General features: G+C 61.4%; 82 protein-coding genes and 1 pseudogene. 38 read left to right on the top strand and 45 right to left on the bottom strand.

Going from position 1 to position 92026, the window contains the following annotated elements:
- Positions 1 to 96 precede the first annotated feature (96 nt).
- Positions 97 to 669, top strand: a complete 573-nt coding sequence (locus tag RO069_RS02325) for a peroxidase-related enzyme (protein WP_328185093.1) — start codon at positions 97 to 99, stop codon at positions 667 to 669.
- A gap of 95 nt (positions 670 to 764) precedes the next feature.
- On the opposite strand, the gene RO069_RS02330 is transcribed toward RO069_RS02325, so the two are convergent.
- A complete protein-coding gene (locus RO069_RS02330; protein WP_328185095.1) occupies positions 765 to 2357 on the bottom strand; it encodes a class I adenylate-forming enzyme family protein in 1593 nt (530 codons plus the stop codon).
- 196 nt (positions 2358 to 2553) lie between these two features.
- Between RO069_RS02330 and RO069_RS02335 the strand changes: the two genes are divergently transcribed.
- A complete protein-coding gene (locus tag RO069_RS02335; RefSeq protein WP_328185097.1) occupies positions 2554 to 3174 on the top strand; it encodes a TetR/AcrR family transcriptional regulator in 621 nt (206 codons plus the stop codon).
- Between the two features lie 25 nt (positions 3175 to 3199).
- Here the strand turns inward: RO069_RS02335 and RO069_RS02340 are convergent, their stop codons facing one another.
- A complete protein-coding gene (locus tag RO069_RS02340) occupies positions 3200 to 4354 on the bottom strand; it encodes an acyl-CoA dehydrogenase family protein (RefSeq protein ID WP_328185099.1) in 1155 nt (384 codons plus the stop codon).
- A 226-nt stretch (positions 4355 to 4580) separates the two neighbouring features.
- On the opposite strand from RO069_RS02340, the gene RO069_RS02345 reads away from it, so the two are divergent.
- The 5 genes from RO069_RS02345 to RO069_RS02365 all read left to right on the top strand — a co-directional run bounded on the left by RO069_RS02345 (position 4581) and on the right by RO069_RS02365 (position 11118).
- Positions 4581 to 5459, top strand: coding sequence for a helix-turn-helix transcriptional regulator (locus RO069_RS02345; RefSeq protein WP_328185101.1), 879 nt, complete (start codon positions 4581 to 4583; stop codon positions 5457 to 5459).
- A 41-nt stretch (positions 5460 to 5500) separates the two neighbouring features.
- Positions 5501 to 7084, top strand: coding sequence for an o-succinylbenzoate--CoA ligase (gene menE / locus RO069_RS02350; protein WP_328185103.1), 1584 nt, complete (start codon positions 5501 to 5503; stop codon positions 7082 to 7084).
- A gap of 31 nt (positions 7085 to 7115) precedes the next feature.
- On the top strand, positions 7116 to 8261 hold the full coding sequence (locus RO069_RS02355; protein ID WP_328185105.1) for an acyl-CoA dehydrogenase family protein: 1146 nt from the start codon (positions 7116 to 7118) through the stop codon (positions 8259 to 8261).
- Positions 8262 to 8286: 25 nt separating this feature from the next.
- The gene (locus RO069_RS02360) at positions 8287 to 10089 is read left to right on the top strand and encodes an acyclic terpene utilization AtuA family protein (RefSeq protein WP_328185106.1); all 1803 of its coding nucleotides are present in this window, start codon (positions 8287 to 8289) and stop codon (positions 10087 to 10089) included.
- Between the two features lie 168 nt (positions 10090 to 10257).
- Positions 10258 to 11118 (top strand): alpha/beta fold hydrolase, encoded by an 861-nt coding sequence (locus RO069_RS02365; RefSeq protein ID WP_328185108.1) that lies wholly within the window; start codon positions 10258 to 10260, stop codon positions 11116 to 11118.
- Positions 11119 to 11172: 54 nt separating this feature from the next.
- On the opposite strand, the gene RO069_RS02370 is transcribed toward RO069_RS02365, so the two are convergent.
- Complete coding sequence (locus tag RO069_RS02370; RefSeq protein ID WP_328185109.1) at positions 11173 to 11817, bottom strand: glutathione S-transferase family protein; 645 nt, start codon at positions 11815 to 11817, stop codon at positions 11173 to 11175.
- Positions 11818 to 11920: 103 nt separating this feature from the next.
- Between RO069_RS02370 and RO069_RS02375 the strand changes: the two genes are divergently transcribed.
- The 5 genes from RO069_RS02375 to RO069_RS02395 all read left to right on the top strand — a co-directional run bounded on the left by RO069_RS02375 (position 11921) and on the right by RO069_RS02395 (position 17294).
- Positions 11921 to 13543 (top strand): acyl-CoA carboxylase subunit beta, encoded by a 1623-nt coding sequence (locus RO069_RS02375; RefSeq protein WP_328185111.1) that lies wholly within the window; start codon positions 11921 to 11923, stop codon positions 13541 to 13543.
- Between the two features lie 72 nt (positions 13544 to 13615).
- Entirely contained in the window at positions 13616 to 15607 is a 1992-nt protein-coding gene (locus tag RO069_RS02380; RefSeq protein WP_328185113.1) for an acetyl/propionyl/methylcrotonyl-CoA carboxylase subunit alpha, read from the top strand.
- A gap of 13 nt (positions 15608 to 15620) precedes the next feature.
- Positions 15621 to 16406, top strand: a complete 786-nt coding sequence (locus RO069_RS02385; RefSeq protein ID WP_328185115.1) for an enoyl-CoA hydratase/isomerase family protein — start codon at positions 15621 to 15623, stop codon at positions 16404 to 16406.
- A 10-nt stretch (positions 16407 to 16416) separates the two neighbouring features.
- Positions 16417 to 16872: an FAS1-like dehydratase domain-containing protein gene (locus tag RO069_RS02390; RefSeq protein WP_328185116.1), complete on the top strand. Its 456-nt coding sequence runs from the start codon at positions 16417 to 16419 to the stop codon at positions 16870 to 16872.
- Between the two features lie 2 nt (positions 16873 to 16874).
- The gene (locus tag RO069_RS02395) at positions 16875 to 17294 is read left to right on the top strand and encodes a hypothetical protein (RefSeq protein ID WP_328185118.1); all 420 of its coding nucleotides are present in this window, start codon (positions 16875 to 16877) and stop codon (positions 17292 to 17294) included.
- Between the two features lie 100 nt (positions 17295 to 17394).
- Here RO069_RS02395 and RO069_RS02400 read toward each other — a convergent pair whose 3' ends face one another.
- Positions 17395 to 18603: an acyl-CoA dehydrogenase family protein gene (locus tag RO069_RS02400; RefSeq protein ID WP_328185120.1), complete on the bottom strand. Its 1209-nt coding sequence runs from the start codon at positions 18601 to 18603 to the stop codon at positions 17395 to 17397.
- Between the two features lie 185 nt (positions 18604 to 18788).
- Between RO069_RS02400 and RO069_RS02405 the strand changes: the two genes are divergently transcribed.
- Positions 18789 to 20012, top strand: a complete 1224-nt coding sequence (locus RO069_RS02405) for an MFS transporter (RefSeq protein WP_328185121.1) — start codon at positions 18789 to 18791, stop codon at positions 20010 to 20012.
- 21 nt (positions 20013 to 20033) lie between these two features.
- On the opposite strand, the gene RO069_RS02410 is transcribed toward RO069_RS02405, so the two are convergent.
- From RO069_RS02410 to RO069_RS02420, 3 genes are all read right to left on the bottom strand, one after another.
- On the bottom strand, positions 20034 to 21041 hold the full coding sequence (locus tag RO069_RS02410; RefSeq protein WP_328185122.1) for a zinc-dependent alcohol dehydrogenase family protein: 1008 nt from the start codon (positions 21039 to 21041) through the stop codon (positions 20034 to 20036).
- A 109-nt stretch (positions 21042 to 21150) separates the two neighbouring features.
- Complete coding sequence (locus tag RO069_RS02415) at positions 21151 to 22545, bottom strand: MATE family efflux transporter (RefSeq protein ID WP_328185123.1); 1395 nt, start codon at positions 22543 to 22545, stop codon at positions 21151 to 21153.
- Positions 22542 to 23015: a MarR family winged helix-turn-helix transcriptional regulator gene (locus tag RO069_RS02420; protein WP_328185124.1), complete on the bottom strand. Its 474-nt coding sequence runs from the start codon at positions 23013 to 23015 to the stop codon at positions 22542 to 22544. The genes RO069_RS02415 and RO069_RS02420 overlap by 4 nt, the downstream gene beginning before the upstream one ends.
- Positions 23016 to 23118: 103 nt before the next feature.
- Between RO069_RS02420 and RO069_RS02425 the strand changes: the two genes are divergently transcribed.
- Positions 23119 to 23937 carry an acyl-CoA thioesterase gene (locus RO069_RS02425; protein WP_328185125.1) on the top strand — a complete coding sequence of 273 codons (819 nt, stop codon included), beginning with the start codon at positions 23119 to 23121 and terminating at the stop codon, positions 23935 to 23937.
- A gap of 290 nt (positions 23938 to 24227) precedes the next feature.
- On the opposite strand, the gene RO069_RS02430 is transcribed toward RO069_RS02425, so the two are convergent.
- The 12 genes from RO069_RS02430 to RO069_RS02485 form a co-directional block, all read right to left on the bottom strand.
- Positions 24228 to 24638 (bottom strand): hypothetical protein, encoded by a 411-nt coding sequence (locus RO069_RS02430; RefSeq protein ID WP_328185126.1) that lies wholly within the window; start codon positions 24636 to 24638, stop codon positions 24228 to 24230.
- 65 nt (positions 24639 to 24703) lie between these two features.
- Positions 24704 to 25489: a 3-methyl-2-oxobutanoate hydroxymethyltransferase gene (gene panB, locus RO069_RS02435; protein WP_328185128.1), complete on the bottom strand. Its 786-nt coding sequence runs from the start codon at positions 25487 to 25489 to the stop codon at positions 24704 to 24706.
- Positions 25490 to 25646: 157 nt separating this feature from the next.
- Entirely contained in the window at positions 25647 to 26012 is a 366-nt protein-coding gene (locus RO069_RS02440) for a cupin domain-containing protein (RefSeq protein WP_328185129.1), read from the bottom strand.
- 30 nt (positions 26013 to 26042) lie between these two features.
- Positions 26043 to 26435, bottom strand: a complete 393-nt coding sequence (locus tag RO069_RS02445; protein ID WP_328185130.1) for a hypothetical protein — start codon at positions 26433 to 26435, stop codon at positions 26043 to 26045.
- Positions 26436 to 26571: 136 nt separating this feature from the next.
- On the bottom strand, positions 26572 to 26958 hold the full coding sequence (locus tag RO069_RS02450; protein ID WP_328185132.1) for a tautomerase family protein: 387 nt from the start codon (positions 26956 to 26958) through the stop codon (positions 26572 to 26574).
- 69 nt (positions 26959 to 27027) lie between these two features.
- Entirely contained in the window at positions 27028 to 27447 is a 420-nt protein-coding gene (locus tag RO069_RS02455) for a VOC family protein (protein WP_328185133.1), read from the bottom strand.
- A gap of 160 nt (positions 27448 to 27607) precedes the next feature.
- Positions 27608 to 28015, bottom strand: a complete 408-nt coding sequence (locus RO069_RS02460) for a GFA family protein (RefSeq protein ID WP_328185134.1) — start codon at positions 28013 to 28015, stop codon at positions 27608 to 27610.
- Between the two features lie 14 nt (positions 28016 to 28029).
- Complete coding sequence (locus RO069_RS02465) at positions 28030 to 28884, bottom strand: isocitrate lyase/PEP mutase family protein (protein ID WP_328185135.1); 855 nt, start codon at positions 28882 to 28884, stop codon at positions 28030 to 28032.
- A gap of 84 nt (positions 28885 to 28968) precedes the next feature.
- On the bottom strand, positions 28969 to 30351 hold the full coding sequence (locus RO069_RS02470; protein ID WP_328185137.1) for a ribonuclease J: 1383 nt from the start codon (positions 30349 to 30351) through the stop codon (positions 28969 to 28971).
- 76 nt (positions 30352 to 30427) lie between these two features.
- Positions 30428 to 31399: a transcription termination factor Rho gene (rho, locus tag RO069_RS02475; RefSeq protein ID WP_328185139.1), complete on the bottom strand. Its 972-nt coding sequence runs from the start codon at positions 31397 to 31399 to the stop codon at positions 30428 to 30430.
- 126 nt (positions 31400 to 31525) lie between these two features.
- Positions 31526 to 31912 (bottom strand): hypothetical protein, encoded by a 387-nt coding sequence (locus RO069_RS02480; protein WP_328185141.1) that lies wholly within the window; start codon positions 31910 to 31912, stop codon positions 31526 to 31528.
- Positions 31913 to 31916: 4 nt separating this feature from the next.
- Positions 31917 to 32219, bottom strand: coding sequence for a winged helix-turn-helix transcriptional regulator (locus RO069_RS02485; RefSeq protein ID WP_328185142.1), 303 nt, complete (start codon positions 32217 to 32219; stop codon positions 31917 to 31919).
- Positions 32220 to 32363: 144 nt separating this feature from the next.
- Between RO069_RS02485 and RO069_RS02490 the strand changes: the two genes are divergently transcribed.
- From RO069_RS02490 to RO069_RS02500, 3 genes are all read left to right on the top strand, one after another.
- The gene (locus tag RO069_RS02490) at positions 32364 to 33302 is read left to right on the top strand and encodes a carbon-nitrogen hydrolase family protein (protein ID WP_328185143.1); all 939 of its coding nucleotides are present in this window, start codon (positions 32364 to 32366) and stop codon (positions 33300 to 33302) included.
- A 211-nt stretch (positions 33303 to 33513) separates the two neighbouring features.
- Complete coding sequence (locus tag RO069_RS02495) at positions 33514 to 34992, top strand: hypothetical protein (protein ID WP_328185144.1); 1479 nt, start codon at positions 33514 to 33516, stop codon at positions 34990 to 34992.
- Positions 34993 to 35382: 390 nt separating this feature from the next.
- Positions 35383 to 36195: a thioesterase family protein gene (locus RO069_RS02500; protein WP_328185146.1), complete on the top strand. Its 813-nt coding sequence runs from the start codon at positions 35383 to 35385 to the stop codon at positions 36193 to 36195.
- Between the two features lie 113 nt (positions 36196 to 36308).
- On the opposite strand, the gene RO069_RS02505 is transcribed toward RO069_RS02500, so the two are convergent.
- Both RO069_RS02505 and RO069_RS02510 read right to left on the bottom strand, forming a co-directional pair.
- On the bottom strand, positions 36309 to 36884 hold the full coding sequence (locus RO069_RS02505; protein ID WP_328185148.1) for a DUF6843 domain-containing protein: 576 nt from the start codon (positions 36882 to 36884) through the stop codon (positions 36309 to 36311).
- Complete coding sequence (locus RO069_RS02510) at positions 36881 to 37726, bottom strand: hypothetical protein (RefSeq protein ID WP_328185149.1); 846 nt, start codon at positions 37724 to 37726, stop codon at positions 36881 to 36883. The genes RO069_RS02505 and RO069_RS02510 overlap by 4 nt, the downstream gene beginning before the upstream one ends.
- 207 nt (positions 37727 to 37933) lie before the next feature.
- On the opposite strand from RO069_RS02510, the gene RO069_RS02515 reads away from it, so the two are divergent.
- A complete protein-coding gene (locus RO069_RS02515; protein WP_328185151.1) occupies positions 37934 to 38905 on the top strand; it encodes a transposase in 972 nt (323 codons plus the stop codon).
- A gap of 266 nt (positions 38906 to 39171) precedes the next feature.
- On the opposite strand, the pseudogene RO069_RS02520 reads toward RO069_RS02515, so the two are convergent.
- The 6 genes and pseudogenes from RO069_RS02520 to RO069_RS02545 form a co-directional block, all read right to left on the bottom strand.
- Positions 39172 to 39818, bottom strand: a pseudogene (locus RO069_RS02520) (transposase); the annotation flags it as partial.
- A 230-nt stretch (positions 39819 to 40048) separates the two neighbouring features.
- Positions 40049 to 40693: a hypothetical protein gene (locus RO069_RS02525; protein ID WP_328185153.1), complete on the bottom strand. Its 645-nt coding sequence runs from the start codon at positions 40691 to 40693 to the stop codon at positions 40049 to 40051.
- A gap of 88 nt (positions 40694 to 40781) precedes the next feature.
- On the bottom strand, positions 40782 to 42083 hold the full coding sequence (locus RO069_RS02530; protein ID WP_328185155.1) for a hypothetical protein: 1302 nt from the start codon (positions 42081 to 42083) through the stop codon (positions 40782 to 40784).
- 570 nt (positions 42084 to 42653) lie between these two features.
- Complete coding sequence (locus RO069_RS02535) at positions 42654 to 43454, bottom strand: inositol monophosphatase family protein (RefSeq protein WP_328185157.1); 801 nt, start codon at positions 43452 to 43454, stop codon at positions 42654 to 42656.
- Between the two features lie 75 nt (positions 43455 to 43529).
- On the bottom strand, positions 43530 to 44687 hold the full coding sequence (locus RO069_RS02540; RefSeq protein WP_328185158.1) for an HlyD family secretion protein: 1158 nt from the start codon (positions 44685 to 44687) through the stop codon (positions 43530 to 43532).
- A gap of 19 nt (positions 44688 to 44706) precedes the next feature.
- Positions 44707 to 46269: a DHA2 family efflux MFS transporter permease subunit gene (locus RO069_RS02545; RefSeq protein ID WP_328185161.1), complete on the bottom strand. Its 1563-nt coding sequence runs from the start codon at positions 46267 to 46269 to the stop codon at positions 44707 to 44709.
- Positions 46270 to 46408: 139 nt separating this feature from the next.
- On the opposite strand from RO069_RS02545, the gene RO069_RS02550 reads away from it, so the two are divergent.
- Both RO069_RS02550 and RO069_RS02555 read left to right on the top strand, forming a co-directional pair.
- A complete protein-coding gene (locus tag RO069_RS02550; RefSeq protein WP_328185163.1) occupies positions 46409 to 47347 on the top strand; it encodes a LysR family transcriptional regulator in 939 nt (312 codons plus the stop codon).
- Between the two features lie 147 nt (positions 47348 to 47494).
- The gene (locus RO069_RS02555; protein WP_328185165.1) at positions 47495 to 47707 is read left to right on the top strand and encodes a hypothetical protein; all 213 of its coding nucleotides are present in this window, start codon (positions 47495 to 47497) and stop codon (positions 47705 to 47707) included.
- Positions 47708 to 47768: 61 nt separating this feature from the next.
- Here RO069_RS02555 and RO069_RS02560 read toward each other — a convergent pair whose 3' ends face one another.
- The 3 genes from RO069_RS02560 to RO069_RS02570 form a co-directional block, all read right to left on the bottom strand.
- Positions 47769 to 49070: a pyridoxal phosphate-dependent aminotransferase gene (locus tag RO069_RS02560; protein WP_328185167.1), complete on the bottom strand. Its 1302-nt coding sequence runs from the start codon at positions 49068 to 49070 to the stop codon at positions 47769 to 47771.
- Between the two features lie 115 nt (positions 49071 to 49185).
- Positions 49186 to 50877 carry an acetolactate synthase large subunit gene (locus RO069_RS02565; protein ID WP_328185169.1) on the bottom strand — a complete coding sequence of 564 codons (1692 nt, stop codon included), beginning with the start codon at positions 50875 to 50877 and terminating at the stop codon, positions 49186 to 49188.
- Positions 50878 to 50936: 59 nt separating this feature from the next.
- Positions 50937 to 51254, bottom strand: coding sequence for a DUF3301 domain-containing protein (locus tag RO069_RS02570; protein ID WP_328185171.1), 318 nt, complete (start codon positions 51252 to 51254; stop codon positions 50937 to 50939).
- A 158-nt stretch (positions 51255 to 51412) separates the two neighbouring features.
- Here RO069_RS02570 and RO069_RS02575 point away from each other — a divergent pair, with 158 nt between their 5' ends.
- The 3 genes from RO069_RS02575 (at position 51413) to RO069_RS02585 (ending at position 55664) form a co-directional block, all read left to right on the top strand.
- Positions 51413 to 51919, top strand: coding sequence for a DnaJ domain-containing protein (locus RO069_RS02575; RefSeq protein WP_328185173.1), 507 nt, complete (start codon positions 51413 to 51415; stop codon positions 51917 to 51919).
- Positions 51920 to 52021: 102 nt separating this feature from the next.
- Positions 52022 to 54379 carry a glucose/quinate/shikimate family membrane-bound PQQ-dependent dehydrogenase gene (locus tag RO069_RS02580; protein WP_328185174.1) on the top strand — a complete coding sequence of 786 codons (2358 nt, stop codon included), beginning with the start codon at positions 52022 to 52024 and terminating at the stop codon, positions 54377 to 54379.
- Between the two features lie 151 nt (positions 54380 to 54530).
- Positions 54531 to 55664 (top strand): glutathione S-transferase family protein, encoded by a 1134-nt coding sequence (locus RO069_RS02585; protein WP_328185175.1) that lies wholly within the window; start codon positions 54531 to 54533, stop codon positions 55662 to 55664.
- Positions 55665 to 55700: 36 nt separating this feature from the next.
- Here the strand turns inward: RO069_RS02585 and RO069_RS02590 are convergent, their stop codons facing one another.
- The 3 genes from RO069_RS02590 to RO069_RS02600 all read right to left on the bottom strand — a co-directional run bounded on the left by RO069_RS02590 (position 55701) and on the right by RO069_RS02600 (position 59737).
- Positions 55701 to 56693, bottom strand: coding sequence for an adenosine deaminase (locus RO069_RS02590; protein ID WP_328185176.1), 993 nt, complete (start codon positions 56691 to 56693; stop codon positions 55701 to 55703).
- Positions 56694 to 56758: 65 nt separating this feature from the next.
- On the bottom strand, positions 56759 to 58759 hold the full coding sequence (locus RO069_RS02595; RefSeq protein ID WP_328185177.1) for a methyl-accepting chemotaxis protein: 2001 nt from the start codon (positions 58757 to 58759) through the stop codon (positions 56759 to 56761).
- Positions 58760 to 58960: 201 nt separating this feature from the next.
- A complete protein-coding gene (locus tag RO069_RS02600; protein WP_328185178.1) occupies positions 58961 to 59737 on the bottom strand; it encodes a secretin in 777 nt (258 codons plus the stop codon).
- Positions 59738 to 60096: 359 nt separating this feature from the next.
- Between RO069_RS02600 and RO069_RS02605 the strand changes: the two genes are divergently transcribed.
- On the top strand, positions 60097 to 61173 hold the full coding sequence (locus RO069_RS02605) for a 3-deoxy-7-phosphoheptulonate synthase (protein WP_328185179.1): 1077 nt from the start codon (positions 60097 to 60099) through the stop codon (positions 61171 to 61173).
- 16 nt (positions 61174 to 61189) lie between these two features.
- Here the strand turns inward: RO069_RS02605 and RO069_RS02610 are convergent, their stop codons facing one another.
- Positions 61190 to 61843 carry a LysE family translocator gene (locus tag RO069_RS02610; RefSeq protein ID WP_328185181.1) on the bottom strand — a complete coding sequence of 218 codons (654 nt, stop codon included), beginning with the start codon at positions 61841 to 61843 and terminating at the stop codon, positions 61190 to 61192.
- A gap of 139 nt (positions 61844 to 61982) precedes the next feature.
- On the opposite strand from RO069_RS02610, the gene RO069_RS02615 reads away from it, so the two are divergent.
- Positions 61983 to 63428: a dihydrolipoyl dehydrogenase gene (locus RO069_RS02615; protein ID WP_328185182.1), complete on the top strand. Its 1446-nt coding sequence runs from the start codon at positions 61983 to 61985 to the stop codon at positions 63426 to 63428.
- A 72-nt stretch (positions 63429 to 63500) separates the two neighbouring features.
- Here RO069_RS02615 and RO069_RS02620 read toward each other — a convergent pair whose 3' ends face one another.
- Entirely contained in the window at positions 63501 to 63776 is a 276-nt protein-coding gene (locus RO069_RS02620; protein ID WP_328185183.1) for a DUF2061 domain-containing protein, read from the bottom strand.
- 264 nt (positions 63777 to 64040) lie between these two features.
- On the opposite strand from RO069_RS02620, the gene RO069_RS02625 reads away from it, so the two are divergent.
- The 4 genes from RO069_RS02625 to RO069_RS02640 all read left to right on the top strand — a co-directional run bounded on the left by RO069_RS02625 (position 64041) and on the right by RO069_RS02640 (position 66982).
- Entirely contained in the window at positions 64041 to 64514 is a 474-nt protein-coding gene (locus RO069_RS02625) for a Dps family protein (RefSeq protein ID WP_328185185.1), read from the top strand.
- Between the two features lie 205 nt (positions 64515 to 64719).
- Positions 64720 to 64905: a hypothetical protein gene (locus RO069_RS02630; RefSeq protein ID WP_328185186.1), complete on the top strand. Its 186-nt coding sequence runs from the start codon at positions 64720 to 64722 to the stop codon at positions 64903 to 64905.
- A 446-nt stretch (positions 64906 to 65351) separates the two neighbouring features.
- The gene (locus RO069_RS02635; protein WP_328185187.1) at positions 65352 to 66008 is read left to right on the top strand and encodes a YccT family protein; all 657 of its coding nucleotides are present in this window, start codon (positions 65352 to 65354) and stop codon (positions 66006 to 66008) included.
- Positions 66009 to 66046: 38 nt separating this feature from the next.
- On the top strand, positions 66047 to 66982 hold the full coding sequence (locus RO069_RS02640) for a porin (RefSeq protein WP_328185188.1): 936 nt from the start codon (positions 66047 to 66049) through the stop codon (positions 66980 to 66982).
- An 88-nt stretch (positions 66983 to 67070) separates the two neighbouring features.
- Here the strand turns inward: RO069_RS02640 and RO069_RS02645 are convergent, their stop codons facing one another.
- Both RO069_RS02645 and RO069_RS02650 read right to left on the bottom strand, forming a co-directional pair.
- Entirely contained in the window at positions 67071 to 68237 is a 1167-nt protein-coding gene (locus RO069_RS02645) for an NAD(P)/FAD-dependent oxidoreductase (protein WP_328185189.1), read from the bottom strand.
- A 209-nt stretch (positions 68238 to 68446) separates the two neighbouring features.
- Positions 68447 to 69742: an MgtC/SapB family protein gene (locus tag RO069_RS02650; protein WP_328185190.1), complete on the bottom strand. Its 1296-nt coding sequence runs from the start codon at positions 69740 to 69742 to the stop codon at positions 68447 to 68449.
- A 121-nt stretch (positions 69743 to 69863) separates the two neighbouring features.
- Here RO069_RS02650 and RO069_RS02655 point away from each other — a divergent pair, with 121 nt between their 5' ends.
- Positions 69864 to 70934, top strand: a complete 1071-nt coding sequence (locus RO069_RS02655) for a beta-N-acetylglucosaminidase domain-containing protein (protein WP_328185191.1) — start codon at positions 69864 to 69866, stop codon at positions 70932 to 70934.
- 51 nt (positions 70935 to 70985) lie between these two features.
- Here RO069_RS02655 and RO069_RS02660 read toward each other — a convergent pair whose 3' ends face one another.
- A complete protein-coding gene (locus RO069_RS02660; RefSeq protein ID WP_328185192.1) occupies positions 70986 to 72215 on the bottom strand; it encodes a hypothetical protein in 1230 nt (409 codons plus the stop codon).
- 87 nt (positions 72216 to 72302) lie between these two features.
- Here RO069_RS02660 and RO069_RS02665 point away from each other — a divergent pair, with 87 nt between their 5' ends.
- The gene (locus RO069_RS02665; RefSeq protein ID WP_328185193.1) at positions 72303 to 74273 is read left to right on the top strand and encodes a CASTOR/POLLUX-related putative ion channel; all 1971 of its coding nucleotides are present in this window, start codon (positions 72303 to 72305) and stop codon (positions 74271 to 74273) included.
- Between the two features lie 184 nt (positions 74274 to 74457).
- Positions 74458 to 76050 (top strand): isocitrate lyase, encoded by a 1593-nt coding sequence (locus RO069_RS02670; protein ID WP_328185194.1) that lies wholly within the window; start codon positions 74458 to 74460, stop codon positions 76048 to 76050.
- A 106-nt stretch (positions 76051 to 76156) separates the two neighbouring features.
- Here RO069_RS02670 and RO069_RS02675 read toward each other — a convergent pair whose 3' ends face one another.
- From RO069_RS02675 to RO069_RS02695, 5 genes are all read right to left on the bottom strand, one after another.
- The gene (locus RO069_RS02675) at positions 76157 to 76819 is read right to left on the bottom strand and encodes a response regulator transcription factor (RefSeq protein WP_328185195.1); all 663 of its coding nucleotides are present in this window, start codon (positions 76817 to 76819) and stop codon (positions 76157 to 76159) included.
- Positions 76816 to 79026, bottom strand: a complete 2211-nt coding sequence (locus RO069_RS02680) for a sensor histidine kinase (protein WP_328185196.1) — start codon at positions 79024 to 79026, stop codon at positions 76816 to 76818. The genes RO069_RS02675 and RO069_RS02680 overlap by 4 nt, the downstream gene beginning before the upstream one ends.
- Before the next feature lie 105 nt (positions 79027 to 79131).
- Positions 79132 to 81117 carry a hypothetical protein gene (locus RO069_RS02685; protein WP_328185197.1) on the bottom strand — a complete coding sequence of 662 codons (1986 nt, stop codon included), beginning with the start codon at positions 81115 to 81117 and terminating at the stop codon, positions 79132 to 79134.
- A gap of 142 nt (positions 81118 to 81259) precedes the next feature.
- Positions 81260 to 82348, bottom strand: coding sequence for a M48 family metallopeptidase (locus RO069_RS02690; RefSeq protein WP_328185198.1), 1089 nt, complete (start codon positions 82346 to 82348; stop codon positions 81260 to 81262).
- Entirely contained in the window at positions 82323 to 83624 is a 1302-nt protein-coding gene (locus RO069_RS02695; RefSeq protein WP_328185199.1) for a YjgN family protein, read from the bottom strand. The genes RO069_RS02690 and RO069_RS02695 overlap by 26 nt, the downstream gene beginning before the upstream one ends.
- Positions 83625 to 84107: 483 nt before the next feature.
- Here RO069_RS02695 and RO069_RS02700 point away from each other — a divergent pair, with 483 nt between their 5' ends.
- Genes RO069_RS02700 through RO069_RS02715 form a run of 4 tightly spaced genes read left to right on the top strand, consistent with a single transcriptional unit; the run spans position 84108 to position 86608 of the window.
- Positions 84108 to 84989 (top strand): dentin sialophosphoprotein, encoded by an 882-nt coding sequence (locus RO069_RS02700; protein ID WP_328185200.1) that lies wholly within the window; start codon positions 84108 to 84110, stop codon positions 84987 to 84989.
- Positions 84990 to 85039: 50 nt separating this feature from the next.
- Positions 85040 to 85393: a hypothetical protein gene (locus tag RO069_RS02705; RefSeq protein WP_328185201.1), complete on the top strand. Its 354-nt coding sequence runs from the start codon at positions 85040 to 85042 to the stop codon at positions 85391 to 85393.
- A gap of 13 nt (positions 85394 to 85406) precedes the next feature.
- Positions 85407 to 86099 (top strand): C39 family peptidase, encoded by a 693-nt coding sequence (locus RO069_RS02710; protein ID WP_328185202.1) that lies wholly within the window; start codon positions 85407 to 85409, stop codon positions 86097 to 86099.
- A gap of 2 nt (positions 86100 to 86101) precedes the next feature.
- Complete coding sequence (locus tag RO069_RS02715; RefSeq protein ID WP_328185203.1) at positions 86102 to 86608, top strand: hypothetical protein; 507 nt, start codon at positions 86102 to 86104, stop codon at positions 86606 to 86608.
- A gap of 104 nt (positions 86609 to 86712) precedes the next feature.
- Here RO069_RS02715 and RO069_RS02720 read toward each other — a convergent pair whose 3' ends face one another.
- Both RO069_RS02720 and RO069_RS02725 read right to left on the bottom strand, forming a co-directional pair.
- A complete protein-coding gene (locus RO069_RS02720) occupies positions 86713 to 87774 on the bottom strand; it encodes a transporter (RefSeq protein WP_328185204.1) in 1062 nt (353 codons plus the stop codon).
- Positions 87775 to 87783: 9 nt separating this feature from the next.
- Positions 87784 to 89178: a sigma-54 dependent transcriptional regulator gene (locus RO069_RS02725; RefSeq protein WP_328185205.1), complete on the bottom strand. Its 1395-nt coding sequence runs from the start codon at positions 89176 to 89178 to the stop codon at positions 87784 to 87786.
- 315 nt (positions 89179 to 89493) lie between these two features.
- On the opposite strand from RO069_RS02725, the gene senA reads away from it, so the two are divergent.
- The gene (gene senA, locus RO069_RS02730) at positions 89494 to 90855 is read left to right on the top strand and encodes a selenoneine synthase SenA (protein WP_328185206.1); all 1362 of its coding nucleotides are present in this window, start codon (positions 89494 to 89496) and stop codon (positions 90853 to 90855) included.
- 27 nt (positions 90856 to 90882) lie between these two features.
- A complete protein-coding gene (locus RO069_RS02735) occupies positions 90883 to 91623 on the top strand; it encodes a putative 4-mercaptohistidine N1-methyltransferase (RefSeq protein WP_328185207.1) in 741 nt (246 codons plus the stop codon).
- Positions 91624 to 92026 lie beyond the last annotated feature (403 nt).

Here is a 92026-nt window from a genome sequence, read left to right on the forward strand (position 1 = left end):
GAACTGTTAAAGAGCTGAATGCTTAAACGCGACAACTACGTTGACAGACTCCGCCCTGTTATTCTGGCGTCTGGTCCATATAGCGGAGTCCTTTCCATGTCCGAACAACTGCCCATCTCCCGATTTCCGATCCCTGATCTTTCCACGCTGCCGGAGGATCTGCGAGAGCGCATCGAAACCCTGCAGGAGAAAATGGGTTTCATCCCCAATGTCTTCCTGGGCCATGCCCACCGACCGAACCAGTTGCGGGCCTTTCTGGCCATGCACGATGACCTGATGGAATCGGATGAGGGGCTCAGTCGTGCCGAGCGGGAGATGATTGTGGTGGCGACCAGCAGCGCCAACCAGTGCCTCTACTGCATGGTGTCCCACGGCGCGTTCCTGCGGATTCGCTCGAAACAGCCGTGGTTGTCTGACCAGATTGGCGCCAACTACCGGGAGGCGGAGATCAGTGAGCGACAGCGGGCGATGCTGGACTACGCGGTCAAACTGGCCCAGACGCCCTGGCTGGTAGGGGAAGGGGATATCCGAACCCTGGAGCAGGCCGGCTTCAGCCAGGATGAGATCTGGGATATCGGGGCGATTACCGGGCTGTTTGCCATGTCTAACCGGCTGGCAGCCCATACCGCCATGCGTCCGAACGCCGAATTCTACGGTATGGCGCGCTAGGAATCTGCGCGGTAGGAAGCCGCACCGCTGCGAGTTTCTACCGCGCAGACTCCTGGCTAGCGCCCCCGCAAGATATCTCACGGGGGCATTTCTCCTCAGGAAAAGTACCCCTCCATCCCCTTGCGGATCACATGCTTCTGGATCTTGCCGGTACCCGTCCGGGGGAACTCCTCCACGATCACGATGGCCTTGGGCACCTTGAAGCCCGCGAGTTGCTCCCGGCAGTGCTCGATTAGTTCCTGTTCGTCGGCGTCCGCATCCGGCATCAGGATCACGCTGGCGGTGATGGCTTCGCCCCAGCGTTCGTGGGGGACGCCGATCACCGCCGCCTCCGCCACTTTCGGGTGTCCCATCAGGCAGCGCTCCACATCCAGTGAAGCCACGTTCTCACCGCCGGTCTTGATCAGGTCCTTCTTGCGGTCGGTGAACCAGATGGCGCCGTCCTCGTCGATGGAGGCGATGTCGCCGCTGTGGAACCAGCCGTATTTGAAGGATTCTTCGGTTTTTTCCGGCTGGTTCAGGTATTCCGTCATCATCTGCGGGCCCCGGTAGACGATCTCGCCGGTTTCCCCCGGCGGCAGCAGGCGACCGTGGTCATCCATGATCGCCACCCGGGTCAGGGGCGTTGCCGTGCCCCAGGAGCCTGCCTTGCTCCACTGGTGCTCGGGGCGGATCAGGCAGGTGGCCGGGGTGAACTCGGTCTGGCCGGAGCCCAGGATCACGTCGGCGTTGGGGAAGGCGTCGTGGATGCCCTGCAGCTTGCTCTCGGCAATCGGCGCCATGGCGTAGAGGGCGCGGCGAACCGAGGAGAAATCCCGCTGGCTGGCTTCCGGGTCCGACAGCACCTCGTTGAACATCATGGGCAGGAACACCAGCATGTAGATCCGGTGCTCCTCGATCAGCCGTGCGCATTCCCGGGCGTCGAAGCCCTTGGCCATGACCAGCTTGCCACCCATCATGAAGGTGGGCAGTGCCAGGCAGTTGACCGCCGTGCAGTGAAACAGCGGCAACTGGCACAGCATGGCGGCTTCTGGTGGCAGTCGGTTGGCGATGATGTTGGCCATGGCCGCCATGGTTACCGCCAGGTGGCTGGTCACCACACCCTTGGGATTGGCGGTGGTGCCGCTGGTGTAGAGCAACTGGACCGGGTCGCGGTCGCCCACCACCACTTCCACCGGCCGGTCGCTGCCACTGTCGATCAGGGCCTGGAATGGCTGCCAGGTCCGACCACCGGCTTCATGGGGGCTGGTTCCTGTCCAGTACAGACATTCGAGCGCCGGCAATTGCTCGGGCAATGACTGGCCGGCTTCCATCAGGGCCTCCTCCACGATCAGGACTCGGGTGTTGCAGTCCTTCAGGCAGTAGGCGATCTCATGGGGTTTCAGGCCCAGGTTGACCGGCGCGAACACCAGGTTGGCCTTGGCGCAGGCGATGTAGGTCACCATCAGTTCCAGGCAGTTACGGGCCAGCACGCCGACGGGCTCGCCGGGTTTGAGGCCCAGGCCAAGGAGGCTGTGGGCCACGCGGTTGGACTGGTCCTCGAATTCCCGGTAGGTCAGGGTGCGACCGTCGTCCACCATCGCAATGTTACCAGGGTAGAGATCGGCGGCCCGGGTGAGGATGTCGCCAGCGCAGACCCGGTCAATCATGTTCATTTCGGGGGTCGGGGCGGGATGTTGTTGTGGCATGGAGTGCTCCGCTGTTTCCTGTCATTGTTCTTGTTTTGACCAATCTAGTGCACTGTCAGGATTTGAGCAAGCGTTTGGTCTACAATGTGAGCAAGGTCCCCCGATGCTGTCCGTTGGTGGCAGTCCGGTGGCCCGGAACGCGGGACATGCTATAGAATGCGACCCCATTCCCACAGTCTCAGAGAGAGCCGGACCCTTGGTATTCAGTGAAGAAATCCGTAACGAGCTGATAGAAAACGGCAGCATCACCGACCCCAAAAGCCCCCGGGGTGTGGTGCTCAATACCGCGGCCAGCCTGTTCCGGCACAAGGGTTACCTGCAGACCACGGTGCGCGACATTGGTCGGGAGACCGGCATCCTGCCCGGCAGCATCTTCCATCATTACCGGAGCAAGGATGAGATCCTGCGCACGGTGATGGAGGAGAGCATCATCCTCAACCTGACCCGCATGAAACGGGCCCTGGAGCAAAGCCAGGGCCTGGAGGCCAAGCTGCGCACCCTGATTGCGGTGGAACTCTATGCCACCAACGGCGAAACCGGCGAGGCCTGGAGCGTGATGGTGGGGGAATGGCGTAATCTGTCCGACGAGGCCAAGGCGGATATCCTCAAACTGCGGGAGGAATACGAGGGCATCTGGCTGGGCGTGCTTCAACAGGCCCAGGCCGAGGGCATGCTGACCATGGAGCCGGATATCCTGCGCAAGCTGCTGGCGGGTGCCATGCACTGGACACCCACCTGGTTCCGGGCCGGCGGTGGCCTGTCCCTGGACGACCTGACGGATCGGGTCATGATCCTCGCCACCGGGCGCCGGGACTGATCCCGACGCTACCGGGACGCCCGGTCTACTGGTCGCCCGGATGGGTGCCCATGAACTTGCTCAGGATGCCCAGCATCACCTCGTCGGCACCGCCACCAATGGACACCAGTCGCAGGTCCCGGTAAAGCCGGGTAATCAGGGTTTCGTTCATGAAGCCCATGCCACCATAGTACTGCAGACAGGCATCCGTGACCTCCCGGCACAGACGGCCGGCCTTCAGCTTGGCCATGGAGGCCAGGCGGGTCATGTCCTCGCCGTTGATGTAGCCTTCGGTGGTGCGATACACCAGTGAGCGCAGCAGTTCCACCTCGGTCTGCAGCTCCGCCAGGCGGAAGTGGATGGTCTGGTTGTGCAGCAGCGGTTTACCGAAGGCGATGCGTTGGCGGGTGTACTCGGCGACATCCTCGATACAGCGCTCCAGCGTCCGCAGGGTGCTGGCGGAACCCCACAGTCGTTCTTCCTGGAACTGCTGCATCTGGTAGATAAACCCGAGGCCTTCCTCGCCAATGCGATACCGCTGGGGCACCCGCACATCCTCGAAAAAGATCTGCGCCGTGTCGGAGCTGCGCATGCCCAGCTTGTCCAGCTTGCGGGCGATGGTGATGCCCGGCGTGTCCATGGGCAGCACGATCAGTGACTTGTTCTTGTGTACCGGGCCATCACCGGTGTTGGCCAGCAGGCACATGAAGTCGGCCTGGGTGCCATTGGTGATCCACATCTTGCAGCCATTGATGACGTAATCGTCGCCATCCTTGCGGGCGGTGGTTCTGATGGACGCCACATCGGATCCGGCGCCGGGTTCGGATACACCAATACAGGCCACATAGTCGCCGGCAATGGCTGGTGCCAGGAACTCCCGCCGTAGCTCGTCGGAGCCGACCTTGGCCAGGGCCGGAGTGGCCATGTTGGTCTGTACACCCACCGCCATGGGAATGGAGCCGCAGTTTACCTCACCCATGGCCTCGCAGAAGGCCAGGTCGTAACTCCAGTCGAGACCCATGCCCCCAAACGCCTCGGGCTTGGTAATGCCCAGGAAGCCCTTGGCCCCCATCTTCCGGAACAGGTCCCGGGCGGGGAAGATGCCTTCCTCCTCCCACTGGTCCACATAAGGGTTGATCTCGTCCGCCACGAACTTGCTGACGGAATCGTAAAGGCTCTTGTGTTCGGTGGTGTAACGCATGCTGCCCTCCGTTGGGGAACCGGGCCCGTTTCCCCGGCTGATTGTTGTTTGTTCGTTGCCCTCCATACGCCGTTCTGAGGGGCGTCGGGGCAGGATTCCGGGTTTGGTCAGGCATCTATTCAGGCACGGGACCAATCATTCGGTCAAATTATTCTAGCGCCCAATCTTGAATTTGACCAAGTGTTAGGTCTAGTCTTTGGGAAACAACACACGACAGGGTAATGCAATGAGTTTCACCCCCGCCCGGACCACAGAATCCCGACTGGGTGACTCGCCCCGAGTGATGCGGATCAGCGATCACCGGGTGTTCTATTTTGGCCTGTTGGGCAGCCCCGGGCTGCGCAACTTCGGTTGCGCGATCCTTTACGTGGCCGAGCGGACCCCGATGGAGGTGGACCTTGGGAATGGGTGGCGGCAACACCAGGTCTGCTGGGTGCCTCCCTATACGTCCCATCGGATACGCATTCGCGACCGACAACTGGCCGTCATTTTGGTAGAGCCGGAATACACGGACATTGATGCCGTCGGCTCCCATATCCGTCAGCGACTGCAGGAAGACGCGACCGCCTTGCGTAAAGGCATCCTGCAAGGGAGCAGGCGGTTTCGACAGCTTTCACCCGATACCCGGCTGGAAGATGGGGCATTTGATCGTCTGCTGTTCGGTCAGCGCCTGCCTCCCGGTGATCTGGACCCGCGGGTCGGCCGGGTGGTGGACCATCTGTGCCACCATAGCGACGATAACCGCAGTGCCGCGGCCCTGGCCAGGGAGGAAGGGCTGTCCCGGTCCCGCTTCCTGCACCTGTTCAAGGAGGAGACCGGTATCTGCCTGCGAAAGTACCGGGCCTGGCGCCGGGCCCGCAGTCTGCTCTACCACGTCCGGTCTTCCGCCACATTGACCGACATCGCCCTGGAAACCGGCTATCCGGATTCGACCCATTTCAGCCATTCCATCCGCAGGATCTATGGGTTGCCACCCCGGGACATCGTCAGTGGTTCCCGCCGGCTTCAGATTCATATCCAGGAACCGGCGTCTGCCGCCAGCGTCTGCCGGACACTGGCGGCCAGTTCACACAAGAGGCCACGGCAGACGACTGCTATGGTCTGACGGCACAACCCGGCTGCTCACACGACGATCAGAGGTGCACCATGAGTTCACAACAAGACCAACAGAACGACCCCAGCCTCACTTCCCACTACCTGGGCGGCATTGGCGACTGGCTGCGCTACCACGCCTGGTACCGCCCCGACACCGAAGCCCTGATCTATGGCGACGACCGGGTCACCTATGCCGATCTCGATGGGCGGGTGAACCGTGCCGCCAACTTGCTGGCAGGGAAGGGCGTTACCAGGGGCAGCCGGGTGGCGATGCTGATGATCAACAGCACCGCCTTTCTGGAAGTCTTCTTTGCCTGTGCCAAGCTGGGGGCCATTGCGGTACCCCTGAACTTCCGGCTCAGCCCCAAGGAGCTGGAGTTCATCATCAACGATGCCGAGGCGTCGGTGATTGTCTACCATGCCCGCCTGCTGCCGCTTCTGGAGCCGATCCGCGATACCACTACCCTGCAGCATGCCATTGCCGTTAATGGCGAGTGCGGTGAGGGGGTGCGGGGAGCCGATGGTGATCCGGACTATCGCCAGAGCCTGGCGGCCGTGGACGTCACCGACCCGGACACGCTGGTGGGCCAGGACGACCCTCTGATGATGATGTACACCTCCGGCACCACCGGCAAACCCAAGGGGGCATTGCTGACCCACGCCAACCCTACGTGGATCGCCATCAATACCCAGATGAGCCCGCTGGCCTTCAATACGGATGACAGCACCCTGACGGTGGCGCCGCTGTTCCATATCGGCGGGCTGGCCATCTACACCCTGCCGATGCTGTATTGCGGCGCACGCATCGTTTTGCAGCCCCAGTTTGAGCCGGACACCCTGCTCACGGCACTGGAGCGCGAGCGCATCACCACCCTGTTCGTGCTGCCCGCCATGTGGCTGATGCTCAGCCAGCACAAGGGGTTCGACGACTACGACCTGTCGCACCTGAAGGTGCTGCTGTCCGGCGGCGCCCCCTGTCCCATCCCGGTGATCGAGTTCTTCCAGAAGCGGGGCTTCCAGTTCCTGGAAGGCTTTGGCATGACCGAAACCTGCGCCTCCGCCTGTGTGCTCAATAACGAGAATGCGGTGCGCAAGAACGGCTCGGTGGGCAAGCCACTGATCCACGTGCAGATGCGCATCGTGGACGAGAACGACAACGACGTGGCCCCCGGCGAAACCGGCGAACTCGTGCTTCGCGGTCCCAGCATGTTCCGGGAATACTGGAACCGGCCCGACGCCACCGCCGAGGACTGGCGCAACGGCTGGTTCCACAGCGGTGACCTGGCCCGCCAGGACGACGAAGGGTTCTATTACATCGTCGACCGCAAGAAGGACATGCTCATCTCCGGCGGCGAGAACGTCTACCCCACCCAGGTGGAGCAGGTGCTCTATCGCCATCCGAAGGTGCGGGATGTGGCGGTGATCGGCGTGCCGGATGAGAAGTGGGGCGAGGTTCCCATGGCGCTGATTGTGCCGGAGGAGGGCGATGAGCCCACTCTGGAGGAAATCCAGGCGTACTGTGGTGAACACCTGGCCCGCTTCAAGATCCCGAAACACCTGGCGGTACTGGAAGAACTGCCCCGTACCGCCACCGGCAAGGTGCTCAAGCGGGAACTGCGCAAGCAGTACCAGTGACCACCCGAAACGAGACAATCGAGGAAGATTCATGACCACCAGCAGTCCGTTCTACACCGCCGAGCACGAGGCCTTCCGGGACTCGGTCCGTGCCTTTGTCCGTAACGAGATCGAGCCCTGGGTGACCGAGTGGGACGAGGCGGGTACCTTCCCGAGGGAGCTCTACAAAAAGGCCGCGGACATCGGCCTGATTCCCCTGGGCTACCCGGAGGAGTACGGCGGTGTCGAGGCAGACCTGTTCTACATGATCATTGCCGCCCAGGAGCTGGCGGCCGCCGGTTGCGGTGGCCTGTCCGCCAGCCTGATGAGCCATGGCATTGGCTCGCCGCCCATCGTCAAGTACGGGTCCGGGGAGCTCAAACAGCGGGTGCTGCCACCCATCTACGCCGGCGAGGCCATCAGCGCCCTGGCGATCACCGAGCCCGGCGGCGGTTCCGACGTGGCTGCCCTGAAAACCACGGCCAGACGGGACGGCGACCACTACGTGGTCAACGGCTCCAAGACCTTTATCACTTCCGGCATGCGGGCGGACACCTACACCGTGGCGGTGCGTACCGGCGAAGCGGGACACAAGGGCATCTCCCTGCTGGTGATTGACCGGGACACCCCGGGGTTCACCCGCACCCCCCTGGACCGGAAGATGGGCTGGTGGTGCTCCGATACCGCCACCCTCTACTTCGACGACTGCCGGGTACCCGTGGGCAACCTGCTGGGGGAGGAAAACCAGGGCTCGAAGATGATCATGAACAACTTCAACTTCGAGCGCATCTTCATGGCCGCCGGCTGCATCGGCTTTGCCCGGGCCTGCTATGACGAGGTGGTGGAGTACGCCCGCCAGCGCCAGACGTTCGGTCAGGCATTGATCGAACACCAGGTGGTGCGCCACAAGCTGGCGGATATGCACATGAAGATCGAGGCCAGCCAGGCCTATCTGGAAAAGCTGGCCTGGCGCATCGAGCAGGGGGACAACCCGGTGGCGGATGTCTGCCTGCTCAAGAACCAGAGCACTCTGACCATGGAGTACTGTGCCCGGGAAGCGGTGCAGACCCTGGGCGGTGCCGGCTACCTGCGCGGTCCCAAATCGGAACGCATCTACCGGGAAGTTCGGGTCAATGCCATTGGCGGCGGTGCCGAGGAAATCATGCGCGATCTGGCCACACGGCAGCTAGGCCTGTAAGCGGAACCATCCAGCGGAGTTTTTCATGACGGACAAGGTTGTAAAAATAGGCGGTGCCTCGGGCTACTGGGGCGATACCGCCCTGGGACCAAAACAGCTGATCCAGCACGGTGATATCGACTACCTGATGCTCGACTATCTTGCCGAGATCACCATGTCGATCCTCGCCAGGGCCCGCTCCAAAAACCCGGAGGGGGGCTATGCCACCGATTTCATTGACCGGGTGATGAAGCCCTGGGTGAAGGACATCGCCGACAAGCGCATCAAGGTGATCGCCAATGCCGGCGGGGTCAACCTGGAGGCCTGTCGCAAGGCGCTGGAAGCGGTGGCGGAAGAGGCCGGCGTCACCCTGAAGATCGGCACGGTGGAGGGGGACAACCTGCTCGACCGGGCCGATGAACTCCGTGAGAAAGACCTGCGGGAGATGGAAACCGGTACAGCCATGCCGGACCGGGCCATGAGCGTCAATGCCTACCTGGGCGCCTTTCCCATCGCGGCGGCGCTGGATGCCGGGGCCGATATCGTGGTCACCGGTCGCTGTGTCGACAGTGCCCTGGCGGTGGGGCCGCTGATCCACGAGTTCGGCTGGAAGCCGGAAGATTACGACCGGCTGGCGGCTGGCGGCCTGGTGGGCCACCTGATCGAATGCGGTGCCCAGACCAGTGGCGGCAACTTCACCGACTGGCACGACACCGAGGCAGGGTGGGAGAACACCGGCTTCCCCATTGCTGAAGTGTCGGCGGACGGCAGCTTCGTGCTCACCAAGCCTCCCGAAACCGGCGGACTGGTGTCGGTGCTCACCGCTGGCGAACAGATGCTGTATGAGATTGGCGACGCCCACAGCTACGTGCTGCCGGATGTGATCTGTGACTTCACCCGGGTCACCATGGAGCAGATCGGCGATAACCGGGTGCTGATCCGCGGTGCCCGGGGCAGGGAACCCACCGGCCAGTACAAGGTCAGCGCCACCTACATGGATGGTTTTACCTGCATCGGCAGTTTCGTGATTGTCGGGCGGGAGGCCGCCGCCAAGGCAAAACGCATGGGCGAAGCCATACGCAACCGTGCCGCTGCCATGCTGGAGGAGGAAGGATTGCCACTGTTCAGCAAGTCCGACCTGCAGGTGATCGGTGCGGAATCCATGTTCGGCGACCACGCCCGGCCCGAAGCCGGTCAGGCCCGGGAGGTGGTGTTGCGCCTGGGTGTGCATCACCCCCGCAAGGAAGGTGTCGAACTTTTCTCCAAGGAATTCGTCGGCGCGGCCCTGTCCATGTCGCCGGCGGTGACCGGGGTGACGCCGGGCCGCCCACGCCCCAGTCCCGTGGTCAGCCTGTTCTCCGGCCTGATCGACAAGGATCAGGTGCCGGCAACGGTGAAAGTGGGTGGCGAACCGGTTCACCTGCCCCAGGCCTGCCTGAAAGGGCAGGGGCGGGCGCAACCGGCGGAACCGCTTGAAGTCGCTGCGCTGCCGGAAGGCCGAACCGTATTGGTCCCGCTGATGGACCTGGCGGTGGCCCGCAGCGGCGACAAGGGCAACTACGCCAATATCGGCGTGATCGCCCGTGACGCCCGCTACTTCGATGTGATCCGCGCCGCCCTGACGCCGGATCGGGTCAGGGCCTGCTTCAGCGGACTCACCCGGGGACCGGTCACCGCCTACCCGCTGCCCGGTATCCATGGCATCAATTTCCTGCTGGCGGAGTCCCTGGATGGCGGTGGTGTCAGTTCGCTGCACATGGACCCGCAGGGCAAGACCTATTCCCAGGTGTTGCTGGAGCTGGAGATTCCGGTACCGGCTCAACAGGCCCGCGACTGGGGGCTGGTCTGACACCGCCGGGTACGGATCAGAAACAGATAGTTGCAAAACTAACTGGAATTTTCGGGTGCACTTGGGGCATCATCAGCACATTGATAGCAAGCGCTCGATAAGCGTGAATATGTTGATGAATCCCATGCCGGTGGATAGCCGCATGGAGAGCCATACCGGAGAACCACAATGGAACGACTTTACCTGACCGGCGCCTCGGGCCTGAAGCTGGCCGCCGATGTGGCGGGCGACCCGGATGACCAGCCCGTTGTCCTGCTGCATGGTGGCGGCCAGACCCGCCATTCCTGGGGCGAGCTGACCCGCACCCTGGCGGGCAATGGCTACCGGGCGATCAACGTGGACATGCGCGGCCACGGCGAAAGTGAGTGGTGCCCGGAGGGGGACTACACCATCGACCGGTTTGTGGACGATGTCCATGGCATCCTGGCGGACCTGTCACAGCCGCCGGTGCTGGTGGGCGCCTCCCTGGGTGGCATCAGCTCCCTGTTGGCTGCCGGAGAGAGCCCGGAGCTGGATGTCAGGGGGCTGGTGCTGGTGGATATTGTGCCCCAGGCGGAGAAGGCCGGCATCCAGCGGATACGGGATTTCATGCTGGCACATCTGGATGGTTTCGACTCGATAGAAGAGGTGGTCGCCGCCGTGAGCGCCTACAACCCTCACCGCCAGCCCAGCTCCGGCTCCGGCGAAGGGCTGCGCAAGAACCTGCGGGTGGGCGAGGACAACCGCCTGTACTGGCACTGGGACCCGGCCTTCATGGCGGGTGACCGGACGCCGGGGTCGACAAAGAATGTGGAGCGTCTGCGCACGGCGGCCAGCCAGGTTTATGCGCCCACGCTGCTGGTGCGGGGCAAGATGAGCGATGTGGTCAGCGAGGAAGGCGTGAAGGATTTCCTGGAGCTGATGCCCAATGGCCGGGCCATGGATGTTGGCGGTGCGGGGCATATGGTGTCCGGCGACCAGAACGACGCCTTCAACGATGCCATCCTGGAATTCCTGGCGGAGCTGGTGCCGACCGCTACCCCCGCCTGACCGGGCATGGCGCCAGAACAGGAGGGGAGGCAATGCCTCCCCTTTTTTTGTCTGTCAGGAAATGCCCTGCACGGTTGCCGCTTCCTCCTGACTCTCCAGCGCCCGCTTGAAGGCATCCCGCTGCTGGATGCGCTGCCAGTAGGCCCGGGTGTTGGGGCTGAATTCCCCGTCCATGTTCAGGTTTTCCGCCAGCATCAGGGCATAGGCCACGGAGATATCGGCGGCGGTGAAGGTATCGCCCAGAATCCACGGTGAGGTCTTTTCCAATGAGGCCTCAACCGCCCGCAGGCGACCCAGGAACCACTTCCTGTAGTCCTCTGCTACCTGCGGTACCCGCCGCTCTTCCGGCTCCAGCCGGGTATAGCGCAGCACCAGCGTCTGGGGAAAGGTGAGGGTGGCCTCGCCGAAGTGCAGCCAGTTCAGGTAGCGGCCGTAGCGGGGATCGTCCACCGGCACCCCCAGGCGCCCGTTACCGTAGCGGTCCGTCAGGTACTGGGCGATGGCGGATGATTCCGTCATGAAGGTCTCGCCATCGAACATGGCGGGAATGGTGCCCAGGGGGTTGATGTCCAGGTAGTCCTTTTTGAACACCCGGGGCGGGAACGGCAGCATGTGCAGCTCGTAGTCCAGCCCCAGTTCCTCCAGGGCCCAGAGGGCGCGGAAGGAGCGGGCACTCGCGCAGTGGTACAGCTTGATCATAGGGCGTTTCCATCGTTGGTTTTTTTCTGATTCTAGTATTGACCAATCGCTTGATCAAATTTATGTTGAAAGAAGAAATCCACGACACTGGAACCCCGATCCTATGGCCGTCATCGAGTCCAAGATATCCGCCGGCAGCGATGCCTTTCGTGAGAATCAGCAGGGCATGAGCACCCTGCTGGATCGTATCCGCGAACTGGAGAACCGTACCCGTGCCAAGTCCGAAGCCTCCAAGGAGCGCTTCGAAAAGCGGGGCCAGTTGCTGCCCCGGGAGCGCATTGCCCTGGTGCTGGACCCGGGCGCGCCGTTCCTGGAACTGTCCACCCTGGCCGGTTATGGCCTGGACAATCCGGACCCGGACAAGAGCGTGCCTGGCGGCGGCGTGGTGGCCGGCATCGGTTATGTGTCCGGCGTGCGGGTGATGATCTCCGCCAATGACTCGGGCATCGACGCCGGCGCCCTGCAGGCCATGGGTCTGGAAAAACAGCTGCGGGTGCAGGAACTGGCCCTGCAGAACAAGCTGCCCTATGTGCAGCTGGTGGAAAGCGCCGGCGCCAACCTGCTCAACTACAAGGTAGACCAGTTCATTCATGGCGGCACACTGTTCGCCAACCTGACCCGGCTGTCCGCCGCGGGCCTGCCGGTGGTGACCGTCACCCACGGCTCCTCCACCGCCGGTGGCGCCTACCAGACCGGTCTGTCCGACTACATCATCATGGTGCGGGACCGGTCCCGGGCGTTCCTGGCGGGGCCGCCGCTGCTCAAGGCCGCCACCGGGGAGATCGCCACCGAGGAAGAACTGGGCGGTGCCGAAATGCACACCAGTATCTCCGGGCTGGGGGACTACCTGGCGGAAGACGACCGCGACGCCCTGCGCATGGTGCGGGAAGTGGTGGCCCAGCTCGACTGGGATGGTGGTCTGCCCCCGGCGAAATCCCGCAGCTTCCAGTCGCCGCGATACGACCAGGAGGAACTGCTGGGTATCATGCCCATGGACTACAAGCGTCCGGTGGACATGAAGGAGGTGATTGCCCGCATTGTGGACGACTCCTACTTCCTGGAATTCGGCGCCAACTATGGATCGTCCACTGTCTGTGGTCACTCGAAGATTGAGGGCCTGCCCGTGGGCATCATCACCAACAACGGCCCCATCGACCCCGCCGGAGCCACCAAGGCGACCCACTTCATCCAGGCCTGCTGCCAGTCCCAGACGCCGATCCTGTACCTGAACAACACCACCGGTTTCATGGTGGGCAAGGAGTACGAGCAGGCCGGCATCATCAAGCACGGCTCCAAGATGATCCAGGCGGTGACTAACGCCACCGTGCCCCAGGTGACCATCTACTGTGGGGCGTCCTTCGGGGCGGGGAACTACGGCATGTGTGGCCGGGGATTTGCGCCCCGGTTCTGTTTCTCCTGGCCCAATGCCAAGACCGCCGTGATGGGGGCCGAGCAGGCGGCGAAGACCATGACCAACGTCACCGAGGCGGCGATGATGCGCAAGACTGGCGAGGTGGACCACGACCGGCTGGCGGCCATGGAGAAGAAGATCATCGATACCTTCGAGAGCCAGATGGACGTGTTCACCACCAGCGCCCGGCTGCTGGACGACGGCGTCATTGACCCCCGGGAAACCCGCTCGGTACTGGCCTATGTGCTGTCGGTGTGCCGGGATGCGGAACGCCGCGAACCCCACGCCATGCAGTTCGGGGTGGCCCGGCCCTGAAGCCAACAGGCTAGCGAAACGGGGCCGGCGACCACCGGCCATCCCAGGAATTGAGAACGGTGTCTGCACACTATGAGTAACACAACCGCGAACCAACCGACTCCCTTCACCAAGGTGCTGGTGGCCAACCGGGGCGAGATCGCCCTGCGGGTGATCCGCTCCGCCCGTGAACTGGGTTACCGCACCGTGGCGGTGTATTCCTCCGCCGACCGTAACGCGCGCCATGTGCGGGCGGCGGACCAGGCGGTGGCCATTGGGGGCGACCTGCCCGCCGACTCCTACCTGCGCATCGACCGGATTATCGAGGCGGCCCGGCTCAGCGGCGCCGATGCCATCCACCCGGGCTATGGCTTCCTGGCGGAGAATCCGGAATTGCCCCGGGCCTGCAAGGAGGCGGGCATCGTGTTCGTCGGCCCGTCCGCCGAATCCATCGAGGCCATGGGCCACAAGGCCGGCGCCAAGCAACTGATGATGGACGCCGGGGTACCCTGCGTACCCGGCTACCAGGGCGAGGACCAGGATGAGGACCGGCTGATCCGTGAGGCGGATGAGGTGGGCTTTCCGATCATGATCAAGGCCACCGCCGGTGGTGGCGGCCGGGGCATGCGGCTGGTGGAAGAAGCGGAGGATTTCCCCGCCGCCCTGCGCAGCGCCCGCTCGGAGGCCGAAAGCGCTTTCGGTGACCCGGAGGTGATCCTGGAGCGGGCCATCATCAACCCCCGCCATATCGAGATCCAGGTGATGGCGGACCGCTACGGCAACGCCGTCTACATCGGCGAGCGTGACTGTTCGATCCAGCGTCGCCACCAGAAGGTGGTGGAGGAAGCCCCATCCCCGGCGGTATTGCCGGAGCTGCGGGCCCGTATGGGCGAGACGGCGGTGAAAGCGGTCCAGGCCATCCACTACGAAGGCGCCGGCACCCTGGAGTTCCTGCTGGACCAGGACGGCGAGTTCTACTTCATGGAAATGAACACCCGCCTGCAGGTGGAGCACCCGGTCACCGAATCCATCACCGGGCTGGACCTGGTGGAACTGCAACTGCGGGTGGCCGCCGGCCAGCCCCTGCCGCTGACCCAGGATGACATTGTGCTGCGAGGCCACTCCATCGAGGTGCGTCTTTGCGCGGAAAGCCCGAGCGAGGGGTTCATGCCCCAGAGCGGCACCATGGCCCTGTGGCAGATGCCCACCACGCTGCGGGTGGAGGATGCGGTGGAATCCGGCTCCGACATTCCGCCATTCTATGATTCCATGATCGCCAAGCTGATCAGCACCGGCGCTGACCGGGAGGAAGCCCGTCGCCGGCTGGTGAGCGCCCTGGAGGATGCCACGGCCCTCGGCGTGGAAACCAACCAGGCGTTCCTGCGGGCGTGCCTGGAACACCCCACCTTTGTGCAGGGGGAAGCCACCACCGCCTTTGTGGAGAACCACCAGGACGAGCTGCTGGCCCGGGATGACGGGGCTGATACCCGCGCCCGGATCCTGTCGGCGGTATTGCTCTACGCCACCGATGCCCAGGGCAGCTATGGTGGGTCAATCAGCCGCATTACCCACCGCCTGCCGATCATCTTCCGTTTCAGTGTGGATGGAGAGGCGGCCGATGCCCGGGTGAGCAAGCAGGGCAATGGTGGCTTCCATGTAGACCTGGAAGGCGAGGGCACGGACCTGACCCTGGATGCGGTCGATGGCAACAACGTGCGCTTCACCTGCCAGGGGCTGTCCGAGGGCGCGGTAATGATCCGCAGTGGCAATCGGCTGTACCTGCGTTACCGGGGGCAGTCCTACCGCATCGATGATCACACCCACGAAGCGGCGGTGGCTGGTGACGAGGCTGGGGATGGAGTGATCCGAGCGTCCATGAACGGCCGCGTGGTCGCCCTGCATGCGAGCGAGGGTGACGAGGTCGAGGCCGGACAGGCCGTGATTGTGCTGGAAGCCATGAAGATGGAGCACGTCCATACGGCGGCCGTGACCGGCACCCTGACCTCCCTGACCGTGAGCGAGGGGGAGCAGGTCACCGCCGGCAAGGTGATCGCGGAGATCACGCCTGCTGAAGCCGAACAGTAACCAGGAGCCTGATATGTCCAATGCTGAACAAGACGCCGTCCTGCTGGAACAGAAGGGCCCGGCCCTGTGGATCACCATCAACCGGCCGGAAAAGCGCAATGCCATCAACAATGACGTCATCGCCCGTATCCGGGAAGGCTATCTCAAGGCGGAATCAGATCCGGATATCCGTGTCATCGTACTCACCGCCGCCGGCGACAAGGCGTTCTGTGCCGGCGGTGACATGCAGCCGGGCCAGGGTTTCGCCTTCGACTACTCACAACCCAATGCCGAGTACGCGGACCTGTTCCGATTGGCGGTGAACACGACCACCCCCTGCATCGCCCGGGTCAATGGCGTATGTATGGCTGGCGGTATGGGCCTGTTGTGCATGGCGGATATGGCAGTGGCCCATCGCGACGTGAAATTCGGCCTGCCGGAAGTGAAGGTAGGCCTGTTTCCCATGCAGGTGCTCAGCCTGATGCAACGGCTGGTGCCACGACGGGTACTGCGGGAATGGACCCTCACCGGCGAGCCCTTCACCGCCGATGAAGCCCTGCAGCATGGCCTGCTCAACCACGTGGTGGCGCCGGAGGAACTGGACGACAGGGTGGACTGGCTGATCAGCCGCCTCACCGACAAGTCCCCCACCGCTATTCGCCGGGGCAAGTATGCCATCAAGGCCATCGAGGACATGACCTTCGAACAGGCTATCGCCTACACCGAAACCCAACTGGCCACCATGACCCTGACCGAGGACGCGAAGGAAGGCATGGCGGCCTTCAATGAGAAGCGCAAACCCCAGTGGCCGGGCAAGTGAGGACGGTGGTATGGCACTGCTGACCCGGGAACATCGTTCGGTCATAGGAAGAACGCTGCCTCCGGTAACGGCGGAGGTCACCCGCCGGGAGATCTGCAAGTACGCGGCGGCGACTGGCCAGCGACTGCAGCGTTTCATCGATGGGGACGAAGCCCCGCCCATGTTCCTGTTCGGACTGTTTACGCCGATACTGCCCCGGGAGCGGCTGGGCCAGGACGGCCTGCCCCCGGACAGCGGACTGGTCCCGGAGCTGCCCCTGAAACGGGTGATGGCCGGTGGCTCCGAGCAGTCGTGGTTCCGGGGGATCTATCCGGGTGATGTACTGGTCTCGCAACACACCCTGCTGGACCTGTTCGAAAAGGAGGGCACCAGGGGGCCGCTGATCTTTGTGGTGGTGGAAAACCGTGTTGAAACCGAAGCGGGAGAACCGGTCATGACCGAGCGCTCCACCTGGATAGCGAGGTGATCATGGAACTGTCAGGCATCCGCACCGGCGACACCCTGCCCGAACGGACCTTTGCCCCCGATGAGGTGCAGCTGTTCCTGTACAACGCGGCCATCTGGAACCCTCACCGCATCCACTACGACCTGCCGTACACCACCGGGGAGGAAGGTCACCCCGCCATCGTGATTGACGGCCCCCTGCAGGGGGATTTCCTGACCCAGCTGGTGCTGGAGTGGCTGGGGGATCTCGGCACCCTGACGGCGTTTACCTATCGTAACCTCCGGGCCAGTTATGTGGGCGACTCCCTGACAGCCACCGGCCGTGTAACGGACATTGATACCGCCACCGGCGAAGTGGCGCTGGAACTGGCCCTGGTCAACGGGGAGGGCGAGGTGGTCACACCCGGCAGCGCCAGGGTTTCCGTCAAGGCTTCTCTTCCCTGAGGGAGCGGGGAAGTATGCCGAAGCCTCGGTTAAAGCCCCTCGCCCTTGAAGGGAGAGGGGTTGGGGAGAGGGTGGGGCAGGCCAATGTCCAGGTCAGACCTCACCCGACGGGATGCTTCTTCAACTCCATCCGCCCCAACTGGTTGCGGTGGACCTCGTCCGGGCCGTCGGCAATGCGCAGGAATCGGGCCACGGCATAGGCGGCGGCAATGCCGTGATCGTTGATCACCCCGGCGCCGCCGTGGGCCTGCATCACCCAGTCGATCACCTTGCAGGCCATGTTGGGGGCGGCGATCTTGATCATGGCGATTTCCGCCTTGGCCACCTTGTTGCCCACCGTATCCATCATGTAGGCGGCTTTCAGGGTCAGCAGCCGGGCCTGCTCGATGGCGATACGGGACTCGGCGATGCGCTCCAGGGTCACACTCTGGGTCGACACCGGCTGGCCGAAGGTCACCCGCTGCTGGGTCCGTTGGCACATCTGCTCCAGCATCCGTTCCGCCAGGCCGATCAGTCGCATGCAGTGGTGGATGCGACCGGGCCCCAGGCGGCCCTGGGCAATCTCGAAGCCCCGGCCTTCGCCCAGCAGCATGTTGGCGGCGGGCACCCGCACATTGTTGAATTTCACCTCCGTCACCCGGTCCAGGGTGTCATAGCCGAACACCGGCAGCGGACGCACGATCTCCACCCCCTCCGCATCCCGGGGCACGATGATCATGGACTGCTGCTTGTGGCGGTCCGGATTGTCCGGATCGTTCTTGCCCATGAAGATAAACAGGGAGCAGCGGGGATCCGTGGCGCCGGAACTGAACCACTTGTGGCCGTTGACCACATACTCGTCGCCATCCCGGACGATGGATGACTGGATATTGGTGGCGTCACTGGAGGCCACCGCCGGTTCGGTCATGGCGAAGCAGGAGCGGGTCTCCCCCTTCAGCAGGGGTTCCAGCCACTGCTTTTTCTGCTGGTCGGTGCCATAGCGCACCAGCACCTCCATGTTGCCGGTATCCGGTGCGCTGCAGTTGAACACCTCCGGCGCAAAGGCTACCCGCCCCATGAGTTCGCACAGGGGTGCATACTCCAGGTTGGTCAGGCCGGCGCCGTACTCGGATTCCGGCAGGAACAGGTTCCACAGCCCGGACTCCCGGGCGATGGCCTTGAGTTCCTCCAGCTTCGGGGACACCCTGAACGGCCCCAGTGATCGGATTTCCTCCAGTACGGTGGCTTCATTGGGGTAGATGTGTTCGTCCATAAATGCCTGAACCTGCGCCTGCAGATCCCGGACCCGGTCGCTATAGTCGAAGTTCATGGGGGCTTCTCCTGATGAGGGTGATCACCGGAGGCTGACACCGGAGCAAGGCGCTGTCTTGTGTCAGGAGGCTATGGCCGATAGTCAGGGCACCAGGTTTACGCGGAATGACGGATTTCCCGTTACAGGTGCCTCGGGTTACCATGGTCTATTCCCTTACCTTGCTAACATTCGAAGACTGACCGTTGACTCCAGACAAGCCGTCCAGCGCCGACACCGTTGCCCCCGCCGAGGCCCGCAGGAACTTCTTTATCATCTGCCTGGCCCTGGGCCTGTGTTTTATTGTCTATTCCATGTTGATTGTGGCGGTCCCGGTCTATGGGCTGAGGCTGGGTGCGTCACCGCTGGTGCTGGGTGCCGTGCTGAGTACCCAGTATCTGCTGCCGTTGCTGTTTGCCATTCCCCTGGGGGGTGTCGTCACCCGCTATGGTGGCCGCGCGACCCTGTTGGCCGGGGCGTGGCTGATGGTGGTGGGCCTGTTGTCCATGCACTTCTGGTACGGCTACCCGGGGCTGGTGCTGGGGCAGCTGCTGGTGGGGCTGGCCCACCTGCAGATGGTGCTGTCGGCCCAGACGCTGATTTCCAACCTGGGCACTGGTCCGCGGCTGGAGCAGTACTTTGGCTGGTATTCCACCTGGCTGTCCGGCGGGCAGGTGGTGGGGCCGTTGCTGGCGGGGCTGCTGTTACCGGAGCAGGACGGCGTCGGTCAGGTGTTCCTGGCGATGACGGTGATTGCGGCTCTGAGCGCCATCGCCGGCCTGTGGCTCACCGGTCAGGCCCGGGAGCGTCTGGTGGTCGAGCGGCGGAAAAGCGGCTTCCGGGCCCAATGGCACCTGATGCAGACCAGCCGGGGCGTGCAGCTGTCGGTGCTGGTGACCGTGTTGGGCATGTTCGCCCTGGGGGTCTACGGCAGCTACCTGCCCGTCTACCTGGAAAGCCTGGCCATGAGCCCGGTGGTGATCGGCGTACTGGTCAGCCTGCGGGCCGGTGTGTCCATGGTGATCCGGCCCTTCATGGCACGCCTGATCGCCCTGGTGGGCGGTCGGGGCCCGGCGGTACTGCTGGCGCTGGGCTCCCTGGCCGTTGGAATTGCCCTGCTGGGTTTCTCGGAGCAGATCGTGCTGATTGGCCTGCTGGCGGTGCTGGTGGGGCTGGGGTCGGGCCTGACCCAGCCCCTGTCCATGGTGATCCTGGCCGAGGCCGTCGATAAGGAAAAACGCTCCGGCGCCCTGGGAATGCGCCTGATGGCCAACCGGGCGATCCACTTCCTGGCGCCCCTGTTGTTCGGCGGACTGCTGTCCCTGGGCGGGTTCCCGCTGGCCTTCGGAGCCTCCGGCGTGGCCATTGCCCTGGCCCTGGTGATGACCCAGCGGCTGTTCGGCGCCCTGCCAGCCCAGGGCCGGGGCTGACAGGGAATTCCGATCCGCTGATCAGAACTCCAGGCAGATCTTGCCGAAGTGTTTGCCGGCCTCCTCATAGCGGAAAGCGTCGGCGATCTCGGCCAGCGGGAACGACCGGTCGATCACCGGATGCAAGTCATTTACCTCAAGGGCACGCACCATATCCTGCTGCTGGGCCCGGCTGCCGACGATCAGCCCCTGCAGCCGTGCCTGCTTGGCCATCAGTTTCGCGGTGGGAACCTCCCCCGCCCGGCCGGTGAGCACTCCGATCAGTGAGATATGGCCGCCAATGCTCACCGCATCGATGGACTCCGGCAGGGTACCGGGACCGCCCACCTCAATCACATGGTCCACGCCCCGGCCACCGGTCAGTTCAAGCACCCGCTGGCCCCAGGCGGGTGTCGATTTGTAGTTTATGGTCTCGTCCGCTCCCATCTTCCTGAGCTGTTCCAGTTTGGCATCGGAAGAAGAGGTGGAGATGACCCGCGCGCCCATCATCCGGGCAAACTGCAGGGCAAAGATGGACACGCCCCCGGTACCCAGGGTGAGCACCGTATCCCCGGCCTTGAGACTGCCATTGACCACCAGCGCCCGCCAGGCGGTCAGGCCCGCGGTGGTCAGGGTGGCGGCTTCAGCGTGACTATACCCGGCCGGCGCCAGGGTGAAGGCCCGGGCGGGCGCGACCACCTGTTCACGGGCATAGCCATCAACTCCGTCGCCGGGCGTGGTGCTGAAGTTGGCGATGGGCGCCGGCCCGTTCAGCCACTCCGGGAAAAACGTGGACACCACATGGTCACCGACCCGGAAGTCACTGACATCATCACCCACGGCCTCCACCACACCGGCCCCATCCGACATGGGGATCCGGCCATCATCGGTGGGAATCCGGCCGGAGACCACGGAGTAGTCATGGAAGTTCAGGGAACTGGCGTGGATCCGGACCCGCACCTCCCCGGGGCCGGGTTCGCCGGGCTCCGGGCCATCGGTGATCCGCAGTTGATCGAGTCCGCCGGGTTGCGCAAGTGTGGCGAGTTTCATGGGGAACCTCCGTTCATGGGATGTTCGTATGGGTGAGGGGAGAGAACCAGCTTAGGGTATGGGGGTGGGGTGTCAACAAGGGGGCGCCGGGTAGCGCCGGCCCGGCTGGTCATTGCCCCACCGGTGCCCGGCGCCAGGCGCCGAGTCGCAGGGCGCTGGCCGTAATGGCGCCGAACAGCAGCATACCGGCGGCGATACAGGCGTAGACCGCATCCAGCCCGAAACCGAACCCGTAGGCCACCAGCGAGGCGCCGCCAATGGCCACCACGAACCGGACCAGGGCAGCAAACACCGGCCACTGGATAAAACCCGCCCCCTGGGAGCCGAAGTAGAGGGCAAGTCCCAGGCCCTGGAACAGGAACACCGGGCCGACAATCTGCAGGAACCGGGCACCGGCGGCGAATGTCTCCGGATCATCGGTGAACAGGCCAACCCAGAGACCGGGCGCTATCGCCAGCAACAGGCCGACACCGCCGGTCAGTGCTGCCGCAAGCGCACCACCGGTCCAGCCCACCTGCTCGGCCCTTGCCACCTGTCCGGCGCCCATATTGGTCCCGACGATGGCGGTCATGGCGGCGCCGATGCCAAACACCATCGGAATCAACAGGAACTCCAGCCGGGCGGCGATACCATAGCCCGCCAGGGCTGCGGCGCCGAAACCGCTGACAATCACGTTCACCGCGGCAATGGCCAGAACCGTGAGTACCGGGGACAGCGACGCCAGGGCCCCGACCCGGAAGATATCCGCAAACAGCCCGCGTTGCAGGGTCAGGCTGGACAGCCGCAGTTGCAGTACCTGTCCACTGCCAGCGAGCCTGACCAGGAGCACGGCGGCCATCAGGCCCATGGTCATCACCACGGAAATGGCGGCGCCGGCCACTCCAAGTTGCGGCAGACCCGCCCAGCCCAGGATCAGCGCACCGGATAGCGGGATCTGGATAAAGGCACCCAGCACGATCACCACGGCCGGAAAGCGCATTTCCCCCATGCCCCGGTAGATGGCCGCGATAATACCCATCAGCCACAGGGCGACACTGCCCCCAAACAGGATATGGCCGTAGACCAGGGCGTCGTTGATTACCGCCGGGGTGACGTCGAGTTGATTGAGCAGGGTCGCCCCGACAAGCCACCACAGCAGCCAGAACAGACCGCCCGCAGCCACCGCAATGGTGACGCCATGCCAGATCAACGCCTCGGCCTGGTCCCTGCGGCCCCGGCCCAGTGCCCTGGCCACCGAACTGCTCAATGCCCCACCAATCGCACCGTTGGCCAGCATCTGCATCAGCATCAACCCCGGGAACATCAGGGCAATGGCAGCCAGTGCCGCGGTGCCAAGATGCCCGATGAACCAGACCTCAGCCATGCTCACGGTGCCCTGCACCAGGAAGGCGATGGCATTGGGTGCGGCCATGGCGAGGATCAGGGGCAGCGCCGGACGGCTCAGCATCTGTTCGGTGCGGGTGATGGCGGCTGGCCGGGCCGCTCCCGGCGCGGAGGCGGTCATGAGTCTGCCCCGGTCGGCTCGTGGGGCGCGAGCAGGTCAAGGGATTCATCGATCAGGCTGTGCAGCGCCATGACCCGGTCTTCCCCCAGCATCCCGTTGATACGCTGCTGGGCCCGCTTCCAGTGTTCCCGGGCCTGGTGCCACTTCTGCCGGCCATCGTCGGTGATGACAATGGTCCGGCTGCGGCGATCCGGGCCGGGGGACTGGGCGAGCCAGCCGGCGTCCAGCAGGGGCTTCAGGTTGCGGGTGAGGGTGGAGGCGTCCATTTTCATGGCCCTTGCAAGATCCCCCGGTCGCACCGGACCCAGCTGGATGACGTGGGCCATCAGTGCATACTGGGTGCCCTTGAGTCCGGCCTGTCCCAGTTCGGCATCGTAGAACTGCGACACCTGCCGCATCAGCTGCCGTATGCGATAGTTGGTGCAACCCTGTGGCCTGGCCTTGTTGGATACCGGTGATTTGACGGTCATGGGAGACTCCGGATAGTATTTGTAGCTGCAAGTATTGTATATGCAACTATTGCCGTCAAGATCCGACAGCCGGGTCCACCTCTAATCCGTGTGCGAGGCCATCATGACTGACAACAACACCCCCGTTCATCCCCTCGACCAGGCCGTCGCCCTGACTCCCGTCGATGCCGGACGCTGGCGGGGAGCCACCAGCCCGGCCTACGCCAATATGGTCGGACCATTTGGTGGCACCACCGGCGCGACGCTGCTCAATGGCGTGCTCTCCCACGAGGAGCTGCTGGGTGAACCGGTGTCGCTGACCGTCAACTTCGCCGCACCCGTGGCGGATGGCGACTTCGAGGTCATCGCCCGGCCGGTGCGGACCAACCGCAACAGCCAGCACTGGTGGGTGGAGATGATCCAGGAGGGTGAAACCGTGGCCTTCGCCACCGCTGTAACCGCTCGACGTCGCGAGACCTGGGCCAGCACCGAGAGCGCCTTCCCGGAGGTGCCGCCCGCGTCTGACCTGAGCGATGCGTCAAAGGAAGGACGCCCGAAGTGGACCAGGAACTACGACATGCGTTTCGTGGATGGTGAACTGATGAAGGAACCGCACCCGGAGTACCCGTCCCGGAGCCGGGTATGGCTGCAGGACCAGCCGGCGCGGGCACTGGACTTCGTCTCCCTGTCGGCCCTGTGCGACGCCTTCTTCCCCCGCATCTACATCCGGCGGCCAAAGCTGGTGCCCATCGGCACCGTCTCACTGACCACCTATTTCCATGTCAACGGTGAGCAACTGGCATCCATCGGCAGCGCCCCGGTACTGGGCGTGGCCAGCGCCAACCACTTCGGCCAGGGGTTTTTCGACCAGAGCGCCGAAGTGTGGAGCCAGGGCGGAGAGCTGCTTGCCACCACGCATCAGGTGGTTTATTTCAAGGAGTAACCAATGGGCTGTTCTGCCATACTTGGCAATCAGTAAACAGGATTCCTGGAGCAACCTCGGCAATGAGCGTCAAGGCACCAGCCTCGAAGAAATCGCGCCCTGTCACTCGTGCGTCCATTCGTCGTTCAGTGGCAAGCTCCACGGCCATAGAAACCGGTGAAAGTATCCAGGAGCTTGAAAGCAAGTTGCGCCGTAAGTCTGGTAAGTTCCGACATATAACGTTGGCCACCTAGATGCTTTATCCAGTCTGAGTATGGCCTTCGCGGCCGGCTGGGTATCGCCGCGCCAGGTTAACTGGAGGCCCGGATGTACCACCTGGGCCTGATGCGCCCGAAATCCCGGCGGACGTTTGTTTTCAGGGCCTTTTTGGAATCCAGTACCTTTGCCTCGCCACCTTCCCGGACAAACACTACCCAGTGCCAGAATGGCCTGCCCTGTTCCATACGCCATTTGATGGCCATGAGGGCCTTATCCGGAAGGCGCTCCCAGGATTCGAACGGCGTTTCCTGAGGCGATGCGGAGATACCGAATTCCCGCAGAAGTGTCCGGACGTGACTGGTCTCCGACCATAGCGCGGTATCTTCGGCGTAGATACCCAGGGCATTCGCCTTCCGCTTGGCCTCCGCATAACTGACGCCTGCGAGAGCCGCGCTTGCGGCGATACCACAGCCGGTTATTTCTTCCTGGATGACTGGTTTCATGTCTGTATCAATTAATAGTTTGCGCCAGGGGCGTGGCGCCAGAAGCCTCCTGGCGCCTGCACTGGTTAACGTCCGTTTGTGCCGGTGAACTGGATAATATTGTTTGGAAACTCCATGGATTCCACCTCTTGGGAAAACTCCCTTGCCACTTGCAGTACTGTTTTGCTGACATAAGCATACTGCTTTGAAAACGGCGGCCAGTAGTCACCCAGCCCCAGTGCATCATTGATCACCAGAACTTGCCCGTCACAGTCTGGACCAGCACCGATGCCGATCGTCGGTATGGACAGGCCCTTGGTAATCTCGCCCGCAAGTGCATAGGGGATATGTTCGATGACCACCATGAATGCGCCAGCATCCTGTATGGCCTGGGCGTCATTCATGATTTGCTTTGCTTCTTCCTGAGTCCGACCGACCTGCTTGAAGCTCTTCGCTGTCTGGGGAAGTAAGCCGGTATGCCCTACCACCGGAATATTGTGGCTCACCAAATGTCTGATGACCTGAGTGTTGGGGCCTTCCAGTTTCACGCTGTCCGCCCCTGCCTGCAAAAGGCGTCGGGCACTGGTTAACGCTATGTCCGGGGCGTCATCCGTTCCGTAGGGCAGATCACCAATGATATGGGTATTCTTTGCGCCACGACGCACTGCGCCTATGTGATATTCCATGTGCTCAATGGTGACATTTCTCGTGCTGTCAAACCCCATCTCAACCATGCCAACGGTGTCGCCTACGAGAACTATCGGAATCCCTGCTTCTTCTACACTTCTGGCAACCGGGCAGGTATACGCTGTCAGCATCGGTATGGGGGTGGAGCCCTTCATGGAAACAAAGTCCTGCGGATTCAGTTTCATACCGGTTTTCCTCCTGTGGCTGTGGGAAGTCAGCTCCTGCCATAAACGGCGCAGGGAACATCTTTAATAGCTTACATATTCAGCAGTTCAAGCTCCAAGCAAGGACAAGAGGACATGCACCAAAAGCAGCCAGTTTTTAATGAAAGATGCCTAACCGCTACACCCAGATGTCATTCTCCGCCTGAAGCTCGCCACCTGATTCCCCTGTATTAACGACGCCTTGGGGTTCGATCAGGAGGACATGACACTCATTCTTGGCAAAAGGCCTATGTTCCACGCCTTTGGGAACCACATACATATCACCCTCGGATAGATGAACAACACCATCCCGAAGCTCGATGCCCATTGCCCCCTTGACCACCAGGAAAACCTCATCGGTATCCTTATGGTCATGCCACACGAAATCGCCCAGGAATTTGGCCACCTTGAATTGGTAGTCGTTCATTTCCGCCACGACGCGTGGCGACCAGTGTTCTGAAAACTTGCTGAACTTCTCAGCCAGATTGACGACGTCTGATGGCATTGGTGTATACCTCTATCTGTTCCCGTTCTGTTACTCGACCTGGTCGACGGTGGCAAAGGCCAGGGCTTTACCGTCCCCAAAGGACAGCATATAAGACTCCGACCAGGACGTGACCGATATCCCAGCGGCATCCAACAGATCCCAGTTTACAGAGGCAACCGCGCACTCAGAGCCCAGCCAGTTTATGAAAAGATTCGAGTAGCGGCATTCACGACACCCTTGCGAGTGGTAGTCATCCAGGTACGACTGAAAATATGCCGCCAGATCCGAACGTGAGTCGAAAACCCTGCACACATCACCAGGCCCTTTGGCCATGTACGGAAGGCTAAACTTATTGGCCACCCGATCACCACCGAAGCTAGAAAATGCAGCGACGAAATCATCGAAAAACGCTCTGATGGTGGGATCCTGTTCTTCGTCCATGTAGTTTCATTTCCTCAACGTATTCCGGTGGTGTCACTTGTCAGGGCGCTCCAAGGTTCAGCGACCTCTCGCCACGTTCAGCAAGGCCCTTGTGGAACAGGATGCCCGCCAGGCCTGGAACGAACCGGAGTGGATGTTACACATTGACGGAATAATTGAGGTCACGAGCCTCATCGCCCGTCATGCCCCGGAAGCCCCAGCAGTGGGCAGGCTGCTCGTTTATGGTGATCTCGACATCGACGGGTGAGATCCCAATCTCTGACTCAACCTTCTGGAATAGCTCCTTGATCAGGGCTTTCTGGGTTTCCGGCTTGCGACCGTGCATCATATTGATCTCAATAACCGTGTAAGCGGGCGTTCTGCCGCCTGGGTAATAGAAATCTTCGGCGTCCATTGGGATGAACCGATGAGCCCGCTTGTCCTCCGGCATACCCAGGATTGATTGCATGCACCCGTGAATGACCTCGGAAAGTCGGGCCTTTACCGGATTCAGGTGTTCCTTGATTCCATAGATGACGATCATCCTGCCTCCTGCAATGTCAGCGTTGGTGGCGTCCCCGGATGGGGCGCCATATTCCGGTGGCGGGCGCTCTTAACCTGCCTGATCGTCTGCGGGAATCGCAGCTGGATCCATCCACATGGCCTCCCAGACATGCCCGTCGGGATCCGCCAGATTCCTGTTATACATGAAACCAAGTTCCTGGACAGGGTTGATGTCTGCCGTGCCACCATTCCTGGCAGCCGCCTCGTTCATGGCATCGACGGCTTCCCGGCTGTCGCACGACACGGCAAGCATGACTTCGCTGGACGTTGCCGGCGGGATCGGCCGGTCGGTAAAGGTATGCCACTTGGCGTGGGTGAGCAGCATCACGTTGATCGCCTCGCTCCATACCATGCAGGCTGCGGTATCGTCGGTAAAGTGTGGGTTGTTCTCGAAACCGAGGGCCGTGTAGAAATTCATCGATGCCTTGAGGTCTGTCACGGGCAGGTTCACGAAGATCATTCGGGACATGGTTCGCTTTCTCCGGACTGTGGATTAATCGACAGCCTCATGTGCTGTCCTCTCCTAGTCGAACAGCCCATCGCGATTTCGACAGCCACGAGACATTCTTCCGCGTTCCATCGAGACTACGATCCGTACCGTACTGAAGGTCATCTTCAGCTCGACGGTGCTAAGGCTGCTTGTCATAAACCGCCACACCCTCAGGTATGGTATACCAGTCCTGCTTCTCGCTGACCCAGACATGGGCGGTCGGTTTGATGATGCTGGTATCGGACAGATTGGATGGTTTGAGCTTTATCTTATCAGGCTGGTCGGGGTTAAAGTGATAGATGCGGTTACCACAGGTCGGGCAGAACAAGGCCCCGTTTATATTGCCGCTTTCCGCAACCCGTCTCCACTCCACCATCTCGCCCTGAAACTCGATGGCGGTGGTATCTACAACTGCCGTGATGCTGAACGCGCTGGTAGAAAGTTTCTGGCACTCCCTGCAGTGACAGGCCATCATCAAAAGGGGCTCAGCGAGCAATTGATAGGTCACGCCCCCACACTGGCAGGATCCTTCGATGGGATAGTTCATATCTGTCTCATCCTTTACAGTTCCGATTCGAAAATCCGGTTCAGTTCAGTCTGGGGTATCTGTTCCTTCGCGTAGGAAAAGGTACCGTGTTCCAGCATCTCCTGCGCGGCCGCGCGCAGCTGAAAATACAGGGCGCGCGCCAGGCTGCCACCGATGCTGACCCGGCGGACGCCCAGGTCACGCAGTTGCGCGAGGCTTACGTCGCTGCCGCTCAGCCCCATGACCACGTTCAGGGGGCCGGTCAGTTCACGAACCAGCTCGCGAACGGTGTCGACATCACTTGCACCAGGTGCGAACAGACAATCAGCGCCTGCCTCCCGGTAGAGATTAGCCCTTTCTATGGTTTCCGCCAGGCCACCCGGTTTCCCGATGTTGAAGCGATCGGTCCGGGCCACCAGCACGAACGGGATACCACTCTCATCAATTGCGCGCCGCGCCGCCGCTATGCGTTCCACGGCGTATGATCGGTCGTAGAGAGGATGCGTCTCATCGCCTGTGTAGTCTTCAATGTTGCCGCCCACGGCTCCCGCCTCAATGGCACGCCGGATGGAGTCGGCAACTGCTTCCGGAGAATCGCCGAACCCACTCTCCAGATCCGCGTTGACGGGTACGGAGACGGATTCGCAGATGGCGGAGACTTCCACAAGCATGGCGTCGCGGTCCATTCTTGCGTCGGGAGAGCAGAAACCGTTGTCAGGCTTGCCCCGTGAGAAGGCGATGCCTGCACTTGTGGTGCCGATGGCATCAAATCCGGATGCAACCAGCATCTTGGCACTGCCTGGATCCCAGGCATTGGGCATCAGGAAACAGCCCTCGTCTTGATGGCGCTTCAGGAAGCGTTCTGCTTTCCGTCTCTGAATGTCATTCATGCCTGGAACCTCCTGTTGGTCTGTGTATCCGTTTCGATGAAGCCTAATATCCGTCCCACCATCCTGCCACCTCCGTTTCCGTGCTCAAACCACCCGAACCAGCTCCCCCTTTTCCCACCCAAGCCGTCCGGTTTCCACCACCTGCCGACGTATACCCGGTACCGGGCGGATCATGAACAGATCGCCGTTACGGCCGAGCAGGGCCTTGGGTACGCCGCATTCCCGCGCCAGGCTGGCATGGGCGTCCATGTGTTCGGCTTCGCCATGCACGGGGATGGCCACGTCCGGCTGCACCCACTGGTACATCGCCCGCAGCTCATCCTGCGCCGGGTGGCCGGAGGCGTGGATGGGCAGGTCGGCGGCTTCGGCAGTGATCACTTCCACACCCTGTTCCCTGAGGCTGGCAATCAGCGCCTCGATAGCGTCTTCGTTGCCGGGGATGGCGCGGGCACTGAAGATCACCCGGTCCCCCGGCTCCAGCTCCACCTCCGGGTGTGAGCCCATGGCCATGCGGCGCAGGGCCGTGCGCGGTTCACCCTGGCTGCCGGTGGCGACGGCCAGTACCTCATCCCGTGGCAGGTAGCCCAGGTGGGCAGGCGGGATGAGGTGGTCGTCCGCGTTCCAGACGCCGGCGGCCTTTGCCGCGCCGGCCATGTTGATCAGCGAGCGTCCCATCAGGCCCATGTAGCGGCCGGTGACCCGGGCCACATTGGCCAGGGTGTGCAGCCGGGCGATGTTGCTGCCGAAACAGGCCACGATGACCCGCCCCGGCGCATCGTCGATGGCCGACAGCAACCCTTTTTCCAGTGCCGACTCGGACACGGAGTGCCCAGTCACCGTGGCGTTGGTGGAATCGCATACCATCGCCGTCACGCCTTCCTCCGCCAGGGCCTTGAAGGTGCCCGGTGTGTAGCCGTGACCCACCAGTGGCTCCTGGTCCAGCTTCCAGTCACCGCTGTGGAAGATATGGCCCGCCGGGGTGCGGATCATCAGGGCGTTGGGGTCGGGGATGGAGTGGGTCAGTGCCAGCCACTGCACCTCGAACGGGCCGATGGTGCGGCGCTCGTCCACGTCCACCACATGGATCGGCACCCGGTGCAGCAGGTCGAACTCCGCCAGCTTGCGGCGCAGGATCTCGGCGGTGAAGCGACTGGTGTAGACCGGACATTGCAGCAGCGGCCACAGATAGGGCACGGCGCCAATATGGTCCTCGTGGGCGTGGGTGATGATCAGCCCGGCAAGCTGATCGCGGCGGTCAGCGATAAAGGCGGGATCGGCCATCTGCACTGGCGGCTCGCCGCGCCCGTGCACGGTGCCGTCGGCGATCACCCGACCGGGCCGGGGAAAGGTCACCCCGCAGTCCACCATCAGCCACTGGCCGTCGTGGCCATAGAGGTTGAGGTTCATGCCGATTTCACCTGTGCCGCCGAGGGGCAGGAACCAGAGGTCGTTGTGGTCGGGTGTCATGGAGACCTTTTTGTGCTCGGGAAATGGGTCAGGCTGAAGTGTAACCTGAACCTGGCTCTGTCCCGGTAGCGCGGATTCAATCGATGGGTGTCCCGGGAATGTTTTTCAGGAGCTCGGCATTTGTGGGGTACTTCTCAAGCAGTTCAACCAGTTTTTTTGTGCCCTCAAGCGGTTTGAGACCGCCAAGCGCCCGGCGCAACGCTCTTATTTTGTCCAGATCTTTCGGATCTAACAGCAGCTCTTCACGGCGTGTACTGCTTTTCGAGATATCCAGCGCGGGGAAGATTCGCTGATTCGCAACGTCTCTTGATAGAACCAGCTCCATATTCCCCGTGCCCTTGAATTCCTCAAAGATAACCTGGTCCATACGGCTGCCGGTATCAACCAGAACGGTTGCCAGAATGGTAAGCGAGCCGCCATTCTCAATATTTCGTGCAGCGCCAAACAACCTCCGCGGGATCTCCATCGCCCGGGCATCGACCCCGCCAGACATGGTGCGACCGCTGCTCTTTAGCTCCGCATTATGCACACGGGCAAGCCTGGTGAGTGAATCAATCACAATCATGACATTGTGACCCTCGCCAGCCTGTTGGCGGGCGAGATCAAGAAGCTCATCGGCAACGCGAACGTGATGAGCATAGCTTTCATCCGAAGAAGAAGCGTGTACCTCAGCCGGGACGCTACGCCTGAAATCCGTGACCTCTTCGGGCCGCTCATCGATCAATAACGCGTAGAGTTTTATCTCGGGATACGCCTTTCCCACCGCCTGGCAAATATGTTTCAGGATCGTCGATTTTCCAGACCCCGGCGGTGCAACGATCAAACCCCGCTGCCCCATTCCAATCGGCGTGATCAGATCCATCGCACGCACCGTGGTTTTTTCTGACCCTGACTCCAGGCGAATCCCCGGCGCCGGATTGATAACCACACCGTTTAAAAAGCGCTTTTGTGGATCAGCCTCACCCTCAACCACAGCCTCGGCTTCCTCAGCCGCTGGTTTGGCGTCTTTATTTCGTGTCCGGGTTAAACCTAATGTCTTTCTCGTCATGGCTGTATGGTAACTCCTGTTTGATAGATATGTTCCGAAATGGGCTGACAAGGCCAGCCTTAATGGGTTGCAGTGAATTTTGTGATACGCATAGAGACGACCTCGTGTTGTTGCTAAGGCGTCGCTTCAGAGCGGGTGTGCGTTGACGCTTCTGCTGGCGGCAAACACGCTCCGACCCAGCCACTGCCAGAGGTCCCGGGAATCCCGCGTGCTGCCACGTATAAGCAGCCGGCGAGCCTGTTGCTCGGCATCCGGGTCACTGTCACCGGTCCAGATTTCAGTCAGGCTGGCAACGCTGGCCTCTACCACCAGGGTCAGTTCGTGGCCGGGGTCTTCACGGCACAGGTCGATCTCTCTGTTGGCAACCACCAGCCACCAGTGCCGCTCCCGTTGCCGGGCATCATTCAGGAAAAAGTGGATGACCACCCTGCGGTCAGGGGGGAACGCATCAATATTCGCAAAACGGCGGATATCCCACATCAGGAAGCCGGCATCGAGCTGGTTTGCCTGCAACCGGCTACCAATCCATCTCGCCCCCCCAGTGACCTATGGCCAGGATGATCGGGCGCAACTCCTCACCCGCCGGTGTAAGCACATACGCCTGATGGCTGCCTTCCTGCACCCGCCGAAGTACGCCCACTTCCTCAAGTTTTTTCAGACGCTGGGCCAGAAGCGTTGCCGACATTCGCGGCAATCCCCGTCGGATGTCGTTGAAATGGGTGCTGCCACACAGTAACTCCCGTACCACCAGCGGCGTCCATCGTTCCCCGAGTATTTCCGAGCCCCGGGCGACGGTGCAGAACTGTCCATAGTTGGTCATGAGCTTTGGCTCCGTGGGCGGCGTTAATGGCCCGAGCTTTCATCCTAGTCCTTTTAAGTGCGGCTGGCGCTCCATTTTCTGGACTATCGCCGGTATCCGGCCGGGGGGATAGTGATTCTGGAAACCACTCATAAGGGGAACAACATGATCAAGCTCGCTATCGTTCAGGAACCTCCGGTCTTTCTGGACCGGGAAAAGACCATCGAAAGGGCGGTACAGCTGGTTCAGGATGCCGCCAATCAGGGAGCCCGACTGATCGTTTTCTCGGAAGCCTTCATCCCCGGCTATCCCGCCTGGATATGGCGGCTGAAACCGGGCGGCGACTGGGGGTTGTCGGAAAAATTACACGGGCGCCTGCTCGACAACGCCGTCCAGCTTGGGACTGACCAGTTGCGCCCGCTGCTGGAGGTTGCCAAAGAAAGGCAGGTGACCATTGTGTGCGGTATCAATGAGCGCGACGAAGACACCAGCCGGGCCACCCTCTATAACTCGGTACTCACCATCAGCCCGCAGGGTACGGTGCAGAACTGCCACCGCAAACTCATGCCCACCAACCCGGAACGCATGGTGTGGGGATTCGGCGATGCCGCCGGGATGAGGGTTATCGACACCCCCGTTGGTCGGGTCGGGTCACTGGTGTGCTGGGAAAACTACATGCCTCTGGCCCGCTACGCACTGTTCGCCCAGGGGATCGATATCTACATCGCCCCCACCTACGACAGCGGCGACCGCTGGATTCGCACCCTCCAGCACATTGCGAGAGAAGGGGGATGCTGGGTGCTTGGTGCGGGCAATGTGCTGCGTGCAAGTGACCTGCCCGATGACTTTCCGGAGGTTGACCGCCTGTATCCGGACAGGGAGGAATGGATCAACTCCGGTGATTCGATCGTTATTTCACCCGCCGGGGAAATCGTAGCCGGCCCCCTGCGCCAGGAAACCGGCCTGTTGTTTGCGGACATTGAAGTCAGCGAAGTGAACGCGGCAAGACGCAGCCTGGACATCGTCGGCCACTATGCGCGGCCGGACATATTCTCACTGCAGGTGAACACCCGGCAGCAAAGGCCGGTGAGTTTCAATGAATAGAACCGGGTAACTAAACCAGTAAGGGGAAATGGTACAAAGCCGCAGTGTAACCCAGAATCCTGCGGGGGCGGCGGCGTTTAAGCGAGCTCATACGGTCAGATCCTGCGTTTTGAAGTCCTCTCAATTCCGAGGCTGGCAGGGTGTGCTAGGCTGAAAACAGTTCTGCTGTCGGCCGGTACCGACAGTTCTGACCAACCGTTACGGCACCCCCATGGCAGCCAGGGCAATGATCCGTTTCCCCCCAGTAGTAGCGCTGCTCCGCAATGCAACAGCACTGGCTTTCGTGGTGCTGGTTCTCGCGGGATGTGCCAGCTACCGTCCTCCCGTACCTATGTTCAGCGCCGGCTGCACCACCGCCTGGGAAGATGTCGACCGGCAACTGCACCGGGCGGGTATCGAAGATGCCCAGGGTACGGAAATTCCGGGTTACCCCTATCTGAGGGTCAATCGGACCCTGGTGGATATTGACCTGAAATCATTGGACCCGGGACAACGGCAGGACTGGTTAAATCACGCATTGGCCAACGGTGAGAGCGCGTTGCGCGCACGCCTGAAACGCCTGGAGTCTCCCCACGGGTTTGATCCGGCCCGGCTGATGCAGTGTGCCCGGCAGCAGGTGGAGAAGCTGGCCGCCGATTCCCGCCAGTGGCAGGCACTGGTGCCTGAGGTACATCAGCCGGATGCCTACCTTGACTGGCAACGGGTTGTCGGTGTCTATCCGCTGGTGCGGCCGATATTGTCGTACCAGGTGGGTCAGCTTGAGGAGGAACAGGCCGGGCTCTTCGGCACCTCCGTTGACGGACCCGATGCCCGCCTCTATGCGCCGGCCCCGTTGGCACCCGCCCCGGCGAAGGTAAGGGCCATCCTCGACCGTGAGCAGGCATGGGACGACGTGGGGATGCCGTCGTTCGAGCCGGAGGAACTGTCACAGCTACTCGCCTATCATGCGCCCTACCTGATGCTGGCAGGCAGCAAACCCTACGACATACCGGGCAGCCCCTATTGGAGCAACGGCCAGTGGCAGGTGAGACCACCGGTCAGGGCCTACACCCTGCTTTCCCGGGTCCGCTGGCAGCACCAATGGCTGCCGCAGTTGGTGTATGTGTTCTGGTTCGACAGACGGCCCCGGCCCCACGCCCTGGATCTTTATGGTGGTCGCCTCGATGGCCTGATCTGGCGGGTGACGCTGGACCGGAACGCCGAGGTGCTGATGTACGAAAGTGTGCACCCCTGTGGCTGCTACCTGCAGTGGTACCCCAACCCGGACCGGCTCCGGCTGGTGCCTGAAGCCGTGGGTGACGAGATCATGTCGGTTCTGCCCATAGAGCCACCCGCGAACGATGCCACCACCGCACGGGCAACCCTCCACCTTCAGAGTGGCACCCACTACGTCACCGATGTCCGGTTCGGGTCGCCATCAGCGTCGGGCAAAGTCGCGACCCGGTACCAGATGCTGGACTATGACCGGCTCCGCGCGTTACCGGATGGCCAGGGCGGACACCGGAGCCTGTTCCTCCCCAACGGTCTGGTGGCGGGTACAGACCGCCTGGAACGGTTCCTGCTCTGGCCCACCGGCGTGCTTTCCCCGGGCGCCATGCGTCAGTGGGGACACCATGCAACAGCGTTCATTGGCAAGCGCCATTTTGACGATCCGGATCTGCTCAACCGCTACTTCGAACCGGTGCCATAGGGCACGGTGGTTGCCATCGTGGTGTTCGAGCGGGTTCCCTGCGGCAGCGGCCACACCCATCCCCAAGACCAGACTTTCCCGGTATGCTGGTCTAGTGTCCCGTCTGGCTAATTCCTTAACCTACTGAGCTTCTGAAAAGCCGAAGAGCTAGGCGTGCTGGTGAAGGTTTGGTGGTTCCAAATCGAGACAGCAGAACGACGCTATTCGGCTTTTCAGGAGCTCCCGAAGGGCTTGCCTCTGAGGACTCTGAGCCTGTGTTGCCAGTCTTTGATGTGGAACCACCACACCTGCAGACTGGCGCCTTGGTCAGAGCCCTCAGAGGCAAGCAGTAGATTAAGGAATTAGCCAGACGGGACACTAGTTACTACAACAATCATAAGGAAAACAACGATGGCCGAGGCGTTATTCCTGCGCGAAGGTGAAACCTACGTACCCACCGAGAATGCCAGCGGGCCCTGGAGCCCGGATTACCTGCACGGTGGCCCGCCCACCGGGCTGCTGACATGGGCGCTGGAGCAGGCCGCCGCAGGCAGTGGCCTGCGCCTGGCGAGACAGACCACCGACCTGCTTCGCCCGGTGCCATCAAAGCCGCTCACCGTACGGGTCGAAACGGTACGCACCGGCCGCAGGCTTCGCGTGCTGCAGGCCGATCTGCTGGCGGATAATATCGTCGTCAGTCGGGCCACGGCGCTGTACCTGGAACAGGCTCCGCTGGACGTTCCGGAGCACGCCCGCTTTCCCGACGACACCCTGCCGGCCCGGGAGGGCCCGGCGCAGACCCTGGTACAGATCTCCGAACGTGGCCGCGACGTGCCGCAACTGACACTCACCGGGCTGCACACCACCGCCGAGGTCCGCCTGATCGACGGCGTGCAGGGCCGTGGGGTAGGGCGGGTCTGGATGCGGTTGCCGATCCCGGTGGTGGCCGGTGAGCCCTGTTCAACCACCGTACAGGCGGCCACCCTGGCGGACTTCGGCAACGGCATCGGGCAACTGCACGTGGCGGACGACGTGGGTAGTATCAATGCCGACATCAGCCTGTACCTGACACGCCCGCCCTGCGGCGAATGGATAGGGTTCGATGCGCGGGCCCGCATGGGCGACAACGGCAATGGTCTGGTGGAGACGCGGTTGTTCGATGACAAAGGGGGGATTGGTCGGGTGACGCAGGCTACGTTGGCTATGCCGGTTTATGGGGGCTGACGCGCTGATGGGAAAGTCGCCGGTTGGGGGCAAAGTGCGTCGGCGACCTCTGTTGTTCAGTGAGAAATTATGAAAGTTGGAGCCAGACGAATTTCTGTATTCAGGCCCTGGTTTTAATCTGTTGATCTTTCATTGCAACTTTCGAGAAAAACACTCTCGGGAATTGCTCCGATACCTTGGTCACTATAGATCTCGAAGTAATTTACCTGCTCCAAAGCCTGGGACTTGGTCCCAACATAGAAACTCTTGCTGTAAATGTTGCAATGCCTGACCGGCTGGATCTCCGAAATGCCCCCGCCAAAGACATAGGTCTTCCCATCGGCGCGATTGTCACTGGTGTCATGAAGGCTGGTTGTCCAGCGCCCGGTGATGGGTTGCAAGTCACCGTTTTCACCGTCATAGAGGAAGCGGATTTTGTCGCTGGCAGTTCGTCCGGGATTTGGGCCACCCTTGCTAAGCAGAACGCCACTGTCAGGAATCTGGTATATCCGGGTTCCGTCTTCCGTCAGTGGCGGCTCGCCAGACTGGATGCCAAAAACGATATGAAACGATCCCACGTAATCTTCCGGGATGACATAGCGTTCCGGATCCCTTGTTTCGTCCGATTGTGCGCAACCTGCCAATGCGATGGTGGCCAGAAGGATGCGGGCGGTGTGTCCCAGCAGGCGATATAGAAAGGCTCCGGTCATAACAGACACTCCAGGTCGAACAAGCCTTTCAGATCTGTTTGTTCAAGACCCATGCAATGACCGCTGTTCGGGCTAATGGAAAGGAACCGCTGGTTCCACGTTTCGATGGTTTGATACGTTAACTCTGTTTCGTTGTTCCTGCGCCGGGCCAGCTCGTCGCCAATCATGCCAGTGAACTGTCCTTTTCGCCCTAATGGGAGCCTGACGGCACAGGCAATCATGGGGTAGTTGAGGTTGGCGGCCAGTGTGGTCGCTGGCATGCCCTTACGAACATGCACACCGAGGAACACAGGTGTTTGCCCGGGCCCTACGATAAAGGCCTCGCAATTGGGAAAACCGTCACCTTTAACGTATGCCACCAGATCCATGTGACGATTGGCCCGGTCGATATCGATAAGAATCCGGTAGCTTACGTTGAGAGTTGGTACGTAGCTAAAACCCAGGTTTTCCTGCATTTCTCCTGAACCTGGCATGGCATGGTTGACCCCGCCGTAGTTCCCGGAAATACGATACCGATGCACTGAGGGAGGCGCGTGGTGGTAGGTGCTGAGGACGCGCCCTTTGGGCTTTAAGGTTTCCGAGTATTCGTAGGGCTTGTCGGACCAGGGCGCTCGGGATGGGTCAGATGTGGTGGTAATTCTGCCCAGGCTTCCACTTTCTGCATGAAAGGTGAACCGTTGCCATATCCGGGAAGTGATCGAAATCGGGCCGCTGGGGCGTAATGAGAAGCCTCGATCATCGCCTTCGAAGAAAAGCCCGGACCAACCAAAGGTCTTTTCCGGGTGAAACGAACGGATATTGAATTCGTAGTCCGCCAGTTCGGCGGGAGGCAGCTTGGCCATGGTTGTCCTTCCTTTAGACGAGGGCGTTCCTTGATTCCGTTGGTCAGATTACTGGGTTGGATGAATCTGGGCAAGCTGCTGACGTTGAACAATGGTTCATGCCGTTGTTCCCCAGGTTCGTCATTTTACGTCGCAAACGGCGATATTGAGCGGTTGGCGTAGTTCGCTCATAGTTCCTGGCGTGATAATCACTTGGAAAGGATTTCCATGCCCCGTCCCCGCGAACAACTGGTTGCCGTTAGCGACACTCCGTACTATCACATTGTCTCCCGGTGCGTGCGCCGTACTTACCTGTGTGGGTATGACCAGCAGTCCGGAAAGAGCTACGAACACCGGCGCCAGTGGATCGAAGAGCGGATTCGCCTGCTGTCATCGCTCTTTGCCGTTGACCTATGCGCCTATGCGGTCATGTCCAACCATTACCACCTGGTGGTAAAGCTTTGTCCGGAGCAGGGCGAGGAATGGACAGATGAGGAGGTGCTGGCACGCTGGAGCAGCCTCTACAAAGGGCCCCTTATCGTCCAGCGGTACCTCAAGGGTGAATCGTTGATCGAAGCAGAGCGCCGGTTTCTGGAGCGAACGGTAGAGGTCTATCGGCAACGGCTGACGGATCTGAGCTGGTTCATGAAGTGCTTGAATGAACCCATAGCTCGGGAAGCCAATCGGGAAGACGACTGTACCGGGCACTTCTGGGAATCAAGGTTCAAGTCCCAGGCGTTACTGACCGAACAGGCTTTGCTGAGCTGTATGGCCTATGTCGATCTGAACCCGGTGAGGGCGGCCATGGCCGAGACGCCGGAAACCTCGGATCACACCAGTATCAAGGAAAGGCTGATGCCCCGGTTCGACCTCGGGCAGGCTATCCAGAAGCAGATGGATTCAGGGTACCTGCGGCAGTTTCCGGTATCCCTCAAGCCGCTCCTGACATTCGAGGGCAACCAGCGGAATGATGTAGTGCGCGGTATCCTGTTCAGCCTGCAGGACTATCTGGAACTGGTGGATTACACCGGACGAGTCATTCATCCCACCAAGCGGGGTCATATTGCCGAAGACCTTCCATCGATCCTGACCCGCCTGGGGCTTTCGCCGGAAGAATGGTTAGAGGAAGCCTGCGGGTTTGAAGTCCGTTATGCTCGAAACCAACGGGCAGAACTGGGATGGCGACGACGAGTCGCCTGAATTCCTACCCCCGCCTGACATCTTGCTGACAATGGCTCAAGCCATGGGCCTCGCGCGGCCTGGATTTGGCCAAAACGGCCGAATTCAGGTCGATGCGATCAATTTTCGATCAGCGGTGCTGTGGTTGGTATTTATGGACCGGGGCTTGCCTCTCTGGGAGGACGGTTTGGGCGTTCCTTCTTTTGACATGCCTGTCCATAATTCTGTCCCTTCCTTCTTTTGACATGCCTGTCCATAATTCTGTCCCTGTCCATAATTCTGTCGAACAGACTGTCGTTCATGAAATCCATCGACCAGCACCGATTAACGGTGACTGGTACGCTCAATGGCTCCGGGTTTCGGGTCGGGAGTCGTTTCTTGCCCCGTCGTCGTTTATTCAGGTTGAGTGCACAATACAGCCGGTGTACCCGCTTGTGATTCCATCCGTGACCCCAGCGTCGCAGCACCTTGAACAGTTTGCTGAAGCCGTAGGCGGGATAGCGTTCAGTCGCGCTCTGAAGCGCTGCAATCACCGGTTCGTCCCGGAAAGTGTCCGGCCGATACCGGTACACAGAGTCACTGATGCCAGCGATTCGGCAGGCTCTACGGATGCTGACACCATGCGCCTGCTTGAGTTAATCCACCAGTTCTCGTCGAACGGCTGGCTTTACAGCTTTTTTTCAATCACATCCTTGAGCAGTTTGTGATCCAGGCTCAGCTCCGCGTACATCTGCTTCAGCCGGCGGTTTTCCTCTTCAAGCTCCTTGAGGCGCTTCACATCAGAGGCTTCCATGCCGCCGTACTTGGATTTCCAGTTGTAGTAGGTCGCATCGGAGATGCCGTACTCCCGGCAGACTTCCTTGACCAAGCGACCGCCCTCGACCTCCTTCAGGATCTTGACGATCTGGGACTCGCTGTACCGTGATTTCTTCATGTCGTTCTCCGTTTGCCTCATTGTAGGCCGGAGAACTCTAATTACGCATGCACCGATTTTAGGGGATGGTTACACATGGGCCTCACGCGGTCTGGATTTGGCCAAAACGATCGAAAATTGATCGATTTGTGATCAACGGTGTGGTGATTGGTATTTATGGACCGGGGCTTGTCTCTCTGGGGGAGTGATTGGACGTTTCTTCTTTGTGTGTGTCTGTCCATGGCTGCTAACTATGCCTCATCATTGTGTTCTCTCTCCATGGCATTTTTAAACCTGATTTTCAAGAAACGGATATCGTCATCGTACCTCTGATTAGAATTAAATTCGGCGAGGCTCTTTACGAGATCTTCAAAGGATTCTATGATGTATTCGTCATGCTCCAAAGTATTCCTATCTAATTCTGGAAGGCACTTGTTATTTATCAGTTTTAGTGCTCTTCTGAGGTTGACTTCTTTTTCCGATTTAATGTGATTGGTCGCTGCCCTAGTTAAGCTATAAAAAGCTGCAAGATAGCTTCCATCTCTAATGTTCATGCTGGCTTGCAAGTGCAAGCTGGCACCTAAGGCTCCGGACACTTCTTTTTCTAGCTTGTTTTCAATATACTTGATTTTATCATGATGCTCCTTTTCTTTTTCTTCGTATTCTTCGCGTATGCGAGTAACGGCATCTTGCATGTCTTCGTTGAGCTCTTCTTTTATCTTTTCCTTTATTTCCTGATGTTCCAGTCTAAATAGCCTTTTTTGATATAGAGAAATAAGGATTGGCATAATGACGCCAGCAAATGTAAGTACAGCTACCGTGATAATTACAAGCTGGTTGAAGGACTGTGAGTAGAATTGATTAACGGTTTCAAGTATTTTTAGAGTGTCTTGCATTTTTGTCCTTATATAGGATTTTATTACGGTAGCGATGCCTTTTTATGTGTCCGTCCGCGGTTTTCTATGTGTTCCTTACTTTGCTCGACTAGATTTTGATTGGAGAGCTAGAACAGATAAGAACTTTTTTTGCTAAAAACTGAATTAGCTCAATATCGAAACCCAACTTCTCTGCTTCCTCTGTATACGGAAGTAGCAATTCAAGCTCTGTATCTCCATCCTCAGATTTAACGTGCACTACCTTGCACCGAATATCGTATACTCGGTCTGCCACTTGCCCTATGAGGTCGGCACCCTTGTTCTTTAAGTTTACTGTGCAATGTGTTAAACCCTTTTGTTTAGAGGAAAAAAATTCCGCACGTTTTGGGTTTTCTTCTATAAACTCCTCTAGCTGCGATGTGTCGATACATTCTCTTAGGGTGGCTTTGAGTTGATCTCGCTCACTTCCATATCCGCCCGAGCGTGCACTAAGAGCTACTGTGATTCTTGAGATATCCGAATCTTTTTCAACTTGAAACGAAGGATCTTTCAGTATCGCTCTAACCTTACGATTCAATTCGGCCTTAAAATAAACTGGGAAGTAGAACTCAACGACTTGGTAAAATGCTAAGAACTGGAGAAGAGGCATGTTTACTGCGCTTCGGCCATACCAATATAACGACATTGCACCTTCATCGTATTCATACTTGGGGAATTCTGGCCCTTCCATTTCATTTGCGACTAATGTTCGGAACCGGCGCTCTCTCTTCCTAAGAAGAGCAGGGGCCAAACCATTTTTAACTTCAACCTCAAAAAATAAGGAGTGACATAGCTTTTCAAGCAATCCTATTGCTTCAGCATGAGTTGAAATTCTTGAATGGATTTCGATGCTTATCCCAAGAGAGCTTTGAACGTTGGCTAGGGTCTTCAGTTCTGAGCTACAAGGGCGGATAAGAATTTTGGTCCGCGCTGGCCCTCCTCGATTGGGCGCGGTCAACTCCAAGGGTTCAAATGTTCTATCCCTAGCAATCTGGACTCCAAACGCCTTTAAGATACGCCTGTGTAGAAATCGGTTTGGAAGTGGTGTTTCGGTAATGACCGTAAAGGCAGCCTCTATAATATTCTTATCATATCGGCAAATAGCTGCATAGTTCCCAACTATTGTATATTTCTCGAAATCCATGCTATTGAACTCTTCGAGATCTTCCACCTCCCACAGAGTAACATCACGCTTTCGTCGCCCAGATGGGAGGCTAACAACAAAATTTACATCAATGACTCCAAAATCTTCTCTATCTGAAAAGTCCTCATAATCGATACCTGCCAAGTCACATCTGCCGACTATTTCATTTATTAATTCTTCCGCCCGCTCGGCACGATATATTTCTTCTTCGTCGAATTCTTCTGTCATCTTTATTCCTAAATCTAATATTTTGAGTAAGCCGTCAATTTATAGTGGTAGCGTAAAGTTGCTCGACTTGGTTCATTTTTTAGCCTTTCGTTTCCAGGTCGAGAGCTAACGAGGCTGTAGAAAAAACCGCCCCTAATTTTGATCGCGTTCCTATGTAAAATCTGGGTGAGTTTTCGGCTATGAGTGTTCCAGATTTCAAGAATGGGTCCGATTTTTAGCTCAATTTTTTGATCATTTTCTGGTCGAGAAAGATCGCCGACCTTTTTCTACAACCTCAACGCTTCACATTGTTTATTATATCGGGATCTCGGCGGACCTCAGTGCGAATAGATCAATCAGTGCCTTAGAGAACTTGTTTATCTTAGACCTCTGCCCAGTAACGACTTCCGTATGATACTGCCGATTTTGTTTTGGCTGGTGTGCCTGTCCATTGGCTTTGGTACCTCGTGAACGGAGTCAGGATGTACAGTGACAGTATTCCCTTGACGTCATCTGGCCCACAATCAACATCCCTACTAAAAAACGACACACTCCAAACCTACCACAAAAATACCCCATGACCAGTCCAACTCACCCAGAGGCAGAAACCAACAACGCCCGAACCCCATCATAGATCCCCGGCGCCGTAATCACGTTGTCCTTACCCCAAAGATCCTCCGGATACCCCTCAGGCACCTCCGAGAAATGCCCGGCCTTCGCCCCAGCCTCCCGAGCAATCAACTTAGCCGCCGCAAAGTCCCACGGACTCACAGTCTCGTAATAGGCATCCAGCCGCCCGCAGGCCACCCAGCAGATATCCAGCGCGGCGGAGCCGATGCGGCGCAGGTCGCGGCAGTGGTGGATCATGACGTTCAGGCGGCGGACCAGGGGTTCCAGGTTGTCCTTGGTGTAGGGGAAGCCGGTGGCGAACAGGGACTGGCGCAGGTCAGTGGCGCCGCTGTGTTGGATGGGCCCGCCGTTGAGGGTGGCGCCCTGGCCTTTTTCCGCGCGGAAGGTTTCGTTGGCGAAAGGCGCGTGCACCACGCCCACCTGTACCCGGCCTTTTTCGGCCCAGGCGATGGACACCGCTACTTGGGGGTGGCCGTAGGCGTAGTTCACGGTGCCGTCGATGGGGTCGACGATCCACAGCGGGGTGTCCAGTTCCTCCGCCTGGGTGAGGTCGGGCATGGTTTCCTCGGAGAGGATGCGGTGGTCCGGGTAGGCCTGGCGGATGGCGTTGGTGATGTATTCGTCGGCCATCACGTCGGCGTGGGTGACCAGTTCGGTCTGCTGTTTGTAGTCGGTGCGAAGGGTGTTCTGTTCCCGCTCCCGGCGGATCAGTTCGCCCGCCTCACGGGCGATGCGTTCGGCGAAGTCGGCAATCTCGGACATGGGGCGGCTCTCCCTGAAGGTGTGGCGGAAAGATATGACGGAAAGCTCTCACCATTGCAGGAAGCGCCCCGGGAATCAATCGGTGGCGATGGCGATCACCACCATCATGCCGGGGCTCAGCAGGTGGCGGTCCCCCTCGTCCACGGAGATCCGCACCGGGATGCGCTGGGTGACCTTGGTGAAGTTGCCGGACGGGTTGGAGCTGGGGATCAGCGCGAACTCGCTGGTGGCGGAGCGGCCAATGGTCTGCACCTGGCCGGAGAAGTTGTGGTCGGGCCAGGCGTCCACGTGGATATTTACCTTCTGGCCCACGGCCAGATTGCGTACGTCGGTTTCCTTCACCTTCGCCTCGATCCAGATGTTGTTCGGCTGGTACATCATCAGGATGGGCTGGCCGGCGGACAGGTATTCGCCGGTTTCCACAAAGGTGCGGGCGACCACGCCGGCGGCGGGCGCGTTGACGGTCATGTCTTCCAGCCGGGCCTGCTGTTTGCGGACATCCGCCTTGGCTTCCGCCAGTTCCTGCCGGGTGATGGCGGTCTGGGCCTCCAGCAGTTCCGGGGTGGGCAGGCTCATGGTGCTGCCGGAGAACAGGCCAAGGGCGGCGCTGTCCCGCTGGGACTGGCGCAGGGCCACCTGCTGGCGGGCGGTCTCCAGCCGGGCCCGGGCGGCCAGCCGGTTGTAGTAGTCACGGTCCCGCTGCTGTTTCGACAGGGAGCCGGACTGGAACAGGGTGTCGGCCCGCTGCCAGGCCTGCTCCGCGTCTTCCAGTTCCACTTCCGCCACTTTCAGCTCGGCCCGGGCCGCGGCCAGTTGCTGTTCGGCGTTGGCGATGCCGCCCTGCAGCTGCCGGCGGGCCTGTTCGGCCTGCTGCTGTTCAAGGGCCAGTTGTGCCTCCATGCGGGCCACCCGGGCCTGGCGCTGCTCCAGCTCCAGCTGTTCCGGGCGGCTGTACAGGTTCGCCACGGTCTGGCCGGCACCCAGCTCGTCACCATTGTCCAGGGTGAAGGTGTCCACCCGGCCGGGCAGGCGGGAGGATACGGTGACCAGGTCGGTGGTTACGCTGGCGTTGTCCTCCACCACGTGGGTGGTGCGGTACCAAAGCCACTGGCCCAGCCACACCAGGCCGGCCACCACCAGCAGGGCCAGCAGCAACAGCCTGGCCATGCGGCCGGGGCGCATGGCGGGCTTGCGGTTGTCGGCGGTGGAGTTGTTGTTCTTGTCATCAGCCATGGAATGGGTCCGTGTCGGGTCAGTCGGTTGCGTGTTGGGGTGTCCGGCTCCAGCGGCTCAGCAGCCAGGCCGGGATCACCACGAAGGTGAGCGAGACCATCACCAGCCAGAAGCCGTCCTGGTAGGCCATGATGGTGGCCCAGAACTGCTCGGTGGCGCCGAGCTTCTGCAGGGCGGCGGTGGTCTGCCAGGCGTCCGGCACGCCGGTGCCCGCCAGCAGGTCCCGCCAGTGGTCTGCGGTGGCCATGGCGGTATCGTTGCCCGGTGTCATCCCGGTGCTGATATGGCTGCCGTGCCAGGTAATGCGCCGGTCCATCATCAGGACCAGGGCGGCGGTACCGAAGGCCCCGCCCATCTGCAGCATGAAGTTGATCACGCCGGAGCCGTAGCCGGTCAGCGCCGGTGGCAGCGAGCCGATGGCCCCGGACAGGGTGGGCGGTGGAAACGACGCCATGCCCATGCTCATCAGGGTCAGCGCCAGGGCCAGGTAGAAGAACGAGGTGTAGGCGTCGGACAGCGAGAACAGGTAGACCGCGAAGATGGCAAAGGCCAGCCCCGGCAGGGTCATGTAATGGGCCGGGTAGCGGTCACTCAGGCGACCGACGATGGGCACCAGTACTGCCAGTACCAGGGTGGAGGGCAGGAACAGCAGCCCCGTGGTCACCGGCCGGAAATGCAGGATGCCCTGGGAGAACAGCGGCAGCAGGTACATGATGGCGTAGAAGGCACCACCAAACACGAAGATGGCCAGGCAGCCCGCCACGAACGCCCGGTGGCGGAATATACCCAGGTCCAGCAGCGGAAAGGCGGTGCGCCGCTGCCACCACACGAACCCGGTCCCGAGCAACAGCGACAGCCCCACCAGGCCGACCACCGCCAGGCTGTCCCAGCCCCAGCGTTGGCCGTTGGACAGGGCGGTGAGCAGGGCAAAGATGCAGGCGAACAAACCGGTGGCGCCGGGCCAGTCGAAGGGCGGGCGCGGGCCGGTCTCCTCCCGGGTGGGCAGGAACAGGTAGCCCATCACCATGGCCGCCAGGCACATGGGTGGGGTGACGAAGAACACGTAGCGCCAGGTGAAGGTCTCCACCAGCCAGCCACCGATCACCGTGGCCAGGGTCAGGGGCAGCCCCAGGCACATGCCGTAGATGGCGGTGGCCATGCCCCGTTCATTGGCGGGGAACACCGAGAACATGGCGTCCAGCGCCAGGGGTCGGATAAGCCCGGTCATGGCCCCCTGGACCACCCGGGCCGCCACGATCGCTGCCATACTGGTGGCCAGGCCGCCGATGATGGAGGCCACCACAAAGGTAGCCAGTAGCCCCACAAAGGTGGCCCGCTGGCCAAAGGCCCGCACCAGCCAGGGAGCGATCAGCAGCGCCACCGTGGTGGCCGCCAGGAAGCCGGTGGAAATCCACTGCACCTGCACATCGCTCAGCCCCAGCGAACCCTTGATATAGGGCGTGGCCACGTTGACGATGGTAATGGACATGCCCAGCGCCACCAGCCCCAGCAGCATGGTGAGGGTAACGAGCCACTTGTATTTGGGCCCGTAACGCTGGAACATCAATTCCACTTGAGACATGGGGCATCCGGCTGGGGTGGAACAGGCTGAAAGGCCAGGGGTTCTGGCCCATCGGATAGCATAAATCCGGTGGCAATGGCAGACTTCGTCGTTTCCGACGATTTAGCAAGCTGATCAATTGTAGGGTAGAGGCGGGCGTTTGAAAAACCAGGAACTGACACTGCTGTACATCTTCGATGCCATCATGACCGAAGGCTCCATCACCCGGGCGGCGGAGCGCCTGTCCATGACCCAGCCGGCGGTGTCCAACGCGGTATCGCGCATGCGCCATGCGTGGAGTGATCCGGTGTTCGTCAAGAAAGGCCGAAAGATCGAGCCCACGTCCTTCGCCCTGAGCCTGTGGGACCAGGTGCGCGGCCCCATGCACGAGCTGTCCCGGGCGGTGACCACCAGTAACTTCGACCCCGCCACGTCCCGGCGCAAGTTCCGGGTGGCCCTGTCGGACCTGATCCTGGACATGCTCTGGCCACCGCTGGTGAATCGGCTGGAGAAGGAAGCGCCGGGCATTGACCTGCACGCCGTGCCCTATACGGTGGAAGGCGCCCACCTGCAGTTGCGGGAGGCTCATGTGGATCTGGCCATCGGCATGCTGCAGGAGCACGACCACAGCCTGCGCAGTACCTGGCTGCTGGACAGTGGCTATGTGCTGGCCATGCGGGAGGGGCACCCCCTGGCCGGACGACCGGTGACACTGGAGGAATTCCTGGATGCCCGCCACCTGCTGATCTCCCTGTCCGGCGACACCCACGGGCCGGTGGACACGGTGCTGGACCGGATGGGGCTCAGTCGACGGGTGGCGGTGACGGTGAACCAGTACCCGACCATTCCGGAACTGTTGCGGTCATCGGACATGATCACGGCGCTACCCGTTGGCATGGTGCAGGACGCCCAGTTCCGGGAAGGTCTGTGGCTGACCCACCTGCCCATCGACGTGGACCCCATCAACGTCTATCTCATCTGGCACGCCCGCCATGACCGGGACCCGGGGTTGATCTGGATGCGGTCGCTGGTGGAGTTCCTGATCCTGGAGGAATGGCAGGACATTATCGAACAGATCGGTACACAGCAGTGCGAATGAATCATCATTTAAAATGATGTGATGAATACTGCTAAACAATTTTTTTGATTGGCGCAACTCCTCAATAATACAACCATCGAGATCAGCCAAGAGCTTCAAGCGCTGATACCCGACGAGTTCAATTATTCATTTCTGAGGAGTTCAATCATGTTCGGTATCAATGCAAACCTGAAGAAAACCGCCGCCATCGCCGCTATCGCCGTAGCCGGTGTCATGGGTGCCGCCAACGCCAGCGCCCAGCAGTACTGGATGGAAGAAGTTCTGGAGCAGCAGCTCGCCGAAGAGTCCGCCCAGGACACCAAGGCAGCGGAAACCGCTGACCAGGAAGCGGAAGAGAAAGCCGACAGCAACGCTTCATGAGTTGCTGAACGGGCCCTGACCGAGATCCGGCCAGGGCCCGATGTTTTTATTGCCCCTCGTTTTACAGTCCCTTCAGCCAGGATTCGATCCGTTCCATGGCCTTGACCAGCTTCGGGCTGGCCTGCTGGACGAAGTCCTCTCCCTCTGCAAGATCCTGGTCCGCAAACTCGCCGGCGGCGAGCTTCAGGGCCTCCGCACCATCGAAGTCCACGAACGCCAGGCGCGCGCTGAGCTGGTCCGGCACGAAGCCGAAGTCGCTGGCCGGCAGCATGGCGACACCGGTATCTTCCAGCAGCCGCTTGCAGAAGGCCGCGCTGGTCTTGATGTCCTGCCTTGCCAGGCCGTCGCGGTAGGCGGAGAAGTCCGGGAACAGGTAGAAGGCGCCTTCCGGCTTGCGCACATCCACGTTCATGTCTGTCAGGCGCCGGTGCACATACTCGCCGATGGCCTTGAGTATGCGGCGGGAATGTCGCAGGTACTCGTCAATGTCCTCGCCGCCATTGAAGGCGGTGATGCCCGCATACTGGATGGGCGCCGCCGTGGAGGTGAAGGTCTCGCTGGCGATAATCGCCATGGCATCCTGCAGGGGCCGCAGCTCCGGCGGGAAGATGAAGGCCCCCAGGCGCCAGCCGCCGGCCCCCAGCCATTTGCTCATGCCGGTACTGATAATGGTGCCCTCGGGGTAGTAGCGGGCAATGGACTTGTGGCGGCCATCGAACTGTACCTCCCCGTAGATCTCATCCGACAGCAGGATCAGCCGGTACTTGCGGGCCACGTTGGCAATGGCCAGCAACTGGTCGTCGGTGTAGGTGCAGCCGGTGGGGTTGGACGGGTAGTTGAGGATCAGGATGCGGGGACGGGTGGGGTCGTCCCGGCAGATGATGTCCAGCTCGTCGGCGGTGAGCTGCCAGTTGTTCTCCGCATGGGTCGGCAGCCAGTGCACCGACCGCCCGATAATCCGGGCCTGGGGCGCGTAGGACACCCAGCTGGGGCGGGGGATCAGCAGGTCGCCGTAGTAGGCCAGTTGCAGGATGAACAGCAGCTCCTTGGAGCCGGGGCCGATCAGCACGTCCTCCCAGTTGCAGCGCATGCGCTCGGCCCGGTTGATGTAGCCGGAAATGGCCTCCCGCAGGCCCTTCAGGCCCTTCACCGGCAGGTAGTCCTTCTCCGCGGCATGTTCCCGCAGCGCCGCCACCACCCGGTCCGGCACCGGGAAGGGCGACTGGCCCAGACCCAGCTTGATGATATCGCGGCCCTCGGCGCGGAGCTGGTTACTCAGCTCATTGATGCGAAGGGTGGCGGAAGGCTGGATGCCCCGCACATTGAGGTTGATGGCGTAGCGGTGTTCGTTCTGGATATCCATGGGCCTTTACTTGCGGTGGTCGTAAGGTGGGTGACACCCGCAGTATAGGCAAGATCCGTCGTTGCGCGGGACGGTTCTCCGGTAGGTGATTGCCGAAGGTGGCCCATTGCTGGCGCTACTGGCAGTCGGCGTTCAGGTCCCGGGTCAGTTCCGCCAGTTGCCGGTTGAATACCCGGTCGTTCTCGCTGTAGTCCACGGGCACGTCCACCAGGTGCACGCCGCCTTCCTTCATGGCCCGCTCCAGCGTGGGTTGCAGGTCGTCGGCGCGGGTTACCTGGTGCCCGCTGGCGCCGTAGGACTCGGCGTAGCGCACAAAATCCGGATTGCCGTAGTCCAGGCCGAAGTTGGGGAATCCATCCTGGGCCTGTTTCCACTTGATCATGCCGTAGGCGTTGTCGTTGATGATCATGATCACCAGGTTCAGCTTCAGCCGCACGGCGGTTTCCAGCTCCTGGCTGTTCATCATGAAGCCGCCGTCGCCGCAGATGGCCATGACCTTCTGCTGCGGGTACAGCATGGCCGCCATCATGGCACTGGGCAGACCGGCCCCCATGGAGGCCAGGGCGTTGTCCAGCAGCACCGTGTTGTTGTCGTAGGCCTTGTAGTTGCGGGCGAACCACAGCTTGTACATGCCGTTGTCCAGGGCGATGATGCCATCGTCCGGCATGACCCGGCGCACATCCCGCACAATGCGCTGGGGGATGATGGGGAAGCCGTTGTCCTCGCAGCGGTCCTCCAGGTGGGCTTCCAGGGCGTCCTTGACCCGCAGGAACTCGGTGAAGTCGTGGCTGGAGCAGCGTCCGCAGTGGTCCGCCAGCCATTCCACGGTATTGGCGATGTCGCCCACCACCTCGTGCTGGGGGAAGTAGACCGGGTCCACGTCGGCACCACTGAAGTTGATGTGGATCACCTGCTTGCCACCGGGGTGCATGAAGAAGGGGGGCTTCTCCACCACATCGTGGCCCACGTTGATCACCAGGTCGGCGTGGTCGATGGCGCAGTGGACAAAGTCTCCGCTGGACAGCGCCGCGTTGCCGATGTAGCGGGGGTGGCGTTCGTCCACCACACCCTTACCCATCTGGGTGGTGAAGAAGGGAATGTCCGTGGTGTTCACCAGGTGGATCAGGGCCTGGGACACCCGCTTGCGGTTGGCGCCGGCGCCGATCATGATCAGCGGGTGCTTCGCGTCGCGGATCATGTCCGCCGCCTTCTGCAGGCTCTTTTCACTGGCGGTGGGGCGGCGGGCATCGCTGGGCGAGAAGATATGGGTGTCCGGCGTGGCCAGCTCTGCGGCGATGTCCTCCGGCAGTTCCAGGTGCACCGCACCGGGCCGTTCTTCCGCCGCCAGGCGGAAGGCCTCCCGCAGTTTGGCGGGAATGGTGTTGGCGTTACTGATCTGCCGGGTGTATTTGGTCAGTGGCCGCATCAGGTCCACCACGTCGAGGATCTGGAACAGCCCCTGCTTGGACGACTTGATGGGCTTCTGTCCGGAAATCATCATCATGGGCATGGCGCCCAGCTGGGCATAGGCCGCGGCGGTGACCAGGTTGGTGGCCCCGGGGCCCAGGGTGGACAGGCACACGCCGACCCGCCCGGTCAGTCGCCCGTAGGTGGCGGCCATGAACCCCGCCGCCTGTTCGTGGCGGTTCAGCACCAGTTCGATGGACGACTCCCGCAGGGCTTCCAGCAGGTCGAGGTTTTCCTCCCCCGGCACGCCGAAGATATAACGCACGCCTTCGTTTTCCAGGGCACGGACAAACAGTTGTGCGCCGGTGAGGGCTCCTTCGGTGCGGGTTTCGTCGGTCATGGATCCGGTCTCCTGATCAGTCGTCATCAATTCGGATAGTCGTGGCTTCAATGCCCCGGTTACTGCTGGAAGCGATGGGCCTGCAACTCGATGTGCTCCACCCGCTGCCCCAGCATAATGATACGGCCAAGATAGCGCTCTTCACCCGTAGTGGTGAAATCAAACAGGAACCGCCGCCATACCCGCAACTGGCCCTGCCGGTCCCGTTTGAACCAGAGGCCCCGCAGGTACACGGCGTCGTCCAGCAGCATCACATCCATGCGTTTGCAGTAGTTCCGGGCGGCGGCCAGCACGGAATCCTTGATGGCCTTGGCCCGCCACCAGTACCAGATGGCGAATCCGGCAATAAAGAGCCAGGTCAGGGTGGATAGGGTCACGGGTTGCTTCCATGTCTTGGGATCATTCAAAAGCCTACACTCCCGCGCGGAAGGTGAAAAGACGGCAGCACGAAAGCGGCCCGGAATATGACGTGCTGTCATTCATCTGCCGTCCGGGGCGTGTAGAATCAGACCGGAACATATCGGAGAGACTCTGCATGCAATGGATCCTGGGGCTCGCGCTGGCCGCCCTGCTTTTCTATGTCCTCAAGCGATGGGGTGCCCTGGACCCCACACAGAAAAAGGCCGCCACCTGGAAGATCGTGCTGGCGGTGGCCGGGGTGCTGCTGGTGTTCATGGTGCTTACCGGGCGGGTGCATGTGCTGACTGCCGCGGTGGCGGCGCTGATTCCGCTGCTGCGCAAACTGCCGTCGCTGCTGCAGTTCCTGCCCCATGTGCGGCGTCTGTTTGGTGAGAGGGATCCCGAAGAGGGTTCCGGGGAAGGGCAGGAGCGCCGGCGCCAACAGGCGGCATCCTCCGGGCAGATGTCCGAGCGGGAAGCCTGTGAGATCCTCAACGTGGAGCCAGGCTGCAGCCGTGACGAGATCGTGGCGGCCCACCGCCGGCTGATGCAGAGGATCCATCCGGACCGTGGTGGCAACGATTACCTCGCCGCCAAGGTCAATGAAGCCAAGTCGGTGCTGCTGGGCAAGCGCGGCGCCTGAGCCCGATGTCTTAAACTCTGTTCACCTCCTTCAGCGCTGGTGGCAGGATGGCACTTAGGTGGCTATTTTTAGGGAAAGTCAGCGAAATCAAGGATCGACGCCATGGGTTTGCTTGCGGTTGTGTTCGTGGTTCTGGGGCTGGGCTTGATCATCGGCGGCGGCTGGTTGCTCAGCCTGGGGGGCAGCCTCTATTACCTGGTGGCCGGCCTGGTGCTGGTGGTGGTTGGTATCATGGCGCCCAGGCGCCGAACCACGGCCCAGGGCCTCTACGCCCTGTTCCTGATTGCCACGGCGGCCTGGAGTCTCTGGGAGTCGGGCTATGACTGGTGGCCCCTGGCCACCCGCATGGGCTGGTTCCTGCTGCTGGCCATTCCGCTGCTGATTCCGGCCTCCCGTAACGACCGGGGCCCGGCCCTGGGCCTGGGCGCGGTCTGGGCGGTGATCGGCGTGGCCCTGCTGGCCAGCATGCTGAACGATCCCCATCGTATCGAGGGTCGCCTGGGGGAAGAGGTGGTCATGGAGGACCCCCGCCTCGGGGACAGCCCGAGAGAAGACTGGCTGGCCTGGGGGCGGACCAACCTGGGCCAGCGCTATTCGCCCCTGGACCAGATCACCCCGGATAATGTCGACAACCTGGAGCTGGCCTGGCGCTACCAGACCGGTGACGTCAAGCAGCCGGAGGACACCGGGGAGACCACCTACGAGGTGACGCCCCTCAAGGTGGGCAACACCCTCTACCTGTGCACACCCCACAACTGGCTGGTGGCCCTGGATGCGGACACCGGCGACGAGCGCTGGGTCTACAAGGCGGGTATCGAGCCCAACAACCAGCGCCAGCACCAGACCTGCCGGGGTGTGTCCTATCTGCCCCCCGAGGCCGGCCCTGGCACCGCTCCCGCCGTGCGGACCATCAGCGGCCCGGCCGAGGACCAGTCACCGGTGAGTTGCGACGCCCACCTGTACCTGCCCACCGCCGATGCCCGCCTGCTGGCGCTGGACCCGGCCACCGGCGCCCGGTGCCAGGACTTTGCGGACAATGGTGAGCTGGACCTGCTGCACAACATGCCGTTCACCCAGTCCGGCTTCTACTACTCCACCTCACCGCCGGTGGTGGCCAACGGCGTGGTGGTGGTCGCCGGTTCAGTCAACGACAACTACGACATCAACTCCCCCTCCGGCGTGATCCGCGCCTACGACACCCACACCGGGGAACTGGTCTGGAACTGGGATTCCGGCAACCCGGAGCAGACTGACCCCATCGCCGAGAACGAGACCTACACCACCAGTTCCCCCAACAGCTGGTCCGTGGCCAGCGCCGACGAGGAGCTGGGGCTGGTCTACTTCCCCATGGGCAACCGTACCCCGGACCAGCTTGGCATGTACCGCTCCGAGCATGAGGAGCGCTTCTCCAGTTCGGTAGTGGCCCTGGAACTGGACACCGGCCAGGTGGCCTGGGTGCGGCAGTTCGTCCACCACGACCTATGGGACATGGACACCCCGGCACAACCCAGCCTGCTGGACCTGGAAACCGACGAGGGCGTGCAGCCGGCCCTGGTGGTTCCCACCAAGCAGGGGGATGTCTACGTGCTCAACCGGGAAACCGGCGAGCCGATCCACCCGATCACCGAGGAACCCGCTCCCCAGGGCGCCATCGAAGGGGACTACACCGCACCGACGCAGCCGGTGTCCGACCTCAACTTCAACCCGCCGCCGTTGCGGGAGGCGGATATGTGGGGTGCGACCCCCTTCGACCAGCTGGCCTGCCGCATCCAGTTCCGCTCCCTCAAGTATGAGGGGCGCTACACGCCGCCCAGCGAGCAGGGCACCATCGTGTACCCCGGTAACTTCGGGGTCTTCAACTGGGGCAGCATTGCGGTGGATCCGAAACGTCAGGTGATGTTCGGCATGCCCCTGTACATGGCCTTTGTCTCCAGACTGGTGCCCAACGAGGAAGGGGTCACGCCGGAAGGTCCGGTCAACCAGGGGGAGCAGGGCCTGAACAGCAATACCGGTGCCCCCTATTCGGTGGAGCTGAAACCGCTGATGTCGCCCCTGGGAATTCCCTGCCAGCAGCCCCCCTGGGGCTATGTGGCCGGTGCCGACCTGCGCACCGGGGAGGTTGTCTGGAAGCATCGCAACGGCACCGTGCGGGACATGAGCCCCCTGCCGGTCCCCTTCCGCCTGGGTGTGCCGGGCATTGGCGGACCGGTGATCACCGAGGGTGGCGTGGTGTTCCTGGCGGCCACCGTGGACGACTACCTGCGCGCCTATGACCTGACCACCGGCGAGCAGTTGTGGCGGGCCCGGCTGCCGGCGGGTGGCCAGGCCACTCCCATGACCTACCTGAACAGCCAGGGTGAGCAGATGGTGGTGCAGGTGGCCGGTGGTCACGGTTCCATCGGCACAACCCTGGGAGACTATGTAGTGGCCTACAAACTGGCGGAGGATGGGGACAACTGACCACCGGGTCTGCGTGATGGCCGCTAAAGCGTTATGATGATGCTCCCGTGGCAGCCAGTCTGCCCGCTACTCATACAATAACGCTCAGGGAAACGCGGGCCCATGGTTCAGGCCCGCGACTCCCGACCGGATCAGGAGGTCAGGACAACGCATGCCCAGCCAGGACACCCCACAACGTCTCTATGGTGTACCCCATTCCCTGTACACCGGAATCGCCCGCTGCTACCTGAGGACCCAGGGCATTCCCTACACCGAGATTCCCACGTCCCACCCGGACTTTGCCGAACGCATCATGCCCGTCATCCAGCGCAGCATTATCCCGGTGCTGGAAACGCCGGAGGGAGAGATCGTCCAGGACAGCCTGGATATCATCGATCACTTCGAGCAGCAGGGGGTGCGCTATTCCGCCTATCCCCAGGGGCTGTTGCAGCGGGTGCTGGCGATGATCATCGCGTACTACGGCACCCAGGCCATGCTGCCCCACGCCATGCACTACCGCTGGACCTACCGGGACGACCAGGAAGGCTTCCTGCGGGACCAGTTTGCGGCGGGCGCCGGTGCGGCCCTGGCGGACAAGATCATGTCGCGGATGAATTCCTACCTGCCGCAACTGGGGGTGAATGACCACACCATCCCCGAGATCGAGGCCTCCTACGAGCAGTTGCTGGATACCCTGAACGTGCACTTCGCGGAGCATCCGTACCTGTTCGGCGGGCGTCCGTCCATCGCCGACTACGGCCTGATCGGGCCGATGTTCGCCCACCTGGGCCGGGACCCGGTACCGGGCAATATCATGAAGACGCGGGCGCCCAAGGTGTTCCGCTGGGTGGAGCGGATGACCGCGCCGGGCCTGGATACCCCCGAGTTCCCCGGCTACGGCGACGACTTCGTGGCGGACGACGCCATCCCGGAAACCCTGGAACCCCTGTTGCGTCAGATCGCCGATGAGATCTTCCCGATGCTGACGGACAAGCTGGCGTTCATGGACGGCCTGATCCAGGAACAACAGCCGGAAGATGGCCAGCCGGTATCAGCGAAGCCGCACCAGCGTTACGTGGGGGCGGTGGAGACGTCCTTCCGGGGCGTGCCGGTACAGGCGGGCATCCAGCCCTACCTGGTCTATGTGCTGCGCAAGGCGGACGAGGCCCTGGCAACGGCGCCGGGCGAGGACCAGCGGCGGGTGCACGAGGCCCTGGCCGACCGGGGCCTGGCCGGCGCGCTGCCCGGGGAGCGGGGTTACAGTGTCGACCGGCGCAACCACATCGAGGTGTGGGAACGGCGCTGAGGCCCCTGGCCGGTGTTGCCAGCCCGGGGCTGACATTTACACCGCCGCCAGGTCCGCGAGCAGGGCCTGGCGGCGTGTCTCCGGCATGAAGGCTGCTTCCAGGGCGTTGCGGGCCAGTTGGCGGAAGGTGTCCTCGCTCCAGTCGAAGGCGGTGTGGCAGGCCCGGTAGTTGTCCAGCACGCCGCCGCCGAAGTAGGCGGGGTCGTCGGAGTTGATGGTCAGGGTCAGGCCCGCCTCCAGCAGGCGTGGCAGCGGGTGATCGGTCATCTGCTCCACCACTTTCAGCCGCACGTTGGACAGGGGGCAGACCGTCAGGGGGATGCGTTCCTCTTTCAGCCGCCGGACCAGGTCCGGGTCTTCCAGGCAGCGCACGCCATGGTCCACCCGGATCACCGCCAGGTCATCCAGCGCACTGTGGATATACGCCGGCGGGCCTTCCTCGCCGGCGTGGGCCACGCCCGGAATACCCAGTTGCCGGGCCCGGCGGAATACCTCCGCGAAGGGGCCGGGCGGGTAGCCCATCTCGGCACTGTCCAGGCCCACCGCATCGATACGATCCAGCCAGGGCTGTGCCTGCTCCAGCACCTCGGCGGCGCTGACCACCGGTTCGTCCCGCAGGAAGCTGAGGATCAGCCCGGTGCTGAGGTCCAGGTCCCTTTTCGCTTCATCCATCGCACCGAGCAGGCCTTCCATCTGCACATCCAGACTGATGCCCCGCTTCAGGTGGGCCTGGGGATCAAAGGACAGGTCCACGTGCACCACGCCCTCCGACGCCGCCCGGCGGAAGTAGTCCATGGCCAGGTCATGGAAGTCCCGGGGCGTCTGCAGTACCGCCATGCCCTGGTAGTACAGGTTGAGGAAGGATTGCAGGTCACTGAAATCGTACGCTGCCCGTACTTCCTCCACGGACCGGTAGGGCAGGTCGACGCCATTGCGCCGGGCCAGCCCGAACATCAGTTCCGGTTCCAGGGAACCCTCGATGTGCAGGTGCAGTTCGGCCTTGGGCAGGGCCTTGAGGAAGGTATCCATGTTGGTCTCCACAAATTGACTATTCTGGCAGCCACAATGGTGGCTGTCATCGAATGCCGGATTTCTCAGGTGGCATAGCGGCCGGACAGTGCCCGCAGTTCCTCCGCCAGCGACGCCTGCTCCCGGGTTACCTGGTTGATCTCCCGGGAGCCGGCCAGGGTCTGCTGGGAGGCCTCCCGCACGCTATCCATGCCACGGGCGATATCCTGGGTCACCGCTTCCTGTTCCTCCGCGGCGGTGGCGATCTGGCTGGCCATGCCGGAGATCCGGGCCACATCCTCGTTGATGGCGGCAAAGGTATCGGCCAGGTCACCGGCCTGCCGGGCGGTATCCAGGGCTTGCTGGTGACTGGTCCCCATGGCCTGGTGGGCGTTATCGGCAATGTCCCGGAAGCGGGCGATGATGGCCTCGATCTCCACCGTGGATTCGTGGGTCTGGCGGGCCAAGGTGCGCACTTCGTCGGCCACCACCGAGAAGCCGCGACCGTGTTCCCCCGCCCGGGCGGCCTCGATGGCGGCGTTCAGGGCCAGCAGGTTGGTCTGGTCGGCCACCTTCCTGATCATGTCCACCATGTTGGTGATCTCCAGGCTGGCGGCCCGCAGGTCTTCCATGGTGTCGCTCACCGACTGGATGGACGCCGCCAGTTGCTCCACCTGGGCCAGGCTTTCCCGCACCACGGTCTGCCCCTGCTGGTTGCGTTCGGTGGCGGTGTTCGCGGCGGTGGCTACGTCCTGGGTATTGCTTGAGATCTCGGCGGATGTGGCCGCCATCTGCTCGATGGCTGTCGCCGCCTGTTCCACTTCCCCCTGCTGGCGGGTGACCCGGTCCACGGCCTGGTTCGCCGTGGTGCTGGTCTGCTCGGTGGCACTGGCCAGTTGCACGCTGGCCTGGTCGATTCGGGTGATGGCCCCCCCAAAGGTTTCCAGCAAGCGGTTGAGGGCATGGCCGATACGCCCCATTTCATCCCGGCTGGTCACCTTGGTGCGAACGCCCAGGGTGCGCTGCTCGGTGACGGTGTCGATATCAGTGAGCAGGGTGCGGACCTGACCGCTGATGCTGCGCACAAGCAGCAGGGCAATGGCCACGAAGATCACCACGGCAATGACGGTAATGGCCAGCAACTGCCGCTGACCGGCCTTTGCCGTGGCCAGGCTTTGCGACGCCTGGGCGGCCATGGTGGTGACCACGTCGTTCTTGAGGGCGTAGAACTGGTCGATGCGGGTCGTGGCCAGGTCGAACCATTCGATGCCGGCCATGCCGATGTACCCGAATTCCGAGGACACCAGTTGCTCCCGCTGGCCGACAAAGGCCTGTGCGTCGTCGGAGGCAGCAAGGTCCCGCAGGCGACGGGCGGTTTCCGGGCCCAGCAGGTCACCGGTGGTGTCCAGCAGGGCCCGCTGTCGCCCGGCCAACTGGCTCAGGGCGGCGTAGGCGGCAAAGTCCGTGCTGCCTGAACGGATAATGGCGGCACCAGCAGCGCGCTCCCGCCCGGCCCATTCCGCAGCCATGGTCAGGGCGTGGTAACCGCTCAGTGTACGGCTGAGGCGACCGTCGTCGATCCGGGCGAGGATGTTAGGGGTGATTCCGATCATGTTCATGATGATGGCGGAATAGCGACCCGTCGCCTCGGGAATGGTCAGGATGGTGCTGTCTGCCTCGTCGCGAAGCCCCGGCAGGCCGGCGAGCTCTGCCTGTATCGACTCCAGGCGCTCGCGGGTGGGGCTGTCGGTTGGCAACAGCTCGATCAGTGATGACCGTTCCTGCCGGAATACTTCCAGTTGCTGGTCGGTGATCGCACGTTGCTCCTCCAGGCGCTCCACCGCGCGGGAATCGCTGCCGCCGGAGGCCAGCATCAGGGCCGTCAGGCCCCGCTCCTTCTGCAGGTGTTCGATCAGGGGATCGACGGCCTGGGTGATGGCCACCCGGTCCAGCAGGGCCCGGGTATTGTCCACCCTGACCGAACTGGACCAGAAGGCCGACAGGGAAAACCAGAGGATGGCCACCAGGGCCGGAAGGATAAGAAGCAGTAGCTTCCCACGCATGGAAAGATGATTCAGCCAGGACAAGGGTACCTCCATAACACGGTGACAACGCTCCAGGATGGAGCACAACCTGTGTCGCCTTGCTTCTGCGCCTTGTCCTGGTGCGTCTACGGGGCGAGGGAATTCGCGACGAACCGGGGGCAGGCGTGCCCCGGCGCTGGGGCCGGGGCGAAGGAGCGACTCGCAAGGTAGGAGCCTAAGCAGTCATCGTGCCAGGTGGCGGCTTTAGAGGATGTCGACTTTCACTTCAAACTGCTGGTTTTCCTGGCGGCTGCCGCCAACCTGGTAGGTAATGCCGGACTGCTGGCCCTGCCGGGTGGTTTCGGTGCCGCCCACGTCGACCCATTCACCGGGGGCGACCCGGCGCTGGGTGACCACCGCGTCGGTTTCATAGCCGTCCATGCCGGCGTCCGGCATGTTCTCGAACGCAGTGATGCTGAGCTCGATCTGCTGGTCGGAAATACGTTGCGGCGTAACAATAAAGCCGCTGCGGATATCCACCTGCTGGTAGATGGCCGCCGGGTTGCGTCCGCCCTGGATGGCCACCGGCAGGGTGCGCACCTGGCCGGAGCTGATATGGGCGGATTGCCCGTCCTGCACCACCACGTTCCGTTCCTGGCGGCTCTGGGTGCTGATGGTCCGGCTCTGGCCCTGGATGGTGACCACGTTGCCGTGACCGCTGCTGACACCTCCGCCGGAGCGCTTGCCCTGAACCTGGCCGCCGCTGCGGACGGTGATGCGTAGCTGCACCGGTGCCACATCCATGGTCTGGATAAGCTGCCCGATTTCATCCAGTACCTCCGGCTCACCACGGGTCACCAGTTGGCTGCCCTGGGCGGCCATGGTCAGTTCACTTTCCGGGTAGAGGGACCTGAGCTGGTCTGCCACCTCCTGGGCCGGCCGGTTTTCCAGGGTGAAGGTGCGGTTCTCGGACGCCGCCAGCGCCAGGGCGGGCAACAGGATCAGGAACAGGATCAGGGTACGGGCAGGAGTACTGGCCATGGACATCTCCGCAGAAAATTGAAGGCAGCGGTTGCAAACCGGGAAAGCCGGGGAGTATATTGTCGATCATGAATACGACTAATGCACCCTGTCAATTACAGGCGGCTCACAAGATGAGCGCCCTGACACGCCTCGCGAATGCGACGGCGGGTGTTTCCGTGTTCTTCTGGTGGTTTTTTGGTTATGGCTTTTATTTTAGCCAGAGCCGAGGCCGCCTGTAGCACACGCAAGACAGATTCAGGAAAAGGCAGCCCGGCACCGAACCCAGGCTGCCACCGGACCAAAAAGCCCCGACTGGTAGCCTCCCAGCCGGGGCTTTTTCGTTTCCAACTGGCAAAAATGAGAAGGATTTGAATAACATGAACATGCCGCTGGACGTCCGGACGACACAGGAGGCCAATCCCGTGGAAACACCTGCGGATCCGCAACCCGATCCGTCGGGGAAAATCGCCACACCCTTGCCCACACCCGCCACATTACGCCGGGACATTCCGGTGCCGGACTACCTGGCATCCCAGATCGATCAGCACCGCCAGGAGATCCGCGCCATCCTCAATGGCGATGACGACCGCCTGCTGATGGTGGTGGGGCCCTGCTCGATTCACGATGAAGTGGCCGCCCTGGAATACGGCGAGAAGCTGGCGGCGCTGGCGGACGAGGTCAGCGACCGCATGCTGATCGTGATGCGGGCCTACCTGGAAAAGCCCCGCACCACCGTGGGCTGGAAGGGCCTGCTGTACGACCCGGAGCGCACCGGCGAGGGCAACCTGGGCGAGGGGCTGGTACGCTCCCGTCGCCTGCTGGTGAACCTGGCCCACCTGGGGCTGCCCCTGGCCACCGAGGCCCTCAGCCCCCTGGCCATGGACTACCTGGACGACCTGGTGAGCTGGACCGCCATCGGCGCCCGCACCACCGAGTCCCAGATCCACCGGGAACTGGTCAGCGGCCTGCCCATGCCCACCGGCTTCAAGAACGGCACCGACGGCTCTGTCGGCGTGGCGGTCAATGCCATGAAGTCCGCTGCCCACGGTCACCACCGGCTGGGTTTCGATGCCCATGGGCAGCCGTCGATGATCACCACCCGGGGCAATCGCGATACCCACCTGGTGCTCCGGGGCGGGCGCGGTATCACCAACTACGATGCTGACAGTATCAACGCTGCCATGGAGGCCCTGACCGCCGCCGGCGTGAGTGCCGCAGTGATGGTTGACTGCAGCCATGACAACGCCTGCAAGCAGCCGGAGCGGCAGCCGGGCATCGCCCGCGAGGTGGTGGCCCAGCGCCAGGCCGGTAACCTGGCCATCAAGGGCCTGATGATCGAGAGTTTCCTGCGCCAGGGCCGGCAGGACGATGGCGATGAGCTGGCCTACGGCCTGTCCATCACCGATCCCTGCCTGGGCTGGGAAGAGACGGAAGCCCTTCTGCGGTCACTCTGATCGCCAGGAGGGAACATCAGTTCTGGGGTGGGGCGCTGTCACCGGATACGGTGGATAACAGCAGTTGCCCCGCCAGGACCAGCAGGACGCCGCCCATCAGCCGGTCCAGCCAGTGACCGAAGCGATCAAAGGCGCGCCGTACCCGGGGCAGGGTGAAGAATACCGCCACCCCGGCAAACCACAGGCCGGTGGCGATGGCCATGTAGAGCCCGTAGCCCGCCTGCACGGCAACCGGCGTACCGGGGCTGATCACCACGGAAAACAGCGACACGAAGAACAGCGTGGCCTTGGGATTCAGGGTGTTGGTCAGGAAACCCAGCCGGAAGGCCGCCGGCCCGGACTGAACCTTTGCCCCCCGGGTGTCCACATGAACACCTCCCGCCCTTGATTTCAGACACTGTATCGCAATCCAGGTCAGGTACAGTGCACCAATGACCTTCAGGATCGTAAATAACGTCAGTGACTGCTGGATCAGCAGACCGATGCCGAGCAGTGAGTAGGTCACGTGCACCAGGATGCCGAGGCCAATGCCCGTGGCGGTCAGCAATGCGTTGCGGCGACTCTGGGACAGCGCCTGGCGCAGCATGACGGCCAGGTCGGGACCCGGGCTGGCGACGGCCAGCAGGTGAACAATGGCAACGGTTGCAAATTCGGCCCAGTAGGCAGACACATCTCACCCCGCGTTTGAATTCCGGAAAAACCGGCAGCATAGAGGTAAATGTCGGTTTTCGCCACAGAATCGGGTTGAGTGACCAACAGCGCCAGCTATGTTTATAGGCGAGACCCGTAGTCCAGACAGGAGAATGCCAGTGGTCAAACGCAGCAAGGTTGATGTCGCCATCCTGGGAGCCGGTACGGCGGGCATGGGAGCCTATCGGGCGGCCCGCAAGCACACCGACAGCCTGGCCCTGATCGAATCCACCCACTACGGCACCACCTGTGCCCGGGTGGGGTGTATGCCCAGCAAGTTGCTGATCGCGGCAGCGGAAGCGGCCCACGATGCGCGCCATGCGGATCGGTTCGGGGTTCGCACCGGCGAGGTGGCCATCGACGGCCCGGCGGTGATGAAACGGGTGCGGGCGGAGCGCGACCGCTTCGTCGGTTTCGTGCTGGAGGCGGTGGAAGGCTTCCCGGAAGCCCATCGTTTCCGGGGCCATGCCCGCTTCCTGTCGCCCCATCGCCTGCGGGTGGGTGACGACCATGAAATCGAGGCGGACCGGGTTGTGATTGCCACCGGCTCCCGCCCCAACATTCCGGGCTTCCTGAAGGCGGCGGAAGACCGGCTGGTGGTGAACGACGACATCTTCGAATGGCAGGACCTGCCGGACTCCGTGGCCGTGTTCGGGCCCGGGGTGATCGGGCTGGAACTGGGCCAGGCCCTGAGCCGCCTGGGGGTACGGGTGCGGATGTTCGGCGCCGGCGGTGCCGTGGGCCCGATCCAGGACCCGGAAATCCGCCAGTGCGCGCTGGATACCTTTAACGACGAGTTCCCCCTGGACCCGGATGCCGACACCCGCAAGATCGAGCACCGACCGGATGGCGTGGCCATCACCTTCGTTGACGGAGACCGGGGCCTGGTCACGGAAACCTTCGACTACCTGCTGGCGGCCACCGGTCGACGGCCCAATATCGACGGGCTGGATATCCAGAACACCGACCTGGAACTGGACGACCGGGGCACCCCGGTTTTCGACCATTACACCCTTCGTTGTGGCGACAGCCATATCTTTATCGCCGGTGACGTCAACAACGAACTGCCGCTGTTGCACGAGGCGGCGGACGAGGGCCGTATTGCCGGCAATAATGCAGGTCAATACCCGGACGTGAGGGCCGGGTTCCGCCGGGAGCCGCTGTCGGTGGTGTTCACGGACCCGCAGATCGCCACCGTGGGCAAGACCATCCAGCAGGTGGACGAGGCCTGCCGAGGCTGCTTCGCGGTGGGGTCCGTGTCCTTCGAGGGCCAGGGGCGTAGCCGGGTGATTGGTCGCAACCGCGGACTGCTACGGGTCTATGGCGAGCATGGCACCGGCCTGTTCATGGGGGCGGAGATGTTCGGCCCGGCGGCGGAGCATATCGGCCACCTGCTGGCCTGGGCGGCACAGCAACGCCTGACCGTGTCCGCCATGCTGGATATGTCGTTCTACCATCCGGTGATTGAGGAGGGGGTGCGGACCGCGCTCCGGGACCTGAGTCATCGCCTGAGCATGGGTCCGGAGGTGGTGGAGAACTGCCTGGATTGTGGCCCGGGAGGCTGATCGGCGGGCATGAAGGAGCCGGCGCCTTGGCGCCGGCAACCCGGGCCGGCCATCGTTCGGGGGCAGGGGAGGTCAGGCCGTGGTCACACCCTGTTGGTCGTAGCCGGCGGACTGTGCCTGGCGCCGCCGTGCCCTGCTGGCCCAGATCTTCTCGTGGAAGAAGTAGGCCACGGTGTTGATGGCCGGTTCCACCATCGCGATCAGGCTGCCGATCAGGATGTCGCCGGTCAGCAGAAAGGCGACGGTGAACGCCACGGTAAAATGGGTGATGGCGAAGGTCACGGTCTTGATCAGGGAGTTGTCACCCTCCCGACCGTGGTCGTGGAAAAACAGTTTCAGAACACTCATGGCCAGCTCCCGCCTGATTGATTGAGTACACCCCCATTAAAGGACAACTGAGAATCATTGTTAAATGAATTGATTCTTGGAATCCGATAGCGGGAGTTTATTGGGCCGCAGCGCCAGGGATAAAGTTGAGGGTTATCAATTTTTCGATATTTATTGCCAAATCCTATCATGGATATTGCAAGACTCTGCTTTTGCAGGGAAAACCGCTGGGGTATATTGAACGTAATGAAGTGAGACAATCACCAAGGATCAAGGAGTTAACCTATGGGTACGAATTTCATCGGCCTCGACACGGCCAAGACGGAAAAGCTGGCGGGGACACTCAACGAACTGCTGTCGAACTACCAGATCTTCTATATGAACGTGCGTGGTTACCACTGGAATATCAAGGGCGAGAACTTTTTCGAGCTGCACGCGAAGTTCGAGGAACTCTACGACGACCTGCTGCTGAAGATTGACGAGATCGCCGAGCGCATCCTCACCCTGGGCCACCGTCCGGCCCACGCCTACAGTACCTATATCGAGCACTCCAGTGTGCCGGAGCGCAAGGATGTGTCCGATGGCAAGGAAGCGGTAGAGAACATCGTCGACAGCTTCGCCAAGCTGATTGGCAAGCAGCGGGAGCTGCTGTCACTGGCCGGTGATGCCGATGACGAGGGTACCGTCGCGTTGATGAGTGACTACATCTCCCAGCAGGAGAAGACCGTCTGGATGTATCGTAGTTACCTGGGCGAGTAAGTCGGATTCCCGAACGTCCCTTTCGCAAGACCCCTTCCCTGGCGGCCATTCGGTCGCCTTTTTTCTGACATAAATCTGCAGTTTTGTTGACCCTCTCCTGTCACATCCAGTGAATATCCTTGCCGGATATACATATCTGAAAAAGCGATATTTTATGATTTCCAGAGCAACTCTGGTTTTCGGGTTTCTGGCGGAGACGGTGGGAATGTCGGGTTGCGCGAGCGATCAGGCGTCGCATCAGGAAGGGTTGCCCAACGGCTTCAACAGCACCAATGACGACAACGCCTTCGATGACCGGTCCGATGACAAGGGGCCGGAACCGGAGGCCGTGACCACCGGGATGATCGACGGACAGCCCCACCGGACATCCGATGCTGGCGGTCGGCAATGAAGTCAGTGGTACCACAACCCTGTATGGAATCCGGTTGGTGAACCAGGACGAACGCTGATGATTTCGAAGTGATATCCCTGTAAATCCTGATTCGAAGAAATGTCAGAGCCGGAGGTTTTTATTCTCCGGATTTTTTTTGGTCTTTATTGTTTTATTTGACGTTATTTTGCGTTTCTCGATGGTTTTTAACTGATCTGTAACCTTGTTCGTTAATAATAGAGTTGAAGTTTAGGTGTCGGGGTTGTGATCGCGTCTTTCTGCAGGGCAGAACGTCTTTTGGCAACTCCAAACGACTTCAGAATGTCATGATTTGAGTTAACTTTGTTTCCGGAGCTATGCTCCGGATTTTTTTAATATCGTGGTTATTTCTGCATTGAAATAATTTTTTAATAAACAGTGTATATGATCTCTCGCGACTGAGATTTTCCTTACTGGCGTAGCTGTTCATGTGTCATTTTAATAAATTTTCTCCGGCATCTTTTTTCATATTTATGTTGGTTTTTGTTGCGCCTGTTTATGCCGACGTGACGCTTCGTCTCGGTGAGGGCGTGGATCTTAAAGCTATCAACGGTGGGCTTTCTGGGCGAGAAGGGCGTGAGATTTCCCTACGGGATGGGCCCAGTCAGATCCTTGTTGAGTATACGGCGGAACTTGGCCGGAATGACGATGACAGCGTTCTCGATACATCGGATGTTTTCGTGATTCTTTTCGAATCCGAAGACCAGTATTTGACCCTTGAGGCCCCGGATATATCTACCCGCCAGGAAATGAGGGCATTTAATAAGTCCGACGGATGGATCCTGAAGGATGCCGGTGGCAACCCCCATCCGTTCAAATCCGATGTTCTGGAGAAGGATGGGTTTCAGTTTGCCCGGAATTATGAGCAGGAGTTGTCTGATTATAACCGGGCCGGTTCCGGTGAGGCTGCTCTAGCCGGCCTGCAAGACAGTAATAACCGGTTTTTGGATAACCCTGATCGTAAAGATGAATTTCCAGTGGCCCGGGACCAGGAAATGGTGAGGGAAATGCTTCGCTATTGGTACCTGAAAGCTGATGAGAATACTAAACGTGAGATGAAGCGCTGGATGAATTCCGGCGATTAAATAAACCGACGTACCCAAACCAAATGGAGTATCAATAAATGAAGAAACTTCTCCTGGCTGTCGCTGTGACTGCCGCCGCCGGTTCCGCTAACGCCGTCACCGTATACGAGAATGATGGCTTCACCTACAAGCTCAATGGCGACCTTCAGGTTCAGCTGCGTCGGGACATCGGCGAAGACGAGAGCGAATACGTTGATTTCGACGACCTGGAGCTGAAGAACTATTTCAGCTACGACCTGAACAACGATATGACCGCCTTTGGTCGTGTGGATTTTGATTTCAAGGACGAGGCCAACGGCAAGGATAACGTCACCCCTCTGGAAGAGGCCTACGTGGGTATCCGCTACGGCGTAACCTCATTCTCCTTCGGTAAGCAGAACTTTGCTTCTGATGAGTTCGGTGTCGAGGAAGCCTATGAGGCGCCGCTGGATGAAGATCAGTTTGATGCGGTAGGCACTGATGGTGATGACACCTTCCGTGTTGATGTGGAGCTGGACAACATTTACCTGGTATCCAGTTATGAGCTGGAAGCTGAAGATAAAGGTGGCGTTGAAGGTGAGTTCTTCGACATTTTTGCCTTTGCCGACGTTGCCGGGCTGTCCCTGGGTGGCGGTTTCCAGAAGCACACCCCGCTGGGTGGTGAATCACTGGATACCTGGGGCGTGAGCGCCGGTTACGAGTTCGGTGTCTTCGGGCTTGCTGCGGACTACAGTGTCACTGATGACGGCAACACCGATCTGGATACCCAGCTGTATAACGTTGCCGCCACCCTTGATGTAACCAACACCACTGGCGTCGCGATCGGTATGCAGAATCAGGAAGAAGATAACGCCGATGACGTAACAGGCTGGTACGCCAACGTCACCTACAAGTTCCCGACCCAGAAGAACGTCAGCGTGTTTGCCGAAATCGCCGACAATGATATCGACGAGACCGACATGGGTGCCCTGGCCGGTATGCGGGTCAAGTTCTGATCGTTGGGGCACTCCAACGTTCTTGCATGAAACGTACGATTTGAGTTGACGACACTTCGCCGGGCCCCTGTGGCCCGGCTTTTTCATTTCAGGCCGGTCGCCAGTAGGCGGTCTCGTGACCGGCACTCGGGGGCTTGGGCAGGTCCAGGGGAGGCACCTGCTGGTGGAGGAACCAGCGTTCCGCCACCACCCGGCGGGTGAACCAGTGGGATTTCATCAGACTGGCGGCCAGGGGCATCTTGACCCAGTCGGGGACCTGTACCGGCGTGTCCCGGTGCATGGAGCGGGTGCCGAAGCGCCTGGCGATGGCCTCGCCGTAGGGTTGCAGGCTGCGGGCGGAGAGGTCGGGTTCAGAGCGGATGACGTTGGCGGCCATCAGCGCCGATTCCACCGCCGGGCGGATACCCTCGCCGCTCTGGTTGAAGGCCAGGCCGGCGGCATCCCCGAGCAGCATGACGCCGTCGTCCACCAGCGGTCGCTCGGCGTGGTCATAGAGCAGGTAGGCATGGTCCTTGAACTGGCCGGGCAGGTCGCCGGGAATGCGGCCCTGGGCCTGCATATGGGTGACAAAGCGCTCCAGGTGCCGGGACAGCCCGCGGGAGTCCTCACGCCCCAGCCCCACATTCAGGTGGTTGCCCTTGCGGAAGATCCAGGCGTACCCCTTCAGGTCACGGCAGAACCACAACTCCGGGCGGTCGCCCCGGGCATTGCAGGCGTCGGCCTGTTCCGGGGTCATCCCGAACTCCATCTCCCGGGCGCTGACCACGGTTTCGTGGCTGCCGGGGCCAGCCCCCAGGTAGCGTGCCACCGGACAGGCATGACCCCCGGCGCCGATGAGCAACGGGGTTTCCCAGCGTTCGTTGATCACCCAGTTGCCGTTGGCCTGTCGCAGGGCGTTGATGGGCGTGCCCAGTGCCTGGTCGGTGTGGGCCCGGCTGAGCAGATAGTGGTCAAACTCACTGCGGCGCATGCCGTAGCTGACGTTTTCGCCATGGTCGTTCTCCACCGCACGATGTCCGATCATGCCGATGCGGAAACCGCGGATGGGTTCCAGCAGGTGGTCCCGGCCGTAATCGGCGGGGTTAATCTGGAGGGCATCGAACACGGCAGGGGTGATCCAGCCGGCGCAACTCTTGTCCCTGGGAAAGTGGGACTGGTCGATCAGCAGGATACGTTTGCCGGTATTCTGCAGGGCCCACGCCAGGGTGGAGCCCGCCGGCCCGCCACCCACGATGATCAGGTCATAGTAGTCCATCAGGGCCACACCAGGCGCAATAGCGACATCGGGTCTGCTCCGGTATAGGACCCCCTGAACAGGGAAGTTGTTATTCAGAGGTTCCTTTATTCTTGTTGGTTATGCCGGACGGCCTCGGGATCAGGTTTGTCCCGTATGCCGTCCGATGCCTGAACAGTATAGAAAATGATCGCCATTTGTCACCTGTTACCTGATGGCCGGACATGGCTTCACCCTCCTCCCAACCGACTGAACCAGGCAACAACCAGGCCGGTGGCCAGGGACGCGGCCATGGGGGCACCTACCTGCCAGCCCAGACGGCGGGTGCCGATGGTGGCCGCCATGACGGATTTGACCAGGTTGTTTACCGAGGCGGCGATCACGATGCCCAGGACGGCGGTGCCGGCGGCGATACTTTCCAGGGACATGCGGGTCAGGGACAGGGTGATGGCATCCACGTCGGTAATCCCCGAGGTGGCGGCCAGCACGTAGATGCCCAGGTCTCCCAGCCACTGCCGTAGCCATTCCCCCAGCAGCAGGATGACTGTCAGCAGGACCCCGAACACCAGTGCGAATTTCAGGTCCAGCGGGTTCTGGTTCAGCTCCGGCTGTACCACCCGGATATGGTGGCGGTGCCGCACCCAGATCACCCCGGCGCAGGCATAGAGCACCACGGCCATGGCGGTGACCGGCCACACCAGTGCCGGCAACAGGGCCCGGTTGATAATGGCGCCGTAGACCAGGATGCGGGGAAACATGGTGCCGCAGGCGATCAGGATGCCGGCCGCGTACATGGGCGTCAGGCTGTCGGACAGGCGGGACTGGCGGGAGAAATGCAGGGTCAGAGCGGTGGACGAGCTTAGGCCGGCAAACAGGCTGGTAAAGAGGATGCCCTTCTCGGCACCACCTACGCGGATGGCGAAGTAGCCCACGAAGGAGACCGAGGCGATCAGCACCACCATCCACCAGATCTGGTAGGGGTTGAGGACCTCCCCCGGCCCCATGCCCTGGTCCGGCAACAGGGGCAGCATGACCACGGTGATCAGCAGCAGCTTCAGGGCGGCGCCCAGCTCGTGGGACTGGAGACGCCTTAGGACCCCGTGGATCTCCTCCTTGTTATCCAGGATGATGGCGGTAATAACGGCGGAGGCGGCGGCCACGGCCATGTCCACCGCCACCACCATGGCGCCGAAGCAGAAGGTCAGCAACAGGCCGACGATGCCGGTGATGCTGTAGTCGCCGCTGGTGGGGGCACGGGCGCGATAGGACACCAGGTTCAGGCCGACCAGACCCAGGAACATCACCGGAAAGGCCCACGCCGTCAGGGTCTGGCCCAGCAGCGCGGCAATGGCACCCAGCAGCCCGACCAGGGCATGGGTGCGGATACCGGCAATACGTTCGCCGGGTTCCCGGTTGCGGGCCTCCCAGCCCCGTTCCAGTCCGATCAGCGCCCCCAGCAGCAGGGCGACGGCGAGCTGGATGGCCACCTGGTTGCTGTCCAGGAACTGGGTTGCGAGTTCGTCCATTTTTTCTGCTTGTCCAATGGCATAGAGAGGGTGTGATACTGTTACCCGCAGTCTAGCGGATTTATCGGGTGCCTGAACGCTGTCCAACGCGGGAATGGCACAGACGTCAACGAGGACAGTCATGACCCTGCCGGATCTCGGTATTATCGAAGGTTTCTATGGACCGCTGTGGACCATGGACGAGCGACGGGCCCTGGTGCGCCGGCTCAGGCCACACGGCTATGGCTTCTACCTATATGCCCCCAAGGCGGATCCCTACCTGCGGCGCTGCTGGGAGCAGGACCATCCCGAGCACCAGGCCCGGGAACTGGCGGCGTTCGCCGGCTTCTGCCGGGAGCAGGGGGTGCGCTTCGGCATCGGCCTGAGTCCGTTCGAGATCTTCAACCGGTTCGACGATGCCGCCCGCCAGGCGCTGGCCCGCAAACTGGCGTTCCTGGACGGCATGGGCATCGACGAGCTGGCGATCCTGTTCGATGACATGCACAGCGACACCCCGGAGCTGGCCCGTACCCAGGCGGAGATCATGCGCTGGGTGATGGCTCATTCCGGGGCAAAGCGTTTCATCATGTGCCCCAGCTACTATTCCGACGACACCGTGCTGGACCGGGTGTTCGGCCAGCGCCCGGACGACTACCTGGCGGTGCTGGGGGAGGCCCTGGATCCCGCCGTGGACGTGTTCTGGACCGGCGAGGAAGTTTGCTCCCGGGAGATCTCCCCGGGGCACCTGCGCCGGGTGGCTGGGCAGCTCCGCCGCAAGCCGTTGCTGTGGGACAACTACCCGGTCAACGACGGTGAACGCATGTCCCGGCACCTGCACCTGCGCGGCTTCACCGGGCGCCCGGCGGCCAATGCCGGGGAGATCGCCGGCCACGCCATCAACCCCGCGCTGCAGCCCACGCTGACCGCCATCCCGGCCCTGACCCTGGCACAGAGCTACGGCCAGGGAGAAGACTATTGCTATGGCCAGGCCTTCCGGACCGCCGCCCGGGAGGTGGTCGGTCCTGACCTGGCAGAGCAACTGCTGGCGGACCTGCTGGTGCTGCAGGACGCGGGCCTCCACCGCATCAGCGAGGACCGGATGGCCAGCCTGAAGGCCGCCTACGGCAAGGTGGATCACCCGGCGGCCCGGGAAATCCTGCGCTGGCTGGCCGGGGAGTACCAGGTGACCGATGAGATGGTGCAGACCCAGTAGGTAGTATCAACCAGGGCCACTATTCAACGTTCAGTCCACATCGGGGGATGTTTACAACGGCCAGTGGAGTTGCAGGTTGCCGCCCCCGAAGCCTGCGGTGTGCAGGTAGAAGGTGGGGTTGATAGTCAGCACGGCGTTATCGGAGGCCGATAGCTGAATATCGATGGGCAGTGCCAGCTTGCCGAGAAAGCCGGAGTGGTGGAGGTCGTCTTCCTGCTCAAAGGATTGCCGGATATCCGGTGCGCTCAGGTAGAGCCCCGGGCTGATGACGGTGTTGGGGGCGGCCTGCACGGAGAATTCGCCGAACAGGGTGGGTTCCCGGCGGCGGATGTCCCCCTCGTCATCCAGTGACCGGCCGAAGAAGCCGTTTTCATCCAGCCGCACGTAGGCCAGGCCGATGGTGGGCGTCAGTCGGTGGCTGGTCAGGGTGGCGGAGCCCAGGGCCTTCAGGTGGTCCCGGTCAAAGCTCGCCGGGCGACTGCCGTCGTCCCCCTGCAACAGGTACTCGCGCCGGGTGCGTTCGCCCTCGATATGCAGTTCCAGCAGCCAGGTGCCCTGGTATTGTCGGTGGGTGAAAGCCGCGCGGAGGCTTTCATTGTCCACGGTCAGGTCTTCCTGGCGGCTGATGAACCGTGATTCGGGGGACAGGCTCAGGGACACGGTGGTGCCGCCAAGGTCGCCGGCTCCCTGCCGGTGCCATTGCAGGAAGAAGGTCTGGGGTTTGTCCTCGAAGGTATCCTGGGTGTCGGTCTTGTCGTTGAAATAGGCATCCGGAAGTATCCAACTGGCGTGGATCCAGCTATCGTCGGTCAGGTGGTGGCGGGCGCTGAAGTACACATCCGCTTCCGACTTGTCCGAGAAGACGTCACCCTGCAGCCAGATTTCCGAATGGTCCCCCAGGTTTTGCCGGAAGCCGACCAGTTGCCGGTCGTAGGCGCCGTCCAGGTCCTCGCTGCGCTGGATGTCCAGCAGGAAGCCGTTACGGCCCTCCCGGAACTCAAAGTCCTGGCGGAACCGGACATCGTAGTACAGGCGGTCACTGCTGACGCTGCCGGCGGTGCCCCGAATGCCATCGTCGGTGACGCCGGGGGTGGCTAACCGGTGGCGGAAGGTCAGTTCGTGGAGGAAGCGTTCCGTGTCGTAGGTCTCGTCCCGGCCCATGACCACCGCGTCCGCACGCCAGGGCTGGGGCACGTGAGCGGTGTCGGCGACCACAGTCGTCGCCAGTGTAAGGCCCAGGCAGGCCGTCAGCAGGTTGGTATGCCGGTGTGGTCCGGGCATGGTGGGCGCTCACCTCCAGGATGAACTTTAATTTATGCTAGGGGACGACATGACATTGCGCAAACGAACTGTCACAGAAGGGCATCCATGCTTCCATTCCGCATAGTGGATCGGATCAAGTTTGTGGTTGAGCGCCAACTGGTCAAGGGCGCCGGTTTCCAGCTTCTGGTGGTGGCCGCGTTTATCGCGACCATCTCCCTGGTGGGCGGGATCCTAGTGGTGCCTCTGGACGGGGAGTTCGACCATGTGGGCAATGCCATCTGGTGGGCGTTCCTGAGACTGACCGATCCCGGCTACCTGGGGGATGATGTGGGCGCCTGGCAGCGGTTCGTGTCCACCTTACTGACGGTCAGTGGCTACGTGGTGTTCATGGGTACCCTGGTGGCCATCCTGACCCGCTGGCTGATTGCCCGGATGAATGAGCTGGAGCGGGGATTGACGCCGGTCACCCTGAAGAACCATATCGTGGTTCTGGGCTGGACCAGCCAGACCCTGCCGCTGCTCTCCGAGTTGCTGGGGTCCACCGGGCGCATGCGCCGTTTCCTGGAAAAACACGACACCTCGCGGCTGAACCTGGTGGTGCTGACCGAGGAGGCCAGCGCCGCACAGGTCCACGAGCTGCGGACCGAACCGGGCATCGGGGCCCGGGCCCGCCAGGTGATCCTGCGATCCGGGCTGCCGATCCAGCCGGATGCCCTGCACCGTGTGGCCTGCCTGGACGCGGCGGCGGTGATCGTGCCCAGTGCCGCCCACGAGGCCACCAGTCTGCTCACCGCCGACGTGGAGACCGTCAAGGCGCTGTTGTCCATCGCCGCCCAGGCCCGTCACTACCGTACCGGACTGCCCTTCGTCGTCGCTGAACTGCAGGATATCCGCAAGCTGCCGGTGGTGGAGCGGGCCTATCCGGGGCCCGTGGAGGTGGTGGCCGGTGACGCCACCATCAGCCGGCTAATGGTGCAGAACCTGCTCCATCCCGGCCTGTCGGAGGTCTACAACGAACTGTTGGCCGGTGAGGGCGGCAACGAACTCTATATCCGCAGTGGCGACTCGGTGGCTGGGCTGGCACTGGGGGAACTGGCGGCACAGCGCCCTGCGGTCATCGTGCTGGGCATACTCAAACCGGACGGAGCGGGCTGGCAGGTGAACCTGGCGCCGCCGTCGGACACCCGGGTCGGTGCCGATGACCGGGTGGTGATGATGGCCCGCAACTACAGCGAAACCGAGGCCGACGGCCGCCAGCAGGCGCTGCCCGCCATTGGCCGGCCAGGAGCAGCGGCTCGCCCCCATCCCGTAACGGGAGCGCAGCACCGTGTGCTGGTGCTGGGCTGGAACCGCCGTGTGCCCAGCATGGTGGCTGAGATGGCTAGCTACCCGGGGAAGGGCTTCGAGGTGGATGTGGTGTCGGTGCTGCCGACGGCGGAACGGGAATGGGCCATCGACCGCTACTGTGGGCCGGATCTGGCGGTGCCCTGCCGTCACATCGAGGCGGACTACATGGTGGAGGAGGAGCTGCGTCGCACCATCCCGTCCCGCTACGACAGCATCGTGCTGGTGAGCAGTGACCGGCTGACATCCGGGGAGGAGGCGGATGCCCGCGCCATGGTGGGCTACCTGCAACTGGAGGATATCCTTCTCGAGAGTGAGCGTCGGCCCCAGCTCATCATGGAACTGAGTGACCCGGACAACCGCCAGCTGCTCTACGGTCACCAGAGCGAGATGATGATCAGCTCCATGATCCTCAGTCACGTGCTGGCCCAGGTGGCCCTGAGGCGGGAGCTGCGGGCCGTTCTGGATGAACTGTTTACGGCCGGCGGCGCGGAGATCCAGTTTCGGGACCCGGACGACTACCCGCTGCCGGCCAGCACGGACTTCCATGTGCTCGAGAAGACCCTGGCGAGCGGGGGCGAGGTGGCGCTGGGGGTCTATCGTGCCCGGGCCGACGACAGGGGGCACCGGCTACAGTTGAATCCGCCCCGGCGGGAGTACCTGGAACTGCAACCGGGAGACCGGCTGGTGGTGCTGGCCCTTACTTCCACCAGCGGTGGCGAGGTCTTGTAAGTCAGGGGGTTAGGGGGAATATACGTATATTCACCAGAAAAATGCCGGAAATAGATAATATAAATTTCAATTATGCGAGCGGAATGTCTAAAGTATGGCGCAATCTTCGGTGATCTGCTCAAATTTTGAGCGGGATGCTGGTTCACTGAATGATCCTCAACCCTAAACAGCAAGGACTGAGACCATGCCTTACGCACAAGACGTTGACCAGATTGCTTCCATCCTGAAGCAGAACCCGACCTGGAACGCCATCAATCCGAAGCACGCCGCCCGCATGCGCGCCCAGAACAAGTTCAAGACTGGCCTGGACATCGCCAAGTACACCGCCAAGATCATGCGCGAGGACATGGCGAACTACGACAAGGACACTTCCCAGTACACCCAGTCCCTGGGCTGCTGGCACGGCTTCATCGGTCAGCAGAAAATGCTGTCCATCAAGAAGCACTTCGGTTCCACCAAGCGTCGCTATCTGTACCTGTCCGGCTGGATGGTAGCCGCCCTGCGCTCCGAGTTCGGCCCGCTGCCGGACCAGTCCATGCACGAGAAGACCGCCGTATCCGGCCTGATCGAAGAGCTGTACACCTTCCTGCGTCAGGCTGACGCCTGGGAACTGAACCACCTGTTCCGTGCCCTGGAAGAAGCCGAAAACGCCGGTGACACCGCCAAGGCCGAAGAGCTGATCAAGCAGATCGACAACCACGAAACCCACGTGGTACCCATCATCGCCGACATCGACGCCGGTTTCGGTAACGCCGAAGCGACCTACCTGCTGGCCAAGAAGATGATCGAAGCCGGTGCCTGCTGCATCCAGATCGAGAACCAGGTGTCCGACGAGAAGCAGTGTGGTCACCAGGACGGCAAGGTAACCGTTCCCCACGCCGACTTCCTGTCCAAGATCAACGCCGTTCGTCTGGCGTTCCTGGAGTTGGGTGTGGATGACGGTGTTATCGTTGCCCGTACCGACTCCCTGGGTGCCGGCCTGACCCAGAAGCTCGCCGTTACCAACGAGCCGGGCGACCTGGGCGACCAGTACAACAGCTTCCTCGACGGCGACTATATCGAAGACGCTTCCGAGATCAACAACGGCGACGTTGTGATCAAGTCCGACGGCAAGCTGATGAAGCCCAAGCGTCTGGCTTCCGGCCTGTTCCAGTTCCGTCCGGGTACCGGCGAAGACCGCGTTGTGCTGGACTGCATCACCAGCCTGCAGAACGGTGCCGACCTGCTGTGGATCGAAACCGAGAAGCCCCACGTTGGCCAGATCGCCAGCATGGTTAACCGCATCCGTGAAGTAGTGCCCGATGCCAAGCTGGTCTACAACAACAGCCCGTCCTTCAACTGGACCCTGAACTTCCGTCAGCAGGTGTTCGATGCCTGGAAGGAAGAAGGCAAGGATGTATCCGCTTACGATCGCGACAAGCTGATGAGCGAAGAGTACGACAGCACCGAGCTGGCCCAGCTGGCCGACGAGTGGTGTCAGAACTTCCAGCGTGACGGTTCCCGCGAAGCGGGTATCTTCCACCACCTGATCACCCTGCCGACGTACCACACCGCGGCCCTGTCCACCGACAACCTGGCCAAGGGCTACTTCGGCGACGAAGGCATGCTGGCCTACGTTGCTGGCGTACAGCGCAAGGAAATCCGTCAGGGCATCGCTACCGTGAAGCACCAGGACATGGCCGGTTCCAACATCGGTGATGACCACAAGGAGTTCTTCGCAGGCGACGCGGCCCTGAAGGCCGGTGGTAAGGACAACACCATGAACCAGTTCGGCTAAGTCGAAGGTTCAGTTGTCTGGCGGCATCTCCCCACGGGGCGGTGACTGCCAACCGGAAAAGCCGGGGGATCCAGTCCTCCGGCTTTTTTTGTGTCCGGACGGCCTGTTACCGGTGATCGACCAGCCCCAGGCGGATAGCAGCCTGCACGGCTTCGGCCCGGCTGCGTATGGCGAGCTTGGCGTAGATGTTCTTTATGTGGTGGGCGGCGGTATGGTAGCTGACCCCGAGCCGGTCGGCGGCTTCCGCGGTGGTCATGCCGGCGGCAATGGCCGCCAGGAACTCGCATTCACGCCTGCTGAGGGATTCCGCCGCGAGCGCATCGTCCGTCATCCCCTGGTCCATGCCGGTATGCAGGCGAACCTGGTCCAGTACCCGTCGTGCCACCGGGGCCGACAGGGGCGGCTGTCCGTCCTTCAGCGCCAGCAGTGACCGGGTGATGGCCTCCCGGGGCTCCTCCTTCAGCAGATAACCGTTGGCGCCGGCCTGGAGGGCCGGAAACAGGTGGGCGTCGTCATCGTACATGGTGGTCACCACGATCTCGGACCCCGGGCAGACCTGCCGGCACTGGCGGATGAAATCCACGCCGTTGCCATCCGGCAGTCGTAGATCCACGAGGCACAGGTCCGGCAGGAATTCCGTTATCGCGGCCATCGCCGGGTGAAGGGTGGGGAAGCAGCGGATGTCGGCCTCCGGAAAAGCCGCGGCCACGGAGGTCCGTAACCAGCGCTGGGCGTCCGGAAGGTCTTCCAGGATGATAACCCGGTTCATGGCATCTCCTCTGCTATTGTGTGTCGGGCGGGCGTGACCGGAAGCGAGCACTGCAGGCCGGTGCCGCCTGACAGTGGGCAGTACCATATTGCGGTCCCGCCAATTTCGGACGCCCGTTCCCGGATGCTGTGGGTACCGACCCCGGACATGGCATCGGGGCTGATTCCCTGGCCATTATCCTGGCAGTCCACCAGCAGGTAACCCTGTTCGCTGGCCAGGAGCGTTATGTCTATGTTGCGAGCGTCAGCATGTTTCAGGGTGTTGGTGACGAACTCTCGGAGTATGCTGATCAGGTTGCGTTCGGAGCGCGGTGACAGGGCCAGGGCGGCCGCGTCGGGTTGCAGGGAGGTCACCAGCTCCACGCCAAACAGTTGGCAGCGGTCGGCGGCTTCCTGTTGCCAGCGGCTGAAACTGCGGCCCAGCAGGGTCTGCTGCTTCTGAAGGCCCTGGATGACATCACGCAATTCCCGCAAGCATTCCCGGGCCAGTTGGCCGGCCTCGGACTCTCCCGCCCGGTAAATGACCGAGAGCAGTCTTGCCCCGACGTCGTCGTGCAGGTCCCGCGCAACCCGTTTGCGTTCGTCCATGACGCCCTGCTGGAAGCGGTGGCGGTAGTTTTCCGCGTAGCGAAACAGCATGAGGGTTTGATCCACAAAGGCCAGATCATTGCGATCGAACAGCCGTTGTCCGCCATCGGCGTAGCCAAGTTCCAGGCTGTGTGGGCCGGAAGGCGCAGGCACGATCAGCCGTAATCCGCTGTCTTTGATGGCAGTGGCAGGGCTGCTGCCATCGGTCTGATTGATCTGAAGCGGCTGCAGGGTACGCTGTAAAATGGTCTGCCACTCCTGATTGATGTCCTTCTGGGTGTCAAAGGCATCGGCAATGAGCTCCGGGAGCCGGTTGGCGAAGTGGTCGCGTTTCGCCCGGGGCATTAGTCGTCTGATGAAGAACTGTCGCAGGGGAAAGTAAAGCCAGCCGGCAATGGCCAGGGTCACCAGAAGGCTGAGGGTAGTGGACATATCCAGTACAACCACCAATATGGCGTCGAAAGCGATCACCACAACCCCGCACAGAAACCAGAACCAGGCCATGAGTATCCATCGGTCCAGGTCAAACAGACGGAACCGGACAATACCCATAGCGATCCCCAGGTACGACAGCACAAACAGTATCCAGGCCCATTGCTGGTGGATGATGGAGGGATGTCCGAGTATCTGCGGCGCGACCACCAGGCTCAGATACCCGAGAACGCCTCCGAACCAGGAGAACACAAACCACTTCAGTCGGGCCCGGGCCACGGGTTCGGTACGTGTGCGACGCCATTGCGCAACGGCCAGTATGACGTCCAGCGCAGCCCAGCACATCAGGCTGAGGCGTGCGGTCAGATCCAGGCTGTTAGTCCACTGCCCCCAGTTGGCCGCGAGTATCAACGCTACCGCCGGTACCATGAAACGCTCGAAGCGCCAGCGGCCAAGGCGGGTGGGGTAATACCAGAGGAGGGTGGTTCCCGCGCCAGCGAAAAGCATGGCGCCGAACTGGTTGATGCGGGACAGGGTCAGGAAAAGCGCGGGTTCCATGGCCAGCTCCCGCGTTGTGTAGATGGCGCTGGCGATGATCGCCAATGCCAGCGCAAAGCCGGCCAGAGCATAAAATTGGGGCCCGCGTTCGTTCTGGACGAACGCCCAGGCGCCGATGCCCATCCAGAAGATAGATAGCGCGCATATAAGTTGAAACCAGAATGCCGTCGGTAGCCCTGAAAGATTGGAGGTATGAGAGGCAAAAACTGACACATAACTGGGGGTGACGACATTTGTGGCCAGTAACTGTGGCGGGTCGCCCGGGTCGATGATGGCAAATTCCGTATCCGGGGCCCGGAGCAGTTCCCAGATCTCTGTCTGGCGCTCAAAAAAACGGTTGTAGATCTCGTATACCGGTGCGTCGTCCGGTTCCGCCACGGCATCGCCGGGTTCCAGGCGAAAGAACTGGTTACCACTACGAAGGGCTATGATCTCCTGCCCTGGCTGAACCATGCCGTGCAGGCTGGAGTCCGGGGCTACGGACACCACCCGAACACCGTGAACCCCGGGTTCGGTATGGATGCCGACCCTGGGCAAATGAGTCGCCAGATAAATGGCTATCAGCGCCAGTAGAAAGCCGATGATCAGGCCGGCGGACAACAAACGCGCTGGAGGCCATTGTCTGGGCACTCGTGACGGGCTCCTATGGAAGTTTCGATGGCATTGCCACCAGTTAAGTCTGTAACCATAAGGAAATGCAAGTGCCCGGGGCAAGGAGGCCCCGGGCGGGTTGGGTCAGGGCAGTTCCACGAGAACCATCAGACCCAGTTCCGATGGATCGGCACTGCCGCTGCCATCCTCATCGTAGGAGGTGCGGAAGATACCGATGTTGCCGTCGTGGTTGAGGTAACCTTCGGCCAGGGTGACGCCGGCCCCTTCGCCATCATTGATGGTAATGGACGTGGCGCCGTTGCTGGCAACATCCACCGACAGGTCACTGGGTGCCAGGTTTTCGGTGGTTTTCTCAATGACGTCCGCCAGTCCTTCCGGTTTTTCCGCCCGCTCGATGTTCAGGTCGAGGCTGGGCGTGGCACTGCCATCGAAGCTCAGGGTAGAGTCGAATCGGCTACGGGCCAGGGTCAGGCCATAGGTGTCGTACATCTCAACGGCGAGGAACTTGACGCGGTAGCTGCGACCGGCCAGATCCGGCGCGCCATCGGTGGGCAGCCGCACCATCAGCGTATTGGAAATTTCCGCGTAACTGCCGTTCTCGCCGTCAAACTCGCCACCCAGGACAATGTCAAAATCCTCATTGACGAACACGTTTGATGCTTCGCCGCCGATGGTGTCGACGCTGCCGTCGGGCTGGACAGTAAAGGGGACCCCCGTCTCATCGGCGCTGGCGTTGCTGGAGAAGGTCGTGGTGCTGCCAGAACGGCTCAGGCCCATGTATTGCTCGGAACCGATATCAATCGTGCTGTCGCTGTTGAAGGTGATTTCGTTGTGCTCGTTCTCTACCTCGTAGACGTTGTTCTCGAAATAGGTTCCCAGATAAACCCGGCCAAACGTGCCGGTCATATCGGAAGCTGCCGCTGACTCGGGCTGGCGAACGAATGTTTCAAGAGAGTAGAGAATCTCGTTGCCGTCTTTCTGATCAGGGTCGACAGCGCCGGATTCGTCGGTCAGGTAACGCACCACCGGGTCGCTTGCCACCATGAAGAACGCGGCGGTGTTGGGGGCCTTCTGAAAGCGCAGCACACCCGGCGGGTAGCGGAAGCCGAACTCGCCATCACCGGAAATCTCCTCCTCGAACGGAAACTCCAGATAGAGCTCACCGGTGTTGAGATACTCGGCGTTGAAGCTTTCGTTATCGCCGGTATCGGGCAGATCTTCCCAGTAGTTGAGGAAGGCGTTGGTATCCTGTCCGCTGATTTGCGCCTCGGCGGAGGCCCGGGAATTCTCGGTGATGGTGACTACGCCGTTACCCTGATCACTGAACGTGAAATTGTCGCCGAACACTTCGGCGTCGAAGAAGCCGCTGTCCATGTCGACGTCATCACCGATACCGAACTCAATGGCATTGCTGCGCCAGTCGCCAGCGATTTCGGTGACATCGGCGGTGTCACTGGTAATCCGGTCTACCTGGCCATCCACGAACTCACCGATTTCCTGATCCAGCCTGTCCAGCATGCTTGACAGGTCTGCCGTGGCAGCGATGTCGAACTCCTCGGCTTTACCCCGGAGTGTGAGCACACTGTCAGTATTCAGGGTGTCGAGTTCGGTACCATTCTCGATGAATCGCTGCAGGACGTATTCCGAAAGAGGATTGATATCCACGTCCTGTTCAACTACCTGGGATCGCATTTCGGCGTTGGCGCCCTGGATGCGGACCACCAGGTTTCCCGCCAGACTGACGCCTGCCGGAATATTCAGTGTGTAGTCGCCGGTAATGCTGGTGGTGGCTGTGGCCAGTACTTCGCCTGTCTGGTCCCCATTGTTGTCGACCCTGATCAGCTCGACGTCGGCACCTTCAACCGGGTCGAGGCCTGTGACGGCGGCCGCAGCCGGCGGAATCAGGAAGTTCATGGCTATTTCGAGGGATGATGGTTGGCGCAGTTGCGCCACGCTTCCCGCAGGCGCTTCAGCGGTACCGGAGATCGTTGTCGCTTCCGCATCATCGCCGGTGTCTGAAGAAGAGGAGCTGGATGACCCGCCGCAGCCGGTCAGTACGAGTGCTGAAGATGCAGCCAGTGCCAGCATCCAGTGTTTCATGGGGTCCATGGTGATCTCCTGTCTTGTTTTCAGTGTTCTGCAGGAGTCAGCTTCCCGGAAAAAAACATGGGGAGAATCCCCAACATAGGGGATCAAGCGTAAAGAAATGTAAAAGAGTGTGGGCGGTGACTATGACCGCATAGATCGCTTATCACCGCTGTCCTGCGTTACGGAACCGCTCAATCCGTTCAGCGGTCAGCGGGTGGGTGGAGAACAGGCCCTCCAGGTGTTGTCCCAGGCCACCGTTGTCTTCGTCGGTGGGCTCGTCAACTCCGGCGTGGGGATCGGACTCCCGGAACGGATTATCCAGCCGGGTCATCAGATTCACGAAGGCCATCGGGTCCAGGTCGTTGTCCTGGATGACCTGCAGGGCGTAGTCGTCGGCCTCCCGTTCCATGTCCCGGGAGTAGGCCAGGTTCATCATCACGGCGGGCAGGCCCACGGAGGCGTCGGAGACGGCCGACAGGTCGCCGGTCATCAGGACCATGATCCAGGCGCTCAGGGACGATTGTACGATGCGCTGCATACCGTGCCGGTGGACCACATGGCCCATCTCATGGGCGAGGACGGTGATCAGTTCCTGGTCGTTCTCGGCCAGCTCGACGATACCGTCCGTGAATACCAGGGTGCCGTTCGGCAGGGCGAAGGCATTGGCACCGAAACCGTTGCGGAACAGGACCCTGAATTGATAGTCCGGCTCGGTGGCCAGTATTGGCTGGAAGGCCTCACGAAGCGCCTGCCGTCGCTCCTCGGGCAGGGTGGAGGGTTCCAGGGCGAACTCATCCAGTTGCGCCATGGTGCCGTCTGACAGGGCCGTCACGGTGGATGGTGGCAGGGCCTGGGCGACGGTACGGGCGGCCAGGGGAATGCCATGGGTGAAGGTGAGGATGGTCAGCAGCACCGTGACCGCCGTGGCAAACAGGATCAGCCCGATATGGTTTTCAAGCTGGTGTACCAGCCGTGCTATCAGCCCCTGGTGGAAATACCCGGCAATGGCGTCGATGCCGTCATTGTCCGGGGTCTCGAACACCTGGTTGTCCGGGAGATAGACGTAGCGGGGGGCATTGCCGACCCGGGGGGCGATACGCATCTCATACCATTCAAGGTCCTGGGAGGTCGTACCGCTCTCCAGGGCGAGCCGGTCCGCCCGACGGATCAGGCGGGCCGGGAAACCCTGGGAGGAATGGCCGGTATAGAGGCGTCCCTCGACCACCTCAGACCGGGAGGAAGCTTCCGACATCGAAAGCCTCTCCCATCTCGTCGCCCAGGGCATTGGTGTGTTGTGCTTCGGCGGCGACGAAGTTGTCCAGGTTGCCCTGGATCGCCATATGGGTCTGGGACGCCCGGTAGCTGGCGAGGCGGACCTTGGCCCAGGGGATGAACAGCCCCAGGGTCAGGGCGGTCAGGATGCTGTTGCTGACGATCAGCCAGACCATCCGGCCGGGTTCCAGCTCTGAACTGAAACCGTGGGACTGCAGTTCCGCGTGGTTCATCAGCAGGTTGGTCATGCCCGCCTGGAAGTAGCCGAACAGGGCCAGGTAGCCGGCCATCATCACCAGGAAGGTCAGGACCGGGTGGATGACACTGCCGGCAACGGCGGCGGCGATCCCGAAGGCAATGATCAGCAGCAGTGCCTTGCCGAAGAAGCGGTAGTAGGTACCGTCGGTGCCCGTCCAGCTAAAGGCCGCGGTGCCGTAGCGGGCGTTCTCCACCATGAACTTGTGCATCCTGCGGGCCGCCATGGGCGCCAGCAGGCCGAGGGTGAGCAGTGTCAGTAGCGGCCATACGAACAGCACCATGAAGGCCTGTCCGTAGGTGCCCTGGAAGTCGAACCGGATGTTGCGATAGGCACTGTTGATGGCGTGGAACTTGAGGCCCCGGACCACCATCCAGGGCATGGCAATCAGCAGGAGCAGGACCAGCAGCAGGCCGGCAATCGGGAACAGTTCCGTGATGAGGGTGTAGATCACCAGGGCGACAAAGGCGACGATCCGCCCCTTGAGGATGGCGATGGGGCTGGCCAGATACTGGAAGCTGGCTCCCTCCAGTTCCGTGTTGCCGTAGAAATACTGGTTGTTGCGGACCTTGGCCCAGGCGGAATAGATGCCCAGGGTCACCACGGTCAGCAGGATATTGACGATCCAGACACCAAAGTATTCCTTGCCGGTGCCATGGAAACGGAAGCCGGAGGTATGGATTTCGGTGCCGTCCGGGCCGGAAGCCTGGTCAGCCCGGTTGACCGGCGGCCTGGGCGGCTGGCCGGAGGATGCCGGCGCCCTGGTGGTCATGGGCACCATCTCGGCGATGACCCCGGCCTCACGCAGGCGGCTGACATACTTCTCGGCCTGGCCCTGGTCGATACCGGATTTCATGACCACCGGCTGGCCACTGAACAACTGGTTGATCCGGGCGTCCGGAATCCGGAACAGGGACTGGACATTGGCCCGCGCCGTGGCTTCATCCACACCGTCGGCGGTGCGCCCCTCGAAAACGATCTTGTACTGTTGGTCTGACATGGCATTCCCTTGCTGGCAGGTTGGCAACACAATGGCTCATCGGAACCATTACAGCCTGTTCATATTAACCCATATTTATTCTTGTCCTGTGATGGGGTGCACACTTTACTGATGTTCCCTGGTTTTTGTCTGGATGCGGAGCCGCGGCCGGTGCCGGGAGCGTCTGACAGGGCCCCATGTATAGATTCTTTACAGTGCCTGTCCGGCGTCAGGTTCATGAATTGTCTTGGGAAACGGTTCTTTGGCGCTTTCTGGCGTAGAAACCTGTTTCAGGGATGAAACAGAATGGCCGACAGGTTTCCATCGATTTCCCCGCCCAATGGGAAAATTCGTCGATAAAACAAGCCATTATTTCCTATTCCCGGATCTGGCACAGAAATCGCTCCACCACAACTGAGGGCCTGGTGTGTGGTGTATTGGTAAGCGCCCCGGTGTCGGAGGCCCCAAGCAGGTAACAACCAACTGTGTAGAGGGATCGATATCATGAATACCAAGAAGAGCTTGTTGGCCGTGGCCATTGCCCTGGGACTGGGAGTTTCCGGTTTTGCCTATGGGGACCAGGGAGGCGACGGTAATCCAAACACCAACGCGGATGACACATCTACCGCCAATAACGGCTATTCCGGCAATACCGACTCCGGTAATGACAATTCGGATAATTCCGACAACAGTACCGATGTCGCCGATTCGTTCAAGATCGCCGACAGCGGCAATGACATGTCGGATAATTCGGACAACTCCGATAATTCCGATAACTCCGATAATTCCGATAACTCCGATAATTCGGACAATTCCGACAACAGCACTGACGTGACTGACTCGTTCAAGATCGCGGACAGTGGCAACGACATGTCGGATAATTCGGACAACTCCGATAATTCCGATAACTCCGATAATTCGGACAATTCCGATAACAGCACCAATGTCAGCGATTCATTCAAAGTCGCCGATAGCGGAAACGACAACTCGGACAACTCGGACAATTCGGATAACTCCGACAGTTCCGACAACAGCACCAATGTCAGTGATTCCTTCAATATCTCTGACAGTGGCAACAGTGACAGTTCGGATAATTCCACCAACGCCACGGATTCCTACAACTCTGACAGTAGCACCAACACGCTGAACCTGAGCGTCAGCGCGTTCCTGAACAATGCAGAGTTGGACGGCAGTGTCTCCGGTGTCACCACTACCTATGGCAACGCCAACGGTGGCGGGTCTTACACCAGCGTCAGCAACCATAATGAGATCTCTGGTGGTTCTGCCAACTTCACCGGTGTCGGTGCCTTTGCCCAGAACGTCGGCACAGGAAGCGTGACCCAGGCGAATGTCAGCGTCATGTCGAACCTGTCCACCGGCAACTAGGGAAGAGGGGGCCGCTGCTGAAGTGGCGGCCCCTTTTCAGGAGAAGCGCCATGGGTAAAGTCATCAGTCGGATTTCGCAGGCTGCGGTCTCGCTGTTTTTGCTGGCTGGAGTGCCGCTGGCACTGGCGGATGAGCCGTGGATGAACACCTCCGCACTGACGGATGATCAACTGGCCGCAGAGAGCGGGCGCCAGGGCGTGTCCATGCAGTGGCAGACAAATAATACCGAGCAGAACGGCACCGTTGCCAACAATGTGCTGACCGGCGATGTGGTTACCGGCGACAACCACCTGTCCGACCAGGCGTTCGGGCAGATGAGCGGGATTGCCACGGTGATCCAGAACACCGGTAACCAGGTGGTGATCCAGGACAGCACCCAGATCAACATACTCATCAATCAGTAGGGGGAGGTGGGGCATGGGCAGGCTGGCAGCACTGATAACCGTCATTATGTGCAGCCTGTCCTGGCCTCAGGTCCAGGCTGGTTCGGTGAGTGTACCCGCTATCGGCGGGCATCTTTCCATCCCGGTGGACAGTTTCCAGGAGAAACGCTTCGACCAGGTGATACGCCAGCAGTATGACTTCAGCTGCGGGTCCGCGGCCGTGGCGTCCCTGTTGTCCCACCACTACGGCCATCCGGTGTCGGAGCAGGAGGTGTTCCGCTCCATGTTTGCCGTCGCGGACGAAGAGAAGGTCCGTCGCGAAGGGTTCTCCATGCTGGACATGAAGCGTTACCTGGAGATGGAGGGTTTCCTGGCGGACGGCTTCCGCATGCCCCTGGCGGACTTGCGGGAACAGGTGCGGCTGCCGGTTATCGTATTGCTCAATGTCCATGGCTTCCGTCATTTCGTGGTGATCAAGGGGATCAGTGACCGGGAAGTGCTGGTGGGTGACCCGGCGAGGGGCCTCAAGGCCTACAGCCGACACCAGTTCGACGAGTACTGGGATGGCACGGCCTTTGTGATCCGCAGTCACCTGCAACAGGGGCGTGCCTCGTTCCTGGGGGACGGCGACTGGCCGGATCTGGCCAGGGCGCCGGTGGAACGGGGGTTCCGGGAGTTGCCCGGTGCCCATACCTTGCCTTACTGGCCTTCATCGAGGGAGTGGTGACCATGGACCTGAAACAATGGTGCTGGCTGCTGGTTGCCGGAGTGGTGCTACCCGCCTCGGCCTGGTCCGCGGACCGGCTGCCGGAGGAAGGGGCCCTGTTCGGGGTCCCCCTGGCGGACGAGGAACTGGACCAGCTGCGCGGCGGATTTCTCCAGGACGGCCTGGAAATCGCCATCGGACTGGACCAGATTGTGTCGATTGATGGCCAGGAGATGATCGTCAACCGGCTGACCATCCCCAACCTGAACCAGCAGATGCGGGGGCGTGGCGTCGATCATACCGTGGAGACGGTGGTTCAGATCCTGAAACCGGATTCGTCCGGTGGGTCACGGGTGGCCACCAACCTTGGCAACGGTACGGATGGCTGGACAACCGTCATCCAGAACACTCTCAATGACACGGTGATCCAGAATATCCACCAGCTCAATATCGAACTGAACAACCTGGGCGACAGGTACAGGGTACCCCAGCACCTGGGGGATCACCTGAACCACTTCCTGAGCCGCTGAGAGCCTTGATAGCCGCGTTGCGCCGGCTCGATTTGGCACCACCAAACCTTCGCCACCCCGCCTTGCTCTCAAGGCTCTCAGTGGCTCCGTCATCTGGCCGCGCCTCAGAGGTTGATGGGCAGGCGCAGGGTGATCTCGGCGTTGGGCGCGTTTTCCGTGACCCCAACACTGACCGTCGTGCTCAGGGTGGTGTCCGTGGTCAGCCGCTGGGACAGCCCGAACGTCAGTGACCCCACGTGGACCCGGTCGAAGCGGGCATCCAGCAGACTGTTATCCACTTCATAGTCGGCGTCCTCGATAATCGAATGGTCGTACCCCAGGCTGAAGGAGGTGCGCTCGTTGAAGGCGAACCCCATGCCGAAGCCGAAGCGGATCACGTCCCCGGGGTCGATGGTGCCGCCGTTTTCCGGCTCCTCGTCCTCCTCCATGGTCCAGACGTAGCTCAGGTTACCGAACAGTACCGCCGGGTCGGTGGGATAGATAAACGAAAAACCCGGCTCCACGGCCCAGTAGCCCGAGCCGGTCGGACGCTCCCTGAGTTCCACCCCGATCGGGTTGCCGTCGCTGTCACGGACAATCCGCTGGGGAACGTCATAGGGACCTTCCCCCGTTGGTGCCTTGACCCGCAGGCTGCCGATGATATAGGGCCAGCCATCAAGGCCGTCGTTGAGCTGGTAACGGGCGGACACCTCGACGTCCCCCAGCCCCTCACCGGAGGATTCCCGGACCGTGTCCACCGGTGTGCCCTCGAACACCTCCCGCTCCCTCAGGTCTTCGTTGATGATCAGGTAGGGAACCCGCACACCCGCCTCGAACCGGCTGGTGAAGCCATATTTCATGGACACGGCTCCGGTCAGGATATCCCGCTGTACTTCCGAGATATTGATCAGCCCCACCAATAGTGCGGGTATCACCGTGTAACCCTCGACGGCCACCACGGTGGAATTGCTGTGGGCATAGGACAATGACGGCTCCAGGGTCACCCGCCCCGGTGAGGTGACAATGCCCCGGTCGTAGGTGATGGAGGCGACATCGGAGGCCTGCTCGGCGGCAACCCGCCGGGCATCCTCGCCCACGGTGGTTTCCTGCGGTTCCTCCTGGCTCAGGGCCACGGCGGGTAGCAGGCCCAGGGTCATGAAAAGAGACACCTGTTTTAGTGTATGCATGACGGTTCCTTACCGACGGCTGTAACGTCCGGTAGTGGGGGGTGTGTGGATGGTGTCCGACGCTGACGCCTGATACTTGTCGATCAGGCGATAGAGGGACGCCCGGGAAATCCGCAGCAGCCGTGCCGCGGCGGAAACATTCTGGCGCGACAGGGCCAGGCTGCAATGGAGGGCCTGCCGTTCCGCCCGTTCCCGGAACCGGGCCAGGCTGAGATCGTGCTGGTCATGGACATCGTCCGAGACGTCATGAAATGCCAGGTCCATGGGCTCGATCCGGGCATTCCCGCTAAGTAGCAGGGCTTGGCGCAGACGGTTCTGCAACTCGCGCAGGTTACCCGGCCAGGAATGGGCCATCAGTTGCTGGATGGCGGCAGGGCTGAGATGCTTTGAGGGCAGGTTCGGTGGCAGGCGTGCCAGTAACTGTTCCGCCAGCAGTGGTATGTCTTCCGGGCGCTCTTTCAATCGGGGCAGCCTTACTGACATCTCTCCGAGCCTGAAGAGCACATCAATACGGAAGCGGCCCTGGTGTACCAGTTCCGGCAGGGCGGTGGAGGCGGTGGCAATAATCCGGACACGGACCTGTCTGGGATTGTTGGAGCCCACCCGCTCCACGATCCCCTCCTGGAGGAACCGCAACAGTGACGACTGCTGTTGCAGGGACAGTTCATCGATGCCGAGAAGCAGCAAGCTGCCTCCATCCGCCGTTTCAAGACGACCAACCCGGGGTTCCGTGGCGTTGGTGAAGGCACCCTTTTCATGGCCGAACAGCTCGCTCTGGGTCAGGGAAGAGGGCAGGGCGGCGCAATTGATGACCACCAGCGGTCCATGGCGAACCAGCGAGTGATCGTGTACAAAGCGGGCGGCGGCTTCCTTGCCGGTGCCACTGTCGCCGTATATCAACACCGGTTCCGACGTCCGTGCGAAGCTCTTGAGCCGTGCGGTGGCCTGGCGTATGGCCTCCGATACCCCGGTCAGGGCAATCTGCTGGTAGTCGTTGCGGGAGGTCTGTGGAATATCCTGCCGCAGTTGAGCCATGCCCCAGAAATGTCCGACGGCCAGGGCCAGCCGGTCCCAGTCGATGGGCACTGTGTGGTAGTCGGAGCAGTGGAGTGAGGTGAGGTAGCCCAGGTGTGGGTTGGCGGCCGGCGGTCCGGGCAGGATGCCGATCCAGAACGTTGTGCCGGACTGGGCGATCCAGCGTTCGAGGAAGGGGGCGCCGGTGTCCTGCGGGTAATCGCTCAAGTCCAGAATGCCGACATGGCTGTGGTGTCGTTGCGGTAGGCCAGACGGCGGCCTGGCCGTATAGTCCAGTTGATGCACCTGCCACCGGGAGGTCAGTGTGGCCGGTGGTACGACACGGTTGTCACCTGCGGTCAGCCAGGTCAGGGCGCGTCTTGTTGTCATGGTTGGCGTCTTCGGTCCGTGATGCCATGGCCCGGCTGGCCATTGTTATTGGTGGATACCGGACAACGTCTGACCCGACAGGAGTGGCCTGGGCGTCGGGTCGATGCCGGAGACAAACAGGTTACGTGCCACCTTTTGAGAACTGCTTCTCGCTTAATGTGTTAAGTTGGTCACAAAGATGACGTTGGTTGCGGCGTGTAAAATAACTGGACAGTCAGCAGGGCATTTCCGTGCAAAAATCGGCGTTACCGCTCACGCACGGGGTGCCACAGTCGCCTAAACTGGAGACACTGATATCATTGAAAGAGAGGGAGCATGACGGTAACTGGCATCGCCCGGAAAGATGAACTTCTGGGGCTTCTGGAAGAGACCCGTGAGCGAACCCTGGCGCTGGTGGATACCCTGGGTGATGACCAGCTCCAGGTGCCCTACCACCCCGGCGTGAACCCACCGCTCTGGGAGATGGGGCACTCATCCTTCTTCTACGAGGTATTTGTCCTCAACCTGCTGGACGGCACCCCGAGCTATGATCCGTCCATGGACGACCTGTGGGATTCCTTCCACATCGATCACCGGGATCGCTGGAGCCGGGAACTCTTCCCCGGGCGGGAGCAGACGCGCAACTACATGCTCACCATCTATGACCGCATTGCCCGGCGCATCCGGGAGCAGCCGCTGGATGAACAGGCGCTCTACCTCTACCGCTATGCCATCTACCACCAGCACATGCACATCGAATCCATGACCTGGTGCCGGCAGACCGTGGGTTATCCCGCGCCGCCGGCGGTCACGGATCCCCGCTCCGACAGCTTGTCAGGCCGTTGCGAGTCCCTGGGGGACGCGGAGATTCCCGCGGGTACCTGGCGGATCGGTATGCCCGGCGAGTCGGAGGTGTTTGCCCGTGAGGACTTTGCCTTCGACGGCGAGAAACCCCGCCATGACGTGACCCTGGACGCCTTTCGGATTGCCCGCAGCCCGGTGAGCAACGGCCAGTTCCTGGAGTTCGTGGAGGACGGCGGCTACCGCCGTCCGGAACTCTGGTCCTTTGGCGGTCGCAAGTGGCTGCAGACGGAAGTGGATGTGGCGCTGGTGCATGGTGAGTCCGAGCCGGTCATGCAAGCGCCCCGGCATCCGCTTTACTGGCGGTGGCACGATGGCCAGTGGCAACAGCGCCTGTTCGACCACTGGTGCCCCCTGGACCCGAACGCCCCGGTCATCCATATTTCCTACTGGGAGGCGGAAGCCTGGTGCCACTGGGCCGGTCGCCGCCTGCCCACGGAAGCGGAGTGGGAAGTGGCCGCCCTGGGCAACCGCCCCGGTGAACCCTTCCGCCGGTTCCCCTGGGGCAACGAACCACCCACACCGGAGCGGGCGGATATGGACGCCACCGGCATGGGCCGGCAATCGGTGAGCGCCCTGCCGGCGGGGGAAAGCCCGTTTGGCTGTCGCCAGATGATCGGCACCGCCTGGGAGTGGACCAGTGATCAGTTCCTGCCCTACGACGGGTTCCGGGTGGACATGTATCCGTTTATGTCTACGCTCCAGTTTGGGGACCACAAGGTCACCCGGGGCGGAGGTTGCGCCACGTCATCCATGCTGATCCGTGGCACCTACCGACAGGCCTATCTGCCCCAGCGCAACGATGTCTACACCGGGTTCCGCACCTGTGCGGTGTGATACCCGAGCAACCCGGAGGGTTCGCCCATGAGTGTCTACGAAACCGACGAATTGCTGGGGCAGTACCTGGCCTTCCATTACGGCGACAGCCATTTCGGCGTCGGTAACTATCCGGCCCGGTGCGCGAGCACCTGCCTGGAGGTCATGGCGGGCCGGGACAAGAACCGGGCCCTGGACCTGGGCTGCGCTGTCGGTCGCACCAGTTTTGAACTGACCCGTATCTTTGACGAGGTGGTGGCACTGGATCTGTCACAGCGGTTTATCGATGCCGCCAACACCCTGAAGACTCATGGTCAGGTGGAGTATTTCCTGCGGGCGCAGGGGGAGCTGGGGGAAACGGCGGTGGCGAGCCTGGAGGCCCACAACCTAGCCAAGCATGCGGACCGGGCGACCTTCGAGGTGGCGGATGCCTGTAACCTGGGACCGGCGTACCGTGGTTTCGATCTGGTCTTCGCCGGCAACCTGATCGACCGCCTGCAGGACCCCGGGGCTTTCCTGTCCGGTGTGCATCAACTGTTGAATGACAGGGGGGTACTGGTAATCAGCTCCCCGTATACACTGCTGGAGGAATTCACCCCCCGGACGAAATGGATAGGCGGCTTCCAGCGCAATGGTCAGCCGTTCACAGTGCTCGATGGCATGAAGGAGATCCTGGCGCCCCACTTTGAGCTGATGCGGGACCCGGTGGATGTTCCCTTTGTGATCCCCGAAACGGCCCGGAAGTATCAGCATACTATTGCTGAATTAACGGCCTGGCAGAGGAAGTAGATCGCCATTGCTCATTGGTTATGAGGAGTAGTCATGGAAGGGGATGGAGGTGGATTTCCATATTATTCAGGGGTAGATGGAGTGCATTGCCCTCGATGCGGGCTTTATTATCCATCTAAATATTCTGAGTGTCTTCATTGTGCCGAATTGAGTGATGTAGAAGCCAGAGAGTATGGCGAACAGTTTCGTAATGAGGTGAATCACACGAGCAGACCATTAGCGAAATTTTTTTTATGGTCAGTAGTTGCCGTGTTGATGCTTATGATCATCATCGTGACAGGCTCATAACAATACACAGCACCTGACGCCACATGCGTGGCGCAGGTGTGTTACGCGATAGGGGGCTCCCTAGTGTGCCGTTCGGTTAATTCGCTGACTCATATTGGTTATAATGAGGCTATCG

The organism is Marinobacter sp. OP 3.4, assembly GCF_036224885.1.
Taxonomy (GTDB): Bacteria; Pseudomonadota; Gammaproteobacteria; order Pseudomonadales; family Oleiphilaceae; genus Marinobacter.

Excerpts from the sequence above, each read along its gene's own strand:
- RO069_RS02590 (WP_328185176.1), bottom strand. The coding sequence starts at position 56,693 with ATGGATACCTTCCTCAAGGCCCTGCCCAAGGCCGAACTGCACCTGCAC.
- RO069_RS02660 (WP_328185192.1), bottom strand. The coding sequence starts at position 72,215 with ATGCCCGGACCACACCGGCATACCAACCTGCTGACGGCCTGCCTGGGC.
- RO069_RS02535 (WP_328185157.1), bottom strand. The coding sequence starts at position 43,454 with ATGTCCGAGATTGCCGACTTCGCCGAACGCATCGCCCGTGAGGCGGGC.
- RO069_RS02705 (WP_328185201.1), top strand. The coding sequence starts at position 85,040 with ATGGGTAAAGTCATCAGTCGGATTTCGCAGGCTGCGGTCTCGCTGTTT.
- RO069_RS02500 (WP_328185146.1), top strand. The coding sequence starts at position 35,383 with ATGGCCGAGGCGTTATTCCTGCGCGAAGGTGAAACCTACGTACCCACC.
- RO069_RS02395 (WP_328185118.1), top strand. The coding sequence starts at position 16,875 with ATGGAACTGTCAGGCATCCGCACCGGCGACACCCTGCCCGAACGGACC.
- RO069_RS02700 (WP_328185200.1), top strand. The coding sequence starts at position 84,108 with ATGAATACCAAGAAGAGCTTGTTGGCCGTGGCCATTGCCCTGGGACTG.
- RO069_RS02685 (WP_328185197.1), bottom strand. The coding sequence starts at position 81,117 with ATGGACCCCATGAAACACTGGATGCTGGCACTGGCTGCATCTTCAGCA.
- RO069_RS02375 (WP_328185111.1), top strand. The coding sequence starts at position 11,921 with ATGGCCGTCATCGAGTCCAAGATATCCGCCGGCAGCGATGCCTTTCGT.
- RO069_RS02715 (WP_328185203.1), top strand. The coding sequence starts at position 86,102 with ATGGACCTGAAACAATGGTGCTGGCTGCTGGTTGCCGGAGTGGTGCTA.
- senA (WP_328185206.1), top strand. The coding sequence starts at position 89,494 with ATGACGGTAACTGGCATCGCCCGGAAAGATGAACTTCTGGGGCTTCTG.
- RO069_RS02390 (WP_328185116.1), top strand. The coding sequence starts at position 16,417 with ATGGCACTGCTGACCCGGGAACATCGTTCGGTCATAGGAAGAACGCTG.
- RO069_RS02600 (WP_328185178.1), bottom strand. The coding sequence starts at position 59,737 with ATGGCCAGTACTCCTGCCCGTACCCTGATCCTGTTCCTGATCCTGTTG.
- RO069_RS02340 (WP_328185099.1), bottom strand. The coding sequence starts at position 4,354 with ATGCGTTACACCACCGAACACAAGAGCCTTTACGATTCCGTCAGCAAG.
- RO069_RS02720 (WP_328185204.1), bottom strand. The coding sequence starts at position 87,774 with ATGCATACACTAAAACAGGTGTCTCTTTTCATGACCCTGGGCCTGCTA.
- RO069_RS02415 (WP_328185123.1), bottom strand. The coding sequence starts at position 22,545 with ATGACCGCCTCCGCGCCGGGAGCGGCCCGGCCAGCCGCCATCACCCGC.
- RO069_RS02325 (WP_328185093.1), top strand. The coding sequence starts at position 97 with ATGTCCGAACAACTGCCCATCTCCCGATTTCCGATCCCTGATCTTTCC.
- RO069_RS02410 (WP_328185122.1), bottom strand. The coding sequence starts at position 21,041 with ATGAAACTCGCCACACTTGCGCAACCCGGCGGACTCGATCAACTGCGG.
- RO069_RS02365 (WP_328185108.1), top strand. The coding sequence starts at position 10,258 with ATGGAACGACTTTACCTGACCGGCGCCTCGGGCCTGAAGCTGGCCGCC.
- RO069_RS02460 (WP_328185134.1), bottom strand. The coding sequence starts at position 28,015 with ATGAACTATCCCATCGAAGGATCCTGCCAGTGTGGGGGCGTGACCTAT.
- RO069_RS02545 (WP_328185161.1), bottom strand. The coding sequence starts at position 46,269 with ATGTCTCAAGTGGAATTGATGTTCCAGCGTTACGGGCCCAAATACAAG.
- RO069_RS02640 (WP_328185188.1), top strand. The coding sequence starts at position 66,047 with ATGAAGAAACTTCTCCTGGCTGTCGCTGTGACTGCCGCCGCCGGTTCC.
- RO069_RS02345 (WP_328185101.1), top strand. The coding sequence starts at position 4,581 with ATGAGTTTCACCCCCGCCCGGACCACAGAATCCCGACTGGGTGACTCG.
- RO069_RS02430 (WP_328185126.1), bottom strand. The coding sequence starts at position 24,638 with ATGAAACCAGTCATCCAGGAAGAAATAACCGGCTGTGGTATCGCCGCA.
- RO069_RS02465 (WP_328185135.1), bottom strand. The coding sequence starts at position 28,884 with ATGAATGACATTCAGAGACGGAAAGCAGAACGCTTCCTGAAGCGCCAT.
- RO069_RS02690 (WP_328185198.1), bottom strand. The coding sequence starts at position 82,348 with ATGTCGGAAGCTTCCTCCCGGTCTGAGGTGGTCGAGGGACGCCTCTAT.
- RO069_RS02620 (WP_328185183.1), bottom strand. The coding sequence starts at position 63,776 with ATGAGTGTTCTGAAACTGTTTTTCCACGACCACGGTCGGGAGGGTGAC.
- RO069_RS02735 (WP_328185207.1), top strand. The coding sequence starts at position 90,883 with ATGAGTGTCTACGAAACCGACGAATTGCTGGGGCAGTACCTGGCCTTC.
- RO069_RS02495 (WP_328185144.1), top strand. The coding sequence starts at position 33,514 with ATGGCAGCCAGGGCAATGATCCGTTTCCCCCCAGTAGTAGCGCTGCTC.
- RO069_RS02440 (WP_328185129.1), bottom strand. The coding sequence starts at position 26,012 with ATGCCATCAGACGTCGTCAATCTGGCTGAGAAGTTCAGCAAGTTTTCA.
- RO069_RS02360 (WP_328185106.1), top strand. The coding sequence starts at position 8,287 with ATGACGGACAAGGTTGTAAAAATAGGCGGTGCCTCGGGCTACTGGGGC.
- RO069_RS02355 (WP_328185105.1), top strand. The coding sequence starts at position 7,116 with ATGACCACCAGCAGTCCGTTCTACACCGCCGAGCACGAGGCCTTCCGG.
- RO069_RS02505 (WP_328185148.1), bottom strand. The coding sequence starts at position 36,884 with ATGACCGGAGCCTTTCTATATCGCCTGCTGGGACACACCGCCCGCATC.
- RO069_RS02560 (WP_328185167.1), bottom strand. The coding sequence starts at position 49,070 with ATGGATATCCAGAACGAACACCGCTACGCCATCAACCTCAATGTGCGG.
- RO069_RS02485 (WP_328185142.1), bottom strand. The coding sequence starts at position 32,219 with ATGACCAACTATGGACAGTTCTGCACCGTCGCCCGGGGCTCGGAAATA.
- RO069_RS02605 (WP_328185179.1), top strand. The coding sequence starts at position 60,097 with ATGAACATGCCGCTGGACGTCCGGACGACACAGGAGGCCAATCCCGTG.
- RO069_RS02400 (WP_328185120.1), bottom strand. The coding sequence starts at position 18,603 with ATGAACTTCGACTATAGCGACCGGGTCCGGGATCTGCAGGCGCAGGTT.
- RO069_RS02515 (WP_328185151.1), top strand. The coding sequence starts at position 37,934 with ATGCCCCGTCCCCGCGAACAACTGGTTGCCGTTAGCGACACTCCGTAC.
- RO069_RS02565 (WP_328185169.1), bottom strand. The coding sequence starts at position 50,877 with ATGACCGACGAAACCCGCACCGAAGGAGCCCTCACCGGCGCACAACTG.
- RO069_RS02580 (WP_328185174.1), top strand. The coding sequence starts at position 52,022 with ATGGGTTTGCTTGCGGTTGTGTTCGTGGTTCTGGGGCTGGGCTTGATC.
- RO069_RS02380 (WP_328185113.1), top strand. The coding sequence starts at position 13,616 with ATGAGTAACACAACCGCGAACCAACCGACTCCCTTCACCAAGGTGCTG.
- RO069_RS02420 (WP_328185124.1), bottom strand. The coding sequence starts at position 23,015 with ATGACCGTCAAATCACCGGTATCCAACAAGGCCAGGCCACAGGGTTGC.
- RO069_RS02575 (WP_328185173.1), top strand. The coding sequence starts at position 51,413 with ATGCAATGGATCCTGGGGCTCGCGCTGGCCGCCCTGCTTTTCTATGTC.
- RO069_RS02510 (WP_328185149.1), bottom strand. The coding sequence starts at position 37,726 with ATGGCCAAGCTGCCTCCCGCCGAACTGGCGGACTACGAATTCAATATC.
- RO069_RS02330 (WP_328185095.1), bottom strand. The coding sequence starts at position 2,357 with ATGCCACAACAACATCCCGCCCCGACCCCCGAAATGAACATGATTGAC.
- RO069_RS02725 (WP_328185205.1), bottom strand. The coding sequence starts at position 89,178 with ATGACAACAAGACGCGCCCTGACCTGGCTGACCGCAGGTGACAACCGT.
- RO069_RS02425 (WP_328185125.1), top strand. The coding sequence starts at position 23,119 with ATGACTGACAACAACACCCCCGTTCATCCCCTCGACCAGGCCGTCGCC.
- RO069_RS02370 (WP_328185109.1), bottom strand. The coding sequence starts at position 11,817 with ATGATCAAGCTGTACCACTGCGCGAGTGCCCGCTCCTTCCGCGCCCTC.
- RO069_RS02385 (WP_328185115.1), top strand. The coding sequence starts at position 15,621 with ATGTCCAATGCTGAACAAGACGCCGTCCTGCTGGAACAGAAGGGCCCG.
- RO069_RS02675 (WP_328185195.1), bottom strand. The coding sequence starts at position 76,819 with ATGAACCGGGTTATCATCCTGGAAGACCTTCCGGACGCCCAGCGCTGG.
- RO069_RS02455 (WP_328185133.1), bottom strand. The coding sequence starts at position 27,447 with ATGTCCCGAATGATCTTCGTGAACCTGCCCGTGACAGACCTCAAGGCA.
- RO069_RS02525 (WP_328185153.1), bottom strand. The coding sequence starts at position 40,693 with ATGCAAGACACTCTAAAAATACTTGAAACCGTTAATCAATTCTACTCA.
- RO069_RS02665 (WP_328185193.1), top strand. The coding sequence starts at position 72,303 with ATGCTTCCATTCCGCATAGTGGATCGGATCAAGTTTGTGGTTGAGCGC.
- rho (WP_328185139.1), bottom strand. The coding sequence starts at position 31,399 with ATGACGAGAAAGACATTAGGTTTAACCCGGACACGAAATAAAGACGCC.
- panB (WP_328185128.1), bottom strand. The coding sequence starts at position 25,489 with ATGAAACTGAATCCGCAGGACTTTGTTTCCATGAAGGGCTCCACCCCC.
- RO069_RS02625 (WP_328185185.1), top strand. The coding sequence starts at position 64,041 with ATGGGTACGAATTTCATCGGCCTCGACACGGCCAAGACGGAAAAGCTG.
- RO069_RS02710 (WP_328185202.1), top strand. The coding sequence starts at position 85,407 with ATGGGCAGGCTGGCAGCACTGATAACCGTCATTATGTGCAGCCTGTCC.
- menE (WP_328185103.1), top strand. The coding sequence starts at position 5,501 with ATGAGTTCACAACAAGACCAACAGAACGACCCCAGCCTCACTTCCCAC.
- RO069_RS02450 (WP_328185132.1), bottom strand. The coding sequence starts at position 26,958 with ATGATCGTCATCTATGGAATCAAGGAACACCTGAATCCGGTAAAGGCC.
- RO069_RS02555 (WP_328185165.1), top strand. The coding sequence starts at position 47,495 with ATGTTCGGTATCAATGCAAACCTGAAGAAAACCGCCGCCATCGCCGCT.
- RO069_RS02630 (WP_328185186.1), top strand. The coding sequence starts at position 64,720 with ATGTCGGGTTGCGCGAGCGATCAGGCGTCGCATCAGGAAGGGTTGCCC.
- RO069_RS02470 (WP_328185137.1), bottom strand. The coding sequence starts at position 30,351 with ATGACACCCGACCACAACGACCTCTGGTTCCTGCCCCTCGGCGGCACA.
- RO069_RS02530 (WP_328185155.1), bottom strand. The coding sequence starts at position 42,083 with ATGACAGAAGAATTCGACGAAGAAGAAATATATCGTGCCGAGCGGGCG.
- RO069_RS02635 (WP_328185187.1), top strand. The coding sequence starts at position 65,352 with ATGTGTCATTTTAATAAATTTTCTCCGGCATCTTTTTTCATATTTATG.
- RO069_RS02540 (WP_328185158.1), bottom strand. The coding sequence starts at position 44,687 with ATGGCTGATGACAAGAACAACAACTCCACCGCCGACAACCGCAAGCCC.
- RO069_RS02655 (WP_328185191.1), top strand. The coding sequence starts at position 69,864 with ATGACCCTGCCGGATCTCGGTATTATCGAAGGTTTCTATGGACCGCTG.
- RO069_RS02645 (WP_328185189.1), bottom strand. The coding sequence starts at position 68,237 with ATGGACTACTATGACCTGATCATCGTGGGTGGCGGGCCGGCGGGCTCC.
- RO069_RS02650 (WP_328185190.1), bottom strand. The coding sequence starts at position 69,742 with ATGGACGAACTCGCAACCCAGTTCCTGGACAGCAACCAGGTGGCCATC.
- RO069_RS02670 (WP_328185194.1), top strand. The coding sequence starts at position 74,458 with ATGCCTTACGCACAAGACGTTGACCAGATTGCTTCCATCCTGAAGCAG.
- RO069_RS02585 (WP_328185175.1), top strand. The coding sequence starts at position 54,531 with ATGCCCAGCCAGGACACCCCACAACGTCTCTATGGTGTACCCCATTCC.
- RO069_RS02445 (WP_328185130.1), bottom strand. The coding sequence starts at position 26,435 with ATGGACGAAGAACAGGATCCCACCATCAGAGCGTTTTTCGATGATTTC.
- RO069_RS02695 (WP_328185199.1), bottom strand. The coding sequence starts at position 83,624 with ATGTCAGACCAACAGTACAAGATCGTTTTCGAGGGGCGCACCGCCGAC.
- RO069_RS02490 (WP_328185143.1), top strand. The coding sequence starts at position 32,364 with ATGATCAAGCTCGCTATCGTTCAGGAACCTCCGGTCTTTCTGGACCGG.